Raw genomic sequence first — 113185 nt, forward strand, 5'->3', positions numbered from 1 at the left:
AAGATCATCCGGATATCAGCATGGCGTTCGATGATGGCGATTGCGGCTGCAGCACTATCGGCCTCGAAGACCTGAAAGCCAGCTACTTCCAGTTCGTCCACGATTGCAAGCCGGATTAGGGCCTCATCCTCGACGACGAGAACGGTGATGGGTTCGGAATGCACGGGCTGTCTCGTTTCGGTTAGAGAGAAGTGGCCCTGCTTCAAGCCCTCAAACATTTTGTCTGATACCGTATCAAATAGACCGTTGCGTGTTTCGTTCCAGTAGTGCCACGAAACTCCGAAGCGTTTTTCCTCGTGATCGTCGTTTTCAGTCAAGTGCGAATAGGAATGTGCCTGTAGCCGTCATCGAGATCGACACAATTGCCCGGTGGGCTCTTGCGCAATCCATGGTCTTGGTGTGTCCGCGGTCCCCTGCATTGCGTTGAGAAACATCTCTTTGCCGATTGTCTCGGCGCCGTTTGGCGAACCGCACATATTTCGGCCGATCGGGCTCGTGCAAAGGCGGTCCTGCACTCGCAGTGCGATTATTGATCGGCTACATCATCATCTGAGCAGGATCACCGATCCGTACGGTATAGCTCTTTGAGCGAGCCTAATAAGTCAGGCCCATATGGGCCCGCTAATCGTTGATGGTTACAAAGCTCTTGAATGGAATCGAACTGGCGACACGGTCATTACGAATTTTCTCAGTTCAAGGTTCGTCTGCCGACCAAGAGCTTGGTTTCACCGCACGACTGATTGGGGATGGGACCGAAAAACCGTCTCCATAATCATAACTGCAGGTAGTGGTCATTAATGCAACTGCTCCGCATTGGTCGCTTGGCTATGGCATAAGACGGTTTTCAACACCTCAGGTTCGCTGCGACATCAGTTTCGCAACCTCGGTCATATGCTGCGTTCCCCAAGCACAAAGTGGCCTCAGCGCCTCGGCGAGCGTCTCGCCGAACGGCGTAAGTGAGTATTCCACTTTCGGGGGATTTCCTTGAAGTCGTGCCGATCGACAATCCCGTCGGCTTCTAGTTCTTTAAGCTGCTGGATGAGCATCTTGTCGCTGACGTTACCGACAGCGCGCCTGAGGTCGCCGTAACGTCGAGCTTCGTGAGCGAGGTGAAACAAGATCAACGGCTTCCATTTCCCGCCAATGACAGCGAGTGATGCGTCGAGCCCGCAGAGGAAATTGGACGTAACCATCATGAATTTCCTCACTTACCAAAAGGTGCATACTGGCAACAATGAAAGCGCTTGTCTATCTTGTTTTCATACGACATTCTGAAAGGTAACTTTGATGGGCAGACTTCAAGGCAATATTGCCGTCATCACAGGCGGAAACAGTGGGATCGGTCTGGCGACGGCGAAACGGTTCGTTGCGGAGGGCGCCGAGGTATTCATCACCGGCCGCCGTCAAGAGGAACTCGACAGAGCGGTTGAAGCTATTGGCGGTGGAGTGACGGCGGTACAAGGGGACGTGTCGCGGCTGGACGATCTCGATCGGTTGTTCGAAACGGTGCGGGAGAAGAGCGGGCGAATTGACATCCTCTTCGCGAATGCAGGTTTAGGCACATTCGCCCCGCTCGGTGCGATTGACGAGGCGTCTTTCGATCAGACATTCAACGTCAACGTCAAAGGTACGTTGTTCACCGTGCAGAAAGCACTTCCGCTTATGCAGAGGGGCGGATCGATCATCTTAACCGGATCGACAACCGGCTCCATCGGAACTGCAGCGTTCAGCGTATATAGCGCCACAAAGGCAGCAATCCGCAACTTTGCCCGCAGCTGGGCCTTAGATCTTAAGGGGTCGGGTATCCGGGTTAATGTGCTATCGCCCGGTGCCACGGAGACGCCTGGTCTGAAGGGGCTCGTAACACCTGCAGAGGAGTCTGCGCTGCTTCAAGGTCTAGCGGCACAGATTCCGCTCGGCCGGGTCGCAAATCCCGAAGAGATTGCGGCTGTCGCCCTCTTCCTGGCTTCAGAAGATAGTAGCTTTATGACAGGCGGCGAAGTCTTCGCTGACGGTGGCGCAGCGCAGGTTTAGGATCTGGAAGCCCCAAGCGTGATTGCCTGGGGCCCTTCGGGGCAAGAATGTGATAGCTAAAATCCCAACCGGCCGAGGACTCTAATCTTTGCCGCTTCGCCAGTAGTGGTCGATGATATGCTGGCCATTGTTGACGATCCGTTGACCCAGCTCCGGATCACCGCCTTGCATCGTACGCGGATCGCCGCCGCAGAGGCGGATGAAGGCAACTTGCTGAACCGTGAACAGGAAATAGTCTTTGCTGGTTGGCTCGAACTGAAAGACCCGACTGTTCGAGTCTTTCCGAAACTTCGGCCGCCGCCTCATCGATTGCTTTGAAAACGGTCTCCAGCATCGTTTGCTCTGCAGCTTCGCGGATTTCGAGAAATTCCCGTTGCTCGGGAGTTGGCAAGGTGCAAGTCTTCTCGTTCATAGGTTCTCCATAACGTCTGGTATGCAGCGTTGAAAATGCCTCACTGCGAGCCGAATTCGGCACGCATAATGGTTCCGCCGCCGGGCGCACTCAGGATCGAAATTCTGCCATCGTGTCGCTCAATGATTTGCTACACCAGGTTCAGGCCGAGGCCGCTGCCCGTAGACCGTGGTCTCAGGCGGTGGAATGGGTCGAAGACGCGATCGCGCTCCTCAAGGGGTATGCCCGGACCATCGTCCTGAACCTCGAAGCCGGAACCTGTCACGCGCAAAATGACATGGTGCCCGCCGTGCTCGATCGCGTTCTGGACAAGGTTCGTCATTACCCGCTCGATCGCACCCGCGTCACCACGAAGCACTGACGCGCCTTCGATCTGCACCTCTATCGTGCGCAATGAGGCAATAAATAGCGGTGCCAGATCCGCCGCGACGCGACGGGCGAGAGCTCCTAGATCGACGCGTTCGTCGGCCCGTTTGGCATCCAAGCGCTGTATGTCAAGCATTTGCTCGGCAAGATTGCTCAGGCGTGCCACATCGGCGCTTAGCTTGCGTGTCGCCGGTTCGGCCGCTGTATCAATTTTCAAGCGCAGGATGGCGATGGGCGTGCGCAATTCGTGCGCGGCGGAGGCGATAAAACGCCGTTGCCGTTCATAGCCCTCGTCAAGCCGGCGAAGGGCGTCGTTCACCGCGCGCACCAATGGCGCGATCTCACGTGGCACGTGCTCCTCGCTCAGGCGTCGCCCACGCCGGTTTGCATCGATCTGCTCAGCTTCCCTGGCGATCCTGGACACGCCGGCAAGTGCTTGCCGCACGATCCACGGCGTTACTACCAGCGAGATCAGCGCCAATGCAAGGAAGATAGGAATGACGATGACATTGGACGCGAGCAGAACGACAAGACTGACGCCTGTCAGCTTGCCATGTCCCAGGATCGTCAGCGCTCCGCCCGGAGCGATCTCGCGCCGGATTATCGCCGACAACCGATAGGGGGATTGCGATCGCGCAGATGCGCATAGGACAGATCCTTCAATCGGCCAAGAAGCGATGAATATTGCGACGGGATGTCGCCGAACGTCACGTTCCGGCCGACATCGTCCTCAGCAACGAACCAAAGGTCGGGAGATTCATCACGAAGCTCGGCGAGCTCGGCTGTTTCGCGGATCGAGAGCCCACCATCCTGATCCCGGACGATTGCGCGCGCGATCACCGGAGTTATCGTCTCGTCGATATAGAGCCCGCCGCTGTCCATGCGAAGCGCCAAAGCCATGAAGAATGTACAGGCGATGAGCAGTGTGGCAAGCTGGAAGATCAGCGGCTTTACGATCAGGGGGCGCTTTAGCGACGGCTGACCTCGCTTCATGTCAGATCCTTCAACAGGTAGCCGACACCCTTGATCGCATGGATTTCGATGCCCGCGTTCGCTTCAGCGAACTTGCGGCGGAGACGCGAGATGTGGGAGTCCAGCGTATTCGACTGCACGTCGTCGTCGAAACCAAAAACAGCCTGTTCCAAGGCCTCTCTCACCACCGTTCTACCACGACGTTTTACGAGAGCTGCTAAAACGCGCAACTCGCGGCGGGTCAGATCGAGCCTCGCGCCACCGACGCTGGCCTCGTCATTCGAGACGTCGAACACAAGCGCCCCGACATGAATTTCCTCACTCACCAGATGGGGGCGCCTTCGAACCGCACGAATGCGGGCAAACATCTCGTCGACATCGAACGGCTTGGTAAGATAATCATCAGCGCCGTTGTCGAGGCCGGCGATGCGGTCTGTCACCTCCCCGCGTGCGCTTAACACGATGACGGCAAGGCCAGGGTGGGTTTCGCGCAGCACTGGCAGGAGCGACAACCCGTCCCCATCCGGAAGAGTGCGATCAAGCAACACAAGATCATAGGATCCAGACATGGCTGCCTCCTGTGCTATCGAGATGCGGTCCGCCTGATCGACAACGAAGCGCTCTCGCTCAAGCGCAACCCGCAGCGCATTTGCGAATTCTGCCTCGTCCTCTACGATCAGTACTCTCAACGATCACACCTCGCTTCACCACTGTGCCGGGATTAAGTCTTCAAGTCCGCAATAGACTGTTGCCGCACCCTGTTATTATTAGCGCAACATTGCAAAATCCTGGCGTCACGGAACTTGTGGCGGTGATTTACACCCTCCACAGATTCATCGGTGCTCTTCATTGATGCCTTGGATCCAAGTGTAAAAACTCACCGTCGCGTTGCAGACAAGTTCTTGTCCTGCAGCCACGTTCGGATTGCCTGGACAACCTCCGGCTTGCGCTCCAGCGGCAGCCAATGCGCCCCGAGCAGGTTTACGATGCTCAAGTCGGCGCAGGCCGCGCGCATCGGCTCGCCGTAGCGATTACCTTTGATGGTATTGATCTGGTCATACTCGCCATTCACGAACAGCACGGGCAGCGATATCTGGCCGCCGTCCGGCGCGCTGCGGGCGTAGGCAATATTGGCCGCGTCGTTCAAATACCACGCGCAAGGTGGGCGAAAGCCATGGGCATCGAACGCCTCGACTAGGGCGTCGAAGTCGGCTGCGGGCCAAAGCGCCGGGTCGGGCTTGGTCGGGGGCTCGATGCGCCTCGCCAAAGCGTCCGCCTTTGCGCGTCACCAGCGCATTTGCCGATGGCTTGCGGACGCTTGTCGGATCGCCGGGGCGGTAGATCGACGCCAGTGATGCCGCCTTGTCCGCGTCAAGATCCGAGACCGCCGCCTCGAAGTGGGTCGTGTAGTAGCGGTAATAGTCCCACTGCCCGTCCGGATACTCATCAGCCGGGTAGATCGTCCGGTCAATCAAAGGCACAAGGGTGGGCAAAGCGTTCGCATCCGGAAAATAAGGAACAGAGATCAGCACAAGACCGCGGCTGCGGGCGGGCTCGTGCGCAACCAGCGACCCGGCAATGACGCTGCCCCAGTCATGGCCGACCCAGATCGCAGGCTCGCCTCCGAGATGGTCATGCAATTCCGCCATGTCCCGGACGACCTGTTCGTTGGTGTAGGCGGCGGAAGCAGTGGGTGCTGACGAGCCACCATATCCTCGCATGTCGGGCGCGATGCACCGCCAGCCGTCGGATGCAAAGGCCACCATCTGCGCACGCCAGATAAGGCTGAGCTCCGGCCAGCCGTGGAGAAAGATCATCAGCGGCCCATCGGCCGGCCCGCATTCGAGATAACGTGTCGTATGGCGGGGAGAAGAAAACGTTCGGGACGAAATAGCGGCCGAGGTTGCCGCCCACGCTGCAGAGGGCAACGCTGCTGCAGCTCCCAATGCCTTGAGAACTGTCCGACGTTTTAGTCTGTGTCTTGTGGCATCGAGCCCGAGGTATCTTGCAGAATCCATCTTCATCTCCTTTCACATGCATTTCAGATAGGCTTGACATGGGCGTACGATAAGCGCGGTAATCCCACATGAGGCTTTAAGTAAAACTTCAAGGTAGATCGTTGCGATACAGAGACACCCTTGATGGCGTCGCTATGTTCATAGCTGTGGCGGAAGCAGGTAGTTTTTCGGAGGCCGGCCGGCGTCTGGGAATTTCGCCGTCGGCGGTCAGCCAGGCAATCGGGAGCCTCGAGAAGCGACTTGGGACGCCTCTCTTCCGCCGCTCGACGCGCAGCGTGAGCCTGACAGATGTCGGCAACGACTACCTGCTCGCGGCCGCTCCGGCGGTCGAACAACTCAGGCAAGCTGCGGAGGACGCGACAGGCAAAAGTGCGCGCCCCGCTGGTTCTTTGCGGCTCACGATGCCGCGGGCACCGTTCGATCTGATGATCGCCGCCACATTGGTCGCCTTCAAAGATGCCTTCCCGGAGGTCGAACTGGAGATTGCTGTGGAAGCCCGGCTGGTAAATATCGTCAAGCAGGGCTACGACGCCGGCCTACGCTTCGGCAACCACCTCGAGAAGGACATGGTTGCGGTCCAGATCGCGCCTCCATCGATGGCGATTTTGGCTGCGGCACCCGCCTATTTGGCGAACCGATCTGCGCCCAACAACCCCAGCGACTTGCTCCAACACCGCGCAATCGTGTGCCGTAGCCAGATTACCGGATTAATTATTCCGTGGACACTGGTATCGGCAGGCGACAAGACGCAAATCTCGCCCCCTGATGCAACTGTTGTTCACGACCTTGCCTCGCAAATCGACCTCGCAGTACGCGGCCTTGGGATCGTTAGCGTTCCAGCCGCAATGGTCACTGACCTCGTCAACCGAGGAGATCTGTCGCGCGTTCTGCCTTTATGGTCTTCTCCGATGGAGGCGCTATACATCTACTTTCCGAGCCGTCGCCATCAATCCGCGGCGCTACGCGCATTTCTCGGGTTTCTGAAAAGCCGATCCTAGATCTGTCGGATCCTGCTCGGGCGCGAGACGCTGTTCTTTCCTTTTCCCTTCTGTCTCATGCCTTGATGAGATCCGAACCTCTGCCCCGTAGTTCAAGTGAACTTACAGCTAGCTTTTTCAAACGGCTCTGAAAAACGCTGGGAGGTCTACGGCTACATCCAGAGGTTCGAAGTGCCGCAAATTTCCGGTGATCACGGTCAAATCCTACGCGCGAGCTGTCGCGGCGATGATGACGTCACCGAGCGCGCGGGTCTGACCGTTTTCCTCTCGCTTCATCTTCCATGGACCCAGCAATTCGACCGACAACGATATTTTCTCGGAAGAAATGTTGAACCTGCCCTTTGAATTACTTCTCATTTAACGCGGACGATCGTTGGATTGCCGTTCTCATCGACAAGGAATTTCTCCTGTAACAATTTCGGTTTCTGAGCCGAAGAAGGAGCATGAGCCGTTCTACGAGGAGAAGTTTCATGATCGCTTCCTATCGACTACTGCTTCCAACCGTTGTTGCCGCATTTCTTTCGACGACCCCGGCGATCCTACAAGCCAACGAGATCTATGCCGCCGATGGTGTCGCCATCAACGGTTATGACCCGGTGGCGTATTTCACCGAGCGAAAGCCAATCAAAGGAAATCCCGAGTTTGTGGCGTCCCACAAAGGATCGAACTTCCATTTCTCCTCCCAGGGTCACCGCGATGCGTTCATTCGCAGTCCGGAGCGCTACACTCCCCAATATGGCGGCTATTGTGCTTACGGCTTGGCTCGCGGCTACAAGGCAACGACCCAGCCGCAAGCTTTCACAATCGTGGATGACAAGCTTTATCTGAACTACAGCGACGAGGTCATGGCGACGTGGCGCAGCGACACCGCCGGCTACATCAAGAAGGCCGATGCCAACTGGCCCGGCGTCAAGGATGACCCGGCCCCATAGCATTTCATTCAGCCAGTTTTCGAACTTCGACTCAAGAGATGAATGTGAAATCCTCAAGTACCCTTGCGGGCCTGAGGGGCGCAATGCGCAACGTCATGGCCTCGCGCGTAGATCTCTCTTCCCATACGGGAGAAAGCGACTAAGCCGTCATCTGTAGCATCCTTCCCGCCAAAGCATTTGTTCCGCTCCATAGTCATCCCGACCGGGAGACCATGCTAGTGCTAAAGGGCGAACTGGTGGTTTGGCTGGCTTCTGCGTGGCGCCCGTTCGGTCCGGGGAGATTGTCAAGATCCAATCGAATGCGTTGCATGCCCTAAAAAACGAAGGGCCGGAAGAGGTCTCGCTCGTACTGATCACCACCGCGACCATGGCGAGTTTTTTGGCTGAAATCAGCGTCCAGGGCCGGGACGCGGTAGTCTCGACAGCACGGCTGGCTTATGTCGCACGAACAGCCTCTGCCTACGGCTACCGGAACGGCGACCTTGCAACTCAAGAAGCCATCGGAATGCCTCGCGGGTGACGAAATGTAATCCGCCCGTCTGGCAGCGAGCGGGGCATGCCAACATTCGTCAAGTGTCCATTGGACCGACCGCGCGCGGCGGCTTCTGCAAGCTTGGTGGAGTCTTAGATTTTGGATAGGGCTAACCAAAGGCTTATCTTCGAACTGGGCGCCGTCGAGGTTTTAGTTTGCCCGTTCCAGAACGAGTGCCTATGTGATGATCATGTGTGACCCACGATCGAGGATCAGGTGGCAAGGCCAAGAGAGTTTGAGGAAGCGGTTGTTCTGGAGGCTGCCATGCAATGCTTCTGGCAGCGCGGCTATGACGCGACCTCTGTTCGGCATCTGATCGAGGCGACCGGGATCACCGGTGCGAGCCTGTACAACGCCTTCGGTGACAAACGGGCCATATATGAGCGCGCGCTTGACCAATATGTCGCGGCAAGCATCGCTGATCGCATCCGACGCTGCGAGGAACTACGACCGCGCGACGCGATCGCGAGCTTTTTCTCGGAAATCATCGAACGGTCTCTCACCTTTCCGGATCTCAGGGGATGCATGCTGGTGAATGCAGCAATGGAGGTCGCTCCGCGAGACGCGGAGTTCCAGCGATCAGTCGGCGATGTCCTTACGAAGATCGAGCTCTTCTTCCGGCAATGTGTGACTGCGGGCCAATCTGATGGAAGCATCAAGTGCAGGATGGACGCCGCTGATCTGGCTCGCCATCTCCTTGGCATTCTTCTGGGAATCCGGGTGCTCTGCCGCGTCAGACCTGATCGCGATGCACTTGAAGGCATGCTGGCCCCCGCGCTTGCCCTTCTTGACGGCAAAAGCTGACCCTTGGCTTCATCACCAGACGAGCCAGCGCCGGCCCGCCAGATAACCGCTAATCGTTACGGCGGCGATCGCAAGCAAGTACCAGGTGGCCATGAAAAGTGGACTGTCGTCAGGGCAATGCCAGGCATAGATGGCTGCCCCCAATCCGCCGGCAGCCAGACCGGCGCTTGCGCCGGCGAACCCGGCATGGTCGGGAGCCCCTTGCCTGAGAGCCCAGAAGAAAAAGAGCATGGGGGCAAGCGAGAGGATCGGGATGGAAACGAGACAGCCAGAGGCGTAGCGGCCGACCAGGTTTTGCCGCCAAAGGTCGGCTGGCAAGACCACAAGCTCGATGGCAACGCCGGCAATGACGAGGCAGAGTGGAATGAGCAGCATCAAAAGATAGGGCTTGAGCTTGATGCCTGGTTTTCCGATCTGTGCGACCAGCCGATAGGTGAAAACGAAGATCAGGATCGTCACGGTGATCTTGAACGCGACGCGTATCGAGTGGAGCGCCTCCCACATATGCGGACGGATGCCGATAGCGGCCGCTAGAATTACGACGGAAAACATTCCCCCGACCAGTGCGCCGCCCGCCAGTATTCGACCCAGCCGAACCCGTATGGGAGCGTCCTGGGCAAGCATATCGATGAGGTCGTCCGTCTTCACATCAAATACTCCACATGACGTTTTCGATTCTCACCAGCGCAACAGGCGATTGCCGAGAAGATAGCCGATCAGCACGACGAATGCGATTGCCGGCATATACCAGATCAGGATGAACAGCGGACTGTCGTCGTCGCAGTGTAGTGCATACAGGCTCGCCGCTATGCCGCCCGCCATCAGTCCGGCCGCAGATCCGGCAATGCCCGGGTGACTAGGTGCGGCAAGCCGAAATCCATGAAGCAGGCATCCGAGCGGCGCAAGGGACAAAAAGGGTATCAGCACAAGGCATTTCAACCCATTGCGTCCAATAGCACGGGCAATCCATGCGTCGGTCGTAGTGATGCACATCTCGGCGATTGCACCTGCCAAGGTAAGCACAAATGGTAGAGCCAGGCACCACTTTCTGCCGCCAAGCAACACATCCGGCCTTCCTGTTCTGTCGAGGATAATGGCTGTAGTTGCCACAAGCGAAAGCATGATCAGGATCTTATAGATGAACCATTCGTCGCTCAGCGCTACGCCCATGTCGATACGTGCACCGATCATTGTTGCGAAAGCCATCGCCGCAATCGACGTGCCGCAGACCGAGGCGACCAGCAGCACATAAGTAAAGGATGGTAAGGGCCGAAGATCCCTGACCAGAAGGTCGATAAGCTCATTCGTCTTCATGTCTCCTCCGGTACCGAGCCGACAGCGCCTTCAGCGCTCTATGAAGCGAAACTCTGACAGCAACCTCGGACATATTCAGGAGAGACGCCGTCTCGCGCACGCTGGCGCCCTCCATTGAAATGGATCTTACGATCGTAAGCTGCGGGTCTTTCAGGTCGCGCAGGATCTTGTGCGCATCCAGTCGCGTATGCGGGTCCGGCGCTTCGCCGACCTCGATCGAGGCTATGACATCTTCGATAGGGATAGTCACATGCCGTCCTCTTCTTCTCAAAATGTCGATCAGCTTGTTCCGCACGATCGTCGACAACCATGGTCCGATTGCGCGATCCGTATCCCAGCTTCCTCGCTTGAGATGGATCGTCAAAAGCACCTCCTGAACCACGTCCTCCGCCTCGCTGACCGGCACTCCGAACTGCTCGCAACGCCGTCGCGCCATGGCGCGAAGATGCGGCGTCATGGCGGCGAGAACATCGCGATAGGCCCGCGCGTCGCCAGCCACGGCCGCCCGCATCATTGTCGCCCATTCTGCTTCCCGACTGGCTCTCGTCATCCGATCACCCATCTTCGTAAGCTCGACGGCATTTGTTACAGCGATAGCTGATATTTCGAGGGTGGCGCAGTTGGAGGTATGTGATCCATTGTTTCAAGCCATGCCAGTTCACGCAATCTGTCTGCATTCGAGCTTCCTCGGAGGCTGGATGCGGAAAGCGCCAGAACGACCACTCCCTGCGGCTATAAAGTTTTATAACAGTCGTTTTAGAATGCAATGTAAACCAGAACCGCCTTCTTCATGAAATGGATCATTGCTGGCTTCGGATGAACGCGAGCTCACGTTCGAGCTTCTCGATCCGAAGCTTCTGCTGAGCGATTGTCCGCTTCATATCTTCCACGCTCGCGTCTTCCGGGCTTCGCCGAGACGCATCGTCCGGCGTTCCTTTCGCATCATCAGCTCGTCGCATATCACTAGCGCACATCGCTCTTCTCCACATCACGGCGTCCTGCTCTGCCGACGGCCGGCAATAGCTCTACGTCGTTTCGAGAGGCCGGATTGTTACATTAATGGGCTGAGTTCAGTCGCCGGGTCACAGCGCTCCACTAAAAATTGGGGACCCCTGTAACAACCTGCGACCATCGCCCGTAGAGGTCCTTGTCGGCAACAGTCGACATCCTTGCCGGCTGCTTCTTGCGCCGGCGTTTCGAGGAGCAAGACATGCATCGCGACAGCCATGAACTGATTACCAGCAGTGTGAGCAATGACGCGCATCAGGCCTTCCAGCAGGCCGTATTTGGATTGGCGGCCCACCGCCCCAGCACTGCTACCGCGTTGCAAGCCACGATCTCCGCCGACCCCAATCACGTAGCGGCCCACACGCTCAAGGGCTTTGCCAACCTCATCCTGGCACGTTCCGAACTGCTCCCGAATGCCGAAGCCGCATTGGCGGATGCGCGTACGGCACTCATTCACGCCGATGGCGGGACGGAGGACGAGCGAATTCTCGTCGATTCCTGGAATGTGCAGTCAGCGGCTCATTTTCGAGCGCCATCAAGGTACTGGATGAAGGCTTTGCCGAGCGCCCCTCTACATTTTTGCCGTTCAAATTGTCCCATTCCCTGCGATTCATGATCGGCGATGGTGCAGGAATGCTCACCACTAGCGCGCGAGCCGCAGATGGGCTCGACCGCCTTGATCCGATGGCCGGGTTCCTGCTCGGATGCCACGCTTTCTCTTTGGAAGAAGCCGGAAGGTATGATGACGCGTTGAGGGTGGGCCAGGAGGCGGTCTCGCTTGAGCCGAATGATTCATGGGGCCTACATGCTGTCTCTCATGTCTTCGAGATGCGCGGCCAAACCGAAGACGGCATCGACTGGCTGGAAGATAGCCGCTCAGCCTGGTCCCGATGCAACAATTTTTCCTTCCATATGGCCTGGCATCTCGCTTTGCTCCATCTCGAACGGGGCGAACACGAGCGCGTCTTGCAGATCTACGACGACGAGGTTCGCCCCCAGCAGACGGATGATTTCCGTGACATGGCCAATGCGGTCTCGCTCCTGTGGCGGCTCAATCAGGTTGGTGTCCATGTCGGCTCGCGCTGGGTCGAACTCGCGGACGTCGCGCGAAGCCGTCGATACGACACGACACTCGTTTTTGCGGCACTTCACAATCTGGCGGCTCTCGTCGCCGTCGGCGACCGCGCCGCCTCTGCCGAGCTTGTCGAGCAAATCGAGATGAAAGCCCTCTCGACGGGCGACCAAGGTCGTGTCGCCGCTGCGATAGGCATGCCGATGGCACGGATCCTTACCGGCATGGGTGCGCCAGCCGACAGGCAGATACTCGATCGAATGATGATCAACCTCAACAAGGTGGGCGGCAGCAATGCGCAACGAGACTTCTTTGTTCTCGCCCTGGCCAAGGCAGCGGGCAGCGGAGGCAACCAAGCAGGTGTTTCGCGCATCCGGCATATGCGGCGACATCTCAAGGCAGAAGACCGATTGATGCGCTCGATCGAGCAGGCGGCCGATCCGCGCCTATCGGCGTGAGTTCAATAAACCAAGATCAAGGATGACCCAGATGACCATGATGGAAATGCAAAAGCCGAGCCTGTTCCCGACGATTGAGCCAGGTCTTGTCAAGGCAGCGCTCGCGGCAGGAGTATGCGCCGATATCGCCTGGGAAATCTGGGCTCGCGCAATCACACCGCTGCTGGTCGGCGGTCCGCTCGAGCCGGCTGCCTTGGTGCAGTCGGTATTCGGGTTCAACAATACCCTGGCTGCGGAAATCATTCACGCGATCGTCGGCATCGTTTTCTATCCGATAGGCTTCCTCTTCATTGCGCGGCCGCTTCAGCGTGCAATTCTCCCCAACCTCCCGCTGAGTATCACGGCGATCGGTTTCGGGATCGGCCTGTGGGTCTTTGCGCTATTCGTCATGGCTCATCTCTTCGCCGGGCTCCCTGCCTTTCTCGGCTTCATCCCTCTCGCCTGGGCGTCGCTTGCTGGGCACATTATTTTCGGTCTGACTGTGGCCTACGTCATTCGCGCCTTCGGTCGCTGACAGGAGCCCGCGCGTGCCGAACATTCGCGACTGTTTCGCAAGGATTTCGATCGCAGTCGGATTTTTGCTTCCGCCAAGCGCGGCCGTGGCGACACAGACCTGCGGCGGTCAGATCACCTGCAAGGTCGATGGCGGAAGCTACCGGATCGAGATGCCGGGCAAGGGACGCGCCAAGGCGGTCTATGTCTATTTTCATGGCTATAAGAGTTCCGCGGAACTGCAGATGCAGCAGCGCTATCTGATCGACGCAGTGCTCACACACCACCTCGCCTTCGTCGCCGTTGACGGTATTGACGGAGGCTGGTCGTATCCGAACTCATTTGCTCACAGTCGCGACGAGAAGCGCTTTATCACCCGTGTCTTTGACGACCTGGAGCGTCGTTTCGGCTTTTCCCTGACATGACGATCATCGGCGGCTTCTCGATCGGCGCATCCATGGCTTGGTACACGGCCTGCCAGCAGGGTGAGCGCGCGTCAGCAATGGTCACGTTCTCGGGTGTCTTCTGGGATCCTTTGCCAAAGCCGACGGACTGCGCCCCTGACATTCCGCAGATGATCCATTTCCACGGGACGGCGGACACGGTGTTTCCCCTGGCGGGCCGTGCAATCGGTAAAGGGCTTCATCAGGGAGACACCCTGAAAAGCATCGCTGTTCTTCGCGAACGGGCCGGCTGCGATCTGTCCCGGGCATACTCAAAGACAATCGACGGAACCGACTGCGAGGGCGTTCACGATTGTACCGGCGGCGACAGCGTTCTCTGCATTCACGGTGGCGGTCACGAAGCGCGGGCCGACATGCTGGACGCGGCACTCACGATGATTGGTTATCCGAAATGAAGATGCCGATCGACCGGTTGGGATTTCATCATGGCTCCATCCCGGCGAAGAAAAATGGAAGCACGGCCGAAAAGATGGAGGGGCAAGCACTCAGGGTCGCGGATGTCGTGGCGCGCAGTTTGCAAAGGCATGGCGTCAGCCACGCCTTCGGCATGCCCGGCGGTGAGGTCGTCGTGCTGGTGCATGCCCTGGAAGAGGCCGGCATTGGGTTTCATCTTGCTCGACACGAAACTGCCGCCGCCATCATGGCCGCCGGCGCAAGCGTGATGACAGACACACCCCAGGTGCTGGTGACGACCGTCGGCCCGGGGCTTGCCAATGCCGTCAACGGGATTGCCGACGCGGCCCAGGAACGGGTGCCGCTGATCGTTCTGTCCGGCATTGTCGATCGCCAGACGCGAGCGCGCTATACCCACCAGGTCATAGATCACGCAAAGCTGCTTGGCCCACTGGTCAAAGGATCTTTCGAGATCGAACCCGAGAGTGCCGCCGCCACCGTTGCGCGTGCCGTTGCGCTCGCAACGACGGAGCCGATGGGACCTGTCCATCTCGATATCTCGCCGGCGGTTGCAGCCTCGATGCCTGAGGTCGCTTCAGCGATCTCCCCGCCAAGAATACTGCGCCCGGCGACACTTGCCGTGGATCCGGTCGTTGCAAATCTTTCCAGCCGGATCGGTCGTTCGGTCCGGCCACTGATCATCGCAGGGTTCGAGGCGGCGCGTAGAGACGCCGGCGCGAACGTCGCAGCTCTGGCTGAGGCGATCGGTGCGCCGGTGATCACCACTTACAAAGCGAAGGGCGTGATCCCGGAAGACCATCGCCTGTCGCTCGGCGCGGCCGGGCTCTCCCCGCTAGCCGACAATGCGCTGCTGCCGCTAATCAATAGATCAGACCTTGTTCTAGCCATCGGCTATGACCCGATCGAGATGCGTCTCGGCTGGCTCGATTTTGTGAAAGACCCCGACAAACTGGTCGAAATCTCTGGGGCGATGCCCGACCATGGGATGCATCATGCGGGCCTGCGGGCAATCGCCGATGTCCGGTCGCTTACCGGCGGGCTCGCCCAAATGGTCGAGCGCCGGCTGACATGGGTCGACGGCGAGCCTGCCAAGCTCCGCAACCTGCTTCACCAGACCTTCACGCGCCCGGATGCCTGGGGTCCGCATGCAATTATTGAAATCCTGAACGAGGAAACGGACGACGATCTCGGTCGTGACCGTCGACAGCGGGGCCCATCGCATCCTGTTGTCGCAGAAATGGACCGCGCGCCAGCCTCTCAGGCTTCTGCAATCCGCCGGCTTCTGCACCATGGCCGCAGCCCTTCCCTCGCTATCGGGGCGAAGGTGGCGGATCCCGGTCTTCACGTCACCGCCGTGATGGGCGACGGCGGCCTGGAGATGGGCATCGGCGAGCTTGCGACACTGCGCGACCTTGGCCTGCCGATCACCATCGTCGTCTTTCAGGATCAAAGCCTTGCATTGATTGCCCTGAAGCAATCGGCGGGTAGGTTGCCGCCGGCGGGCGTAAAGCTCGGATTGACCGATTTTGCCACGATCGCCGGAGGGTTCGGTGGATATGGCGTGAATGTGGAGACGACCGATGACCTCCGTCACGAACTTGCAGCGGCGCGCGACCGCCCCGGTTTCAGCCTCATCTGCTGCCGCTTCGACGCAAGAGCCTACGAGGGCGCCTTCTAAGCCTGTTCCCGTAACCGCGATGGATCCACTCACCAAGCGTCAACGGGACCCGCGGCTCGATTTCTTCCGCGGCGTCGGCATGCTGATCATCCTGATCGCGCATATTCCGAACGACAGATGGGCTTTGTGGATCCCGGCGCGTTTCGGCTTTTCGGACGCCACCGAGATGTTCGTATTCCAGTCCGGAATGGCATCCGCGATCGCCTTCGGCGCGACATTCGATCGAGCCGGGACCATGGTCTTGCTAGCGAGGGTCGCCCAGAGGCTCTGGCAGATTTACTGGGCGCATGTCTGCGTTTTCATCGCCATCGTTGCGCTCATGACGATAGCCGGCACGCGCCCGGACGGCGTCTCCTATCTCGACAGCCTTAACCTGTTGCCACTCATTCGCGATCCTGGATCGCTGCTTTCGGCGCTTCTGACACTTCGTTATGTGCCGAACTATTTCGACATTCTGCCCATGTATATGGTCGTGCTGGCGCTTTTGCCGATCATGCTTGTTACCGAGCGCGTAAACAAAGCCCTGCCCTTCGCTCTAATGGCTGGCCTCTGGGTCGCCGCCCAACTCGGCCTCGCGCATCTTCCGGCCGAACCCTGGTCGGATCGTGCCTGGTTTTTCGATCCGTTCGGCTGGCAACTGGTTTTTTCACCGGCTTCTTCCTGATGCGCGGAACCCTGCCCGCACCTCACTACAATAGATGGCTGATGGCTGCCGCGGTCCTGGTCGTGACAATCACTATCCCCTTCGCCTGGGTCCGGTTTGGCGAAATGCATCCGTTCTTCGCCAATGTCGCGCAGGTGATCGCGCCGCTCACCGACAAGAGCAATTTCGGCATTTTGCGCTTCATACATTTCCTGTCGCTCAGCTATATCGCCGTCCAGTTGGTCGGAGAACGCGGCTCACGTCTCACGGGGCCGATCGTCCGCGCGCTGATTGTGGTCGGGCAGCAATCGCTTGCCGTGTTCGTCACCGGCATGGTGCTCGCCCAGGCCATAGGCATCCTGCTCGACCAGGCGGGCCGCACCATCTTTCAGGAAGCCAGCGCGAACCTCTTCGGCTTCGGCGTCCTCATTGCCACGGCCTATCTCGTCCGCTGGTTTAAGCAATCCCCATGGAAAGCCTAGCGGCATGTCGATCCCACCCTCACCTGGAAGCCTGGACGGCCTTCGCATCCTCGACCTTTCGCGCATCCTGGCGGGACCGACCGCGACGCAACTGATGGGTGATCTCGGCGCCGATGTCATCAAGGTCGAGAGACCCGTTGCAGGAGACGACACCCGCAGTTGGGGACCGCCCTTCGTTCCGGATATCAACGGGAATGACAGTGACCTCAGCGCCTATTTCCTCTCGGCCAACCGCAACAAGCGCTCGATTGCCATCGACCTGTCGACCGACGAAGGTGTTGCTCTCGTCAAACGTCTGGCGGCGATCTCCGATGTCATCGTGGAAAACTACAAGCCGGGCGACCTCGCCCGCCGCGGTATTGGCTATGACGACATTCGCAAGCTCAAGCCGGACATTATCTGGTGCGCCATCTCGGGATTCGGCCAGACAGGCCCCTATGCGGATAGGATCGGCTACGACTTCCTCATCCAGGCGATGGGCGGAATCATGAGCATCACTGGAGAGCCCGATGGGCGCCCTCTGAAGGTCGGGCTCGGGATTGCCGACGTCATGTGTGGGATGTACGCCACGGTCGGCACCCTTGCTGCACTTCGGCATCGCGACCGGACGGGTGAGGGTCAGTATATAGACCTATCTCTCTACGATACCCAGGTCGCCTGGCTGATCAATGCCGCGACCAACCATCTGGTCTCCGGCAAGGTGCCGGGCCGGATCGGCAACCGCCATCCGAACATCGCCCCTTATCAGACGTTTCGTACGGCCGATGGCGAGATTGCGATTGCCGTTGGCAATGATCCGCAATTTGCGCGGCTCTGCATTGAGATTGCGCGCCCTCTATTGGCCGAAGACCAACGGTTCCGGCGCAACCGGGATCGTGTCGTCAACGTCGAGATGCTCGACGAAGCAATAACCGAGGCGCTTATGGCGGACACCGCGAAGAACTGGGTGCGGCGGCTAACTGCAGCGGAGATACCCGTCGGTCAGGTAGCGACCGTGGACGAAGTACTGACTGATCCGCACACGATTGCGCGTGAGATGGTTGTCACGGTGACCAATGAACAAGGCGAAGAAGTTCGGTTGCTGGGAAACCCGTTGAAAATGTCGGCGACGCCCGTGCGCTACGACCGCTCACCGCCTCATCTCGATCAAGATCGTGACAAGATATTGTCTGAAATGCTGGATGTTGAAGGGAAGTAAGGAGGATCCATCATGAAAAATGGAGGCTCCCGATGATTCAAGCGAGCAATTGAAAACGTCTCGTTAGAAGCTCTTGGCGAGATCAGAATCGTTGATACCTGCGAAGTCGGTAGCTCTTTCAAAGCACCCACCGTTCGCAATGATCTAGCCCTAACAAGCGTAATAGTCTCGGTCCTGCGTTCCCAGAAAATGATTGGCGGCTCACTACTTGGCCAACAGAGCGACATCCTTCAACCGTTTGCGATCGACATCAATGTGCAATGCCTTGTCTGCTCGATCGAGCGCTTTATGCGAATGCCGTTTCGCATGTCGCCGGTACTCAGGACCGAGATCTGCGGCGAGAGCTAGCGTCTTTTGCAAGCGCAGCCCCACTTCAACGAGACCTGCGCCGTCTCTCGCGATCGGCGTATAGAGATCATCGAACAGGTCCGAAACGTCGATGCTGGCAACATGGAGGGCAGGATAAAGCACCTTGCCTTCTTGCCCTCCAGCCGCATCCCGCCACGCGACAAGAACACGAAGGGTCCTCGACAAGACATCGGTCGCGGTCCCAGGATCATTGACAGCAGGCGAAAGCGCGCGTGACGCTATTTCGGTCAGAACGGCAGCACCGAAGCGAGGATCTTGGTCGAACGACCTTGTATCGTCGATCGCAAAACATCCCAGGATTTTCGTCCGAACTTCGTCATCGATGACCTTGGCTGTCCAAGCCACGGTACGACCCGGACCGACAACCGTTCCCGGTATAGCAGAGATGAACATTTCCATCGAAATGTCGTCAGCAATGGCTGCCAAGGCACCGCTGTCGACATGTTGGACATATCCCACCTTGTCACTCTGGACCAATTTTCTACTGTCCTTTGGCGCCGCGGTGTCCTTGGGCAAGGCCTTGCCTCCCAGATGGGGAGCCGCTTGCTATTTATCGATTGCGTCAATCGTTGCCTGTTCAACGCGTCTTGTTGTCTCCGTCACACGGCCGAGCCGCGACAGAGGGTCGATCCAGCGAAGCAACGTGATGACAATCAGAGCTATCACACCAATCGTTACGATAAACAGGACGACCCTGCCCTGCTCGCCATAGGCCCCCGTGGTCAGCGCGATGATCCCGACCAGGCTGAACAGAAACGAGCCAATGAAGGTGGCCAACACGTTCTGCGTTGTGCTGTCTTCCATGACGAGGCGCCTTGCCCTTGGCGTCACGTTGCTGGTTGCCGCGGAGAACGCCGACACCATGGCGCTCAGCGAAAAGGTCGTGACCGTCAGCATGCTCGATGCACTGATGCCGAGGATGCGATCAACCGAATCTGCTCCGATCCGGGTCGATAGATTTGCCGGAAGGTAGGGAGAAATCAGGATTGCCATCAGGGCAGTTGCGATCGCGGCAATGCAGAACAGTGTGGCCCGGAACCAGATCTGGCGGGCAAGCAGAGAGATCTGCCAAATCAGTTTCGAGCTCACACATCTATCTCCTTTTCATGGGAGATAGCTGAAGACAGGAACAAAACAATCCGAAGCCGTTAAGGTCTTTGTGTCCGATAGCACCGTCGTCAATGGCCTGTCACTCGTTCGGAAGAACGCTTGCGTCGCAAGAATCGGATTTCGTATTCAACCGATGCAGGATCGAGCGGACAAACCGCGATCAGCATTTTATTGCCAAGCTGGACGACGACCTCCGAGACGCCGTTATCGACTGTCGCTTCAGCCACCCTGATTTTGATGATTCCAAGTCCGGCGTATCGCCAGAACTCCGCGACAGACAGTCCAAGCCTTCCGGCCATTTCATCGACCGACACACCAGCCTGCGCCGCTCGGATGACGGCATCGTCGTAATTCGATGATGGGTGTCCTGTCATCCGGACGATACTGTCCCCTCTTTTTCTCGCCAAGATGAAGGCTTAATGTTCGCGCGCGCTGCAGCGACGTTCAGCCTTGCGGCTTATGTCCAGCCCGTTCGCCGCGCGCACGCGAACAGTCCTCCCAGTGCGGACTGGGGAATATTATATCACGACATGACATATTGAAAGGGTTTTGATGGTGGTGGCAGAAGAGTTGATTGAGGAAACAGATCTGCCGTCAGCCCTCTACGACGGACTTGCCGGATTTCGTCTTGCGATGCGCAGGTTCTTGTCGCTTAGCGGTGCAGCACTCGCACAGGCCGATGTCACCTCCCAACAATACCAGGCAATGCTGGTCATCAGGACGGCGCCCGGCGGGCAGATCAGGATGCGCGAGCTTTCGGAACAGATGCTTATGCGCGCCCACGGAGCGGTCCAACTGGTTGACCGTCTTGCGAACGCCGGACTTGTCGAACGCAAACCATCCCAGACCGACAAGCGCAGCATTCTAATCGAGCTGACGCCGAATGGGCGCTGCCTGCTGCAGGACCTGGCACGGATTCATGTGAAGGGTCTCCTGGAAAATCAGGCGCTGCTTGTGGAGTCACTCGGCAAGCTCGGCGACCTTCGCGAACTCGCCTAGCCGCGAGAACGGCAGGTTCTCGTGTGCTTGTCATATACCGCGGATGAACATTGCCATCTGATTGACGACGAGCGCGAAGGGCACGGCCCATAACAGTGTCAAAGCCAATCCAGTCACCCAGAACAGCGCTCCGATGTGGCGTTGCGGCTCGAACGGTTGCTCACAAGCCTCCGGCGGTTTGCTCGATAGCTTCCACGTCAGGCCGGCGAAGAACAGAGTGCTGAAGAAGCCACCGAATGTGACAACGAAGCAATTTCCGGTGGACACCAGCCCGGCCAGGAAGCGCAAGCCGAATGAACTAGCCGTGGCGTCGAAGCCTGCGACGACGATTGCACCGCCGATCAGGATGACTGGCACCAGAGGCAACCACAGAATGAGCCATCCGTAGGCGTCATCAAGCGCCCTGACGGTCATTTTCACGGCCATTGTTAGGCGCGTCGAGCTTATCGATGAACCAATCATTCCAGCCTCCTCCCAATCGCATATTAATATCATGGCGTGATACATTTGACCATTGAAGCGCCCTGATATTTCGGACACAATTCGGTCACAATTAGTTGTGCCAACGATTTTGGAACGATGCCTTCCCAACGTTGTTGCCCCTTGTGACCAACAACAAACCTGGAGGCATCCATATGAAAAAGCTTACGCTTTCCGCCCTCGTCCTTTCCGCAGCGATTCCGGCTGTTGCCCTCGCTCAAACAGGTTCAACGACACCCGCTGCAACCGAGGCGCCAGCTGCAACCAACCAGAACAAGGCGACTGGCGGTATGTCCGATCAGAAGCCGATGGACATGGCGAGTGACCAGAGCGCCGAGACGGCAGGACCGTTTATTACCGTGCCGGAAACGGGTGCCTGGCGTGTGACCGACCTTGAAGGAAAGGCTGTTTATGGAGCGGAGAACGAAAGCATCGGCGAGATCAATGACGTCCTCGTCAGCCAGGACGGCAGCATCAATGCCGTGATCATCGGGGTCGGAGGTTTTCTGGGGATCGGCGAGAAGAACGTAGCCGTCGACATGAGCGCGCTTCAGCTCGGCCCGGGGGTTGATCAGCAGCAGGCGGATGCGGCAAGCGCAGCCGTCTCATCGGAAACTACGGCGTCCACGACCACTGGCAACACGACAGGCGCCCCGGCCGCAACCACGCCGGCTCCTGGTGGCACGACAGTCCCGCCAGCGCAGACGCCAACCGCTGAGGAAACGGCAAGTGCTGACAACATCGAGATTGGCGAGGACGGCTTGCCGGAGCGCATCGTGCTTAATGTCACGCGCCAGCAGCTGGAAAATGCCCCTGCCTTCGAAGGAGTGGAAGCTGCGCCCAAACAGTAACCACTCAGCGTCACTCACCTCTTCGCGCCATGGCGCGGAGGGGTGTTGGAGGAGATTATGTCGAAAATCGCGAAGGCAGCCATCCGATCGGCCATCTTTATCTGTGCCTCGCTTGCTTTGGGGCCACATATTGCCGCGGCTCAAGATCAATCAAGCTCTCAGGCCTGCAAACAGGAGCAGCTTGCCGGGAAAAAAGGTGACGAGGCAAAGACCAAAAGCGAGGTTCTTGCCAAATGCGATAGCGTGATCCGTCCGCCTCAGGTTGGCGACCAGGAAATGGTTGAGCCAGCCCTACCCGTGGGCCGCACACCGATTATCAAACCGGAGCAAAACCGATGATGAGGCTGGAAGCAACTGATCTGCTCGGATCCTCGATCCGGGCTGCCGATGGCGATGCTGGCACTGTCAGTGATATTCTGTTTGACGATCAGTCCCTCGCCATCAGATGGGTGGTGGTGCGCACTGGGTCATGGCTAAGCGAAGAGCAAGTTCTCGTAAGGCCCCAAAACCTGCTTCGGTCGGAAGCAGATCCCCGGATTTGGGAGACCGGCTTAGCGATCGACGATTTCAGGAAAGCTCGGCCGCTTGAGGATGATCTCCCAGTGTCCCTGCAGCGCCTGCGGGAGGCGAAAGTGGAATCCGGTATCTCACCCTTCCGCATCGCTCCCTTGGGCATGCCCCCAGTCGTTCGACTACATTCCTGGCCGACCGGTGACCAGCATCTCCGCTCCATCAATCATGTGAGAGGCTACGACATTCAGACGGATATCGGAACGTTTGGGCGAGTTGCCAACTTCATCATCGCTCTCCCCGAATGGACGATCGTGCAGATCGAGATTTCGCAGTCCGACGGCCAAGAGCCGCAGTTTAAAGCCCTGAAACCGCCATTCCACATTGATGCTGATCGCAAGGTGGTTGATCTGAGCAACGTGGCGGGCAAAGCTGCCACCTTGCATGATCAAAGCAGTTCCGGAAGCTTGAAAGCAGGTCGGCGGCCGTTCGGCTACTGACCCATACTCTTTTTCAAGCCGATATCACTGCAGCTTGGCCTGGCACCTGCGGCTGAACAGACCGATCACGGGCTCCCAGCAACAAGTCCATCTCTTTGCGATTGCATCCGAACCGCGCAATCAGCCGCGTCGCCTCTGCGATCTCGATCGCGTAATGATCGGACAGCGTTTTCGCGGTGTAATCTGCGCCTGTCTCGCTCTGCATTCGTTGCACTCCTTTCGCATGAGGAAGGAACGGCGCGTGGTTGCCACCGTTCCTTCAAGCCTTGCAACAGAAAGCAACGCACGGTGAGCGGCGTAACCCGCCGCCACCACGCTCCGCCAGACTATACCCCGGATTGATGCTCCGGCGCGCTGTGAACCAACTGGAACTCGGGGGAATGAACCAGATGCAGATATCGCTCGAACTGGGCAAGCACATCGCTGATCAATTGATCGCGTGACATGCCCATCACGTCATAGCCCCGGTTTCCACTCGAAAAATACGTACGTGCCTCATAGCGGAATTCCGCCGAGCCGGCGCGAACGGGCGTGAAGCTGGCAACTCGATGACCGACGAGGCTCACCCCGTAGACGAAGTCGCGCACACCGTCCGCAGGTGAGCGCAGGGCAATGGCGCTATCGCCCTCTTCCTCCACCACTTCGGTAAGCCTGCCGCGAGAACTGAGTTCGGCAGCGACCTGATCAAGCGCCGGTCGCACCTGAGTTTCGATGAAGCGTCGAACGTCCCTCTCCGTTGCGGCCGTCAGCATGAGCGCAAGACGGCGCTGCCATGTCTGTCCGGACGCAGGTTGGGCTGCCGGAAGCGGGTTTTGTCCATGATGGGCATCGCGCTGCGCCAGGTCTTCCCGCATGCCGAGATAAAGCGATAGGACGAGTGCCAGCATGACGATGGTGAATGGCAGGGCGCTCGCTACCGTCGCCGACTGCAGGGCCGTCAGGCCGCCCGCCAGCAGGAGGCAGCCGGCGACCACACCTTCCATCGCACACCAGAACACACGCTGGCCGGTTGTTGTCTGCGTTTCGCCACCGGCGGCAATGGAATCGACAACCAGCGCACCGGAATCGGCCGAGGTGATGAAGAAGATCGAAACCAGAAGGACGGCAAGTGTCGACGTCAGTCCAGAGAGGGGAGATATTCGAAGAAACGGAACAGGCCAACCGAAACATCATCGGCAATAGCCGTGCCCAGAGCACCGGCTGCAACACCGGTATCGATGAACATCGCAGTGTTTCCAAAGACCGTCATCCAGAAAAAGGTGAAACCTGCAGGGATGAACAGCACAGCCATGACGAATTCACGAACGGTCCGGCCGCGGGAAATGCGGGCGATGAACATGCCGACGAAAGGCGACCAGGATATCCACCACGCCCAGTAGAACAGGGTCCAGCTATCGATCCAGGGCGTTGGCTGATAGGCGTAGATGTTGAAGGTTCGCAGGACCAGCGTATCGAAGTAGAGGCCGAGGTTCTGAACGAAGTCACGGAACAGTTGGCTGGTCGGACCGACGACGAGAACGAACATCATCAGTAGGATGGCGACAATCAGGTTCGTCTCGGACAGAATCCGCACGCCCTTGTCGAGACCGGTCACAACGGAGACCGTCGCCATCGCGGTGACAACCGCAATCAGGGAAGCTGGACTTCGATGCCGATCGGGATGCCGAGCAGGTGATTGAGGCCGGCATTGATCTGCGAAACGCCGACGCCGAGCGAGGTGGCAATGCCGAACATCGTGCCGACAATGGCAAAGATATCGACGGCGTGTCCGATCGGGCCATCGATCCGGCTTTTGAGCAGCGGATACAGACCCGAACGGATGGTCAGCGGCAGGTTATAACGGTAGCCAAAATAGGCGAGCGACAATCCAACCACGGCATAGATCGCCCAGGCGTGAATACCCCAATGAAAGAAGGTGACGGTCATCGCTTCGCGCATGGCTTCGATCGAGCGCGGTTCGGCCGTCGGCGGCGCCATAAAATGCGTCATAGGCTCGCCAACGGCATAAAACAAGCCGATACCCATGCCGGCAGCAAACAGCATCGCGATCCACGAGACGAAGCGGAAATCCGGAACGGAATCGTCCGGGCCGAGCTTCAGTTGTCCAAACCGCCCGAAACAAAGCACCAGGACCGCCAGCAGAAATATGCCGACCGAAAGCAGGTAGAACCAGCCGAAGGCGCCGAGGATAGAGGTCTGGATCGCTCCGAACAGCGCTCCTGCCTGACCGGGGACGAGTACGCCGACCGCCAGGAAGAGGCCGATGACGATGATCGCGCCGTAAAAGACCGGTGGATTGATGATGAAGTTTTTCATGGGCGAGAACTGGCTTTCCTCGCTTGAGACGGCGCTCTCCGCAAACAGCGGGGACACCATATATTTACCCGGACTGGCATGAGAATTAGGATTCCCTCATGCCAATTCCATCTCGTAACGAAGCGCCAGGCTGAGCAGCACGCTCGACCCGGCACATCGCCGATTAAGGCTGCAGGATCGGCTTCACGTCGCTGTCCGGCAATTCCTTGGGCTGCGTTCCGCGCTCCAACCGGAGCGGCGGCGCCTTGCCGGCCTTGTCCTCGCCCATATAGAGCGTGACATGCGGGAACGGGATTTCGATACCGCGGCGATCAAAAACCTGCTTGATGAACTCGTTATAGGCTCGGCCGGTCCCCCAGTGCCCGCCGGCGATCGTCTTGATGCGGGCGCGAACGGTGATGGCGCTGTCGCCAAAGGCGGTGATGCCCTGCATGTCGAGCTTGTCGATGATTTTTTCGCTCCACTCGGTCTGCATCAGAAGGTCGAATGCTTCCTGCATCGCCTCCTTCACTTCATCGATATCTTCCCGGTACGCGACGCCGATCTCGGCCACGTGGTAGCCAAAGCCCTTGACCATATTGGAGACCGTATCGACGGAAGAGAACGGGATGAGGTGCAAGGTGCCATCCAGTGAACGGATCGAGACCGAGCGGATGGTCAGTTTTTCGACCACGCCACTGACACTGCCGAGGCTGACGACATCGCCTTCGTTCATGACGTTCTCAAGCTGGATGAAGACACCGGTGATGATGTCCTGCACCAGTTTTTGGGCGCCGAAACCGATCGCCAGACCCAGTACGCCAGCACCTGCGAGAAGCGGTGCGATATTGACGCCTATCTGGGCCAGCGCCAGCATCGATACCAGCACGACAAGCGCGATGGTGAAGGCGTTACGGAAGAGCGACAGCAGCGTCTTCTCACGGCTGGTCGGAATGGTGCCGAATTCCGGGTTGAGGCGATACTCGACCCAGGACGACATCGCCAGATAGGCGACGAAGCCGATCATGAGAATGACCAGCGCCGCAAAGGCTGATCCGCTGATCCGCTGGCCGGCTTCAGACGACATCCATCCGAGGAAGTCGATCAGGCCCCAAGACTGGGCAATGGCAACCACGACGCCGATCGTCACCACCGTCCGGATAATCTGCATGACACGCGGAACAAAGGCCTGAAGCCTCCCTCAAGTGCAGGCAGGCGGGCGCGGACATCCTCCGGCAGCCTGAGACCTGCATTGGCGAAGCGCCCGATAAAGGCGATGACCAGACCGCCGACAATGACGGCAGCGATCGACTTGATGGTGGCGGCCATCATGAACGGAAGCGCGGCAGTTGGGTTGACGAGCCAGACGACGAAGATCACGATCAGATAGGCGATTGCCAAAAGATGCCAGATGCCGGCGAGAAAGGCACCGCTGCGGCCGATAAAGTCTGTCCGGCCGCCGGCTGCGCGAGACGACAGGGCCTGCCGCACACGATCGCGGTTCTGCAGGATGACGACGATGGCGATCACCAGCGCGGTCAGCATCACAAGAACACGAACCGCCTGGGCAGCAGCTTCGGAGACATTCGCCGCGAGAATCGGAGCGACAAACATGAAGGTGTAGCCGACAAGCGAGACGGCGCGCGCAGCCCAGAAATACCAGTAAGCAGCGGTGGTATCGGAAATCGGCACAAGCCGAAGTGCCGGAAAGCGTGGCTGCAGGACAAGCCGCATCGCGACCTTCAGCATCTCCACCATCAGGGAGGCATTGAGGAGAAGGGTCTGGTTGATGTCCATGCGGCCGGTTGCGCCACCTATCACCTGCAGCGCAATCACGTAACCGGCGCCCCAGGCCAACGCGACCGTCACGATGTCCGCGACTGTGGCGATGACGGTGAAAATGGCTCGGATCGACCAATGGCGGCCGGCGGCCCGTCGATCCAACGTCCGTTGAAGGACATGAGCGAGCATTCGCAGCACGAAGAAGGAAGCGAACAGGCCGGCGCCGACGAATATGACGTTGAGGATCAGGGTCTGGATCGCACCATAATCGACCGTTCTTGTGCCGGTAAAGATGACAGCCAGCGCTGCAACGCCACTCCAGACCGCCTCACCACTAGCGACGATCTGTTCGGCCGCCGCTCTGGTCTGTTCGGCAATCTGACGCGCAATTGTGGGATCCTCTTCCACTGGCTCCTGGACTTGCTGCGCCGCCACTTCGTTTTTTAATCTGGTCAGAAGCGCGTTTCGAGCGTCTTCGTTCTCGAGAATGCGGATCAGATCGTCGACGCTACTGGCCGGCTGAGGTGTTGGCGAAGATGGCTCCTGCGCATTCGAGAGCGCTGGATCTGTGAGAAGAGCCAACAGAAACAACAGGCTGGCGGCGATGCGTCGGAAGGGCATGACATCCTTTCGGGATTCGTAATTTAGGCAAAAGCATGGCGCCCATGTCCCTCCCGTCAACCCTTGGGTGGTCACAAAAATACGATTAGCGCCGAGAACTGTGGGAACATGACAGATGATCGGACGTCGCTGCGAGATTAAATTGATCCCCGACGCTGCTGGAAAAAATAACGCGTCGCTTCCTTGCAGTGGACTTCTGCAGTGTTTCTAAAGCCCGCCATGCAAACGGCTAACGACGCAAGGAGTTGGGTGCTCAACACAAGGCGCTTAGTTTACGGAGCCTTTATTTCATCGGCCACTTGGGCAGAGCCTGATTTCTTTTCTGCCTCGACGAGACCAGTTTCTTCGGCGCGCAGCTCGCGGGTCACACGCATCGGTCGTTTGCCATTACGATGCATTAAGTAAGTCACCAGACACCCATCTCGTTTGGTCTTGACGGATAGGAGCTCTGCCGGCGCCGTCATCAGGAAAGCCCGCACGATGTCGCTGCACCGCGGTGCGGAAGCTGCTGGAGTAGGAAGCCACATCAATCCGCAAGCTGCGATGACTGCACAGGCTCTGATCGCTGGCATAGCTTTGACGTGAACGTTCATCTGTTTTCTCTCAGTGGGTCTGGCGGACGGCTTGCAGCTCGTCATGGTCAAAGACGGCCTCACAAACTTCCTGAATCATCAGGCGCGCTGCACTCGCAACGGGAGGCGACAGTGTCTCTCCCTGCCTGACGGCATAGCCAATACGAAGCAAACTCTCGAGCTCATTCGAATTCTCGATCAGGCCGTCAATCTTGTCGAGGATGTCGGAGGGCAACGTCCCAGAAAGACTGCCGGCCTTGTTCATCAATCCGCGTTCCTGGAGCCGTGTTTCCAGCAGCAACGAAAGCTTCGCAATCTCCGCTATATCATTCACACCAATTGTCCCCCAGATCCCCCAAGCATCGCGGCGCACCGCGAAGGACCACTTTTATATCATGGCGTGACATTACTTCAAAATCGATTGCAGACGAATGGTTACCGCGGGAGACCGGTCACAAGCGCTTGATCTGCGATGCACTATTTCTCGAGCTTCCACCCGTCTTTGCCAGCGCGCTTCTGCTCGTAGAGAAACTGATCTGCACGCGCCGCAGTGTGTGCCAGCGGCTCGGATGCAGAGATGAGCGCTCCTCCAATGCTCGCGCGGACCGGCGCCTCAATATCTCCAACGGAAATGTCCGACCGGAACGCGCGAACGATGCGCTCCGCGACAGCCTCTGCAGACTTTCGATCACCCGACACGATGATCAGAAACTCGTCGCCACCCACGCGGCTGACGATATCGTGGCCGCGAGTGGAAGCGATCAGCCGTTGGGAGGCAATTTTCAGAACCTGATCGCCGACATCATGTCCATGCCTGTCATTGACAGCTTTGAACCCATCGAGATCGATTGCAAGGATTGCCCCACCTGAACTGACAGAGCCAGACCACCGCGCTTCCAGCCCGCGGCGATTGAGCAAGCCGGTAAGTGGATCTGTCTCCGCATCAACGCGGTGTTGCTCGATACGTGTCTGCTCGTCGGTGAAATCGATGGCCACTCCGACCACCTTCAGCGGCGCCCCGTCGGACGAACGCAGCAATTGTCGGCTACAGCGGATCCAGCGCTCTCCGGAGACAGTCGAGAGCCGATACTGCGCCACATCGCTGTCGATCTCCCTCCCGCCAGGCGTGACAGATCAGCGGAGGCGAGATCGGATCGCTTGACTCTGGCGAGGTAGGCTTCAAGGTTGAGTGGTTCGGCGCCCGGACCCGAAATATATTCCGCCAAATGATGCGAGGTCTCGAAGCGCCGCTCGACACGTCCAAGTGCCAGAAGCCACCGGGCAGTGCATCGAGTGCCAATTCCAGCTTCGCAGACCGTTCTTCAAGGTCCAGTTGGCTGGCCTTGAGCTCGCCGATGTCCTCGATCTGTGTGATGAAACGGGCGACGTCCCCCATCTCGTCGCGCATGGCCGCAACATGGATCCTGACAAAAACGATCTCGCCGCCTGGCCGAACGTAGCGCTTCTCGATCGAGTACCCGTCACGCTCGCCAGCGAGCACGGAGCGAAACAGCTGGAGGTCGGCTTCGACATCGTCGGGATGGGTAAAGTCGGCAAAAGCAATGCCGGCGACTTCACGTAGAGACCGCCCGACCATTCTCGCAAAGGCCGAATTGCCTTTGATGATCCTCGCATTCGTGTGGACGAGCGCGATGCCGATCGGGGCATTGGCGAAGGCAAAGTCAAAGAGAGCCAAACGGCTCTCTGCACTCATGTCGTCCATATCATCGGAGCTATGCATCATTAGGAGTTTCTAAGAAAACTCTAAAATAATGCCTAACCTGGCTCAGGGGTTTTATCAAGTGAGCCAACCGATCGCGATAGCCTTCTCCTTTCAGGCAGCTTCGTTCACTCCGTATCAGCGCGAATTATCTGTGAGTTGTGATGGCTCGTATGTTATCAACGTTGCATAGCCCGTTATCATTGCATTGTAATGCAGGTTGCCTTCTAGCAACCGCGTTTATAGGCCCACTGGCTTTTCGAAGGGGAAGCATGGATGGTGAATACGACTGGCGGGACGAGCCTTTCGGCTTTTTCTTGGCCTTCCTGACGGCGGCCATTTCATTTGTCGCACTCATCCTTCCCGTGGTCTATGTGTTCATGCTCCCTTGAAGGCGAGGGTATTCCCTCGCCCCTCTGCTTGAAGCAACACCTATCTGCCGGATACAGCTGACACGACGTGTCTTCCTCGTCCGCAAATGTTTTAAAAGATCAGCGAAACCATTTCTCGGCGGCGCTCAGCAGCTCATGCTCATCTGTGATGCCATCTTGAAACAGTCGAACGAGCAACATGGCAAGCTCATCGGGATGGGTGTCATGTTCGGGTATGACTTGAGCGAAGACGCGCTCAAGCGTCGCTAAGTCGGCGGGTCGGAGGATGACATTCGCTGGTATTCGTCCACGCATGGGAGGACGGTACCTGCATCTTGCGCTTACGACAATAGACCCTGTTCGCGGCATCCATCTGTAGCTCTGCGCATGTCCCCTCAGCCTCCTTGTGGAACACGGCTAGGTGATACGACGCTAATCCAGGCAGCCGAACCGGGCAGTGAGATCGTTTCATTTCTAGAGTTGAACGAGAATGTCGAAGCCTACCCCGCCCTGCGCGTTACCGTTGGACCACGCGGGGTCAACACGGTGTTTCGAGCGCTCCTAAACGTGGAAGCGGCAACAAAAAATAAGAACGCACAGAGTACTAGGCAGAGCAGGAAAACCACATCCCAGCCTGTTACCATCCAGCTGAGGGCTCCGAACAGCAGCAAGAAAATCGCTGTTGCGAGCGCAATTGCCGCCGCGGCGAGCTTAAACATTCGAGTTCCCAACTTGTTTGATGACGTGGGCTGACTTCTTCGGCGCCGACTTGGCGTCAGGCAGATCACGTAAAGCTGTCGGCCCGTTCGAAATCATTTCGGACGGGCCGACGTGAACCGTGCGTGTCATGCGCACTGTCTCACCCCTCAGCTTTCGGTCACGGCGTCTGCCTGCGCGGTCGGCAGGTTCTCGATCTTCATCAGTCGCTCAGCGCAAACGTCAGCGGCGTTGACCACGGCGGTTTCAACGCCTGCGATTGTTGCCCAGCCGCCGTCCTCTATAAAGTCTTCGCGAGCCCATGATGATTGTTCCTGCAGTCCGGCCAGATTGGCTTTTGCGCCATCGGCAGTGATGAAGTTGTGCACACAGATTTCACCGGCTAGTTCAGCACGCGCGTCTCTGACGGCCAAGGCCTGCGCGGTACGTGCGCTGCCAGCAGTCGTCCATCCGCCCCAGGTGAACCCGACAACCATCGTTAGTGCTGATGCGCCAATTACTGACCAGAACCATTGCCCTTTCGTCGGCCGAAACTCGCTCCAGCTTTTTCGTTCACTCATCTCCAGCTCCTCCTTAATAATTTATATCACGCCATGATACAAGCTAGAGATGGTGGGTAAAATCGCCGACAGTCACAAGTGATTGACCAGAGAGCTCGGATATGTCGCTATCGAATTGTAGCCTCCTGCCCGCGATCGTCCATTCGATTGCTGGTTTCGAGGCAGATTGCCAACTTGGGAGGTGACTGCGATGGATTTCACTGATGATGAACGACGCGTTATTGAAGCGTTGTCGCACAAGCGCGGCGTGCTCTTCCGAGATCAGGTTGCGGTTTTGGCGGAGGCATTCGGCGTCGACAAACGGGCCTTTGAGGCAGCATGGCCCGGTCTGATCGAGAAAGGCAAGTTGCGCAGGATTTGCGACGAAACCGCCGAGTTTAATACTCAGGGTTAAAACTGGCGGCACTGTGTTGCAGAGGCAATCGTCTGAAAACAAACGACCCTCAGGCTCGACACCCGATCGTGTCCCAGGGAGTGGTGTAGCTTAGACGGCCACGGCTCATCCCAGAGGGCCGGATGAGTGTCAGCTTGCTGCTGGCAGGCTGATGAGTGGATCATCGCTCATCGTAGCGATTGTCTCAAGGGTCATGTAGCGAGATCGCTGGACGGCCCATTTATCGTTGTGTTCCAGCAGCAGCGCACCGACCAGGCGCACGATAGCGTCGTCGTTGGGGAAGATGCTGACGACCTCGGTCCGCCGCTTGATCTCGCCGTTCAGTCGCTCGATGGGGTTGGTCGAGTGAAGTTTGGCCCAATGCTGTTTGGGAAAGGTCATGTAGGCGAGTACGTCTTGCTCAGCGTTGTCCATGAGACTGGCGAGCTTCGGGACCTTTGGCCTGATCTGGTCGGCGACGTTGCGCCACTGAGTGCTTGCCGCCTCCGGCGTGTCCTGAGCGAAGGCCGTGGCGATGAAGGCCGAGACGACCCGCCGTCCGCTCTTACCAGCATGGGCCAGAGCATTGCGCATGAAATGGACTCTGCAGCGCTGCCAAGTGGCGCAGAGCACCTTCGATACTGCGGCTTTGATGCCCTCATGCGCATCTGAGACGGCGAGCTTGACGCCACGCAGGCCCCGCCTGGTCAGCTTTCGAAGAAACTCGGTCCAGATCGGCTCGGCCTCGGACGTGCCGATCTCCATGCCGAGCACTTCGCGTCGACCATCAGTGTTTACGCCCACAGCGATGATGATCGCAACAGAGACGATACGACCGCCGCGACGAACCTTCAGGTAGGTGGCATCGATCCAGAGGTATGGCCACTCGCCCTCGATGGGGCGGTCGAGGAAGGCCTTCACCTTCTCGTCGATCTCCTCGCACAGCCGGGATACCTGGCTTTTGGAGATGCCGCTCATGCCCATCGCCTTGACAAGGTCATCGACGGATCGGGTCGAAACGCCCTGGATGTAAGCCTCCTGAATGACCGCCGTCAGCGCCTTCTCCGCCATCCGGCGAGGCTCCAGGAAACTCGAGAAGTAGCTGCCTGTACGAAGCTTGGGAATGCGCAGCTCGACAGTGCCCGCCCGTGTCTCCCAGTCTCGATCGCGGTAGCCGTTGCGCTGGGCAAGTCGAAAACCATTCTTCTCGCCATAGCCCGCGCCGGTCTTCATGCCGACCTCCAGCGCCATCAGCTTCTCGGCAGCAAAGCCGATCATCTCGCGCAGCAAATCCGCATCAGCGCTCTTCTCAACGAGCGAGCGCAAGTTCATCATGTCGTCGGTCATCGGTGGTGTCCCTCAGGTTGGATCTAAGCAACCCGACCCTACCGGAAATCACCGATGGCTATGAAATCCAGCTACACCACTCGACGGGACACGATCCGACACCCTCACTTGCCAGCCAATAGGTTGAAGCAGGATAACACCGCATTAGATGGGATAACCAGGCTTTCTGCTTAATCCCTAGAAAGAGCCACAACACGATCTGGCAAACGGCGAAAGGTGTTTTATTGGCTGCCCATATTGAAGACTACGCCATGATCGGAGACTGTGAGACTGCGGCTCTAGTTTCCAAAATGGGATCGATCGACTGGCTATGCCTTCCACGATTTGACGCGCCCGCATGCTTCGCGGCACTTCTAGGAACAGAAGAAAATGGGCACTGGTCAATTGCACCGACCGAAGCAGTGCGGAAAGTCCAGCGGGCCTATATTGAAGATACGTTGGTGCTTGAAACCGAATTCTCTGCCGAATCGGGTGAAGCCGCTATTTTCGATCTCATGCCCCCTCGCGATGGCTCCAGTAACATCGTTAGAATAATCGAAGGGCGCAAAGGCAGTGTTGAGTTCGAAATCGATCTTGTGATCCGGTTTGACTACGGCCGTAGCGTGCCGTGGGTGAGCCACGACGAAGCCGGGAAGCTGACAGCGGTTGCGGGCCCTCACAGACTTACTTTGGACAGCCCGGTAGAGCTCACGGGCGAAGACCTCCACAGCAGGGCGACATTTGTCGTTTCTGAAGGACAACGCATTGCCTTCACCCTGACCCATAGCCCATCTCACCTACCTGTCCCGATCGCACAGGAGCCAGAAGCGGCGCTACAGCAGACGATCTTTTTTGGCAGGAGTTCGTGGGGCGCTGCCCACCGGTCAACGGCTATAACGAGATTGTAACGCGGTCGCTCATCACTCTGAAAGCTATGACATATATGCCAACTGGCGGCATCGTTGCGGCAATAACCACCTCTCTTCCGGAAAAAATCGGCGGGCCACGCAACTGGGATTATCGCTACTGCTGGCTGCGCGATGCCACGATGACGTTGATGGCGTTCATGAGCCTTGGCTACTTTGAAGAAGCGGCCGCATGGCGAGAATGGCTCATGCGAGCTATTGCCGGCGCCCCTGAACAAATGCAGATCATGTATGGTGTCGCAGGCGAACGCTCCCTCCCGGAATTCAAACTGGACTGGCTCTCAGGCTACGAGGGATCGCTGCCTGTGCGTATCGGAAATGCTGCTGCTGATCAGTTTCAGCTAGACGTTTACGGAGAGGTCGCCGATGCGCTAGCGCAGGCGCGTAAACATGGCCTTCCCCCACATCCACCTACCAATTCGCTCGCCAAGGTTCTCTTGCCTTATCTGGAGAAGGCGTGGCGTGAACCGGATGAGGGCATCTGGGAAGTGCGCGGCGGTCGAGATCATTTTACTCATTCCAAGGTGATGGCTTGGGTGGCGTTCGACCGAACGGCAAAACTGGCTGATGACGCTGGAGACGCTTCGTCTGCCACACGCTGGCGATTGATCGCTGACGAAATCCATGCCGATGTCTGCAATAAAGCTTACGACGAAGAGCTCGGAAGCTTCGTTCAGAGCTACGGCTCGAAGACCCTCGATGCCAGCCTTCTGCAAATTCCACTTGTCGGCTTCCTGCCGCCGGATGATGCCCGAGTGGTCTCGACAGTCGAAGCGATCGAGGCCCGTCTGATGCATAACGGACTGCTGTTACGCTACGAAACCGAGGTCACTGACGACGGCTTGCCATCTGGCGAAGGCGCATTTCTCATATGCAGCTTCTGGCTCTGCGACGCGCTCATCCTTTTGGGCCGCGATGCGGATGCAAGGAAGATTTTCATGCGACTTTGCGAACTCACCAACGACGTCGGGTTGCTTTCAGAGGAATATGACCCAGTCGCAGGGCGCATGCTCGGTAATTTCCCGCAAGCGTTCAGCCATCTCGGATTAATCGCAACCGCTCTCAACCTATCCCGCTTTGAAGGCCCAGCCGAGGAGCGATCCAACGATGACTGACATCTGTCGGGCATACGATTGTCGCGATTGTTTCCTCGACCCATCGAGCCGACAACTAAAGCGGAACGAGGTCACCCATCCTATTGAAAGGCTTCCTGTTCGCCATACTGACGTTAGATAGTCTCATCATGGTGTGATGAGGATTGCACCGGCATTTTGCCTCGCTTCTGCCGCCCGATGAGCATCGACAATATCGTCAAGGTCGAAGCGCTGGCTTATGTCCACCTTGACGTAGCCACGCTCAATTGCGTCGAAGAGAACGCGGGCATTTTCGCGAAACGTCGCGGTTTCACTGTTGTGGGGGAAGACGGAGGGTCTTGTCAGGTAGAGACATCCCTTCCTATTCAGCAACTCCGGCTCGATTGCTGGCGCCTTACCGGATGCACCGCCATAGCTGACGACAAGGCCGAATTTGGCCGCGCAGTCGAGGGACTTGACTAGGGTATCCTTACCGACCGCATCATAGATCACGCGCGCCTTCTCGCCACCTGTCGCAGCTAGAAACGCCGAAGGCCATTCTTCATCATTGAGGTCGATTACCGCCTGACAGCCAGCCTCCATCGCCGCCTTGTGCTTGTGCGGTGACCCGGTTGTTCCAAAGACGCGCGCGCCGAGTGCCGTCGCCCATCGGGTTAAGATTTGGCCGACACCTCCTGCCGCCGAGTGAACTAAGAGAAGCTCGCCGGACGCAACCTTATGGGTCTTGTGCAGCAGATACTGCGCTGTCATCCCCTTGAAAAAGAGAGGCAGCCACTTCGTCGGAAACGCCGTCGGGAAGCCGCACCAGCTTTTCGGCAGGCACGTTCCGCAGGCTTGCGTAGGCTCCCGGGCTCGTGTTCATGTAGGCAACGCGGTCGCCAACGATGAAATCCGTTACACCGTCTCCTATAGCTTCCAGCACACCGGCTGCCTCGAAGCCAAGACCGCTGGGGAGCGGCAGGTTATAAGCGCCACCGCGTTGATAGACGTCGATGAAATTGAAGCCGATCGCCGTCTGCCGAAGCATGACTTCGCCTGCAGCGGGTGCAGACAGATTTTCAGAAATGACCTTGAGCACCTCCGGGCCGCCGACGCTCTCGATGATTGCGACTTTTCTGATGGGCATGCTTTGTCCTTCAAGTTCAACATGACTATCGAAACAGGAAGATTTCGGATCTATGAGGGCCCGCCGCGCTGAAGAGCCCGGCGAAATCCTTCCGCAAAGGTTCTTCTGCACCTTACCCATCGTGTTGCGCGGCAATTCCTTGCGCACGGCGATATGCTTCGGCTGCTTGAACCGCGCGAGGCTCTGGCCGATCGCCTTTTCCAGTGACGGTAAAGCGATGTCCTCGCCGGGACGAGGCACGAGAACCGCGACAACCGCCTCGCCGAAATCAGGATGAGGCACCCCGATCACAGCGCTTTCCAAAACGCCCGGCTGCTCGTCCAGCAACAGTTCGATCTCCTTCGGGTAAACATTGTAGCCACCGGTTATGATCAGGTCTTTCTGGCGCCCAACGATGCTCACGTAACCGTCGGCATCGACAACCCCTATGTCGCCGGTGATGAAGAAGCCATTATCGCGCAGTTCCTCCTTGGTTTTGTCGGGCATTTGCCAGTAGCCCTTAAAAACGTTCGGGCCGCGCACCTCGATCATTCCCGGCTCGCCAGCAGGCATCTCTTCGCCGGATGCAGGGTCTGTTATCCTGAGATCGATACCGGCAAGCGGAAAGCCGACCGTCCCCGCCCTTCTCTCGCCGTCATAGGGATTGGAGGTGTTCATGTTAGTTTCCGTCATGCCGTAACGTTCAAGGATACGATGCCCGGTTCGCTGTTCGAAGGCGACATGCGTCTCTGCAAGTAAAGGGGCCGAGCCGGAAATGAACAATCTCATGTGGGATACAAGCTCCTGCGTCAGCAGAGAGTCATCCAGGAGACGAGTATAGAAGGTCGGAACCCCCATCATGGCCGTCGCTCTCGGCAGCCACCTGATCACCTGGTCGCTCTTGAAAATCGGCAGGAAAATCATCTGCCCGCCCGCCAGAAGCATGGTGTTGGTGGCGACGAAAAGACCGTGGGTATGGAAGATCGGCAACGCGTGCAGCAGCACGTCGTCCTTGGTAAATCGCCAACTCTCCATGAGGACATGAGCATTTGAAAGGAGGTTATCTTGGGTCAGCATGGCGCCCTTGGAGCGCCCCGTTGTTCCCGAAGTGTAGAGGATGGCTGCGAGATCGGACGCCTCACGGCTGACCGGTGCAAACGTGTCGAACGAGCGGGCCGCATCGGTCAAGGTGCCGCTTCCCGACGCATCCATGATTTCGAAGCGGCTGCCGTGTCGAGCAGCAACCTTGGCGAGATTCTCCGATCGGTCAGAATTGCCGACAAGCAATGCCGCCTGTGAATCTCCCACGAAGTAATCGACTTCGTCGGCGGTATAGGCGATGTTAAGCGGCAGGAAGACGACACCTGCGGCGAGGGCTGCGCAGTAGAGTGCCAAAGCGGATGGCGATTTCTCTACCTGCACAGCCATCCGATCTCCCGGTTTCAGTCCCAGAGAAGACATTGCTGCGGCATATCCCATCACCATGGCATGAAAGGCTGTGCCGGTGATCTCCTCGCCATCCTCCTTTATCAGGAACGTGGTCTGACGTGCTGCAAGCGGAGCGACAAGTGTATCGTAGAGAGGGTTGCTCATGATTTGCGTCCTGTAGTTCTCTCGCTCGAAAGCAGAGCCAGTACCTGCTTGGAAGCGGCGATATTTCGATTGTTTATGAAGTTCTCGTGGTTCTGCTCCACGAGTTCAGGATCGTATAGGTAGTTGACCATTACGGTGGCGGACTGCTGGAAGCCTTTGGCTGATGTGTCTGCCAGAACGTGGATGTCATGCAGCAACGCACCGTTTCCGAGATGGAACCGCGCGACCGGATCGGCGGGCAGGCCATCGGGGCGTTTGACCGTCAGCAGGAACTCCGCCGCCAATCCGCGCAGAGCAACGCCCAGCTTTTCCACTGCGCCTACGTCGGTGGCCTTGACCACTTTCCCGGCAACGGCGTTTCCGGAGGCCTCTTCCTTGAGCCAGCGTCCAAGGCCAGGAACTGGCGAGAGCGTCACGAAGCGCGCGATATGCGGTATCTCGCGTTTCAGCTCTTCCACGACCTGCTTGATCAACGAATTGCCGAAGGAAACGCCGCGCAGACCCTCCTGGCAGTTTGAGATGGAATAAAACACCGCGGTGTCGAACTCCGTCTCGGTGACCGGGATGCGGTCCTCAGCAAGCAGATCCTGCACAGAACCCGGCACGCCCTTGCAAAGGGCCACCTCGACGAAGATAAGCGGTTCCTCGGGCATGGCAGGATGAAAGAAGGCGAAGCAACGTCGGTCAGCAGGTAGCAGTCTGCGCTGCAGATCCTTCCAGTCGTTTATGGCGTGCACAGCCTCGTACTGGATGATTTTCTCCAAAATATTGGCCGGCGTTCGCCAGTCGATAGGCCTCAGTACGAGGAAGCCTCGGTTGAACCAGCTTGCGAAAAGGTGCTGGAAATCGACGTCGATAACCTCCAGTTCGGGCGCCTCGGGGAGGAGCTTAAGAAGATCCAGCCGCATGCGGACCAGTTCAGCTGTCCCGCCGGGTGACTGGTTGAGGCGGCGGAAAAGCTCTTGCCTTCGTGGCTCCGCCTGCCTGAAAAGGGCGGCCAGTGTCAAAGCGGTCGGCTCGGTGCGATAAGACTCGGCAGTCTTGATGACCATGTCCGGATCGATATCCAGCGCCATCGCCAGACCCCGAAAGAACTCTTGCCGCTCGGTAGGGTTCATTGCCTTATAGTGGGCGAGTATATCCTGTGCGATGCTGGTGCCGGAAACCTCGCCTTTGGATGACAGAAGCGATTCTGCATAAATCTGCCACGGCAATTCGGCTAGGCATCCGAGCGCCTGATGGTCGCCGCTCGAAGAGCGTACTCATGAGGTCGGAGAAAAATGCTATACGGCCCATTTTTCCCTCCTAAATCGGCCCCATGACGAGGTCCGGTAGCCACGTCGCAAGGCCCGGTACGAGACAAAGAATTATGATCGCGGCGATCATGCAGCCAACGAACGGTGCCGATCCGACAAGCACGGTTTTCAGTGAAATATTCGGCGTAATAGAATTGATGACAAACAGATTGAGTCCGACCGGTGGCGTGATAAGGCCAATTTCCATGTTGATGGTGAGGATAACTGCGAACCAGTAGGGGTCGAACTGGGCGGCTGTGAGGATGGGCATCAAAATGGGGGCAGTCATCAGGATGACGGCGACAGGCGGCAGAAAGAAGCCTGCAACCAGAAGGAGCAGATTGATCAAAGCCATAAGGACCCACCGGTTAACCTCCAGTGCCGCTATCCACTGGGCGACGGACTGAGTGATGAACAGCGAAGACATCATGTAGGCGAACACCCCAGCCGCGGCCATGATGAATAGGATCATCACGCTTTCCCGGGTACTGTCGCGCAGAACTCGCCATATCGCCTTCGGGTGCCAGAGCCGATAGATAGCCATCGCCATGATAAGGCAAAGAACAGCACCGACTGCAGCGGTTTCCGACGTTGTCGCGATGCCGCCATACATGGAGTAGAGCACACCTGCAATGACGGCGAGAAATGGCAGTACCCTCGGCAGTATTTCCAGCTTCTCGCGAAGGCTATAGTGACGCGGCGAAAGAACTGCGGCGTTACCGGAACGCCAGGTCGCAAAGATCGACCAGCCGATGAACAACAGTGTCAGCATGATGCCTGGCACGACGCCTGCAAGGAACAGCCGCCCGATGGAGGTCTCGGTCGCGATGCCGTAAACGATCATCGTCACCGAGGGCGGGATGAGAATACCAAGCGTGCCTCCTGCAGCGATCGATCCGGCTGCAACCGTATCCGGATAGCCGCGCTTTTGCATCTCAGGGATGCCCATTTTTCCAATCGCTGCGCAGGTTGCCGGACTAGAGCCCGAAAGGGCTGCAAAAAGCGCACAGGCACCGAGGTTCGAAACGACAAGGCCACCCGGAACCCTGGTCAACCAGCGTTCCATGGCTTCGAAGAGATCCGCGCCTGCGCGAGTCGATGCGACGGCGGCCCCCATGATGATGAACATGGGTATCGAGAGGATCGTGAAACTGTTGAGATCGGCGTAGAATATTTCGGGAAGCATTTCGACGGAACGCAAGCCGTCGAACATGAACAGGAAGCCTGCGGAAACGACCAGCAGGCCAACGCCGACCGAAATTCCGGAAAACAGAACGGCAATCGTCGTGACAGCCACTAAAAGACCGATTGTCAGAGGATCCATCTACGTCTCCATCACGCCGAACGGGGCATCGGCACCCGTCACAAGGGAGACGAAATCTGCGAGCAGCTGAAGCAGAAGAAGCCCAAAGCCGATCGGCAGCGCGAGATAGGCGATCCACAGCGGTGGCGCCCAAACGGTCGAAGATTTCCAGTTTCGCAGCCAGGCTTGATGCCAGATCTCCCAAGAGTACCAGGTCACTAGTGCGATGACCGCCATGGTCACGGCGAGGACCGTGTAGGCGAGGATACGCCGCCCAAGAGGCGGAAGCATGAGAGGCACGAGATCGACATTCACATGGCCTCGCATTTTCTGCACGTAAGGCAATCCAATCGCGGTAGCCCCAATCACGATGATGATGACGGCTTCGGTCTGCCAGATGGTGGACTGGCCAAGAGCCGACCGTACGAAGATCATGTGACATGTGATAAAGAGAGCGATTACGGTCATGGCCGCAGCCGCCCAACCGCAAACTTCCGAGATTGCGTGAACAGTGCGAACGAACATGTTGCCGGGTGTTTTGGCAGGCAAAGGGGCGACTGACTGGGACATCTATGATCCTTCAGGTCATGGGTCTGCGAGAAGCAGAGGAAGATAACTTCTGCAGGCGTGGCGTATCTTGAACGTAAAGTCAGGGACCGGAGATCTGCCGCTGGCGCGGCGATTATTGAACCGAAAGCGCCATATCGAGGAGCTTTTTCCCTCTGAACCTGCTTAATGAAATTCTCATACGAGGATTTCTCAGCAAGCGACTTCCAAGCCGCGAAATCCTCTTCCGTCATCTCGGCAATTTCAACGCCGGCGGCGCGGAAGACCTTTTCCGATTCCACGTCATCCTTCTTCGCCCCATCCAGATAGAATGCTTCCGCCTTCTTCGAGGCCTCGCGGAGAGCATTCTGCTGCTCCGGCGTCAGATTCTCGAACGCCGTCTTGTTCATGATCAGCGGCTGATACATGAACCACAAAGCGACGTCGCCAGCGGGGGTGTAGCATTTGGCGAGCTCTTGCAGCCGAAAAGAAACAAAGGAAGACGACGATGTGTTAAGAGCCTGCAAGACGTTCTGTTGCATCGCATTGTAGGTTTCGGTTGATGGCATTGAGGAGATCGACGCACCAGCGGCCTGAAGCATCTCTTCAAACCCCTTCCCCGCGGCACGGACAGTCAACCCCTTAACATCTTCAGGCTTTCGAATGCACTTGCCGTTGGTAGCGAACCCACCCGCTAGATAGCCATGAACCAACGTCATAACATCATCTTCGTTCATGACTTTTTCGATCTCCGCCATGAATGGAGATGTGTTCATGCGAGCGGCATGATCGTGACTTTTGATCAGTCCCGGCATCAACGTCAGATTATACTCTGGTCGTTGTCCTCCCGCGTAAGACAGCGGAAACACCGTCATATCTAGTTGCCCGCGGCTGAGGGGCAGGTATTGTTCGGTCGCCTTAAACAGAGAACTCGACGGGAATATTTTGATTGTCAGATCGACATTAGCCGCCGCGACGTCGTCGGCAACCATTTGAGCAACCTTATGGCGCACATCTCCTGGCGCAAACTGGTGGGATAATCGCAACTCGGTGGCATGTGTTGTCGCTACTGCCGACAAGCACCCAACAGCAACAGCAGCAAGTGCCGAAATTCCAGCTTTACGCATATCTAGCCTCCTCCCAAAGACATCAATTTGCGGATCTGCAAAGACTAATTGTCTTTTGCATCGCAAGTCAATAATCTTGTATGCAATTTCTAATCTTTGAAATGCAGGTCAAGCCTATGGAAGCCGATAAATCCACCGACCGGGTGAGGAAAACTCTCGAGAAAATGATCGTCCAGGGTGATTTTCAAGACGGTGCCAGGTTGGATGAGACCAGCCTTGCGGAGCGGCTAGGAGTATCTAGAACGCCCCTCAGAGAAGCGTTTCAGTCCCTTGCCGCGTCGGGTCTTTTGGAAATTAGACCACGCCGCGGTGCCTTCGTGAAGTTCCCCACGTTAGAAGACATGATCGAGATGTTCGACGTCATGGCAGAGATTGAGGCGCTTTGCGGCCGTTACGCGGCCCGCAGAATGTCGGCAATCCAGCAAGCGGAGATCGAAGCTGCGCTGCATGCTTGCGAAAGAGCTTTCGAGGTGAATGATCCGGAGGAGTACTATCGAGCGAACCATGCTTTCCACAACGGTATTTACGAAGCCTCCGGGAATCGCTTTCTCGCAGGAGAAGCGGACCGTCTTCATATGAGGCTTGCACCCTTTCGCAGACTACAACTTCTGGTCCGGGGACGCATGCGTGAATCCCTTAGGGAACACCAGGAGATATTTGCGGCGCTTGTCAACGGAGACGAGTCGGCCATCAGCCGACTCATGAAAAATCATATCTCGGTGCAGGGAGAGCGATTCAATGATCTCGCCGCAAGCTATCGCACCACTGTCCAAGCGAGGAGATCGGCGCGACCGTCTGATGCATAATCGTGACTGACAGGATCTCGCAGCTCTTGATGTTGGAGTGGACGGCCCCTGAACGGCATCAAAATGTGCCAGAATGAGCTGTTAAGATCTCAATCGAAGGGGCCGCCCATGGACAAGATTATTCGTATTGGCATGGATACGTCAAAGCATGTCTTTCAGTTGCATGGCGTGAATGCTGAAGAGAAGCCGGTCTTGCGTAAGAAAATGCGACGCAAGGAGATGATCGACTTCTTCACGACCAACCCGCCAACTTCGGTCGCGATCGAGGCCTGTGGTGGTTCCCATCATTGGGCGCGGTTACTCGCCTCATTTGGACATGAGGTGAAGATGATCGCGCCGCAACTCGCCAAGCCATATGTCAAGCGGAACAAGAATGACGCTGCCGACGCCGAAGGGCTGTGCGAGGCGATGGCCCGCCCAACGATGCGGTTTGTTCCGGTTAAGACAGTTGATGACCAAGCAGCACTCATGCTGATCAGCGTCCGAACCCGTCTGATCGCTAACCGGACCCAACTCGCTAACGCTATACGGGGTTACGCCACCGAATTCGGCATTTCCGCAGCTAAGGGGTTAGCACATATTCCGATGCTGCTTGAAAAGATAAAAGCTGACAAAACTGTGCCAGAGCTCGCACAGGAATTATTTATGAGCCAGGCCGAGGAATACGCTGAACTGGAAAAGAAGATCGCGGATGTGGAGGCCAAGGTAAAGGCATGGCAGCGTAACGACCAACGCAGCATACGCCTCAACACCATCCCCGGCATTGGACCCATCGGTTCGGCTCTTTTGATAATGAAAACTCCCGCTCCGGAGCTCTTCAAATCTGGTCGCCAGTTCGCTGCTTGGATAGGGCTGACGCCAAAAGATCACTCGACCGGCGGCAAGCTGCGGCTCGGTGGTATCACGCGAGCTGGCGATGAGGCTCTACGGGCCATCCTGGTGAATGGAGCAACCGCTGTCATTCATCACGCGCGGCGATCCGGAAAAGCCTCTCGTTGGTTGATGGAACTGCTCAAGCGCAAGCCACCTAAACTGGCAGCTGTCGCACTTGCCAACAAAATGGCGCGCATAGCTTGGAAACTCATGGTCTCCGGAGAAACGTACAGCGCACAATCGGCATCGGCTTCTACGGGATGCGCCACATGAAGACTAGGAAGCAAGAACCAACTGCATCCTGATCTTCACCGCGTATAGGCAATACTAAACTTGCAAGATAATAGCAGATGGTGTGATCGATCGATCCGGGACACAGGACACCCCGAGAATCCCTTCGGCCCGTCAAGGCCGCCTTGATGTTTGGGACCTGTGTCGCGGAAACCATCTTGGCCAGCGTTCATGTGCGAGCGCAACAACAGGCCGGACATATGGACGCAAGCGATCAGATCAAATTATCGAAATATCTTGCGGGTCGGGGGCCGTCCACATAAGAGATTCGAACTCTCGACGCGCGATACCATCTCGTTAAACGCCTGATAACGCGCATGTTCATGAAACATACGTCGATCGCCCAACAACTATTAGGGAAACTTGATCGATTGCATCTGGCGCTCCAACTGTCCCTCATCCCAAGCGGCATAAGATGCGTTCACAGCGGACTGGCGGCAATAGCGATGTCTTACTGCAAAATATGAAACACTTTATCGTATTCATCAGTACAGCTCGCTGAAGACCTTTTCAGCGATAAACTCAATGAAAGCGCGAACTTTTGGAGCCCGTGCAGACATCGGAGGCCACACAAGCGAAACGCTGCCTCGCTCTTCTGTGTAATCTGTGAGAACGGGTTGAAGTCGGCCAGCCGCAATGTCTTCTTTGACGAGATAGCTTGGTACTTGAACAATACCCAAACCACCAAGCGCTGCGGATGCAAGTGCCTCGCCATCGTTCAAAATAATCGCCGGTTTAATCGGCTTTAACTGACTGGAGCTCTTAAACGCCCAAGTCTCCGGACGGCCGGTCGTCGGGAAACGATAAAAAATGCAATCGTGGTTTTGAAGATCCGCCGGATTTTGCGGAATCCCACACCGAGTAAGATAATACGGAGATGCACAGGTGGTGAACGTATGGGGGCCAATCCGCCGTGCCCGTAACGTAGAATCGTCCAACTCACCAAGCCGCAGGACCACGTCGTAGCCGCCTTCAATGATGTCGACCTTCACGTCATCGAGAACTATGTCAGTTGTAATGTCCGGGAATTTGGCCTGGAAATGCCTCAACGCCGGCATGATGACCTTGCGCCCCAACACGGTCGGTACGCTCACTTTGAGACGACCTCTCGGCGCACCTTGAAGCAGATGAAGCTCTTGCTCCGCATCTTGTAGATCTTTCAAAATGCGCGCGACGTATCTATTCAGAACTTCACCTTCACCGGTCAAAGCCAATGACCGTGTCGTCCGGTTAAGCAATCGCAGCCCTAACCGCGCTTCAAGCCGTTCCACCGATTTGCCAACGGCCGATGAAGATAGCCCAAGCTTTCTCCCCGCGGCCGCAAAACTCCCGGTTTCCACGGCAACTGAAAAAGCGACCAAGCCACTAAGGGACTCTATTGAGAGGACTGACGACATTATGTCCGGGATGATGAGACATGTAACCCTATTCCGTCAACCGTCGTGATCCTACACATTTCACCACCGACGTGGCGCGGCCGAAGTGGCCGGCGGTTCTGAGCACATAGCTACTGAGTCCCGTAAGGAAAAGTCATGACCGCTCCGACCTTTAAAACATGGGCTGACTGGATCAAAAAAGGCAGCGTCGCTCCGCATATTCGGATATTAAAGTCCGCAGGCACAAAACTTGACATGGTGGAGGCGATCCGGCCGAGGGGGATCTTTCTCGGATGGCGCTGCCGAGTATGGTCCTCAATCAAGATTTGGTAGGCGGCGCACACTTGTGCGGCGATTTTGGCGGCGGTCCCTTCGCTGGGACTAGCATCAAACGAGGCTTCTATCTCGCTCCACCTAATGCAGATTACAAGCTTACCGTCGATACCGAGCATCACACTCGCGCGCTCGCTTTTTCATTTGATTACTGGCAAATGGTGGTCGACTGGGCTGCAGATCGCAACTTCTCGCTAATGGGCTCGAGGCTCTATAACGGTAAATGCTTCCGCTCACCCTTGATCCATTCGATATCCAGCCAGCTATGGCGGCTAGGCGACGAGGACGGGGCACCGTCGCGAATGCTAGCGCAAGCTGCGGGATGCGAAATACTGGCCGAGTTGTGTCGACTGAACGGCGCCCCGTTCTCCCCCTCAAATGGCGGCTTGGCGCCTTGGGCGGAACGGCGTTGCATAGAGATAATGCGGATGCGGCTCGCAGAAGATCTGAGCCTCGTCGAGCTAGCAATGGAAGTGAAGCTGTCGCCTTTTCACTTTTCCAGAAAGTTTAAACAGAGCGTCGGAGTTCCCCACGGCTTTTTCTGACGCAGCTACGCTTGGAAAAAGCATGTGAACTCCTGCGGTGTTCGGATCTCCCAGTTACAGAAATAGCATTCGAAGTTGGCTATTCCTCTAGCCAGGTGCTTGCTCGAGTTTTTCTCAAACATTGGAATATGACCCCTACCGATTACCGCCGCGACCACCGACGATTGCAGTAATGGTCACCTATGAACCGGGGCATTTCGAGTGTTTCCAACTCACTTTAGGGGCGTTTCTTGGGTTGTTTGAAGAAACGCAAGATTGGCAACGCCGAAGCCGCGAATACGGCGCCCGGTTTTGAAGGCAATGGGAATAAGCTGGAGATGACACCATGACATCCCATACTTATGCGTCTTTCCCGCAATGGTATAGCGAAGGTAGGCTCTCTAACTATTTGCGATCGCTAAAATCGCCCGGAGGTCTTCTGAGCATGCTTGAGGCGGCGCCGCCAGCTGGCGACATGTCGCATCCGTCCGTGCCGGATCTTGTACTGTATCAAGATGTGCTTGGCGGCAATCGCGTAAGCGGCGATATGGGAGGCGGGCAATTTGATGTGAGCAGTAGCGCGCAAAGTTTCTTTCTATCCGCGCCGGATTTTGCCAACAGAATTATGCTGAACAGAAGTCATCAGGTTCGAAGCCTGTCATTCCCCATGGCCCAGTGGCGGGATGTGATAGACGAGGCCACTGATGGCGGGTTCTCATTCGAGCGCGCGGGGATTTATGGCGGAACCCTCTCCTCGCCTCTGCTCCAAACCACATTTCGCAGCCTGTGGGCGATATGCGATCAAGAGGGAGCACCATCTCGTTTGCTAGCCAGAGCTGCCGGTTGCGAAATTCTTGCTGAGCTTTGCCGCTTAGGTGGCCAGCCAATAAAGGTTGGTAGAGGTGGTCTCGCTCCCTGGGCTAAACATCGCTGCGTTGACATGATGAAAGCGCGACTGGCGGAAGACATCAGCCTCGATGACCTTGCAAACGAAACGCGGCTTTCGCCTTTTCATTTCGCGCGCATGTTCAAACAAACTGTTGGGATGCCACCGCAGGCCTACCTCACGCAGCTCAGAATAGAACGAGCTTGCGAGCTGCTTGAGTTGACTGAAGTTCCAATCTCCACCATCGCTACGAAAGTGGGTTATTCTTCCGAAAAGGTGCTAGCGCGCGTCTTCCGGAGGCATCGAGGTAGCACGCTGTCAGACTACCGCCGCGCTTTTCGGGGTGAATCAAGATATGACGTGAAGGGTAGCGAGATCCTTCGCAGCGTCGCCCAGTCACCAGAAAATTGACGCTTATTCGCCTGACACAAGGATAAACCACCGACGGTAAAATGTCGGCGCTTTGTCGTGGTTGCTCTCAGGGAGCGGCGGTGCTCCCGTCTGCCATCAATGTCCGCGTATTAGGGACTTCGCTGATGATCTGTCCCTCGTACCTCGCCACGCAAATTCGCGATACAGGTCACTGCGAAAGTGCCCCTACCCGGCGCCCTGGTGAGGCTTGTCCAGCAACTGCGGCAGCTGCCGCTGGACAAGCTTCACCAATCACGCATTAACAGAAGCAATGTACCGCAAAATTCGACCCAAGCCGCACGATGAGCAACGTACGATCTCAACTAAATTGGCAGAATGCCTCCAGTCCGCTTGTTTGGGGAAGCAACGCGATTCTGATGCTGCGATTAGCGCTGGCCCGGCGACCCGACAGCCCGGTGAATGGAAGGACACTTGATTATGACATTTGTGCCAGTCAACGCATCGACCCGTAAAGCTTTCAATTGGATCAATGGCTCTCAGTGCCAAGAAGGCAACTTGAAAGAGTCGATCGACCCTGCAACTTATAATGTTATTGGGTACTTTCCTGACTACGGAATAGAGGCCGCGAAACTGGCCGTCGCGGCGGCCTCTAAAGCCTTCCGCGAAAGCATCTGGCCTCATGACCATGAATTGCGGGCTCGAGTGCTTGATCAACTGGCCTGCGCTTTTGAGCGCAATCGCGACAGACTGCTCGCGATTCTGTCGTTGGAGAACGGCAAGGTAAAGGCAGAAGCCGAATTCGAGTTGGATATGGTCGCGAGTAAGCTCCGCTACTCGGCGGCAACGGCTCTCGTCGAGGGCGGCAGGGCGCTTACGCCAAAGCCTGGCAGCATCTCCCTGATCCTTCGGCAGCCGATGGGGGTCGCGGCGGTCATTGCACCTTGGAACTCTCCGGTCATCCTGACGATCCGGTCGCTCGCCCCCGCGCTTGCTGCCGGCTGCACCACGGTCATCAAGCTTCCAAGTCAGGTGGCGCAAACGGCAAGCGTCATGGCGGAGGTCATGGCCGAAGCAGAAGACCTGCCGAACGGCGTGATCAATCTCTTTTTCGAAAGCGGCCCGGAAGGCTCAGCATATCTCGTGGACTCGCCGGACGTCCCGGTCGTGAGTTTTACCGGTTCGACCCATACAGGACGCGCCATCAGCAGTACGGGAGCGAAGTACCTTAAGCGCTTCGGAATGGAACTCGGCGGCAAAACGCCGATGATCGTCTTCGATGATGCAGATTTGGATGCCGCATTGCCTGTCTTGGAGAAAGCGTTGACGGTCTTCAGTGGCCAGTTTTGCATGACCGGCTCTCGCTTGCTCGTGCAGAATGGAAAATACGAGGCTGTTCGCGACCGATTGGCCGATCGGTTACGAAACGTCAAGATCGGTCCCGCCGCGGACCCATCCAGCGACATGGGACCACTGATCGATCGGGCCAATGTGGAGCGGGTAGATCGTGTCGTTGAGGCGGCGATCGGTGCCGGGGCCAAAGTAGTCGAGCGAGGCGGTCCGATCAAAGCCGGCCCGCTTGCGAACGGAGCCTTTTTCCGCCCTGCCCTTCTAGAGGTTTCGGACAACAGCCTCGCCATCATCCAAGAGGAAGCATTCGGGCCGGTGCTCACGATACAGCGCTTCGCCGATGAGGAGGAAGCGATTCGACTTGCTAATGACAATGAGTACGGGCTGTCGGCCAGCATCTGGACACGCGACGTAGATCGATCGCTGCGCGTGGCGCAGGCGGTTGAGGCGGGGTCGGTGTGGATCAATGACTGGGCGAAGGTCTACGACAGCACCGAGGAAGGCGGCTTCAAGCAGTCCGGTCTCGGCCGCCTGAACGGTCTGGCTGCGCTGGACGATTTCATCGAACACAAGCATATCGCGCTCAAGCCGGGCTTGGCGCTGCGCTGACAAATGTCACTCAAACGGAGGAATACGATGTCCACGAACCTGCACGCCAATCAATTGTCACAAGCCGAGCCTGCCTCTCCGGCTTCGCCTTTAGCGGTTTTGCAGTCGATCCTGTCAAACCCGACCGACCTGGATTTCGTCAAACAATTCACGACAGACGATTTCACTTATGTTTCACTGAATTATGAGCACCCGGAGCTTAATCGGATCATGCCCTGGGCCGGTACCAACGAAGGCACAGAAGGACTGGTTCAGACTTTTATCGATGTCGGCCGCTACTGGACGACAGACAACTTCGAAATCCAGGACAGTTTCGAAAATAAGAACGGCGCGGCGATCTTCGGCACCTTCACCTACACATCGAACGTTCTGGGTAAAACGGTGACGTCGCCCTTTTCCGTTCTGGCGCGCGGCGAGGACGGCAAATTGTCCTACGTGCAATTTATGGAAGATACTTTCGCAACCGTCCGCAGTTTCAGAGATGGCGGCGAGTATTCCATCAAAGCGAACCCGGACGGGTCCGAGATCACCGTCTGAGGGTAGGTCCGCCTCGCCCGGTATCTGTCACCCGATATGATGGCGGTCGGAGCGGCATTTCGTTGAAGGGCGACCTCACCAAACTTCGGCAAGTTTCTGGAATGTAGCGCCGAAGAGACCAATCATGATCCAAATTGCTGCCAAGGTTCGTGCCGAGCAGCTTTCAACCGATGGCCACTTAGGCTGGGCGGCGCCTTTCGCCGTGGCTGAATGTAAGGATATCCAGATGGCAAACTTTCTGCAGGTGCTAACTCCATCAAACTCTCAGCTCATCTTCATTGACCAACAGCCGCAGATGGCGTTCGGCGTGCAGTCGATCGATCGCCAGACCTTGAAGAACAACGTTGTCGGCCTCGCCAAGGCTGCGAAGATCTTCGACATTCCAACGACGATCACAACGGTCGAAACGGACAGTTTCTCCGGCAACACATTTCCGGAGCTACTTGCTGTCTACCCGGAACACGATATTCTCGAGCGGACCTCGATGAACTCGTGGGACGACCAGAATGTCCGCGATGCGCTGGCGAAGAACGCGACCGGTGGCCGCAAGAAGATCGTTGTCGCCGGTCTGTGGACCGAGGTCTGCAACATCACCTTCGCGCTATCAGCACTCCACGATGTGCCGGATTACGAGATCTACATGGTCGCGGACGCTTCGGGCGGCACTTCACTCGACGCACACAGATACGCGATGGATCGCATGGTGCAGGCCGGTGTTATCCCGGTGACCTGGCAGCAGGTTCTGCTCGAATGGCAGCGCGACTGGGCCCACAAGGACACCTATGACGCCGTCACTTCGCTGGTGCGCGAACATTCGGGCGCCTACGGCATGGGCATCGATTACGCCGTCACCCACGTCCATGGCGGCGCTGAGCGCGTCAAGCACGGCAATCGGATCGGCCCGAACCCGGCTGCACGTTAACGCCTGATCCAACCGCTCCGACAACCCCTGTCGGAGCGGCTTTCGCCGTTGAAGGAGGTCTTCAGTGAAAGTCTATCTTCTGTCGCTTGGCGCCGGTCTACTCGTCGGCGTCGTCTATAGCCTGCTCAGTGTCCGCTCGCCAGCACCGCCGGTCATAGCTTTGGTTGGACTGCTCGGCATTCTCATCGGCGAACAGATCGTCCCGCTTGCGAAGACGATCTGGGGCAGGCAGCCCGCGGCGGTCTCGTGGCTCGATCACATCAAGCCGCACATGTTCGGCCATCTGCCGAAGGGCAATCACGGCAGCGCCGAGATCGCCGGCCGCCAGACGCGCCCCAAAAAGGAGAACAGCTGATGCCCACACGCAGGACCCTTCTCGGCGCAGCATCCAGCCTCGCCTTTCCATCGCTCTTCTCATCGGCTCATGCCGCCGATCTTGTGGAAACTGGAGCCGCCGCCATTCATCCCGATATCATCCTTCACAACGGACAGGTCACCACCCTCGATCGGGCCAATCCGAGCGCGAGCGCCGTCGCCATCAAGGACGGTTTGTTTCTCGAAGTGGGGGAAGATGGCGACATCATGCGTCTGGCCGGGCCTCAGACCAAACTCATCAACCTTAAGGGCAAGCGCGTGCTGCCCGGTCTGATCGACAATCATACGCACGTCGTTCGCGGTGGCCTGAACTACAACATGGAGCTGCGCTGGGACGGTGTGCGATCGCTTGCCGATGCAATGGACATGCTGAAGCGACAGGTGGCGATCACGCCGGCACCGCAATGGGTGCGCGTCGTCGGCGGCTTCACCGAGCAGCAGTTCGTCGAGAAGCGCCTGCCAACGCTCAAGGAGATCAACGCGATCGCCCCCGATACACCGGTCTTCCTGCTGCATCTCTACGATCGCGCACTGCTAAACGGTGCGGCGCTTCGCGCAGTCGGTTACACGCGCGATACGCCGAACCCGCCAGGCAGCGAGATCAGCCGCGATGCCAACGGCAATCCGACGGGCATGCTGATCGCCACACCCAATGCGACCATTCTCTATGCGACCCTGGCAAAGGGGCCGAAGCTGCCACTCGACTACCAGATCAACTCCACCCGCCACTTCATGCGCGAGCTCAATCGGCTTGGCGTCACCGGCGTCGTCGATGCCGGCGGTGGTTTCCAGAACTATCCGGACGACTACCAGGTCATCCAGACGCTATCAGACGAAGGTCAGATGACGGTGCGTCTCGCCTATAATCTGTTTCCTCAGAAGGCGAAGGAGGAAAAGGCGGACTTTCTCAAATGGACGTCATCGGTCAAGTACAAGCAGGGCAACAATTATTTCCGCCACAACGGTGCGGGAGAAAGCCTCGTGGCATCGGCTGCGGACTTCGAGGACTTCCGTCAGCCCAGACCCGACGCGCTGCCGGAAATGGAGGGCGAACTCGAGGAGGTCGTGCGCATCCTTGCCGAGAACCGCTGGCCCTGGCGCCTGCACGCCACCTATGACGAAACGATTACGCGCGCGCTCGATGTGTTCGAGAAGGTCAACAAGGATATTCCCTTCGAGGGGCTGAACTGGTTCTTCGACCATGCCGAGACCATCTCGGATAAGTCGATCGATCGCATAGCCGCACTCGGTGGCGGCATCGCAACCCAGCACCGCATGGCTTTTCAGGGCGAATATTTCGTCGAGCGTTACGGCCATGGCGTCGCCGAAGCCACGCCGCCGATCTCGCAAGATGCTGGACAAGGGCGTGCACGTCTCCGCCGGCACCGACGCCACCCGTGTCGCCTCGTACAACCCTTGGGTCTCGCTCTCGTGGATGATCACGGGAAAGACTATCGGCGGCATGCAGCTATATCCGCGCGCCAACTGCCTCGACCGGGAGACGGCGCTGAGGATGTGGACCGAAAAAGTTACCTGGTTCTCCAACGAGGAAGGCAAGAAGGGGCGAATCGAGAAAGGACAGTTCGCCGATCTGATCGTGCCGGACAAGGATTTCTTCTCGTGCCCCGAGGACGAGATATCCTTCCTGACCTCGGATCTCACCATGGTCGGCGGTAAGATCGTCTACGGCGCCGGTGCCTTTAGGGCGCTCGACGAAAACGACGTGCCGCCCGCAATGCCGGACTGGTCGCCTGTGCGCACATTCGGCGGTTACGCCGCCTGGGGCGAGCCGGACGGCGCTGGCCGAAACTCGCTGCGCCGCACGGCGATTTCGACATGTGGCTGCGCCAGTGATTGCGGCGTCCATGGTCACGATCACGCCGGTGCCTGGACCTCGAAACTGCCGGTCGCGGATCTGAAAGGTTTCTTCGGCGCCCTCGGCTGCTCCTGCTGGGCGTTTTAAAGACTGGCAATAACCGGATGGGCAGTGGCGAAGACTGCCCATCCCGCATCGACCGCTAGCGACAGAATTGCATCTCCATTTTTTTAGTCACTTGTCGAAGCCAATTTTTCGACCATCGCCGCTCCTGACACCGACGGTTTGCGCCGGCAGGACATTTTAAGAGAAGCAAAGATGACAGATCACTTTCCATCCAGAAGGCGCGCCGGCTTGTTGCCTCCCCGGTTCCTTTCCGCCTCGCCGATCTCGCACCACGGCGCTTGTTGCCCTCTGCGCCGCCTATATCCAGGGACCGCTTACCAAGATCTTCGATTTCGACGGCGCACTGGCCGAGATGACCCATTTCGGCCTGCATCCGGCGACCTTCTTCGCAGTGTCCGTGATCGTATTCGAGCTTGTCGCCTCCGCCATGGTTATATCCGGCTTCCTGCGCTGGGCAGGCGCGCTTGCACTGGCCGGCTTCACGCTCCTCGCCACTTTCATCGCCGTTCGCTTTTGGGAAATGGCACCGGGCATGGAGCGGATGATGGCAACCAATTCGTTCTTCGAGCATATCGGGCTCGCCGGCGCATTCCTCCTCGTCACGGCGATGGATCTCGACAGGGATGCAAGGCCGTGAGCGCCGCAAGCGCCCCGCGCGGCAGTTTCGCGCCGCTCGCCCAACCCGTCTTCGCCGTTCTCTGGGCCGCGACTGTGCTCGGCAACACCGGCAGTTTCATGCGCGACGTCGCCAGTTCCTGGCTGATGACGGATCTCTCGGCATCGCCGGCTGCCGTGGCGATGGTTCAGGCAGCCGCCACGCTGCCGATCTTCCTGCTCGCCATCCCCGCCGGTGTCTTGTCCGACATTCTCGATCGCCGCAAGTTCCTGATCGCCATCCAGCTCCTGCTGGCGTCGGTCAGCATTACGCTCATGGTCCTCGCGCAGACTGGAATGCTGTCGGTCGGCGCGCTGATCGGCCTCACTTTCCTCGGCGGGGTCGGCGCGGCCTTGATGGGACCGACCTGGCAGGCAATCGTGCCTGAGCTGGTGAAGCGCGAGGACGTCAAAAGCGCCGTCGCCCTTAATTCCCTCGGCATCAACATCGCCCGGTCAATCGGCCCCGCGGTCGGCGGCCTGCTGCTCGCCGCCTTCGGAGCGGGCGTAACCTATGGCGCCGATGTCGCCAGCTATCTTGTGGTCATCGCCGCGCTTATCTGGTGGCCGCGGCCAAAGAACGCCGATGATGCGCTGGCCGAAGGTTTTCTCGGTGCCTTCCGGGCAGGGCTGAGATACACTCGCTCCAGCCGGCCGTTGCATGTCGTGCTCCTGCGGGCGGCGATCTTCTTTGCATTCGCCAGTGCCGTATGGGCTCTCCTGCCGCTTGTCGCGCGGCAACTGCTCGGCGGGGATGCAGGCTTCTACGGCATCCTGCTCGGTGCGGTCGGGGCCGGTGCGATCGCTGGTGCCTTCATCATGCCGAAACTGCGCGAACGGCTGAGCCCGGACGGGCTTCTGCTCGCGGCCGCGCTGACCACTGCGGTCGTCATGTCCATTCTGTCGCTCGCTCCTCCCAAATGGGTCGCAATCATCGCCCTTATGTTTCTGGGCAGCGCGTGGATCACTGCATTAACCACCCTCAACGGCACGGCACAGGCCGTCCTTCCCAACTGGGTGCGCGGCCGCGGGCTCGCTGTTTATCTCACCGTCTTTAATGGTGCGATGACGGCTGGCAGCATCGGCTGGGGTGCGATCGGCGAAGCGGCGGGCGTGCCCGCCACGCTGTTGATCGGCGCTGCGGGCCTCGCCATCGCCGGTCTCGTTATGCACCGCCTGAAACTGCCGGCGGGTGACGCCGACATGGTCCCGTCCAACCACTGGCCCGAACCGCTCGTCGCCGAACCGGTCGCCCATGATCGCGGCCCCGTTCTCATCCTCATCGAGTACCATGTCGAAAAGCATCATCGTACCGCGTTCCTGCATGCGATCGATCGGCTCTCCCACGAGAGACGACGCGACGGTGCCTATGGATGGGGCGTGACAGAGGACAGCGCCGATCCGCAAAAGATAGTCGAATGGTTCATGGTCGAGATCCTGGGCCGAGCACCTGCGTCAACACAGACGGGTCTCGAATGCCGATGCCGATATGCAGGGCGAGCTTCTGACCTATCACAAGGGTCCCGACAAGCCGGTCGTGCGCCATTTCCTGGCGATCAACCGGTCAGGTAAGACCTGATCTAGCAGACAGAAACGAGTCCTCCCAATAATGGGGAAAACGGACGACGTTGCAGTCATTGTAGTGGCACTACCGCCGAGAACTATGGCGACTGAGTTTTTGAAAACTAAATACCCTTGTCAGGGGCCTCGTTGCCGACAGCGTCACGCAATTCGTCGACGTAACAGGGATACTCCGCCGCTGGCGGGCTGAAACCTGTGGATCAATGTGGACTTGCATGATGGCAGAACCGGTTCCTGTCCGTCCAGCCAGATCGCCCCCGGGAGTGATAGCGAAGCCGCCTCCGCCGAAGCGTGGACCGTCCGCAGAATGCCCAACCCTGTTCGAACTGACGACATAACTCCCAGAGACGAGTGAGGCCATCTTGCCGGCAGTTATCCAGCTGTCGTGGGCGGAGCCGGTTGCCCGAGGAACGGCGATCAAATCGGCTCCACATCGACCATAGTGTCTAGCATGTTCGTTGAACATGAGTTCGGTACAAAGGAGCACGCCTACACCTAGACCGCAGATATTCTGGATGTTGAAGCGTCCATCGCCTCGATTGAACCAAGACACTTCGGACCAACCCGGCTCCTGCGGAAGGTAGGTTTTTGTATGCAAGGGGCGAACCTGGCCGTCCTCGATGACGATCGCCTCATTCGCAAGGCGGCCGGCGAGGAGGATTGGGCGACTTGTTATTATGGCCCGAAGGTTCAGCGCGGCGAGACCCGTAATTCCAGCTTCATGAATCTCAACGCTGTGCCTTGCGTCCTCGTTGGCGAAATCATGCTTTCGAGCCAGCCACGGACCAAAAGGCATTTCATTCATCACCAGTATATCGGGCCGGCACCTGGCAACAGCTTTGGAAAATTGCTCCCATGCTGGACCAAGCGGCTGCAAGCCATCGGCCATCTCGACGTAAGCACAAATGGGCATCATTTTCCTCCACCTCAGGGGATTGGGCTTCATATTGACTTAAGATCAGACGCCCCGGTCGCCCTAAGCTTCTCGACTGACGGACCGATATTCTCAGTGTGGTAGCGAATGCGATAGCCGACAGGCTCAAAAGCTATCGTTTCGACGGTGACTTCGCGGTAGCAGCATTTTTGGCTTCTTCGATGGATAGGCGAACCGCTCGTTTCATGGCATCGGCCTCGCCGAATATCGCAACAAAAGCCGTGGCACCTTCCAACCGGGCTAACGTGTCGGTCGCGATTTCGCGAGCGACATCAACAGGCATGGCGCGTGACAAGATGCTCGACAAATGATCGCGATGCGCTTGGAAAAACGCTCGAACAGCATCCTTGGCTATCGGGGTCTCGTCACTTGTACCGTAAGCTAAGTGAAGGCCCACACATCGGCCGCGATCAGTAAGAGTGGTCGCAATTAGCTCGATGACCTCGACAAATTCATCATCCCATTGCCCAGAGCCTGGGTCTCTCTGACAGAATGTTTCTTGCAAGGTAAGATCGAGTACTGCCGGAACGAGAGCCTCCTTGTTGGGAAAGCGGACGTATAGCGATGATTTCTTCAGACCCACGGCATCCGCGAGATCATTCATCGACGCGCCGGCGTAGCCTTTCGAGCGAAACAATTCCCTCGCAGTCGATACAATTGTTTCTCTCATAACTTTCATGCGGTTTCTCCGAGCCAAGCTTCCGATGCCTCATACACCACCCTCCAAGGGTTGACAACCGACCGTTCGGTCGTATTTTGCATGTATCGTCTGTTGTTGGTTTGCCAAGACCTTTCAGAAGGAGTTCTAGCATGGCCGTAAGCTACAAAACGCAAAAGGTAAAAGACGTCGAGGTTTTCTACAGAGAGTCTGGCTCAAGAGACGCGCCGGTCCTTCTTCTGCTCCACGGCTTTCCATCCTCCAGCCACATGTTCCGTGATCTGATCCCGCTACTGGCAGATCGATACCGCGTCATCGCACCTGACCTTCCCGGGTTCGGTCAAACGACCTCGCCTCAACGTGGTAATTTTGCTTACACATTCGACAACCTCGCCGATGTCATCACTGGGTTTACGGAGGCGCTCGGCCTCACCCGTTTTTCACTTTACGTGTTCGACTACGGTGCACCGGTCGGGTTCAGGATGGCAATTGCCAATCCAGAGAGGATCACCGCCATAATCAGCCAAAATGGCAACGCCTACACCGAAGGGTTCAGCGATGAGTGGACCGCGTGGGAGGCCTATTGGAGGGACCCCTCCGACGAAAACAGAGAGGCATGTCGGGCATCCTTATCTCCTGCGGTGATCGAGAACTGGCAATACCGCACCGGTACATCAACGGAGCGCCTTTCGCCTGATGGTTATAAACTCGACATCGCGTTCATGTCGCGGCCGGGAGCGGAAGACATTCAACTCGATCTTATCCTCGACTACCGGACAAACATCGACCGGTATCCGGAATTTCAGACGTACTTCCGGAATCATCAACCACCGTTCCTGGCGGTCTGGGGCCGACATGATCCAGCATTCGTCCCGGCGGGTGCCGAGGCCTACAAGCGTGACCTACCCGCCGCGGAGGTCCATCTGCTCGATACCGGGCATTTTTCCTTGGAAACACATGCTGATGAGATCGCTCAGTTCATCCAGAGCTTCCTGATCAGACACGTTTGAGCTCGGCACACAGTCAACCAGTCAAGTCCGGCTCTAGGATCAACCAAAGATAGACAATTGGGAAACTTCGCAGGAACACAGGGGTCGTATTAGCCTGTCCCAGCGTTCCAGCTTACGCAACAGAGATTGGCGCGTCCCGGACCTACAGAATGCCAGAAGCCCCACGAAATATTGGTTGCTCCCTCGGTTCGCCGCTTCGGCAATTTCGCAGACGACCTGAAACACACCAACTCATTTAGAAAGAAAGGAACAGAAATATGATCAATCTTGAAGGCAAACGAGCATTAGTAACCGGCGGCTCGCGAGGCATTGGTGCTGCAATCGCGTTGTCGCTTGCGGAAAATGGCGCGGATGTCGCGTTCACCTATCAACGCTCCGCTGAAAAGGCTTCAAAGGTAACGGAAGCGATCGAAAAGTTGGGGCGCCGTGTGGCTGCGATCCAGGCTGACAGTGCCGACCCAGAGGCAATTGCCAACTCCGTAAGCGAGGCCGTCTCCGCTTTGGGCGGGCTGGACATCCTTGTGAACAGCGCTGCGATTGGCCACAGCGGCATGATCGCAGACCTTGATGTTTCTGCATATCAGACGTTGATGGATGTGAACGTGCGAGCTCCGGTCCTGTTCGCGAAGGCCGTCATCCCGTATCTCGGCAAAGGCGGCCGTATCGTCACAATCGGCTCGGCTCTGGGTGAGCGAGTACCGTTCCCCGGCATTACACCCTACGCCATGTCTAAAGCAGCACTCACATCCTTCACGCGCGGCCTTTCGCGTGAACTTGGTCCGAATGGTATCACCGTTAATATGGTACAACCCGGCGCTACTGATACGGAAAGCAACCCGGCGGACGGACCAGCTTCAGAGCTCCAGAAAAGCTTGACCTCCCTTGGACGTTATGGCGAACCGCGGGAAATTGCGAACGCGGTCGTATTCCTCGCAAGTCCAGCCGCAAGTATCATTACGGGCGCCATTCTAACCGCAGACGGCGGTGCGATCGCCTGATCTGCCGGGCAAGAGCTTGACGGAGTGATGGTACCCGCTAAGGACCCGGCCGTGACGGGGCGGTCTTTCTTGGTGGGCGCCATCTCCAAAACCAACCTCACAACTGGAGACCGTAATGGCAAAGCCTGAACTTTTCGTCACACCCGGGTACGGGCAGAAATTCCATGATCTTTTGCACTTTTCACAAGCGCTCAAGATAGGTGATCGCGTTGAGATCTCCGGCCAAGGCGGATGGAATGATGAACTTGAAATCCCGGATTCAATCGTGACCGAGATCGAGACAGCCTTCGTGAATGTCCGGCGAACGCTGGCCACGGCTGGCGCGGATTGGAAGGACGTCGTCCATGTCAACTCTTATCACGTCGGAGGCTTCCCAGCGATCGTGAACGAAACGATTGCCGGTCTTTTCCGCGAATACATGCCCGATCGAGCACCGATTTGGACTCAGACCGGCGTCGAATCGCTTGGGCTCCCTGCCATGCGAATTGAGATACGTGTCACCGCCATCCTAGAATGACGGCACCTATCACGGCTGCATTAGCGATGCAAAGACCACCCATATGACTATTGCAAGCAACATCGTCAATTCTATCAGACCCCTCTGACTGGGAAGGAAAATGAGATGAAGACCGAAGACATTTGCCCCATTCCCACACCGCAAGAGCGCTCCTTCCTGGCAATCCAACAAGCGGCCGAACGGACGATGCTTGAAAAGGTGTCGCGGGCCATCTCCGATGCGGCAGCCGAAACCGCGAGGAACGCGCAAGACGCTGGTTTAAAGTTCGAGCCGACGAGTGAAGGGTATTTCATGTTTGCCGTCCAGCAGGCGACGTTCGTGCGCCTTTGCGGAGGCAATCCGGATACGCTTCGAGGAGGAAACCCGGAGGTCGGTGATCAAGTCGTTCGAAACTGTCGCAACATCATCGACACCTATTGGAAGAGCCAGTCTGCGCACACCAAGATGCCGTGACAACCTCCTAACGTGTCCGACAACCTGCTACAACATCAGACGAGGTGCGTTATGAAGTGGGAATACCTGACAGTCGACAAGACACTCGATAATCAGCAGATAAACGAACTTGGTGAGGCCGGCTGGGAATTGGTCGCGGTCGTTTCACCAGCCCATTTCGTCTTTCATTATTTCTTCAAGCGGGCAACTGAACCGCTGCAACAACTATCATAGGATTAAAATAACCTACGGGCGTTCGCCCTTCAATGCAGATGGCGCCCGTGGCAGGGGTGGGAAGACCGCGATCCGCCCCACTCGCTGAGTGATCCTTCATTGAATAGAGCGGAGTGCGCTATTTGCTGCCAACTGGGTTTATCGGTGAAGGATCGTTAGTCCGTACCGCGACGGAAAAGGAAGAACAGATGAAGGCTGCAGTCTATGACGCCCCTGGTGTTCCAGGCGTTCTTGAATATGTCGATATGCCGGATCCCGTCTGTGGACCTGGCGATGTACTCATCTCTGTGGAGGCTATATCCATCGAGGGCGGCGACCTCATCAATCGCCGATCCACAAAAGGCCAAACCCGGTGGATCGTCGGTTACGCAGCCGCGGGGACGATCGTCGCAGTCGGCGATAACGTGCAGCACCGGAGTGTTGGAGAAAAGGTGACCGCCTTTAATATGCAGGGATCGCATGCCGAGCTCTGGGCCGTGCCCGAAATGCGCACATGGTTAGTCCCCGATGGCTTGAGCATGGTCGAGGCGGCGGTACTGCCAATTTCCTTTGGTACGGCCTATCACTGCGTTATCACCAAGGGTGAGGTGCGGGCGGGAGAGACCGTGTTGATCCATGCGGCCGCGGGTGGTGTCGGGATCGCTGCGGTTCAGCTAGCAGAGCGGGCCGGGGCGAAGGTGATCGCCGTTGCCAGTGGCAATGAAAGACAGGCGCGCCTAAGCGCCCTCGGTGCAGCACATCTCATAGACCGCCACAAACAGGATGTGGTTGAAGAGGTTCGGCGGCTGACGGGTGGCAAGGGTGCGGATCTCGTCATCGATCCGGTCGGGTCGACCTTGCAGAGTTCGCTGTTGGCGCTCGCGCCAGAAGGACGGCTGGTTTTCGTCGGCAATGCAGGGGAGGCGGTTTAGCCGTCGATCTTTGGCAACCGATGCAGAACAACCAAACGCTGCACGGCGTATTCATGGGAGCCCTGTTCGAAAGGCATGCGGTGCACGATACGGTCGACACCCTCCTGAGAGCCGCGGCCGAGCGACGCTTGGAGGTAGTCATTGATCGGACGTTCTCACTCAAGGATGCCGCCTCGGCGCATGAGCACGCAGAGACGGCAAAGCCTCTTGGGCGAGTCGTAATGAAGGTCTGAAGCCACGAGTACGAAGATCCGAGTTAGAAAGGTTAGTTCGACATGAAACGTATTTCATTCAAAAATGGAAACATTGAAGTTGCCGGCAACCTGCATCTGCCTCTCGGGTTCGATGGCAGCCTGTCCTATCCGGCGATTGTTCTGGCGACGCCCGGAAGCAGCGTGAAGGAACAGATCGGTGCTATATATGCGGGTAATCTGGCGCAGAAAGGTTTCGTCGCTCTTGCCTTCGATCCGTCCCATCAAGGCGAAAGCGGCGGCGAACCGAGAGACCTTGAGGATCCGGCCGCCCGCGTCGAAGACCTTCGTTGCGCGGTCGATTATCTGACAACGTTGTCTTACGTCGATTCTGACCGGATCGGTCTGCTCGGCATCTGCGCCGGCGGAGGCTACGCTATCAGCGCTGCGTTGACCGAACGCCGCTTTAGGGCAGTGGGAACGGTTGTTGCCAACGACATCGGTGAAGCGCTTCGCCGCCTGCTGCCGGACTATCGCCAAACGCTTGCGGACGTGGCAAATCAGCGGACAGCGGAGGCACTTGGCGGCGAGCAGCGCCGGGATCCATGGATCCCCGATAGTCTGAAGGAGGCCGAAAACGCGGGCATAACTGAGCCGGATGTGCTCGAGGCTGTCAGGTTTTACCGTGAGTCTCAATATCGCCACCCGAACTCAACGAACCGCCTGCTATTCGTCAGCTATGGCCCCATTCTCAGCTTTGACGCATTTAGCCTTGTGCCCGATCTGCTGACTCAGCCCCTTCAGGTGATTGTCGGAGGTCGGCGGGGGACCACCGGCCAGTTCGAGTCAGGCCAACGTCTGTTCGACCTCGCGCCTACCAGCGCGAAGGATTTCATGGTGGTGGAAGGTGCCGGTCATTACGACATGTACTACAAGCCGGAATACGTGGATCAAGCGATTGATCGGCTGGCCGCATTTTACGAGCGTTACTTGAATGCTATTCTGCCCGATACCTCACTGCACTAATCAATGGGAGTTGTCAGATTGTCACCCAACTTTCGAATGATTTTTTCAAGTTGCGGGGAAGAGTATAGCGGTCGGCCCGTTTCCGCACGCGCAGGAGTATCGCTTATCCGGAATCTTCATGTCAGATGATCAGATGGGTCGGGCACCGCATCCGCATCGCCATTCTTGACTTGTCGCGTGACCATCTTCGTTCGCTTTACTCTAAGGTGGGGTTACTAGCCGGACAGTCTCGCTGTCTTCAAAGGACAATACCTAATATGCTTTGACCGCAGCTACGCGGTCTTTTCGTGAAGAATTGCCTCCTGCCTCAGCGTGCTTCTACATGCCCCCGCATCGACTGGGAGCCCGCTGAGTTCTTGTAGTTTCTCCCCCATTTGCACATACTGACAAGTACCGGAGCCAGGGACCGCCCCAACTCGGTGAGCTCATATTCCACCTTTGGCGGCACCTCGGGGTAGATGATCCGGCTGATGATGCCATCGGACTCCAATTCTCTGAGTTGGAGTGTGATCATTCTCGGCGTCGCTGCAGGTGTAAGACGGCAAATGGCATTGAAGCGTAATTTGCCGTCAAGCAGATGAAAGAGGATCACCGGTTTCCACACACCGCCGATGACAGAGATCGTCGCTTCCACAGCGCAGCCCGTCCTGAGAGCCGTGCGGCGTTTGCGTTTCAAAGGGATACTATCATTCATGATACTACATGCGCTTTTTGTACGTACTTCACCAACGGTCATCGTACCTTTACTTGGGTTATATGGAAAGACGGTGCGCCGCGTTTCCAGCCGCGCGACCAAAGTAGGAAACCAATCCAATGTCTACCGAACAAAAGCCGCTGATCTCGGTTGTCGGCGCCACCAGCAAGCAGGGTCGCAGCGTCGCCACGACGCTACTCAAGAGTAAACAGTATCGGGTCCGGGCGCTCACCCGCAATCGTGACTCTGCCGAGGCCCACAGCTTGGCGGATCTCGGTGCCGAAGTCGTTGTCGCCCCGCTTGGCCTCGGCCACGAGAAGGACCTCGTGGCGGCGTTCAAGGGTGCCGACGGAGCATATCTTATGACGCCGCAGCTCCTGCCGCAGGATAATGCCGAGTTCGTGCTCGGCAAGCAGCTGGCAGATGCGGCGTTGGAGGCCGGCGTCGGGCACATCGTTTTCTCTACCCTCGAGAATGTCGAGAAGATTTCCGGCGGTAAAAAGTTCACCCCGCACTTCACCGACAAGGCCCTCGTCGCCGACTACATCCGCACGCTCCCGATAACGCACTCGTTCGTCTCGCTGGCCTTCTTCTATACCAACCTGCTCGAATACTATGTGCCACAGATGGAGGGCGACACACTCCTGATGCCGATCTACCTGCCGGAGGATTTCCGTGCACCCTTTGTCGATCCTGTTACCGCGACCGGCCCGGCGGTGTTTTCCGTGTTCTCCGACCCTCACACATTCAAGGGCAAGACACTCCCGATCGTCGGCGACATCCTTTCTCCACGCGAGATGGTCGATACATTCCAACGCGTCACCGGTGTCAAAGCTGAGTACCGCAGTGCTTTCAAGCGCGAAGAGCTTCTGAAATTCTTCCCGGGTTTCGCCACCAACGAGCTTCTGGTCGACGAGTTGATTGGCATGGTCGAATTTGCTGTCGAGTACGGCTACTTCGGCAAAGAACACGACTTGGAATGGAGCCGTCGACTGAACCCGCAAACGCTCTCTTGGGAGCAGTTCTTGAAGTCGACCGGATGGCGCGGCGACAAGACCCAGTTCGGCCTTTGAAACTCTCGACCGGTATCAGTAAGCGCGAGAAAATCATCCCCTGGCTGCTGACGCCGGAAAAGCACAATCAGGCCTATGGCTGCAGGCGAAGCCCACCCGTACCCCGACCGAATTCAATCCTTCGACAGTGGTGAAACAACAATGAGCATAGAAGACAACAAGCAAATCGTACGAGAATTCTGCAACCATTTCAAAACGTCGAACACGGACGGATTGATTGATGCCATGACCGAGGATGCCACATGGTGGGTCAACGGCAAGCCGCACCTGTTTTCATCCGCAGGAACCAGGACCCGAGCAGAGACCGCCAGCATGTTTCGCAAGATGTTTTCGGCCTACACGAACGGTCTCGATATGACGATCATCAACACGGTGGGCGAGGGCGACAGTGTGGCTGCCGAAGCCCAATCGCGCGCGACCACAAAGTCGGGCAAAGTCTATGAGAACGCGTATTTCTTCCTCTTCAAGATTCGACAAGGAAAAATCGCGATCGTGAGGGAATACACTGACCTCATGCATGTGCAGGAGACATTTGGTTGATCTTTCATTGTGCTTTGATGCCGCTGGCGCAGCGTCCGCACGGACCCCAGCGTCAAGGCCAACCATCTCGGAAGCCTTGATCCAGTCTGGCCTCTCATTGGCAATTTCGGGGCTCTTGAACCATATTGAACAGATGCCCCCCTACCCTGAACAGCGTCACCGACAAATTGATTTTCCAATTCCTTAGATTTTATAGTGGCTAAGCCGCAGTGCCCGACCAACCATTGGATGCAGCGCCATTATCAAGTAACAATTTTGGGCTGGATCATCATAATGATTATTGCAACGATGTCCTTAAATCCGCCGCCGCTCGGATCGCGTCACGATTTCCGGTTTCCGCTACCGCTTCGAAGAGCCTGAGCGCTTGAACGTTATCTCCAAGGTTTTGCAGCGCGTAGGCTCTCAACACCATGAGGTCTGACGCCTCGGGCTGGAACCTAGCGCGTTGGTCTAAATAAACGATCGCTTCACGAAACCGTCCCGCAGTGAAAGCAGAGGTGGCGCGGTCCGCTAGGATAGCCAGCTGCAGTTCGAGCGACCTTCCCTGCCGCTGTGGGGCTTTGGCTGCGGCGACTGCCGCCTTGTTCGTCAGACCGAGCCTCAAGTACGCAAGGCTCTGACCGTAAGAGGCATCGGAACGCGACCTGTCATCCCCTGTCAAAAGCGCCGTATCAAACGCTTCAGCTGCTTCCATCGGTCGGTTCAGTTCCATGAGGCACCATCCCCGCGAGAGGGCCGCGGATGCCGACATACCCACTGAACTGCCTGTCGCCAAGCAATTGCGATGTGGCGCAGGCGCTGAGCGTGGTCGTGACAGCTGGGCGGTCGGCTGGGGACGCGTTTGCACTTCTCGCTGCGGAACCGACGCGAGTTCTGAAAGGGTGGGCTCAGTGGCAGAAACATTAGTCGCCTTTGGCACAAGCAAGCCCAGGTTTGCGATACGGTCAGATCTTCCAGCCCAGCTGTTTTGGATCTTTGCTACTCCAACACGGTCATTGAGTTGCTGACGAGTGATCGCTAGGCCATAGGCTGACGGCTCATCGTCAGGTTTCCAATTGAGAGCTGTTTCAAACCATCGTGCAGCTGTCTGCGGTTGGCCAAAAGCCCTTGCATACCAACCAAGGAGTTGTGCTGTCGGAACATACCTCTTGTCGAAAGCGGCTGCTGCGATCTCGCTGCAAGACATCGTCTGGTAGTTTCAACGGCGGATTCTGAGACAGGAGGCTGGCGGTGGCAGCCAAGTAAACCGCGCCCGCCTCTTCCGAGTCATCCTTCCAAGCAACCATAACCTGCTCGGCTTCGGCCGCAGCGCCGCGGCTTATCAAAGCAAGCGATAAGCCTTGGGATGCAGAACTGCTATCGCTTCGTGCACGCGCGATTCTGAACCAGTTCTCGGCTTCGGCCATGTTGTTATGGCGAATTCCGTACCAACCGAGGAGGAGCGCGTCGGACGTATCGCTCCCCTCTGACGCCAGCTCCTTCAAACGAGCGAGCACGTCAGGTCCCACCACCCTTCCCGGAGATTGATTGGCGTCAGCGACCTGGCGGCGAACCAGATCGTTCCTAACGGTAGAAAATTCCTCGTCCTTCTCGAATGACAAGAGTGCAACAAAGGAATCGTAAGGCAAGAGGTCCGCAGCCTTCTGGGCGGTCGCCAGCCGCTGTTGCCGATCCGTGCAGTTCTGAAGGACGTATCGGTACACATCGAGGCTGCGTTGTGTCCGCTCCGTACGCTCGAACGCTTCAGCCAACCGCCAGAGGACATCCGGGTCTGCGCAGTTCAACAGACTTGGTGTTGATGCTGCGAGCGTCACTACGGTCCCGAATTGCTTTGAATCCGACGCGTTGACAAGACGAGCTCTCGTCTCAGCAACGTCAAGCCGTTCAAGAAGGTCTTGTGGCGGCTGCCAGGACGGTTCAGAAGCTTGACGAGCCGCGACTGACTTCCGCACCTCGGCGTACTGCCCCTCCGCATAAAGCCTCCACATCTCCTCCAATTGACGGTCACGATTGACTGGAACTGATAACGGATTGTCCGGAGGAACCCATGTCGGATACAGGGCACGGAGCCGCGCGATTTCGGCCTGCAGCCGGGCATTATCCCCCGTGTCGCGAAATAGCGGAGCGCAGCTAGATCCGGTTGGACCTGATCCGCTTCAGGATCGGAAGTGTTAGTGATACCCGGATTAGGCCCCGGCGTGGCCTGCGCATGATCCGAGGCGCGACCTGTGTATGGTGGCGCGGGTTGAGATGGGGTGATTGCTGGTAAGCCAGGCTCCACTGGTGTTTGGGAGCCACCGGACGGCGCGTTCTGTACGAGCTGGACTGCCTTGATTTGTGTCGCGAGTTCGTTCGGATCAGTCTTTGTGGATGCGGCGGAAAGTCGGCTCTGGCGGCCAATTGCAGTGCTGTTGATTACCTCGGAGGACGGTGTCGCGGTGACGCGGTCATTCATCGTCGCAAGCAGGCTTGCGCCCGCTGCGGTGACAGCTAGTAGGATGAATGACAACTTCACAGACAATCTGGATGTCTCTCCTTGACTAGAGCGAGCCCGAGCAACTGGAGTGTTGCTGGATAATATAGCTCAGGCGCGAACTGAAGGTCGGTCTGGGGCAAGCGGGCCCCTTGCAATACACAGGCCATAATATGGTTAATAATCTGATAACCAGGATCGGTCAGTGGCTCAACAGCCTGCCCGCTTGGCAAATCAATGGTTGTCGCAACTCCCTCAGCGCCGCCCATGTTGTCCAAAAACATCTGCAGATTGGCAGGATCATTAATGCCCGCGCGCATCATATAAAGCGGGATTCGTACAGCGTTGTAGGAAAACTGAGGTTCGAAGCCGTCTGCTGGCTTCGGCCGCGACTTGAGGCTAGCCCACTCCGGCGGCAATTTTTTGGGACCGATTTGGAGAGCTCTGATTAATTGCAGTCCGTCATTTTTCAGGTGGTCCCACTTGTCCGAGGGTGCGAGCACCTTCATCACGGGGAGAGCCTCGAATATCCAGTAGGAGGGGTTGATGACGGGTCCATCTTTTCGATCAGCTGCACCGAATCCCTGAACTCCCGGCAGGAGAATGGTTCTGCCAGCAGCGACAACCACGGTCTTGTTCAGAACCGCGTTCGCGATGTTCGACGCTGACGCTAAGTATTCCTCCCTGTTCCAGGCCGAGCCTGCAAGCGCCAGCGCATAGGCAATCAAAATGTCGCCGTCCGTGGCATTATTCGTATCGATCACGTGTGGGTCAGATTTCGGATCCCACCTCCACACTGCAAGGCCATCGTCCCGCAGAAGAAGCTCGGTTTTAGTGAAAGACCAAATTTGCTCGAAGTCGGCACCGCTGCCTGACAGGTAGGCGAGCAATAATCCATACCCCTGCCCTTCGCTATGGCTGATACCACCGTTTCCGTTATCGACAATCCGACCGCTCCGATCTAAGAAACGACTTTTATATTCTTGCCAATGGTTAGGGTCTACGAGACCTTGCTGGGCTCGAGTTGTGGCACCACCAGTTAACGCGGTGAGTACTCCGATCAAAATCAGCGCAATTCCTCTCATCGATCTCGCCGCCCAAGGCTTCCAAGCATCGCCGCGGTGGCTAGCCCGAGTACCGTGGCGAGCACGACGAGCAGCACAGCATACGTGAGAACGTTCGTCGATAACCAATTAGCTACCACCAATCGATAGTTGTTCAGGGAGGCATCTGACATCGTTCTGACGAATTTGACATCATTGGCGTTGACCGAGGTCAGTTTCCCCGACTTCACTGCGTAGGCTGCGATACGCCCGGAGACCTCGCTCCATTGCTCTCGCATAACGATCGCCTCGACGCCTTGGCGAAGATCTTCAACGGTCGGTGCAGTTACCGCAGTCCAAATCGCAGACCCTTGCGGACTGGTGCCTTGCGCAATTACGAGACTTTGGTTCGCGGATGGCGCAAAGATTGGTTCTTCACCGGGAGCAAACTGAAGCGACGAAAGACTGATGTCGAAATTGCGGCGCAGCCATTCCTGGAATGCGCTGATTTGACCACTCCATGCACCACCGTGGACACGTGAACGCCATTCATCGAAGCTCACCGGGGAACTGACGCTATTGACGGTCGGGTCGCCGACCGATCGCCAAGCAGCGACGCTGTTTGGATCCAGCTTCACCTGCGCGAAAAACTTGTCCGGCATTTCCGACAGCGCACCAAAGTACAGTACGTTGCGCTCACCGATCGTGCTTTGGCTCACAAGCATCTCTATTGGAATAAGCCGCCCTGCAGAAAGCGCGAGCCTCGCCATAAACGTTGACGTCGCCGCCAGGGTATCGGCGTCAAGACGACCCGACGCAAGCAGCAAGGGCTCAGCTCCTCTGCCATAGGGAAACCCTGTTCCAGCGAGGCCCGCCAAGTTCGGGATTTGACCGATGCGCGCGAAGGTCGGCATTGCCCACTCGGAAGTACCAAACACCGCGATCCGCGGCTCTTTTGACGAGGTAGCGCCGGGTTGACAGACCGCGTCACTCTCGGTCAACACGACGGCTTCTATGGCGATATTGTTGATGCCTGGCTTAAAGTGCCGAAGTGTTACTCTGATCGGCATGTGACGAAGTATGCCGCCTTCCGGCGACGTGATCGGCATGGTCGAAGCTATATTGCCGTTTACGTAAATATCGAAGTGGCTCCCCGGCAAAACGGATTCGGCGAAAGCCGCGTCCAAGAGCAGTGTCGCCTCACCGTATGCGTTCGCATAAAAATCAGCAGGGACGCCAATATTGAAGTTTGTCCGGATCCGTCGTCCCGCAAATTCGACATTATCGACCCCAAGCTCAGAGAGGCTTAAGCGCTCACCGCCGAACAAAAGCGGAGCGTCCGGCGCGCTCCAGCGCTGCGTGGAGATCGCGTCGCGACGAATTTCGAGGGAGGCGCAAGCGGTGAAACGATAGAGTCGACCGCCGCACGAATTCCTTGCCAGTCCGGCCCAGTGATCAGCAGAACCTGGCCCTTCGTGCGAGGGTCGGTTACGAGTGTTGCAACGGGGGCACTTTGCGATCCCGCAGGAAGGTCGCCGAAGATCGGCTGAAGCTCTGATACAGTGCCGATAACGATACCAAAGCGACCCGGTGCTGAAGCGTTCAGCTGCGATCTCTCGAACGTGAAATTCTGGTTCGGCATACCGGACAGCAGAGCGAGCCCTTGCGACAACCGAACCAGCGTTTCGCTCGCCGCCACTTGGCCAACGGCTGGCATCAAAACCTCGAAGTCTGTATTGCCGTTTTCATCTGGACCAACCGCTCGGATTGCATCGGCTATTGAGGGCGTCGCACCTTGCAAGTTGTTGAAGCTCAAAAAGGTCTCGGCTGGGTTGATATCGGTCCAAAGCTCGTAGGTGGAGTCTATGCTGCAATCAGTCCGATGACGCTGGACGGAGCGGATTTCAATTCGGTTCGAGCCTGGCTGTAGTAAGGTTGATGGTACGTCGAAGACACGCGATCCTGGAGCATCCGGAAATGCAACCGGTGCATCTCCGACCAACTGGCCATTGATCAGCACAGAAATTTGCGAGATTTCCGGAGCAATCACCACTGCATTTTGAAAACCCAAGTGAAATTTCGCTGTAGCTTTTGCCTGCTGTTCAGTGAGATAAAACGACCAAGCACGACGATCCTCCTCCCCTTCCATGATAAGGCTCTTGCTAGGAATAATATAGCGGCGCGCGGCGATGTCTGGCAATTGCGCTGATGGATTGTTCGGTTGCGCGCGCGGGTCCGTGGCTGGAGGTGTCGGGGCCGTCGGGACACTGAAAGAGGGCGAGGTAGTGGGGTGGTCGGCTTGCGGCAAGCGAAAACTTGGTACGGCAGGCGGCTCCGCGGGCCTCTCAGGCGTCATGTCAAAGGGGGCGGGCTGCGATTTGGCAGGCCCTGCCATCGTACCGAGTGACGCCATGATTACGGGCAGCAAGAGAACATCGCGAAGGACGTGCCTTTTCATCATGCGCTCCTGCCGAATCCACGTGAAAAATATACAAGTCCACGACTCGTTTGGTAAAGCGCCATGCCCAGAAACCAAATCGTACCTCGAAGAAGTCCGGGATTACGGCGGCGGCTTTTTTGAAAGTTCTCCCACTGGGACGAGTTGGCGAAAATCAGGTCGGCGATCCAACGATGATCAAGCGCATCTCTTGGCTGGTACTGGCACCCAAGGAGCGATACCTCACCGGTGCGCTCTACGGCGCGCACGATCAAAGGCAAAACTGCACTCTCGCCGCCGCTATGTGGTTTGAAACGAATCTCAGCGGCTGTGCCTGCTTCTAGCGTTGCAGCGTCGCGCCCGAAGATTTGCAGACGAGCGCCGCCCACGGACACGTCCTCGATTGACGCTGAGTACCATTGGCCGCCTGCCCCAAACTCGCAACGCCGCTGCGCCTTCACACGCCGTGCGGCCGCCTTCTCGCCTCGTTCTGAGACCACCCCGAGCGCGCAACCCGCAAGGATAAGGTTGATGATGTTCCAGCCGCCAACGACAAGCGTCACATCAGCTTTGTACGGTTCGGCGTAGACACGATAAATGGTCACCAGCAGGGCTACGATCTGCACGGCGAATATCACGAAGAACGGGCGACTGATCTCGGACAATCGGCTGACTGCAACGGACTCGTCCTTCGCTGTGACTTTGAAGGTCGGCTTGCGTGGATTAAGGATGACTGAGACAACAGCTGGCAACAGATGCACGGTCTGAACGAACTCATAGAGTTCGGAAATCCAAGGCCAACGGAATGAGCCATAGAGATAGTTCTGCATCATGAGGTTCACGAGCATATAAGCAAGCGTGTATGCTAGAAACTCGCCTCCTGAAGCATTGAATATCTCCAGGTCAAAGAAAAGGTAGAATAGCGGCGCGAAAAGAAAGATTGTGCGTGGAAAGGGGAACAACCAGAATAAGGTCGACGACATGTAGCAGAGCCGTTGCGGGACAGTTAGACCGCCCTTGAATAGCGGCATACGAAAACGCAGAATCTGCATCATGCCTTGCGCCCAGCGGCTTCGTTGACCAATGAAACTGGCAAACGTCGCAGGCTGAAGTCCAGCGATCAATGGCTTGTCGACATAGACACTGTTCCATCCAGCCCCGTGCAGCGCAAGCGCAGTCTCGCAGTCTTCAGTGATGCTAATGCCACTGAAGCCGTCGGTGACCTGAAGAGCGCGACGGCTCAAGACTGCCGCAGAACCACAGAAGAAGGACGCATTCCACTTGTCGAGACCTCGCTGAATAATACCGTAGAACATCTCGTTCTCGCTCGGCATCGTGTCGAACGTACGTAGATTGCGCTCCAAAGGATCAGGATTCAGAAAGAAGTGCGGGGTTTGAACGAGGAACAGCTTCGGATCGTCATCGAAGTAGCCGACTGTCTCAAGCAGAAAGTCACGCGCTGGCGCATGATCCGCATCGAAGACTGCGATAAGTTCACCATCAGAATGCTTAAGGCCGTTGTTGAGGTTTCCAGCTTTTGCATGCTCATTGCGCTCGCGGGTGAGATATCGAACGCCAAGCTGCTCGCACAACTGCGAAAGCTCCCTGTTACGGCTATTGGCATTTTCAGCCTGTATCATATCAGCGGCATTTCGCTTCTGTAGGGTGCCGCCGTCGTCCAACAGCCAGACTTGCAGCTTCTCGGCCGGGTAATCCATCGCCTTGGCGGCAGCGAGAGTGTTCGCAAGCAGCACCGGATCTTCATTATACGAAGGGACGAAAATGTCGACAGACGGGAAATATGTCAGTGACTTTGCCCTGGATGGTCGCGATGGGAGTGGTGTAGCGACGATGAAAAAGCTCAGCGTCAACATCATGACGCTGTAGACCTCTGCGAGGTAGAGAAGCAGCCCCGGAATGAAGTTTTCTGGCTGATTTACTGGCGGAAGCGTCTCCGTAGTTCTCCAATATACATAACGTAAAACGATCGCCGTACCGAAGGCCAATGCAACAAGTCGCCAGCGACCGTCTGCGCCGAGAACTTTGAGTATGGCCATGAAGGTGACCACACTGATACTCGCGATCAGTTGCGTTTGCAGGCTTACGGGGAGCGTGATCAGCGCGATGACGCACACAGCAATCACGGCCCATATTATTACAGCCAGAGCTTTACGCATCTATTTCCCTTCGCTGAACGCGATCCGCGAGGCAACATTCCGTTGCCGTTATCTTTTGCAGCTTGCCGAGGTCACCTGGGCACCTAAACAGTCTGGAGAAGGAACATTCCCCGATGAAGCTTCCGCGCTCGGTCGAGTGGGACGTTCTTCGCTTGTATCAGAGTTGACACCTGCTGAGGCGGCGCTTCCAGGCAGAGGAACTACCGGACGATTGGGGTCTGCGGAAACCTCCGGCGCAGTCGGTGGCTCCAACCGAACTTCTCGAGCAACAGAGGCGCGTACGCGCTGTGCCGTGGGCTTCCACAGTTGACCCGCAGAGTAACCAAATGTGAAATCGCTCTCATCGCTTGGGCGCGTTGGGTAGATAGGCTGGCCGGACTTTCCAATTCTCGCATCAATCGCTGTGGGGCGACCGAATGGGTTCCAGAGCTGACCGTCAAAGCTTCCAGTGATCGTGTAGCCGTAAAGTACACTTAGCAGCTCCTCGTCTGTTGCGCGGTTGTCGCAAAGCCTGACTCTTACTTGAATCATTCCGAGATCAGTCGGTGTGCCACGATTTTGACTGCCAGACCGGATCTGCTGCCAACCAAAAAGGCAGGCATCGCCGTTACGGCCGTGACCGAATGCATATCCGAAAGGACCGTAAGAATTTTGCAGAAAAGTCGGTGAACGAGACAGCCTGACGCCCGGTGCAGCCTTGGCAATTTCTTGCTGCAGCGCCCCTGCCCGGAGCGGCCTATACGAAAGTTGAGAGCTACCTTCTCCCCGTCCACCTATAAAGGCGACCTTTATATAATTTTGGCCGGGGACGCTCGAAGAGGTAGCCAGCGAGAGTGTTTGCTCGAGACCATTCTTGTAGGATTTTTGCACGACACCCACAATCGCGGGCCCCCCGGAGGCGGCATCACCATTGCTTTCTCAGAATCGACAAGCTCAGATTCACCTGACTGCTTGATCGAGCCAGTCGTGCCGCATCCTGACACCGCTGACGCGATAGCGGTTAGCAAAACGATCCATCCTATTTGCTGGCCAGTTGCCACGACAAATTCCTAACCGTGGTCCATACTATCACAACCTAGCGAGCGACGACGCACCAAAAACCTAAGCACACTTACTCACGATCATGGTTAACGATAAGTAAATTTCAGTGCCGAATATTAGCATCTTGGTATTTCCGATCGAGACTGTGTTAATATGGCTGTCACCAAGATGCGACCGGCGCCGAGACAGGAAATTCTCCGGGTGCGCCGATCTCGTTACAGAGATCTTAACAGTCAGGCGCTATCTGCGATCGCAGCTACATGATGTAGTCGTGAAACTTGAGAGAAGCGATGATCTATTTTTTTCCGGTTTGATTTCACTTGCCGTTTTCGCAGCGGCAGTGATTTTGTTCTTTCGATGGGTAATCCATGATATGAACAAGGGTTGAAAGAACGCCCGTGCGGCCGCCTTTTGCTTTTCTAGATCTCGGATTTATGCAATTTTTTTCACACTCTGCGTATCAGCGCTGTGGACTGCGCCATTGGTGAAACACCAAAATCCTTCGGCCAGTCCGAGAACAATCATCTGCGAACCTAAGTCTTCTGACGACAAGAGCTCCTGAAGTCGTAGATGAAAATCCTGCGGCCAGGGGAAATCGTATGTTTTCGAAAAAGAGTTCTTTCGGCATCTCGATTCTCTGTCGGCGATCTTCTGAACTCCGTCAACAATCGTCGCGCAACACCACGCTTTGCGCACTTCGTAAAGTCACGCTGCAAGCGCTTCTAGATTCCCCAAGAAAAGCAGCCTTCACTCACTCGGACTTCGATAGTCTTAACGAGCCGCGATGATTAAAGCATTGGGGAGATGTTCCCTCCTGACCGAGTCAGCTTGTGAGCGGACACATTAACTCTCACGCTGTACGGCCGTCAAAGAAGGGTAGCCGCCCCCGCAAAATTGACCAGTTCAGTACGTCTAGCTCGCCTCGTCAGAGAATTATGCCAGCTGCAAGTCCAGGGCAGGGTAAAGTTTTTTCAAATTTGGCAATGATTTAGACTGCCAAGGATATTGCGTCGTGGCTCTAATCAACATGTGAATTTCCGGCTTCTTTCGCGCTTCAATCGTCAGCTTTGCCAGAAGGTTGATCCCGGAAGAATTCAGGAACTCCAAGCCTGTCAGGTCGAATATCACTCGCGCATGATCCTCATGCAAAAGTGACGCCGCCAATGAATAGATCGGCGAATAGGCATCTGGCCCCGCCAGTCGCAGCACGCCGTCAAAATAGACGCATTCATTTTCCGCCCATACACGGAAGTTTTCGTCTCTTATTTCCATCTCGTTTCACCTGTTTCACGCCAGCGGTATCTGCACTGACGCTGTTGTCGTAAGCTGGATGCGTTGGTCGTTGGCTCCCTCGAACTCCCAAGCCAATTCGGCGCCATAATCGGCGAGAAGGGTGAGGATACCCAGGCCAGAGCCGCTGGCGTTGGATGCGGCATTTGCCTCGATCTGCTGAATGAGGAGTTCGCCTGGATCAGCCGACAGTATGTCGGTCAGGAGATTCCGAAACCGCGTGGATGTCTCGGAATCGATTTCATTGCGTACCCGCATCAGAAAGAGGTCGGCATCCACACAGGCTTCGATGACGATGTCGCTTGGTTGTCGGAACTTCAGCGCATTCTCGATCAGTTCATTGCTCAGATATTCGATGCTGTGATGTACGTTTGCATGCCGCGTCTTCGAGCTTGTAAATGGAAGTGCCATTGCCTCGGCGAGGAAATCCGACGTCAGGCCGGATAGTCGCCAGCTAAGCTCAAGCGGGCCGTCCATGAGCGTCAGGCGGGCGCCGGAAGAAAGGCTCGCCTCCGCCAGATCAGTGGTTCCCAATATGGTTCTGGACATGCCGCGTCTACCTGTGCCGCAATACGAGGAGGGTGATGTCGTCATGGATCTTATGGGAACCGATGTAGGTCATGAGCGTGTCGATGATGCCGGTGGCAATACGATCCGCGCTCTGTTGGTGCAACCGTACAGCCTCCTTGCAAAGTCGCTCGATACCAAAGAGCTCGCCATGCGCATTCTCCGCCTCGGTTACACCATCCGTATGGAGGACGATGATGTCGTCCTTCTCCAGCGAAATTCTGCGGGTGCTCACAAAGGCCGATATGTCGGAGACTAAGCCGATTGGAATGCCCAGGTCCATCGTCTCGATACGCACCAGATCGCCATTCGCTCGCACGATTATCACCTCCTCGTGCTGGCCGGATATGAGCATGTCTTTCCCATCATAGTCGAGGAAGGCCAGTGTCAGATGCTTGTCTATCCTAGTGCGAACGATATTCTTGAACAGGGCGCTGTTGAGGTCGACGAGGAATTTGACCGGGTCGGTCGTGCCTGCTTCCTGCAGCGCTCGGGCAACGGATTGGACCATTAGCATCAAGACGCCACTTTCAAGGCCGTGGCCGGTAACGTCGCCTATTCCGATCTTGAACCGTCCTTCCGACTCCAGAACGTCATAATAGTCGCCTCCCACCTCATCCGCAGCGCTCATATAGGCTGCAATTTCGAGGTCCTTGGAAGAGGCCAGTTCTGCGGCGAGCGGCAGAACCATCATCTGAATTCTTTCGGCGACCGCAAGCTCTGTTCCCAGGCGCTGGTTCTCGCTCTTCAATTGAGCGTTGAGTATCGAGATCTCTTCCTTGGCGTCCTCTATTTCGGCGGTTCGCTCCTTTACCAGCCGCTCGAGATTTTCCGTGTGGTAGCTGATGTCTTCGGCCATTCGATTGAAAGCCTCGCTTGCCTCCCCGACCTCATCGCGGCTGGTGACGGCAACGCGAACCGAATAGTCTTTCGACTGAATGCGCTGCGCGGCACCTGCAAGGGCGCTGATCCCGCTGGTGATGCGCTTCGACGCAGCGAACACTGCGAGAGTGACGATCACCAGGGAGAGCAGGATCGCCAGCAACTGGTAGACAACGATCCGGTTCGTCGCCTCGGAAATTTCTGCCTGTGCGGCATTGAGTGAGGCATAGATCTCGCGCTCCGGTACGACGATGCCGAGCGACATGGCATCCTTCCTGACCTTGCCGGCCTCCCAGAGATTGATCGAGGGAAGCGTTTTCATGATCACCATGAATGGAACTGGCTCTCCGTTTTGATCCAAAGAGATATGCCGGATACCGTCCCTAGGATCACTGGCGAGCTGTGCGATGGCGGGTTGCGAGCTGCCCTTGAGAGAGCGTTCAAGACCGGTGACGCCGGTCCCTTTCGCATCGCTTGTGGAACGCAGGCCGATTGTCTTCTCTCCGCGTCCGCTGATGGCCACCACGTTCCCGTCGGACATCGCCAGAAAGCCGAAGCCCGTCTCTGCTACCCTCACATTCTCTACTGTCTCGGCAAGCTGATCGAGTGTGATGTCGGTGCCCGCCGTTCCCGCAACGCTCTGTCTGTCGGCACTCCAAAGCGGCTGAAAGAAGCTGACGATCAGCTTTCCGGTTATGGCGTCGGTATAAGGCGCAGTCTGGGTGACCTCGACGGGAATAGCATGGCCTGTGTGGCCGGTTGCCTGACGCTGCCATGTTTCATAGAGGCCGGGGAAAAAGAAGTCCCAGAAATTTGCGGCGTTATGACCGGGATAGAGTCGGTCGAACGTCTGTGCCTGATCCGTATAGGGCGCGGTCCTGAAAATCGGCCGCTCCTTCGGGCCGATATAGTACATCTGAAGCTTGGACGCGCCGCTCTTGAGAAGGCTTGGTGCGACCAGATCGAGGACCGAGCTTGCGCGAACGTCGGCCAGCACGTCGGGGCGAGGCTTGTGATCCGCGTTCAGGAGATAGCCCCATGCGCTTACGACAGAAGGAGAGCCGGGGGCATTTTGCGCCCACTGCCCGGCAGGGTCGAAAGAGAGCTCTACGCTGCCGGGGGAAACGCCGGATATCGCTGATCCTATGTCAATCTGTTGCCTGGGATTGTCGATCTGCTCCTGCAGGACACCTGCAAGAATGCCGACGTCGCTATGCACTTGATCGAGAAGCAGCGAGACCTGGGCTACGGTGGAATCTGCGTAGGTGCGAATGTAGTCCTGGCTCGCCTGCTCAAGCCCATGGCCGACTTCTTCGGTGGCGTCACGCGACAGGCGCTGCACATTCCAAAGAGCGAGCCCGCCGCTGATCAGCAGGTCGACCAGCACGGCACTGCCGACCACAAGAATGAACTTAGCCCGGAAGGAGCGCCACGGTCGGTTCTTGCTCGATACGCTGTTCATCAATACGGCTTCCGACCTGATGCTGCCCAAATCGGCCATCCTGCATAGCCTTTCGGATGCAGTGCTGCGAGAACGTGGTCCTTGAAACCCTGCCGAAACCGGCGGATGAACTCAGGCGGGTCGCCCCGGCGTACCGCCATCTGCCCGGCATAGACATTTTCCCATGCTTCGATGACGTCCGCAAAATCTCTCGGATCGCCGTCAAGGTTCGTGACCATGAACGACTCGACCTTGATGTCGTCGAAGCCGGCGTCGTTGAGGAGGCGCCGGCTCTTCGGCCCCATTTCGACATCCATGTCGAAATGGCTGAACAGTTTGGCAACCTGCTCATAGGTCCAGCGGATGGATTCCGCGTGCGGCTCTCCCAGGCAATGGGAGTTCTTTTCATTTGTGATGTAGACCCGCCCGCCGGGTTTGCAGATCCGAAAGAGTTCACGAAGCAGGACGTCGGGCCGGTCGAAAATTTGCAGTGAATGACGGCACGTGACGAAATCGAACTGGCCATCGGCCAGCAGCATCTGCGAGGCGTCCCCGTAGGTATATTCGATCGAATTCAGACCGAACTCCGTAGCGACCCGGCGCGCATAGTCGAGGCTCTTTTTCGAATGATCCAGGGCAACGAGGCGCGTCGGGTTGAATTCCCGTCTGATCAAGGTCGCGAAATCTCCTATCCCACAGCAGATGTCCGCGACGGCAAGCCCATCACGCAGGCCGTGCCTAGGCAGAATGTCGCGTTCATGTCGCCAGGTCATCTTGGTCTGCGTTCGAAGGATCGGAATGAAGCTTTCGTCCTCCACGAATTTCTGGCCTGGGTAAAAGGCGGAATCGTAGATATCGACGGAGAGATTGGGCTCTTTCGATGCCAATGTTTCGAAAAGAGGCGCAGACCATGGGATGACGCTTGACGTAACGACCTTGATGGTTCGCAGCGGATCCGCCCTGCAGGCGATCTTCAAAAGGTCTGCTAGCGCGTTGAACGCAGTCATGTTCAAGTGCGTGAGGCGTTTGACGTTCAGGTAGATGATCCTGCCGCTTCCGTCGAGGCTGCGCTGGATGACATCGATCACGCCAGTCATCTCCCGAGGAGATTGGGGACGCATTTTTCCGCTTAGGACGATTTCCTGGTTTGCCTCGTCAAATTCGGCAGAAAACGATGAAGAGATCCGGCTCAACGGGGGCCCTCCGACAGCACGAATTCCAAAGTCAGCGTTATGCGGTCAGCTCCGTCGATTTCGGTATGAACATCAACGCCGACGGCATGCGCCAAAGCCATCAGATCTCGAGCCGGTTCAGGAAATGGGGCTGAGCCGCGAGACCGATCTACCGTCCTCAACAGAGCTAGCTGCTCTTCGCTACACCGGAAGCCGACAAGCAGACACACACTGTCATCGCCCTTGAGCAGGTTGAATTCGACCCTGTCTCCACTGTGAACTGACCGAAAAGCCAGCTCTATGACCTCATTGATCAGCGAGGCGCTGAAGTTGGCGTAGCGGGCGGGATCTTCGTGGGATTGGGCTACGAGATCCCCAAGATACTCGGCAATCTTGTCGCAGAGGCGAAAATGGGAGGTGAAGAAGCCCACATCCAATACAAGGGCCGCCATGCCCTGAAATGCGGTCTGTCGGGAAAGGGCGGGTTGTCCTGTCATGATCATTTTCGTCCGCTCTTTAAGGAAGGCGCGGGACCGACGGCCTCAAAAATTCTTGGGGGTGACGGCCGGCTGCTGCGGTTATCGCGTTCACCGAGACCTCGGAATTCGCGACGAATTGGCCAATCTCGCCGACCCCCAGGGGCTTGCTGATCGCATGCCCCTGGAAACGGTCGCATCCCAGGCTGCGTAGCCAATCGGCTTGTTCGACCGTCTCCACGCCCTCCGCCGTGACATCCATGCCCAGATCGTGCGCGAGCGTTATGACCGATCGAACGATGGCCTGGCTCTTCGCATTGGCTTCAAGGTCGGAAACGAAATATTTGTCGATCTTCAGCGTGTCGAAAGGAAAGTTCTTGAGGTAGCTCAGCGAGGAATATTGGGTGCCGAAATCATCCAGCGCGATCTTGATGCCGAGTATGCTGAGGGTGTTGAGCGTGTCGAGATTATTGACCGTTCGTTCCAGGAGAACGCTCTCGGTGATTTCAAGTTCAAGGCGGTCCGCAGCAAGCCCGACCATGTCGAGGACCTGCGAAATCCGATCGGTCAGACCGGCAGCAAGGAACTCGGCAGCGGAAACGTTGACGGCGACGATGTAGTCGTCCGGCCAGTTCAAGGCTTCGCGGCAAGCCTTTTCCAGAACCCAAAGCCCGACGTCACTCATCAAACCGTCTGTCTCAGCCATGGGGATGAACACCGATGGAGGGATGTCTCCGAGCAGCGGGTGCTGCCATCTCAGCAGAGCTTCAAAACCGATGAGCCGGTCGCTCTGCACGATCGGCTGATACTCGATCGAAAACTGTTTCTTCTCGAGAGCAATCCGAAGGCTTCTTCGCAGCAGTTCCCGCTGTTCGATGATCTGAAGCATTGCAGCGTCGAAGACGCTGGCCCTGCCGCGTCCCTCCTTCTTTGCTGCATAGAGCGCCACGTCGGACGCCTTCATCAGTGTTTCGGGATCGGCCCCGTCCAGCGGCGCAATTGCGATGCCGATACTCATCCCGACGAAAACCGAAATGCCGTCGATCGTGAACGGCTGCTTGAAGGCCTGGACGAGAGCGTTCCCCAATTCCGTGCTTCGTTGCTGACGTTGTGAGCCCGCGGAGATAATGGCGAATTCGTCTCCCGCCAGCCGGTACACCCTCTCTGTCCCGGACAGACAGTCCCTGATCCGGCCCGCTGCCAGTTGCAGCAGCTTGTCGCCGGCTGGATGCCCCAGCGTATCGTTGACCGGCTTGAAATCGTCGAGATCGAGTTGCATCAGGCACATGGCCTCGTCCCCGCCGTCAATCTCGAGGAGCGCGTCCGACAGGTCGCTTGCGAACCGCCGTCGGTTCGGCAACCCGGTTAGTGGATCGTGCGTCGCCTGATGCAGCAAGGTCGCGTGCTCCTCCTTGTCGTCCGCGCGAAAGGTCTGCACGACGCCGTAAAATTCGCCAATCGCATGGAAAGTAAGTTCGTGGACGCTGCCGTCGATTTTTTATTCGATAAGGGAAAGGACCGGCCGCCGAAAGATCGCGCTTGGTTGGACACGGCGGCCTTATCTAGTCCTGGAAACACGTCCCATAACGTCAGGCTTGTGTCTCCGGGACCAAGATCCGCGCCAAGTTTTGCAATGTCCACGAGTCTGAATTGTTTGTCGACGATAACGAGATTCGCTGTCCATTCATCGGAAGATTCCACAGGATGGCGTTGCCCAGCGTGCGAATTACTCATCCCGGTGAGACCCTTTCAGCTTCACAGTTGCATGTCTCTTGCGCCGACCTGAAATTATCATTTAGAGCTCATATTAGATGGTTCTACTAAAAATTCCAGCCATACATTAGCAGCGAGAAGTACTGGTTTGGAGCACCGCAGCGCGTCGATACCAGCCATCGATCGAAATCGATCTCCAGCAACGTGTAAAGGCATGGAATGCCGCCGAGGCCAGATCATGCGTTTGCCTAGGATGCGGACTCATTAGCTGAGGCGATCCATATCCTTGTGGCTGCGAGTTTGAGTGCCGCAAGGTAATTGTCTGCACGCCGGTCGTATCGCGTCGCAAGGCCGCGCATCTGCTTGATACGATTGAAGAACCGTTCCACGAGGTTGCGCTGACGGTAGACCCAGCGGCTGAAGCTGAATGTCTGCTTTCGGTTGGCCTTTGCAGGGATGTTCGCCCAGCATTTGCGTTGCTTGGCAAAGTTACGAATTGCGTCGGTGTCATATGCCTTGTCCGCGAGGATCGTCGCGCCGGGCTGCAGGTCGCTCAACAGCTTTTCAGCCATTGGTGCATCGGCGGCTTGGCCGGCGGTGAGTTCCAGCCGCACCGGTCTGCCATCTGCATCGACAAGAGCATGGATCTTTGTCGTTAGGCCGCCGCGCGAACGTCCCATGCAAGGATCGGCAGAGCCCCTTTTTAGCGTTGGCACCATGCTGGTGAACACGAACACAGGAACTGTCGATCATCACGATGTCTCCATCGTAACGCTTTGAAACAGCGTCCAGAAGACGATCCCAGACGCCCGCCTTACGCCAGCGGGAGAACCGATTGTAAAGCGTCGTGCGCGGGCCATAACGCTCCGGCACATCTCGCCAGGACGAACCGGTCCTGAAACGCCACAGGATGCCGTTGATCACCCGACGGTCGTCAACGCGTTCAATTCCACGGCTATTGTTCGGCAAGAGAGGTGCGATGATAGCCCATTCTTCGTCGCTCAATTCGTGACGGCGCATGGCAATCTCCTTTCAAGGAAATTGAATCACACAACGTCAACAAGATGAACCCCGGTTATGGGGACACTGCCTAGAAAGATTTTTGCAAGTCAACCTTTCTAGCCCTAGTCTAGCGTGTCCGTGCTCTGCACCTAGATGTCGTTTTTTTCGGAAGGCTTGAGGACAAACAGCGCTTACAAGTCAGGAACGGAATGAAATGATCCGACAGGGCGCTAAGGCAGCTTGATCGAAGCTGGCGCGTTCACCTGCCCTCACATAGACGATGACCATCGCTTTCATGCGTGGATTGGAGGCTATGAGCTTGGGGAGGCTCGCCTCGCAGCTCCCAACTCTAATCTCCGAACCTTGCGTTGCAGGTGTTCGAACCTATGCAGGTATTCGGTCGAGAGCCGACAAAGCCCACCGAACGGGCCGCCGAGCCGGGCACTTATTTACGTTTTCCAAAAATGGAAAACGGTTGAGCAATTTTTGCCGTTTTTTCCGCGAGGGGGCGCCTAAGTCAGGTGATATGAGGTCGTGACCAATGGCTAGGAAGGAGATATGCCATGGATAGAAAGCAGAACGAGGACGTCGCCAAGGCCTTTCTGGATGCACTTGGACGGTGCGATACCGACATGATGTCGAAGCTCAGCACCGAGGATATGACTTGGTGGATCATGCCAGGAAACAAGTTTTCCGGTTTGCACGCCAAGGCATCCTATTTCGCAAACCTGCCGATGCTTCTGGAGAACGCCGTCGGCCCGCTCAAGATGAATTATCACGAAGTCACCAGCGAGGGCGACCGCGTGGCGATCGTCGCCACGGGCGACCTGCCGATGAAGGACGGTCGGCACTACCGGAACAACTATCATTTCCTTCTGCGCTTCCGGGATGGAAAGATCGCAAGCGGCAAGGAATTCACGGATTCGCTTCATATAAACGAGATCTTCGGCGCGCCCGACAGAAGCTTTGCCTGATTACCAAGAGCGCTCTGGCGGCTCTTCAAACCCCAACTTCACAACCGACGCGAAACGGACCATCCAGTCCGAACGGATCGACGCGTCTTAAGGAGCGTAAAATGAAGTACAAACCACTCGGCAATACCGGTCTTCTCGTTTCGCAGCTTTGCCTGGGAACGATGACCTTCAGCGATGGCACCGGCATCTACGAGCATATCGGCGATGTCGGCCAGAGCGGCGCCGACGAACTGGTCAGGGCCAGCATCGATGCCGGTATCAATTTCTTCGACACTGCCGATGTCTATTCAGCCGGCGCCAGTGAGCGCACGCTCGGCCAGTCCTTCAAGAATCTCGGCATCTCCAGAAACGAGATCGTGCTTGCCACCAAGGTCTACAGCCGCATGGGGCCAGGCCGAAACGATGTCGGCGTCTCGCGCGGGCACATCATGGACGCAGTGGAAGCCAGCCTCAAGCGGCTCCAGACCGATCACATCGATCTCTACCAGGTTCATGCCACCGATATCCTGACGCCGGTCGAGGAAACGCTACGGGCGCTGGACGATCTGGTACGCCAGGGCAAAGTCCGCTATCTCGGCGTCTCCAACTGGCAGGCCTGGCGGATCGCAACCGCGCTGGGTGTTTCCGCCCGCCTCAATCTGGAGCGGTTCACGACGCTGCAGGCCTACTACTCAGTCGCCGGACGGGATCTGGAGCGCGAACTGCGGCCGCTTCTTGAAGCCGAGAAGATGGGCCTTCTCGTCTGGAGCCCGCTTGCTGGCGGCCTTCTGTCGGGAAAGTTCAGCCGCGAAAACCAGTCGCCTGATGGTTCCCGCCGTTCATCCTTCGATTTTCCAATCGTCGACAAGGAGCGGGCCTGGGACGTAATCGACGTTCTGAAGCCAATCGCTGAAGCCTATGGCTGCAGCCCGGCGCGCATCGCACTCGCCTGGCTTCTCTCCAAGTCCGTCGTCACCTCCATCATCGTCGGCGCAAAACGGCTCAGCCAGCTGGAGGACAATATCGCCGCAGCAGACATCGAACTCACAGAGGACGAGATCGCCAAACTGGACGCGGTAAGCGAGCTGCCACCGGAATATCCGGGCTGGATGCTGGCCACGCAGGGCGCGGACCGCATGGGCGCCGTCGATCTCTGGGCCGGAAAGACACCCCCGACCTCCTGATCGACAGGCAGAGAGGCATCGCTGCAACCAAGCCAAGAGGATAAGAATTATGACAGATCGATTGAAAAGGAAGGTCGCCGTCGTCACCGGCGCCTCCAAAGGCCTCGGTGCAGCGATTGCGCGAGGCTTCGCCGCCGAGGGCGCTTCGGTGGTGGTCAACTATGCTGCTAGCAAGGATGCCGCCGATAGTGTGCTGGCGGATGTAGAGGCCGCGGGCGGAAAAGCAATTACCGTTAAGGCCGATATGAGCGATCCGGAACAGGTCGAGAGGCTCTTTGCCGAAGCGAGCCGCGCTTACGGTCGCGTCGACGTGCTCGTTAACAACGCCGGCGTCTACGACTTCCAGCCGCTCGATAACCTCTCTATTGAGCTCTTCCGTCAGCATATGGAGCTGAACGTCTTCGGCTATCTGCTCGCCGTGAAGGAGGCCGTGAAATATATGCCGGAGGGCGGCAGCATTGTAAACATGTCGTCGACTGTCACGATTTTCGGCCCGGAAAATGCGTCCGTCTACACGGCCAGCAAAGGCGCCATCGACGGATTGACGCGGGCGCTCTCCAACGAACTCGCGCCTCGCAAGATCCGCGTTAACGCGATCAAACCGGGTGTGGTCGACACCGACGGCGTCCAAGCCGGTGGCTTCCTCAAGACAGACTTCGGCTCGGCGGTGACGGCCAGGACGCCGCTCGGACGCCTGGGCACCGTTGACGACGTGACGCCGGCGGCACTCTTCCTCGCCTCCGACGAATCGAGTTGGACGACCGGCGAATTCTTCGTTTTATCCGGCGGCCATCGCTGATTTCGAAGTTTAAAAGCACTGCCACGCGGCCCGGAGGTTTCAAGATGACAGACGGAATGAAGAGGACGGCCGGACAGGTCGTCCAGAATTATCTCGATACGTTCTTCCGTAAGGATGTGGACAAAACACTCGAGTGCCTGACCGACGACGTTGTTTGGAAGGTGCAGGGGCTTCCGGCGTTCCGACCATCGGTCTCCGCCATGGCAAGGATGAGGTTCGAGCTTGGATGGCGCTCTTTCCGGATCATTTCGAACCTCTCGATTTTCACGTCGAGAAGATCTTCGAGAATGGCGACAGGGCCGTCGTCACAGGCCATTTTCAGCATCGCATCCTCAGTACCGGCAAGACCTTCGAAAGCGACTTCGCGGTGATCTGCTCCGTGCGAGACGGGAAGGTCAGCGCCTACAATTTCATTGAAGATTCCTACGGGCTTTGGAATGCCTTTCAGCCCTAGTAGTGCAGACGGCGCGCCGCGTGCTGGCCGGCTCTCAGTCGGTGGTGGCGCGCTTGGAGAGATCGAGAGTGGTCCGCATCACCCGATCGGCCAGAAAATCCCCGACGGCTCTCACGCGGGCGGAGGCCACGAGATCGGCGTGGGTGACGAGCCAGACCTTGTTGCTGAACATTCGCTCCGACGGAATAACGGGAACGAAATCATCTCCGACAGCCAGAAAGTCAGGTATGACAGCCAGGCCCAGACCGGCCCGCACCGCGACGATCTGCGAGGGCAGGCTGCTGGTGACGAGCGCGATCTTGCAGCCAGGATGCTCCCGCTTCAGCCAGGCCGCGGCCGGCATGAAGACATGGCTGTCGTCCCAGGTGATGAGATGCCGACCGCCTAGCGGTTCTCCCTCGATATAAGGATGGCGGTCGAGATAGTCCCGGCTTCCATAGACCGAATAGGTCATATGTCCGACACTCCTGACAGTCAGATTGCCGCGTGTCGGTCGAACAACGCGCAGCGCGATATCTGCTTCGCGCCGACTGAGTTCGGCGGCAACCGTGCTGGTGATGATTTCGAGACATATCCCGGGATAGCGCTCGCGGAAGGCCGGGAGTGCCGGAATGATCAGATCCGTCGCCAGATTCTCCGATGTCGCAAGTCGCACGACGCCGCTTGGATCCTTGTCGAGGCCAGCCGCGCCTCGCTCGAGGGCAAGAATGCTGTCTTCAACCTGCTCAGCATTGCGCAGTACCTCCCGCCCCTCATCCGTCAGAAAATAGCCGGTCTGGTGGCGCTGAAACAGCGCGACCCCAAGATCTTCTTCAAGCGTCAAGATCCGCCGACTGACTGTAGATTGGCTGACTTTAAGTTCCGTTGCGGTCTGAGTGAGGCTTGTCGTGCGGGCAACGGCCAGAAAATAGCGAATGTCGTTCCAATCCATGCGCAGCCTTTCATGTCATGGCGTTCTGTCCAGGATCGCATGTCGCCGACAAGCCGTGACGCACCAATAGCGCGGAGATTACCGCATGTACCGGCCCGCAGACAGCCCCAATTCACGACCGGGTCGCGATGAACCGCCAGGCTGCAATGGCTGCCAGACGATGGGGTGCAGCATAGCGCGCATAGTCCTCCGTTTCGGTGATCCTGCGCAGGTCCGAGAGGCTGCGATAACGCACGATGACGATGTCATCCCAACTTTCGGGTTCGCCCGGCACCAGCGTCAGCAGCTGGCGGCCAGCATGTACTAGCTCGTAGGTGATCCCCAGTTGCGCAGCAATCTGACCAAATGCGCCGGCATAGCCCTCGTAATAAGCAGCACGGGCAGAGGACTTTCCATCCGTAAAATCGTTCGGGTAACGCAGCCTCTCCCTGAAAGTCAGGAGGTTCACCATGACCACGGGGCCATTTCCCACCCGCTCCACGGCCTCGTCCAAAACGTGCTTCGACAATTCACCTTCATGCATGGCCTTATCTCCTGACGTATTTCGTCAACATGTCATAACTTGACAATTTTCGTCAGATTGTCAATGTATGCTATGGATGTCAGAACCGAAAAAGAAGATCATATTCTCCGCTCCGCAGAGTCGGTTTTCGTGCGCTATGGTTTCGCGCGCACGACCATGGGCGATATCGGCAAGGCGGCCGGGATGTCACGCCCTGCGCTATACCTCCAGTTTCAGGACAAGGAAGCGATCTTCAACCGCGTCATCGAAAGGATGGACGGCCAAGCGTTGTCGAGGATCAAGATGGCCATCGCCGACATCGTGCCGCTCGACGAAAAACTTCTTCACGCCTGCACGAGCTGGGGTACGCACGGGATCGAACTGGCAGCCGCGTTCCCGGATGCGGCGGATCTCTTCGATCTCAGATTTTCCGCCGTTCGCCAGGTCTATCGACGCTTCCAGGATTTGATTGTCGAGATCCTCCAGGCGAATGTGAAAGACTGGCCGATGGCCGTTTCTCCCGAAGATTATGCTTTGACGCTCACCTACGGCATGCGCGGCCTACGCTACGCGGCTCAGGATGTTGAGGACATGCGGCGGCTGATCGCCATCCATGTGACTATCTATTGCCAGCCATTGGCGAACCCGCTCTAGTCGATTTCGACGATCGGTATATCATTGAAATCAGTACTTTCTCCGGGCAAAGACCCGCGCTTCAAGCGCGGCCGGAGATTGAATCCTTTCGAAACGTGGCAAACGTGCGCTTTGAACTCGCTAAGGGTATGGAGGCGTGAGCTACGCGATCCGCGGGCCCGAGCTATCTGACAGCCTGGCCTTTACTAGCTGACCCAGGAGCATGCGGCATTCGAAAAGAGTGTCGCGTTTCTGACGGTGAACGATCTCGCTTAATTGCTCAACAATGAACGGGTTCGTTTTCTCGTCGCGGCCGAGGGGCAACGCTCTTCGGATATGCAGCGGTTCCGTTTGATTGGCCAGTCTGGCGGACCGACAGCCTATGCTCATTTAGATTGCCTGTTTGTCTCTGCGGCCCATCGCCGTGGAGGCATCGGCAGGAAACTGTTAACGGACACTAAGACGGTCGCTCTCTTGGAAGGGGTCGATCGGATGGAGTGGCAGACTCCAGTCTGGAATGAGCAAGCCATTCGTTTCTATCGTCGTGAACGGGCGGATAGCCAAAACAAGTCTCGTTTTGTCATGCCGCTCGCATGAAGTCTTGGCGCAAGGACATGCACAACACTGCAGACTGCCCTCCACTATCGATCTGGCGAGATCTGCCGTCGCCTTGTTGAGCCGCCATCGACCCTGCCACCTGGGTGCCAGCGGGCTGATCAAGCCGAAACATCGTTCAGCGAAGCCGGCGGCTCACGAGAATGAACAGAAGTCATAAGGTGAAGATCGGCAGAGAATATGCCAGCGCCGTAGGATTTTCCCACCGCCAAGGCGGGATATTGCTGCAGCCGCCCACGCCGGAAAGGCCGCATGACAGCCCTGCCACAAAGTACCAGAAGCCGATTGCGAAAGCGCGAACGGCTATTCCTGAAAAGAGAACCACGCGCCTCATGACGCGACAATATCCGAAAGGCTGAAAGAAGGTAAAGCCGCCCTCACTGGGCGGCTCAGACGCGATCATAGGTTCAATAGCTGCCTCTTCCTCGGCAAGCTTCACCTCGGCCGTCGCAATCTCGGCCGCGATTTCGCGGCGCTCGGCGTGGTCGATAGATGCTGCGAGTTCGGCACGCAGTTCCTGAATGTGATCGTAAGTGGTCATCGTCAGCTCCTTTGAAAGAAAGCAAAGGTCGCCAACCGATAAGGGAGGGGCTGGGTCAATGACGGCCGACGGCCGCCTCCGGGGCGTGGGGGAACCTATTTCGTTACGTAGCGGCGAAATTGGCGGGACCGCGCATCATTGACGCAGCCCCTTCCGTTCGGTGTAATTAGGTCATGTTGAGAGATATAACCTCTCCGCATTCCGCTCTCTTTCTTTCTTGTACCATGACCATCACCCGCCAAACCCTTCGATATCAAGCAGCCGCCAGCCGGGTCTATGCTGAAGCATGGACAGTTCTTGATATCTTCACAGGCCTGCCGATCGTTGTCGGCGGCATCGTCATGGACGGCCTGTCGGATGAACAGGTCAACGAATTGGTTGACGAGCTGAACCACGAGGATCTTGAGATGCGTGGTAAGTTGCGTCCAGGTCCGTAACAATGACGCTGTTTTACCGATCCTATCTGATCACCTTCGGGATTCTGGTCGGCGCGATCGCCGGCCTGGTCCGCTATCTCGATCGAGCCGGAACGATCTCGCTGCATTGGGCCTTCACAGCACTGGCGGCTGTCGCCGTCGCGGCGGGCTCAATTCTCGCAATTACGGGCGCATTCGGGAAGCCTCCGACGGTCGAGCGGTGGGCCGACAATGCGTCGTGTCATGCCGAGGGCACGGCCTACGTGGCGTTGCTCGCTTTACCAGTCTACGGGTTGCTCTGGTGCTTCAGCCGGGATAGCGGAAACACCGCAAGCCCAATCACCACCATGCGAAGCAAACGCGCAAATCGGCGCGCGCGCCGCCGCCCATCGTGAGCCCGCTAGCCTTTAATGCCTCGTTTCGGAAAACTCGCGCTCTACCTCGGACAGGAGCCGAACGGCTTCAATAACAGTCACCGCCGCTCCGTCGAGGTCTGCCGCGATCGTCGTATGTTCGCGCTCAATTCGCTCGCCAAGGACTTCCATATCCTTCCAACGAGGGTAGGACGCGGCGCGCGATGCCATCGCCTTGTAACGCAAACTCTTGCTCAACTCCTGTAGGACCGCATCGCGCTCGGCTATATCCATTTGCGAGAAGGTCTTTCGACCTGGTTCTAACTGGCTTGCCATACGCTACACTCCTTGGCGAATTGGTGGAATCCAACTCAAATTAAGGCCATAGGTTCCGCGCATTTCAGATGTTACTAATCCGTTAATCTGACATTGACTACAGCATCATTGGAACAGTGACGCGGCGTTAAATCCGACTATGTGTCGGCACATGATCAAACATGATGATTGGCTAAGAGCTGCCGAAAAGTGCGGTAGCTTTCGACGCATGTACGCGTTGGCAAAAGAGATTTCGAGCGAAAGCGATGATCCAGGTGTGCGCCGTGCCGCCGCCCGGGTCGTCCAGATCCTTGCATCCGTCATAGACCTGCCGCTTGCCAGCGCGAAGCAGCTGCAGGAGGGCAGGCGGCGTTTCAGCGTGCTCGTGAATGTCTTGGGTGACGTGAGGGAAAACGGGAACAAGTTACCTCGATCGTCGGTTGTGGCGTCTCATGACATCATGAAGAGGGTCAATCATGTCAAATACTGGAGCGGGTCGCGCGCAGGATCGCGCCAAGGTCGCCGGCGGACAGGAGCATGAAGTTCGCTACGAAGCGGACAAGGAAAATGTCTCCAAGGGCGCTGTGAAAGATGCCGTGCATGAGGTCGGCAACAGCCGCGACAAGGTTGAGGCTGAGCTGGATCGTAAAAAGTGATGGCGTCGGCCGATCGCTTTCCTTCCGACTTCATCAGACTGGCATCCAGCGCCATGGTGCGAAATGCGCTGCAAAGCCACCCTTCGCGCCAGGCACCGCCCAGTGATGGCGACTTTGCCGCCCTTCTCACCCGTTTGAGTGAGGCGGAAAAATCACGCCAACAGGACCGCTAGGCTGCAAAGCAGCCTTGTCCGCGAGCGTTTGTCGTTCCAGTTTCACCATGTAGTTGCGCCATACTCCCGGCGCGTCTGTTTTCCCCGGAGGTCCTGACCTCCCAATTGAGGGCCGCGCTTGCGCTGGCCCTTTTCTTTCATCCTATAGCGTGTTGACGATCGGCTTTTTGGTGTCTGTCCCATCATAGCGAGACGAGTTGACGTCACGGCTGACACGATGAAACACTAGCTCGTCGTCAATCTGCCGATCGAGCAACAGCGCCTTCGCGTCCGCGCCCTTGACGTCAGTATCAAGCCACTCGCCGTAGCTGCCCTGATCGAGAATGATAGGCATCCTCGTGTGAATGTGGGCGATGCGCTCAACAGCTGGCGCAGTGATGATCGTGCAGCTGGTCACGCCGAGCTTGTCGTTGTGCGCCCAGGCCTGCTCTCGGACCAGAAGACATCAGCCGGAGATCGGACGACATTTTCGATAGCGTGATGGCGATCGCCTTCAAGCAAGCAGAAACGCCCATCCAGTGATCGGCATTCTGCAAGGCATCGAAGAGGTTTTCCTCTTGGTGATATGCTCTGCCAGTCAAAGCCCGCAGCTCCTCGAAGACGAACGCGCGATAATCGGCGGAAGCGCCGAAACCGGTGCCCACAGCCGTCGCCCCGAGCGGCAGGCCGAGGCATGCCTGTTCCAAAGCTTTGAGGTCACTGGACTGGCGCTGAAATGCCGCTCGATAGCCTGAGAACTGTTGACCAAAGGTGATCGGCAGCGCGTCCTGCAGGCATGTCCGTGCGAGCTTGACGACATCGGCGAACAGACGCTCCTTTTCCAGAAGCGCTTCAACGAAGTGATCCAATGCCTGCCGGAGTGACGCCAGTTCGCCACATATCGCCATTTTCATGGCAGACGGAATGACGTCGTTGGTGGACTGCGCCATGTTCACATGCGTATTGGGATGAACCGGATCCGATCCTCTGCGACCCGTCAATATCTCACTCGCAAGGTTCGCCAGAACCTCGTTGACGTTCATGTTTGCCGCAGTGCCGCCATGATAGATGTCGACCGGATAATCCGCCCTCGATATCCCGCGCAACTGTTCTGTCGCCGCGTTTTCGATGGCCGCTGAAATCGCCGGATCAAGTTCGCCCGTTCGCCGATTGGTTATCGCCGCCGCTTTCTTGATCTGGATGATCGCGGGCACAAAACGCTCGATATCGGCTATAGTCCGCCCCGAGATAGAGAAATTCTCGATCGCTCTGACAGTCTGGATTCCATAGGCGATGTCGTCGGGGATCAGACGCGTACCGAGTGCGTCCTCCTCAAGGCGGGATGTTGTGGCGGGCATGAACGTCATGATGCATTCGCCGCCTGATCCTGGATCGTCTCAAAAATCCGTATCCAGCTACGGGCACCTTTGCGAAGGCGCTCCGTGTCATATCGCTCATCCGGGGCATGAATGGCATCGCCCGGAAGAATGAAGCCTATGACCACACACTCGGCCCCCAATCGATGGCTGAACTGCTCCACCAGCGGGATGGCGCCTCCGGTCCCACGCAGCACGGTCGGTGTCCCCCACTCCTCCGCAAGACCGCGGGCGGACGCGGTCAGAAACTGACTTTCCTGCGACAGGACGACGGCCGAACTGCCGCCCCCTCCCTCGAACGCTACACGACATCCTTTCGGCAGGCGCGCTTCGATGTGACTGCGAAAACGTTGCCGGATAGCTTCCGGCTCCTGTCCTGCGACCAGCCTGAACGACAGGCGCGCCGAAGCGGCTCCCGGAAGGACCGAACGTTCTCCCGGCCCCTGGTTGCCACCGGTAATGCCGTTGATATCGACCGTCGGCCTTCCCCACATGGCCTCGAGCGAAGAATATCCTTCTTCCGTCACGCCACCGGTCAAGTCTACGTCACCCAGCAACCCGCGCTCCTGCGCCAGTTCGGACCATTGCTGACGCACGGGTTCGGGCAACTCCTTCACGCCATCATAGAACCCATCGATTGCTACGCGCCCCTTGTCATCGTGCAGCCCGGCGAGGATCGCGCTCAGGACACGGATGGGGTTTGCGGCGACAGCACCGTAGTGACCCGAATGGAGGTCAGGATTGGGAGCGAAGATCGTAACCTTCTCATGGACGAGCCCCTTAAGCTGCGTTGTGATGGCCGGCTGGGTTGGCGACCACATTTCAGCGTCGCAAATGAAGGCGACATCGCACTTCAGTTCGTCTCGATACGCCTCGATAAACTCCGGCAGGCTTGGAGAGCCGCACTCCTCCTCCCCTTCCAAGAGGACGATGATTTCGGCCGGAAAATCACCTTGAGCGCTTTTCCACGCCCGCAGCGCCTCAATGAAGGTCCAGAGCTGGCTCTTGCTGTCGGACGCACCCCGGCCATAGAAGCGATGGACACCATCTTCCTCCACAATGCGCGGCTCGAACGGCTCATGTTTCCAATCCGCCCGATCTCCAACGGGCTGGACGTCGTAATGACCGTAGAACAGCAGGCAGGGACGCGCAGAGCCTGGATTTGCCGCAGACCGCGCCAGAACGACAGGATGCCCTTTTGTGGGAACGACTTTCGCCGGGAGCCCAATGGCATCCAGCTCCGCCTTGAGCCATTCGGCCGCCTTGGCGATATCCGCTTCAGCCGAAGGCTCACTGGAGATTGACGGTATCGCAATCAACTCGAGCAGCTTATCGACCGCGACATCAAAATTCCGGTCGACATCGCGCAACACATCTTCTCTATCCGGCACGTCTCATTCCTCAATCTGTCCAGGAAGCACAGGCTTGGCCAATATCAACCGCTACTCGCGGCCTTCATCTGACCTTCTGGCGAAGCTGCTGTTGCGTGCGCCTCCAGCGTCTCAAGCAACCGTTCCACATCGGCCCACAGCTCGGTCTCATCTTCGAGACCGATGCTGAGGCGCAGGATGACATCCGGGCCGTCCCAAGCCGTTGCCGTGCGAAAATCGTCGATGGACATCGGAGCGGCCAGGCTTCGCGTGCCCCCCAGGATGCGCCGATGGCGAACACCTGTAGCGTGTCGAGCGCTGCTGCAACGTGGGCGGCGGCTTGCCTTTTGAAGACGATGCTGAACACGCCGCTCGACCCGAGAAAATCCCTTTTCCAGAGCGCATGACCAGGGAAGGTTTCGAGCGCCGGGTGCAGAACCTGATCAACGACAGGATGCCCCGCGATCCTGCGTGCAAAATTAAGCGCAACCCGCTCCGAGTGTCGCAGCCGCACACCGAGCGTCTCGAAGCCACGCAGGACGAGCGATGCATCGTCCGGAGAGACCCCGATACCCATGCGGCCGATCAGCGAGCGGATCGGTTTGAGGAGGCTTATATCCTTGATGGTGATCGACCCCATCAGCACGTCCGAATGGCCTGATACGAATTTGGTCAGCGCTTCGGTGACGATATCGGCACCATGTTCGAGCGGCTTGAAGTTGAGGGGCGTTGCCCAGGTGTTGTCGACCCCGACGAGCGCGCCGTGCCGGTGTGCAATCGCAGCGATCCTCGGCAAGTCCTGAATTTCCATCGTCGTGGAGCCCGGGCTTTCGCACCAGACGATTTTCGTGGTCGGACGGATCTTGGCGGCAACCTCTTCAGGCGACTGCGGATCGAAGAACTCTACCTCCACCCCCAACCGTTTCAGATCGGTCTCGGCGAGATCGCGCATAGGTGGATAGGCGGTATCCGCCATCAGGATATGATCGCCAGCGGCCAGAAATGGCAGGACGGCCAGCGCATTCGCGGCTTGACCGGATGGTGTCAGGAAGCTCCACACACCGCATTCAAGGCTCGTTAGCTTTGCCTCAAGCGTGCGCGTGGTGGGTGTGCCATAGAGACCATATGAATAGCCTTCATGGCCTCGGTCACCGCGGGAAGCATAGGTGGCCGCATCCTTGAACACGATCGTCGAGGCCCGATGCACACCGACCCCGAGCGGATCGAAACCTGTAGTGGGCACTTCAGGCGTAAGGACACATTGGGTGAGATCGGTCATTGTATCTTTCTGGGCATCGTTCATGGCCGGGCCTTTCCGAAGCGGCTGCGAAGTCCCGAGGAATGCAATTCCGAAACGGGCTTCTTTGCGCTACTGCTATTCGCGTGAGTTATCGATGATGATTTGGGAGTGGTGATGAACCTTCGGCAGGTTGAGATCTTTCGGGTGGTGATGACGAGTGGCACCACGGCGCGCGCAGCGGAGATCCTGCACGTCTCCCAGCCTGCGGTCAGCAAGATGATCCAGGAGCTCGAGCGCTCCTCGGCTTCGATCTGTTCCAGCGCATCAAGGGACGACTTCATCCGACGCAGGAGGGCCAGCTCTTCTTTCGTGAGGTCGAGCAGGCTTTTCTGGGACTGGCGCACCTTCGGGGCGCTGCGGCTCGCATCCGCGATTACGGATCGGGCGAGCTGAGGATCGCCTGCCTCTCGGCCCTCTCGACCAATGTGCTTCCGCGCGCGCTGCAGGCCTTCATGGCAAGAAATCCGAACGTCGCGATCACCTTTCAGGCAAGGATGTCGTCCAATGTCCGCGATCTCGTGGCATCTGGGCAGTTCGACCTCGGCGTCGTGGCAGACGAGATCGACAGCACGGGTGTCGAGGTCGAAGAATTTGCCCGCTTCCGGGTCGCGGTCGCCATGCCCAAAGGCCATCCGCTCGAAGCGCTCGAGGTCGTTCATCCGGCCGACCTCGCTGGCCACCCTTTTATCGCGCTCGCCCCGGAAGACACGACCCGTCGGGAAGCGGAGGACGCGTTCGAGCGCGCCGGCGTGACCATTCGACCTGTGATGGAGACCCCCTACTCCACCACGATCTGTGCGATGGTGGCTGCGGGCATCGGGGTTGGGCTCGTCAATCCGTTGACGGCCGAGCCCTATGTCGAACACGGGCTGGTCCTGCGACCGTTCGAGCCTGCCCTGCATTTTCGCACACTGCTGATCACGCCGCCCAATCGGCTTGCGTCGAGAAATCTGGACGAGTTTGTCCGGGATCTGCGCGCCGCCGTCTGACTGTCTACCTCTGATAATGGTCATGGCGGTCACAGGACCTTGGAGAGAAATGCTGCCGTGCGCGGGTTCTGCGGATCGGCCAACATCGAACGCGGGTGGCCCTCTTCAACGATCTGCCCCTGATCCATGAACACGAGGTGATTGCCTACTTCGCGTGCAAAGCCGATCTCATGGGTGACCACGACCATGGTGATGCCGCTTTGCGCCAGATCCTTGATGACATCCAGCACTTCGCCGACGAGTTCGGGGTCGAGTGCAGAGGTTGGCTCGTCAAAGAGCATTACCTCCGGCTCCATCGCCAGTGCACGGGCGATTGCGACGCGCTGCTGCTGACCGCCGGAGAGCTGTGCAGGATAACGGTCACCAAATCCGTTCAAACCCACACGGCCGAGCAGTTGATTGGCCTTGGTTCGCGCCTGATCATTGGGCCAGCCTTTGACATGCGCCGGCCCTTCCATGATGTTTTCCAGCGCCGTCATATGCGGAAACAGATGGAAACGCTGGAACACCATGCCGGTCAGCCGTCGCTGTGCCGCGATCTGTCCGGATGACAATGGGTGAAAGCGGCCATCCTGCTCGACAAACCCCTGTAATTCGCCTTTCAGGAGAACGCGACCTGCCGAGATTGTTTCGAGCTGATTGATGCAACGCAGCAGCGTCGACTTGCCCGACCCGGATGGACCGATCGCTACGCAGACCTCACCACGCCGCACGCGCAGGCTCACGCCTTTCAAGGCATGAAACGGGCCGTAGAATTTGTGAATATTCTGCATCTCGACGCAGAATTCGGAAACATTGGCGTTCATGACCTACTCCGCCCGTGTTGAATGAACGGAAACGCCCTTGCCGAAGTGACGCTCGAGAAAATACTGACCAACCATCAACAGGCTGGTGATGGCGAGATACCAGGTGCCGGCGACCAGCAGCAGCGGGATCGGCAGGTAAAGCCTGTTCGAAATCGCGTTGGTGGCGAATGTCAGGTCCAGCGTGAACGGAATTGCCAGAACGAGCGACGTCATCTTCAGCATGCCGATGGTTTCATTTCCGGTCGGCGGAATGACCACGCGCATCGCCTGCGGCATCAGGATGCGAGATCCAGATCTTTGCCCGCTTCATCCCCAGCGCCTGGGCAGCCTCGGCCTGTCCGCGATCGATCGAATTGAAGCCGGCTCGGAAGATTTCGGTCAGATAAGCAGACTCGTTGAAACCGAGGCCAAGGATCGCCGCCATGGCAGGCGTCAGGATGTATTTCGTCTCAACGCTGATGATCTCCGGCCCGAAAGGGATCGAGAGGCTGAGATTGGGAAACAGAACCGCGAAAAGCCCCCAGAACAGCAACTGCGTATAGATCGGCGTTCCGCGGAAAAACCACACCCAGCCATAGGCTATACCGCGAAGGATCGGATTCTCGCTGTCTCGCATAACGACCAGCAGACCCGCGACAGTGATCGCTACCGTCATTGCTACGACGGTGAGAAGAAGCGTCCAGCCGACCCCGCGGATAACAGGCGGAGCGAACAGGTAGTTGAGGTAGACATCCCAATGAAAGTTGGGATTGGCCGATATGGCCTGACCGATCTGAAGGGCAAGGACCGCGAGAACCGCAACAGCGATCCATCGTCCCGGATGACGGCGAGGGACCACGACATTACGCGTGATTTCCTGCCTGTCACTGGAGACCGGCTTGAAGCCGGTCCCAATGTTTTCGACCTCGGAAGTCATGTGATCAGATCTTGACTTCGGGGTTGACCAGAGCCTTCTCGACGATCACCGAGCCAACGCCCCAGGTGTCGAGCAATGCCTTGTACGTGCCGTCAGCAATCAGGGAGTTGATCGTGTCGGCGACGAGCTGCGTGAGCTCCATGTCCGACTTGGCGACGGCAATGCCGTTCGGGCCATGCTTTGCCAAGGGACCAGTGGTCGGCTTCAATGTTTCGAAAGCGCCTTTCGACTGTTTTGCCGCATAACCTATGCCTGCTTCGCCGGAAACGGTGGCATCAGCGCCGCCGGCTGCCACACGGGTCAGCGCTTCAGGCTGCTTGGAGAACGGCAAGATCTCGATGGCAGCCTTGCCTTCCGTCTTGCAGCGCTCGTTTTCTTGGATGACGGCACGCTCATGATAGCTGCCGGACTGTATCGCGACCTTGCGACCGCAGGGATCAGCCGGATCGAACTTGCCCGGGTTTCCAGCCTTTACGGCCCACATGCTGCCGGTATCGGCATAGCTGACAAAGTTGACCGCCTTCATGCGCTCCGTGGTGACGGAAAAAGCCGAGACGCCGAGATCAAATTTCGTGCCGAGAGCAGGAAGAATGGCTTCGAAGGCAGAGGTCTGGAAATCGATTTTTACGCCGAGCTTCTTGCCGATGGCGTTTGCGATATCGACGTCGATGCCCTCAGGCGTCTGCCCATCCTTTTCACTCAGGAATTCCCATGGCGCGTAGGCCGTGTCGGAGCCGATCGTGATGACGCCCGATGTCTTGATTTTGGCTGGCAGGCGAGCGGCGAGAGCTTCTTCCACCTTGATGTTGGACGTGTCGAAACTCTGAGCGGAAACCGCCGTGGCGCCACTGAAGGCAATGGCTGCGATCAACGGAATGCGAAAGACCGAATTGAACATTTGATGTTCCCCATCTTGTTATGTTTGCGACGGGTGGGACGCGGCTTGGGAGGACCGCATCCTCTTCGTCCCGGGCACTATGGGGTCTCTTCTGAGGTAGGTCCAATAATAAGATCAAGCCACTCTATTCCTATAGGTTATTGCTATGGTCTGATGGCTCCCATGATGTGCAGACGAATTTCATAGTTTGTGGCTGAGGCTGCATCACAAGCGAGCCGTGAGGGCAGCATCAAGCTTGCGCCGGGTGAAGTCCCCTTCGGGTAGCCTGATTGTTTTTGTGCTCTCGACTACCCGAGCCGAGAGCAGCTGATTTGTATTTGGGAGATGTTAACAACTGCAGCCGTTCGTCCGCGAAGGATCAATCGACCCGATTTTGCAGTCTAATGAAAACGCTTACCAATGTGATCAAGCAGACCGCACAGTGCGGCTCGCATATTCATTGTGAAGGCGCTGCTGGTTCAGAGCATCCTGTTTAGGCGCGACGCCGAAGGTTCTTGAATATTCACGGCTGAACTGCGACGCGCTCTCGTACCCGACCTTGTAGGCCGCTTCGGTAACATTGGCAGCCTGCGTAACCATGAGGCGGCGCGCCTCCAATAGGCGGAGTTGCTTCTGGAACTGAAGCGGTGTCATCGAGGTCAGGGCTTTAAAGTGCTGATGAAACGACGACGGGCTCATCCGCGCGACATCGGCTAACTGCTCAACGCGTAAAGTATCAGCGAAGTTGGTGTGTAACGTGGATATGGCTCTTACGACACGTTCGATGTTCGATTCCGGGCATGCCAGTTTGCAGATCTCGCCGCCATGCGGGCCACTCAAGAGCCAATAACAAATCTCACGTACGATCGAAGGCGCCAGAATTGGAATGGCCTTCGGCGTCGCCAGCAGTCGAACCAGGCGGAGGATGCAATCGGCAAGCGGTTGGTCCACTTTCGCGACAAAAGCACAAGGGCCGGTCGTTTCCGATTGCGCTGGTGGTGTGTCCAATTGCTCCAGAACTTCGCGCACAGTTGCAACATCGAAGTCGATCATGACGCCCACATAGGGCGTTGCGGCAGTCGCCTCCACGATCCTTCCGGTCGCCGGCACGCCGACGCTGACGACGAGGCACTCCATGCTGCGATAGTTGAGATGCTCATCGCCGAACTGCAGCTCCTTGGCGCCCTCCAGCACCACGCATAGCGACGGCCGATAGATGTTTCTCATCGGCATCATCGACTGAAACGAGCGAACGACGTTGAAGCCTTCTATAGCGGTCGGGAACAGGCCTTGCCCCCGCCCTGTTCTTCGATGTAAGCCGTGACGGCTGAGAGCAATGGTGTATTCAAGCGGGGCTCCGGTTGCTTCAGTGGCCACGGCAACACATGGCTCCTCGCCGGCACTATCGCTTCACTTGTAGGAATAGGCAAGTTTCTTGAAGGTTCGGGCATTCTGGTCATTGGACACTCCATCTAGCTTAAGGGTGCAACCAAGCGAGGAGTGACCTCAAGATGACAGAAATTGTCGCCCGGTCAACAGACCCTGTAGAGACACGAGCACCGCCTGCTTCCACCACCGGGGCATATGTTGAAAACCTGCGAATGGCCGCTATCTGCATCGTCCTTTTGCTGATCAACGCGTTCTCGCAAATCGATAGGATCCTTCCATTCATCCTGGCGGAAAAGATCAAATCAGACCTGCGGCTCACCGACACCGAGATGGGCCTGCTCACCGGCCTTGCCTTTGCAGTCTGCTACGCACTTCTCTCATTACCGCTTGCCCGTGCGGCAGATCGGGGATCGCCCCGGCTCGTATTGGTTTCGTGCGTCCTGATCTGGAGTGTCATGACAACGCTCGGTGGTTTCGCCGCCAGTTTCATGTTCCTCGCCCTAACGCGCTTCGGCGTGGCATTCGGGGAGGCTGGCGCGGTCCCGGCGGGCCATGCTCTCATCGTCCGCAAAATCCGCCCTGAGCGCCGCGGTCTTGCGATCGGCCTGTTCGCAATGGGTATACCCCTTGGCACGATGGCAGGATTCGCCGCAGGCGGTGCGCTTGCAGATGAGTTTGGCTGGCGCGTCGTTTTGATCGGTGCTGGCGTTGTAGGGATCCTGATCGGTCTGGTAACCATTCTGGTTGCGGGCTCCACTCCCCTCTTGCAGCGACAGCCTCACGCGACGAGCCCTTTCTTCGAACGAGTCTTGACCTTTTATCTTCCCCGGCGTTCCGCTGGTTGTTCACAGGTACCATTTTCCTGGGCTTCGCCGGCGCGCCCTTTTACGCCTTCTCCATACCGTTTCTGATCCGCACCTATGGTTTTACCGCGACGGAGGTCGGCGTGTCATTCGGCATGCTGCAGGGGCTGATGGGCATTATAGGGACATTGGGTGGTGGGCGCTGGTTCGATTCCGCCGTCCGCTCGGGCACCGGCAGGGTACTCGGCCCTCCGGCAATCTTGTTCCTGATCGCCAGTGTGACAACGACTGCAGCACTGTTTGCACCGACCGGCTGGATGTCGATTGCGCTCTTCGTGCCGGGGATGCTTTCATTTTCGTTCATGTTGCCGTGGGGCTTCGGCGCCGCCCATCTGGTTGCCGGTCCTGGACGTCAGGCGCAGTCGACGAGCCTCGTCATGATCGGATCCGGCCTCCTCGGGCCTGCACTGGGTCCTCTGATCGTTGGCATTGTCAGCGATGCTGCGAGCGCAGCCAATATTTCAAACGGCCTCGGGCTCGGCCTGTTGATCGTGCCTTTGTCCGCCATCCTCGCAGGCACCACTCTCCTCATCGCAAACAGAAGGGTGAGCGCCTTCCTCGGCCAACGCTGACTGCAAGCGCCGTCCCGCAAACCAATCGAAATCTCAGGAGACGTTAAATGTCCAACACAGACAATTCCCGGCGCACATTCCTGGCCCTCGCGGTGGCCGCGCCATCCGCACTTGCCATGAGCGGCATTGCATCGGCCCAATCGTCGGCCAATGACGCTTCCGCCCAATCAAGTGAAACGGGTAGCGCAATCGTCACGGGCTCATCCCGCGGCATTGGCGCAGCCACCGCCCGGCGCCTGGCGCGGGACGGGTACGCCGTAACGGTCAATTATCTGACGAACCGGGATCTTGCCGAAGCGGTCGTTCGCGACATCGAGACGGCTGGCGGTCGCGCCATCGTCCGCCAGGGGGACGTTGCGGATCCAGCTGCAGTCAAAGCTCTTTTCGATGCCAATGACGAAGCCTTCGGCGGCGTCGACATCGTAGTCAACAATGCCGGCATCATGAATGTCGGTCCGTTCGCTCAAATGACCGACGAGGCCTTTGACCGGATGATGGCCACCAATATCAAAGGGAGCTTCAATGTTCTGCGTGAGGCATCGCGACGCGTTCGCGACGGCGGCCGGATCATCAGCCTCAGCTCAACGATCATCAAGATGAGCCCTCCTGGCACGGCAGCCTACGCTGCAACCAAGGCGGCGCAGGAGATCTACTCAAACGTTCTCGCCAAGGAGTTGGGCGGCCGCAACATCTCGGTCAATGCGATATCGCCCGGCGCCGTCGACACCCAACTCTTGCGCCAGCACGGGGAAGAGGCGCTGCGTGGCATACCGGAGGCCACCCCGCTTCGTCGGCTGGGCCAGCCAGAAGATGTCGCCAATGTCATAAGCCTTCTATGCTCGCAGGACGGGGCTTGGATCGATGGCCAGAACATCTTCGCAAATGGCGGCATTGCCTGATCGACGCCGCTTCCCGTCAAGCGTCACGGGACCGATTTTTAAAGGATATCTCACCATGAAATACAACACACTCGGAAATACCGGTCTCTTTGTCTCCGAACTTTGCCTCGGCACGATGACCTTTGGGGGCAAGGGGATCTGGGCCAATATGGGTAACGTCCAGCAGGACGACGCACAGGCCCTGATCGCTCGCGCACTCGAGCACGGAATCAACTTCATCGACACCGCCGACATCTATTCAAGCGGCACGTCCGAAAAGATTGTCGGCCAATCACTGAAAAACCTCGGTGTTCGGCGAGAGGATGTGGTTATCGCGACCAAGGTCTGTGGGCCTATGGGTCAGGGCCCGAACGAGGCGGGCAATTCCCGCGGTCACATCTTCGATAGCGTCAAGGCCAGCCTGAAAAGGCTGCAGGTCGACCACATCGATCTCTACCAGCTTCACAACATCGATACTGTGACGCCAATCGAGGAAAGCCTCTCAGCACTCGACGCTCTGGTCAAGCAGGGTCTGGTTCGTTATGTCGGCGTCTCAAATTGGTCGGCCTGGCAGATGGCGCGGGCCATTGGCCATAGTGAACGCCTTCAGATCGCCAAGATCGCCACCTCTCAAAACTACTACACGCTCGCTGGTCGCGATATCGAGCGGGAAATCGTCCCGCTCGTCAAGGCGGAGAAGCTCGGTCTTCTGGTTTGGAGCCCGCTCGCGGGCGGGTTGCTCAGCGGCAAGTTCGGCCGCGACAAGCAAGGCGAGGAAGGAAGCCGTCGGACCACGTTCGATTTTCCGCCGGTCGCTCTGGATCGAGCTTACGACGTGATCGATATAATGGAACGCGTCGCCGCCAACAAAGGTGTCAGCGTTGCACGGATTGCGCTGGCGTGGCTGCTGCATCAGCCGCACGTGGCGAGCGTTATCGTCGGCGCAAAGACGGTCGCGCAGCTCAACGACAGCGTCGGGTCGTCCCAGATCACGCTCAGTGCGGACGAAATCGCCGAGCTGGATACTATCAGCAAGATCGCTCCTGAATATCCAACCTGGATGCAGCGAACGCGCGAGGTCCCGACAAGGCCGCCGCTCGGCAAAACGATCGAGGCCGTCGAATAGGCTCGGACCCGGAACCGCCCCATTCCGGATCCGTGAAAGGTCGCTTCACCCCACGGCGACCTTCTGTCCGCCGAAGACGCGCCCCCGAACTTTGCGTCTTCGGCGGACAAACTTGCCCCCGAAAAAAGGAACTGATGATGACAAATTCATGGACACTTGACGACATGCCGTCCCAATCGGGCCGGACGTTTCTGATCACCGGAACCGGTGGCCTGGGTTTCGAAGACGCGTTTGCGCTGGCCAAAGCCGGTGGCGACGTCATCATCGCAGGGCGCAATCCGGCGAAGGGCGCCGAGGCCGTCCGGCGCATCAAGGAAAGGACCCCGCAGGCATCGGCCACTCTCGAAGTCGTGGACCTTGCCAGCCTCGCATCGATCGAGGCGATGGCCAAAAGACTGAAGGAAACCCGCGACCATATCGATGTTCTCATCAACAATGCCGGTGTCATGACGCCGCCAAAGCGTCAGACCACCAAGGACGGATTCGAACTGCAGTTCGGCACCAATTACCTCGGTCACTTTGCCCTGACCAGTCACTTGCTACCGCTGCTCATCCGGGCGCGGGATCCGCGGGTCGTCACGCTTTCCAGCATTGCGGTTCGCAGCGCAAGCGCCGCGATCAATTTCGGCGATCTGCAGGCGGAGCGAAATTATAAGCCGATGCCTGTCTACACTCAGTCGAAGCTGGCATGTCTGATGTTTGCTTTCGAACTGCAACGCCGAAGTGAAGAGGCAGGCTGGGGTATCACCAGTATCGCTGCCCACCCGGGCGTGTCGCGCACCGATCTGCTTCATAACGCCCCTGGGCGCCACAGTTCTCAAGGTCTGCTCAGGACGTTCTTGTGGTTTTTGTTTCAGCCCGTCGCGCAAGGCGCGTTGCCGACTTTGTTCGCGGCGACATCTCCAAACGCACGAGGCGGCGGATATTATGGGCCCGCTAGGCTGGCCGAAACCCGCGGACACCCGACAGAGGCGCAGATTCCGCGACAGGCCTTGGAAAAGCATGTGGCGTACAAGCTCTGGGAAATCTCGGAGAAGCTGACCGGGGTGTCGTTCGCCGCACGGGCTCCAACATTGGAACTCTCTAGCCCGGGCGCAGCAACTATCGCGCGGGAGGGGTAAGAGATGGACCCGCTCGGACATCTTGTCGAATGGATTGCGATATACGGTATATTTGGCCTCTTCGCGATCGGGCTTGCGGAGCGTTTCCTGCCTGCCCTTCCCTCCTACGGAGTTCTCGTCGCCATTGGGATTGCGGCCGACGATGAGGTCTGGTCGCTCCACACGGCCGTTATCGGCACGACGGTTGGAAGCTCGATCGGAGCTCTCGGTCTATATCTTCTTGTGCGTTTAATCGGAAAAAGGCGGACGACATCCCTTCTATACTCTGTCGGCCGTTGGGTAGGCCTATCAAAACCGCGTATCGACTGGACTCTGTCCTCCTTGCGGGAACGGGAACGCGCGCTCACGATCATGTCGCAACTCATTCCAACAGTGCGATTGATCTCGCCGGTGGCGGCTGGGCTTTTAGGCACAAGTACGCTGCGATTTGTCGCTGGTGTATCAGTCGGCATTGTTCTGTGGAACGGGTTGTTTATTGCCGGCGGTTACCTGGCCGATGTGGCTATCCCCGGCATTAATTCCTCCGCGCTCGCACTGAAAATACTGGTCCTGCTTGTTGCCGCGGAACTGCTCATCGCTTTGGGATGGCGGCTTCAGCGGCGATATTCGACCCGTCCGGATCTTGGAGCAAGCAAGCGATGACAAATAGAGCTTCTGATGCGTTCTTGTTTTTTCGGGCGTGGCTTTCCGCTCCCCTCCGTGTCGCCTCCGTTACGCCGTCAGGGCGGGCGCTGTCTTCTCTTATAACCGCCGAAATATCCGCCCAGACGGGCACGGTCATCGAATTGGGTCCTGGAACCGGCGTTTTTACAGAAGCATTGCTGCATCGGGGTGTTCCTGAAAAAATCTCGTGCTGGTGGAGTATGGCGCGGAGTTCGCGAACCAGCTCAGCGATCGCTTCCCAACCGCGAAGACTGTTCAGATGGACGCTGCTCAGTTGCGCAAGTTGCCGCTTCACGCGAAGGCGCCTGTGGGTGCTGTTGTCAGCGGCCTGCCTGTCCTGTCTATGCCGTTGCGCAAGGTGCATGCTATCCTGGAGGGGGCATTCTCGCATCTTCGCCATGGTGGGGCGTTCTACCAATTCACCTACGGTCCACGATGCCCGATTCCCAGGCCCTTACTCGAACGTCTGGGTTTGAAAGCGACGTATCTCGGCTGGACCTTCGCCAATATTCCGCCCGCGTCCGTCTATCGCATCAGTCGACGAAGGCCACGCAGGGCATTCGAACCAACACATCAGGATCTGTTGCTCCACGGCTAGAAAATCCATTCTGGTCAGCAGCAGCTCAACCGTTTGGCTAATCTTATTCCGGCGGAGCTTGCAGGCACTGGAAATTCCATAACAGCCCGACGCGGTCCTTCAGTCCCAAGCCAAGTGAACTCCGAGAGATGGCACATGCATCAGGCAATTTCCGCATCGTGCATTAACCGCAATTGCAAAGCATGGCTAATCAGTCTGCGCTGAATTTGCCGGCTAATCCTTTCGCATGGCCTGACTTACCCTGAAATGACGACTTCGGACTTTCGCGCCGGACAGATGACAGCCCAGCATTGTTGCAATCCGACAGGAGATGAAATCCAAATGTCAGACCCGCATGATAGCAAGTTTCTCGAAGTCACTCGGCGACAGGTTTTAGAGGCTGGAACGATTGTCTCGATGTCTGGCATGCTCCCGGTAGCTGCACAGGCACAAGGTTCGGTCCCACAACCCTCGCAAGAGAACGGCGCGACCGTTAGGATCAGCTTTCAGATCAACGGCCAACGACGTGCCATTGACATTGATGCCCGGGCATCCTTGCTGGACATGCTGCGTGAGCGCCTGGGCCTTGCCGGCGCTAAGAAGGGATGTGACCACGGTCAGTGCGGCGCCTGCACAGTCCACATCGACGGGCGACGGGTCGCTTCCTGTCTGACACTCGCCGCCAAGGTCGATGGGCGCAGCGTCACGACCATCGAAGGCATCGGCAGCGCGGACGCACTGCACCCCATGCAGCAGGCGTTTATCGACCACGATGCCTTGCAATGCGGCTATTGCACGCCCGGGCAGATCATGGCCGCGATTGCGTGTGTAAAAGAGGGGCACGCTTCAACACCAGAAGACATCCGGGAATATATGAGCGGCAACATCTGCCGCTGCGGAGCCTATGTCGGCATCGTTGCGGCGATCGAACAGGCCGCTCCTCAGATCGAGCGGGGCTGAACTATGAGATCACTATCCTATGTCCAAGCCAAAACTGTGCGCGAAGCCATCGAAGCATATGCCGCGGCAGGCGAAGGTGCGCGCTACATTGCTGGCGGAACCACTCTTTACGACTTGATGAAGCTCGGTGTCGAGCGGCCCGCCCATCTGGTCGATATCGCCTCTCTGGAAGGGGCTGACCGGATTGATACAAGCGGTGACGTTCTGTTTTTTGGCGCCGGAGCGCTTATGGCAGACGTCGCCGAAAATGATGTCGTCCGCCGTGACTATCCCGTCTTGGCCGAGAGCCTTTCGAAAGCCGCCTCTCAGCAGCTTCGCAACATGGCGACCGTCGGCGGAAACCTGCTGCAGCGGACCCGTTGTCCCTATTTCCGGAACGGCGCAATTGGCGCCTACCCCTGCAACAAGCGAGCGCCCGGCTCCGGATGCGCAGCGATTGGGGGCTTGATCGCGGGCAAGCCGTACTCGGCATCAGTAACGCTTGCACGGCCGTATCACCCGGCGACTGGCCGGTTGCGCTGACGGCGATGGACGCGACAGTGGAGATCCAAGGTCCGGCGGGACCACGATCAGTTCCCATCGCTGAATTTTACCGACTGCCTGGTGATACTCCCCATCTCGAATTCGAGATCGAAGCCGGCGAGATCGTCACCGGGATATCAGTTCCGAAGACGGAGGCCGGCCGCAACTCGACCTATCTCAAAGTGCGCGATCGCGAGTCATATGCTTTTGCCCTCGCCTCGGCAGCCGTGGCGCTGGCGATGGACGGCGATCACGTACGGCAGGCGAATATTGCTCTCGGCGGCGTTGCCACCCGGCCATGGCGGGCACGCGAGGCAGAGGCGCTTTTAAACCGTCGAACGATCGAACCGGACATTGCGCTGGCTGCCGGCAGAGCGGCATTCGCCGATGCCCGACCAGGCGAGCACAACGCATTCAAGATTGAACTCGGTGCTCGCACGCTTGCCGATGCCATCATGACAGCTGGAAGGAAGATGCAATGACACAGGAACGGACCGCTGACCGCCCTCGGGTCGATGCTTATGAAAAAGTGCTGGGTCGGGCACTATACGCGGCAGATCAGCCGATCGCCGGTCTGCTTCATGCGATGGCGGTTCCAGCGACAATCGCCAAGGGACGTATTGAAGCGATCGACGCAACTGCCGCTGAAAATGTGCCAGGCGTCGTGCGCATCTTCACGCATGAAGATTTCTCGCAGATCAAGACCACACCGGCCGCTCGCGGCGCTTACGGCCAGCCAGGAAAAGGCCATCAGCCGATGACGAGCCCGGTCGTGCGCCACCGGGGCGAACCGGTCGCCCTGGTGGTCGCCGAAACGTTGGAGGCCGCCATCGAGGGCGCGGAAGCCATCAAGGTCCGCTACGCCGAAGAGGCATTCAGCACTCACATGGAGGATGATCATGCCAGCCCGGAACCGGAGCCGGATCGCCAGCTGTCCTCCGGTGATGCGCAGGCAGCCTTTGCTGCTGCCGATCATCGCATTGATGTGGAGTACGTGCATCCCCAACAGCATCACAATCCAATCGAGCTGATCTCGACGACCGCCGCATTCGAGGATGGAGAACTCCGGATCTATGAAGGCACCCAGGCGGCGTCAGCTTTTGCCGGCGGCCTTGCAGGGATGATGGGAATGGAGCCGACACGGCTGCGCGGCGTGAGCCCCTTCACAGGCGGTGGCTTCGGCCAGAAGAACGGCATTCAGGAGCAGAGTGTGCTTGTTGCAAGCGCCGCCATTCTACTGCGCCGTCCCGTGAAACTCGTGATGCCGCGTGGTCAGTTGTTTCACACGGCATCCTATCGCCCAAGAAGCCGTCACCGGATCCGGCTCGGGGCGGACAAACAAGGTCGCCTCCTGGCAGGCCTTTATGAAACGGTCCAGCAAAACAGTCGGTACGATGGGTTTGCCTGTGATCACGGCGCCAATCCCCTCGCATGTACGAATATGGTGCCTGGGCAGGAAGCGACCGGATCATCCGGGTCGACACCCAGACGCCCGGCCATCAGCGTGCACCGCATGAGCATCCCTCTAGTTACGCCACCGAATGCGCATTTGATGAGTTGGCTGAGTCTGTCGGGATGGATCCCGTCGAGCTCCGCATCCACAATGACGCTCAAAATGACCTGATTACTGGAAAGCCATTTTCGTCTCGTCATCTGGTTGATTGTCTAAGACGCGGGGCGGAGCTGATCGACTGGAGCCGACGAGCCCGCGAACCTGGCTCCTTGGGAGCAGAGAACGGAGACCGCATCGGCCTCGGTGTTGCCTGTGGCAGCTACAAGGGATCGATGACGGCAGCTGTTACGACACTTCGTCTGTCGGCAAGCGGACGATGTGAGATCTCGACATCCGGCCATGAGATGGGACAGGGCATCCGTAGCGTCATCGCCGCGGAGCTTATCGAGGTTCTTGGCGTCGATCCAACCAAGCTCGATATCCGGATCGGAGATACCGGACATGCGCCACAGCATATAACCGCGGGCTCATGGGGGACGGGAAGCGTTGCGCCGGCCGCGCGAAGCGCTGCCCTGAAACTGCGGGAAGAGCTTAGCGTTCTAACCGGTGCGCCATTGTCGGAAGAACCGGTTCATGTCCAGCTCGCCCGGACCCGCCGCCCCTCTTTGGAAGTCACGGTGAATACGATACCGCTCGGCAAGGACGCACAGGTCATCGAGCAGTTGCGCCGGGGTATCCCATCCACTACCGGCCCCGAATATCCGGACTTCATGGCGTTCAGCTGGATCGCCCATTTTGCTGAAGTTCACGTGGAGACATCGACCGGGCGCGTGCGCGTCAAACGCGTCGTCAGCGTTGCCGACTGCGGTCGGGTCATGAACCGGCGTACTGCGGAAAGCCAGGTCAGAGGCGGTGTCGTCTGGGGAATTGGCGCAGCACTCCGCGAGGCCGGTGAAACTGACCCCCGCTTCGGCGGAGTCCTCAACAATGACCTTGCCGAATATGTCGTACCGGTCAACGCCGACATATACGCGATCGATGTCGATTTCATCGATCAACCGGACTTCAAGCTCAACATGTCCGGCGTCAAGGGTCTCGGCGAAGTCGCCATGGTCGGAGCGGCTGCAGCCATCGTCAATGCCGTCTACAATGCGACCGGCAGACGTGTGCGACATCTGCCCATCAGGATTGAAGACCTGCTGTAAAGCAGGTCTCAACGGCAAGGCATGCGAGACGAAGGAGGGCACCCGATGCCCTTTTCTGGGCACAGTTACGCGACGGAAGAGTGGCGCAATCGAGCTGCCCTTTGAAATGCGCGACTATCTAGCTCTTCATCGAGTCATTGTGCGGATTGGCTGCAATACCGCCTCTTCGAGGGCTGACATCCGGATCGGGTCGGCAACGGCGTAGGCAGGGTCGGCGATCATCTCGACGAAGGCTGTCCGTCTTGGGTAGCGTACCAGCGCCACCGCGTCCCAGGATTGACCGGGTTCGGCGCAGAGCGCGGTCGCGCCGTCGCCGGTGAACACGATTTCCGCGCCGTACCGGGCGACGATCGGGCCGGCCATGGCGAGGTAGTCAAGATAACGCTGGCGCCCTCCGTCTGGCTTGAAGCGAAGAAGGTTGAGCATCACGACGGGCTGTTCGTCATCTTCTGCAAGAAAGCGGTCAATATCTGCGGCGGTGAGTTTGATCATGATAATTCTCCAGTGATAGGGGTCTCAGCCTCGTTCAATCGTCTGGAAAATTATGCTATCGCCACTGTACGCTCCATAATGGAAACCCCAGACTACTTTATCTGAAGCCCTAAAATGGATCCCTTCCTCGATCTTATCCGACTGCTGCGGCCGCGCGCTGCGCTTCTGGGTCGCGGCATCGATGCCGCCGGTGACTGGGGCCTGAGCTTTCCAGCGCTGGGAGACCTGCTGTTTTTCTGGATAGAAAACGGCACTTGCCAATTGATACGATCCGGTTGCGATCCGCTGTCGTTAGAAAAGGGCGACTTCGTGCTGCTGCGCACCATGCTTCCTTTTACGCTGGCTTCCAGTCAGGAAGTAGAGCCAGTAGACAGCGTCGCGGCCGTGGCCGCCAAGCGAGAGGGACGGTTGAAGCTGGGCTCCGGTCAGGAACGACTGACTTCGCTTCACATGGGCAAATTTTTGTTCTCGACCGCCAATGAGGATCTCCTGACGGAGCTTCTTCCATCCCTCGTTCGTATCCCCTCTCGTTCGCCCAAACTCCACCGGCTTCACAATCTGCTGACGCTGATGGAATCCGAAGGCCGGGAGCCAGGACCGGCTAGCGAATTCATCATCGTCCGCCTCGTCGAGCTGGCGCTGGTCGAAATTCTCAGGATGTCTGCTTCGGGCCTTCCGGAACCGACTGTCGACCCCGCCAGCAGCGGTCTGCTTGCCGGCCTTCGAGACCCGGTTGCGGGCAAGGCAATTCGTGCCATGCACGCAAATGTCGGGCAAGCCTGGACGGTCGATACGCTGGCAAGGCTCTGTGGTGTCTCGCGGTCCGCCTTTGCCACGCGCTTTCGTGCCGTCGTCGGGATTGGCCCGATCTCCTATCTGTTGCGGTGGCGCATGGCGCTTGCCAAGGAGGCGCTCAAATCTGGAACGGCCAGAGTGGAAGAAATCGCCTTCTCGATTGGCTATAAGTCGGCGAGCGCGTTCAGCACCGCTTTCACCCACGCCGTCGGCTGCTCGCCGAGCCGCTTCGCAGAAAGCGCGTTGCGCTCCGCATAGGAAAGCCGACTTCACTCCCAAAGGGTCACGCCCCGCCACGCATCCTTTGATCGATGCTGCCGGTAATGGCGTCCCAGCCAACCAAGGTAAATTCCGCCACGGCTTGTAACTCTGCGCGCTCGGCTCCATCGCGGGCGCGGATCGCCATGCCGCTTTGGACTGTCTGCACGAACCTGGCAAGTTTGGTCGTGTCTGCCGTGGCCTCAAGGTCACCATCGCTCTTCGCTCTGTCGAAGCGTGCCTTGAGGATATCGAAACCGCCTGCACGGGTCGTTCGCATGAGTTCGCCCAGTTCGGAATGCCCCTCGCTGCCCACAGTCGCAAGAGTCGCCATGCATCCGTGCGGCAGATCGCCATCTCCACCCGTCATCGCGACTGCCGAATCCTGAAGAAATGCCAGCGCTGCGTCTTTCGCGGTCGAAGCAGCTCTAAAGCGGGTCCAAACCAATCCCTCGTAAGTCGTGTAATAATATTTGAGCGCTTCCGCATAGAGCTCATCTTTCGAGCCGAAGGCCGCATAAAGGCTCTTTGTTCCGATCCCCATTGCCTCCGTCAGGTCGGCGATCGAGGTCGCCTCGTATCCCTTAATCCAGAACAGTTTCGTCGCGGCGGCAAGCGCAGCTTGCCGGTCGAACTCCCGCGGTCGCCCCGCGAACGCGGGGACGATTCTGAATGGTCGGCGCAGGTCGAAACACCATTGTGCATCGACCACTGCATAAATGAGTTGACAGGAATTTGCAATGGCATTAGCGATTTATGCAGCGATCACTGCATAAAGGAAATGATGATGGAATTGCTTGGAAAGCGTGCATTGGTGAACGGCGGCTCCCGGGGTATAGGAGCCGCGATTGCGATTGCGCTCGCCGAGAACGGTGCGGACGTCGCGTTCACCTATCAGCGCTCGGCAGACAAGGCTGCATCGGTGGTTCAGTCTATCGAGGAAAAAGGCCGGCGTGGGCTGGCCATTCAGGCCGACAGCGGCGACCCGGACGCCATCCGTCGCGCGGTCAGCCAGACGGTCGACACACTTGGAGGACTTGATATCCTCGTCAACAGCGCGGGCATCGGAACCGCCGGCATGACCGCGGACCTGGCGCTTGCCGACTTGCAGGCCATGCTTGACGTCAACGTTCGCGCGCCCGTGCTCTTCGCACAGGCGGCGATCCCGCACCTCTCGTCCGGTGGCCGGATCATCTCGATCGGCTCCTCGCTGGCGGAACGTGTGCCTTTCGCAGGTGTGACGGCTTACGCGATGTCGAAGTCCGCGCTCTTGTCGTTTACGCGAGGCCTTTCGCGCGAACTCGGGCCTCAAGGCATCACCGTCAATCTCGTTCTCCCGGGTTCAACTGACACGGAAATGAACCCCGCCAATGGCGA

The 113185-nt window shown here is 57.6% G+C and carries 106 protein-coding genes and 20 pseudogenes (2 of these 126 cut by a window edge); 64 read left to right on the plus strand and 62 right to left on the minus strand.

Annotated features, from left to right (window positions below):
- Together N7E02_RS05485 and N7E02_RS05490 are read right to left on the minus strand one after the other, a co-directional pair.
- On the minus strand, window positions 1-317 hold the 5' portion of the coding sequence (locus tag N7E02_RS05485) for a response regulator (protein ID WP_353622814.1). It extends 196 nt beyond the left edge of the window; the window shows 317 of its 513 coding nt (coding positions 1-317); the start codon lies at window positions 315-317; its stop codon lies beyond the left edge, outside the window.
- Between the two features lie 535 nt (window positions 318-852).
- Window positions 853-1196, minus strand: a pseudogene (locus N7E02_RS05490) (winged helix-turn-helix transcriptional regulator).
- 91 nt (window positions 1197-1287) lie between these two features.
- Here N7E02_RS05490 and N7E02_RS05495 point away from each other — a divergent pair.
- Both N7E02_RS05495 and N7E02_RS05500 read left to right on the plus strand, forming a co-directional pair.
- Window positions 1288-2034, plus strand: a complete 747-nt coding sequence (locus N7E02_RS05495) for an SDR family NAD(P)-dependent oxidoreductase (RefSeq protein ID WP_286579014.1) — start codon at window positions 1288-1290, stop codon at window positions 2032-2034.
- Between the two features lie 117 nt (window positions 2035-2151).
- Window positions 2152-2352, plus strand: coding sequence for a hypothetical protein (locus N7E02_RS05500; protein WP_286579015.1), 201 nt, complete (start codon window positions 2152-2154; stop codon window positions 2350-2352).
- 134 nt (window positions 2353-2486) lie between these two features.
- Here N7E02_RS05500 and N7E02_RS05505 read toward each other — a convergent pair.
- The 3 genes and pseudogenes from N7E02_RS05505 to N7E02_RS05515 all read right to left on the minus strand — a co-directional run bounded on the left by N7E02_RS05505 (window position 2487) and on the right by N7E02_RS05515 (window position 5601).
- Window positions 2487-3805 (minus strand): annotated as a pseudogene (locus tag N7E02_RS05505) (sensor histidine kinase).
- Window positions 3802-4473 carry a response regulator transcription factor gene (locus tag N7E02_RS05510; RefSeq protein WP_286579016.1) on the minus strand — a complete coding sequence of 224 codons (672 nt, stop codon included), beginning with the start codon at window positions 4471-4473 and terminating at the stop codon, window positions 3802-3804. Before N7E02_RS05510 ends, N7E02_RS05505 begins: the two are co-directional and overlap by 4 nt.
- A 188-nt stretch (window positions 4474-4661) precedes the next feature.
- Window positions 4662-5601, minus strand: a pseudogene (locus N7E02_RS05515) (alpha/beta hydrolase).
- 335 nt (window positions 5602-5936) lie between these two features.
- Here N7E02_RS05515 and N7E02_RS05520 point away from each other — a divergent pair.
- From N7E02_RS05520 to N7E02_RS05535, 4 genes are all read left to right on the plus strand, one after another.
- The gene (locus N7E02_RS05520) at window positions 5937-6800 is read left to right on the plus strand and encodes a LysR family transcriptional regulator (RefSeq protein WP_286579017.1); all 864 of its coding nucleotides are present in this window, start codon (window positions 5937-5939) and stop codon (window positions 6798-6800) included.
- A 470-nt stretch (window positions 6801-7270) separates the two neighbouring features.
- On the plus strand, window positions 7271-7732 hold the full coding sequence (locus N7E02_RS05525) for a YHS domain-containing (seleno)protein (protein WP_286579018.1): 462 nt from the start codon (window positions 7271-7273) through the stop codon (window positions 7730-7732).
- 241 nt (window positions 7733-7973) lie between these two features.
- A complete protein-coding gene (locus N7E02_RS05530; protein ID WP_286579019.1) occupies window positions 7974-8252 on the plus strand; it encodes a hypothetical protein in 279 nt (92 codons plus the stop codon).
- Window positions 8253-8480: 228 nt separating this feature from the next.
- On the plus strand, window positions 8481-9068 hold the full coding sequence (locus N7E02_RS05535; RefSeq protein WP_286579020.1) for a TetR/AcrR family transcriptional regulator: 588 nt from the start codon (window positions 8481-8483) through the stop codon (window positions 9066-9068).
- 12 nt (window positions 9069-9080) lie between these two features.
- On the opposite strand, the gene N7E02_RS05540 is transcribed toward N7E02_RS05535, so the two are convergent.
- From N7E02_RS05540 to N7E02_RS05550, 3 genes are read right to left on the minus strand one after another with little or no spacing between them, the layout of a single operon-like run.
- A complete protein-coding gene (locus N7E02_RS05540; RefSeq protein WP_286579021.1) occupies window positions 9081-9716 on the minus strand; it encodes an NrsF family protein in 636 nt (211 codons plus the stop codon).
- Between the two features lie 30 nt (window positions 9717-9746).
- Window positions 9747-10382 carry an NrsF family protein gene (locus N7E02_RS05545; RefSeq protein ID WP_286579022.1) on the minus strand — a complete coding sequence of 212 codons (636 nt, stop codon included), beginning with the start codon at window positions 10380-10382 and terminating at the stop codon, window positions 9747-9749.
- Window positions 10369-10932 carry a sigma-70 family RNA polymerase sigma factor gene (locus N7E02_RS05550; protein WP_286579023.1) on the minus strand — a complete coding sequence of 188 codons (564 nt, stop codon included), beginning with the start codon at window positions 10930-10932 and terminating at the stop codon, window positions 10369-10371. Before N7E02_RS05550 ends, N7E02_RS05545 begins: the two co-directional genes overlap by 14 nt.
- Window positions 10933-11592: 660 nt before the next feature.
- On the opposite strand from N7E02_RS05550, the gene N7E02_RS05555 reads away from it, so the two are divergent.
- The 8 genes and pseudogenes from N7E02_RS05555 to N7E02_RS05590 all read left to right on the plus strand — a co-directional run bounded on the left by N7E02_RS05555 (window position 11593) and on the right by N7E02_RS05590 (window position 18291).
- Window positions 11593-12006 carry a hypothetical protein gene (locus N7E02_RS05555; RefSeq protein WP_286579024.1) on the plus strand — a complete coding sequence of 138 codons (414 nt, stop codon included), beginning with the start codon at window positions 11593-11595 and terminating at the stop codon, window positions 12004-12006.
- 17 nt (window positions 12007-12023) lie between these two features.
- Window positions 12024-12920, plus strand: coding sequence for a tetratricopeptide repeat protein (locus tag N7E02_RS05560; protein ID WP_286579025.1), 897 nt, complete (start codon window positions 12024-12026; stop codon window positions 12918-12920).
- Between the two features lie 31 nt (window positions 12921-12951).
- On the plus strand, window positions 12952-13434 hold the full coding sequence (locus N7E02_RS05565; RefSeq protein ID WP_286579026.1) for a hypothetical protein: 483 nt from the start codon (window positions 12952-12954) through the stop codon (window positions 13432-13434).
- Window positions 13435-13447: 13 nt separating this feature from the next.
- Window positions 13448-13837 (plus strand): hypothetical protein, encoded by a 390-nt coding sequence (locus N7E02_RS05570; protein ID WP_286579027.1) that lies wholly within the window; start codon window positions 13448-13450, stop codon window positions 13835-13837.
- Complete coding sequence (locus N7E02_RS05575) at window positions 13834-14271, plus strand: alpha/beta hydrolase family protein (protein ID WP_286579028.1); 438 nt, start codon at window positions 13834-13836, stop codon at window positions 14269-14271. The genes N7E02_RS05570 and N7E02_RS05575 overlap by 4 nt, the downstream gene beginning before the upstream one ends.
- The gene (locus tag N7E02_RS05580) at window positions 14268-15968 is read left to right on the plus strand and encodes a thiamine pyrophosphate-binding protein (protein WP_286579029.1); all 1701 of its coding nucleotides are present in this window, start codon (window positions 14268-14270) and stop codon (window positions 15966-15968) included. The genes N7E02_RS05575 and N7E02_RS05580 overlap by 4 nt, the downstream gene beginning before the upstream one ends.
- Window positions 15969-15987: 19 nt before the next feature.
- A pseudogene (locus N7E02_RS05585) lies at window positions 15988-17093 on the plus strand (OpgC family protein).
- A 4-nt stretch (window positions 17094-17097) separates the two neighbouring features.
- Window positions 17098-18291 carry a CaiB/BaiF CoA transferase family protein gene (locus tag N7E02_RS05590; RefSeq protein WP_286579030.1) on the plus strand — a complete coding sequence of 398 codons (1194 nt, stop codon included), beginning with the start codon at window positions 17098-17100 and terminating at the stop codon, window positions 18289-18291.
- A gap of 204 nt (window positions 18292-18495) precedes the next feature.
- Here the strand turns inward: N7E02_RS05590 and N7E02_RS05595 are convergent.
- Window positions 18496-19653: pseudogene (locus tag N7E02_RS05595) on the minus strand (DUF2254 domain-containing protein).
- 185 nt (window positions 19654-19838) lie between these two features.
- Complete coding sequence (locus N7E02_RS05600) at window positions 19839-20144, minus strand: hypothetical protein (RefSeq protein ID WP_286579031.1); 306 nt, start codon at window positions 20142-20144, stop codon at window positions 19839-19841.
- Between the two features lie 178 nt (window positions 20145-20322).
- Between N7E02_RS05600 and N7E02_RS05605 the strand changes: the two genes are divergently transcribed.
- Window positions 20323-20769 carry a MarR family winged helix-turn-helix transcriptional regulator gene (locus N7E02_RS05605; RefSeq protein WP_286579032.1) on the plus strand — a complete coding sequence of 149 codons (447 nt, stop codon included), beginning with the start codon at window positions 20323-20325 and terminating at the stop codon, window positions 20767-20769.
- Window positions 20770-20799: 30 nt separating this feature from the next.
- Here the strand turns inward: N7E02_RS05605 and N7E02_RS05610 are convergent, their stop codons facing one another.
- The gene (locus tag N7E02_RS05610) at window positions 20800-21231 is read right to left on the minus strand and encodes a hypothetical protein (RefSeq protein WP_286579033.1); all 432 of its coding nucleotides are present in this window, start codon (window positions 21229-21231) and stop codon (window positions 20800-20802) included.
- Window positions 21232-21404: 173 nt separating this feature from the next.
- Here N7E02_RS05610 and N7E02_RS05615 point away from each other — a divergent pair, with 173 nt between their 5' ends.
- Genes N7E02_RS05615 through N7E02_RS05625 form a run of 3 tightly spaced genes read left to right on the plus strand, consistent with a single transcriptional unit; the run spans window position 21405 to window position 23110 of the window.
- Window positions 21405-22100: a PRC-barrel domain-containing protein gene (locus tag N7E02_RS05615; protein WP_286579034.1), complete on the plus strand. Its 696-nt coding sequence runs from the start codon at window positions 21405-21407 to the stop codon at window positions 22098-22100.
- 57 nt (window positions 22101-22157) lie between these two features.
- Window positions 22158-22439 (plus strand): hypothetical protein, encoded by a 282-nt coding sequence (locus N7E02_RS05620; RefSeq protein WP_286579035.1) that lies wholly within the window; start codon window positions 22158-22160, stop codon window positions 22437-22439.
- Window positions 22436-23110, plus strand: a complete 675-nt coding sequence (locus tag N7E02_RS05625) for a PRC-barrel domain-containing protein (protein WP_286579036.1) — start codon at window positions 22436-22438, stop codon at window positions 23108-23110. Before N7E02_RS05620 ends, N7E02_RS05625 begins: the two co-directional genes overlap by 4 nt.
- Before the next feature lie 13 nt (window positions 23111-23123).
- On the opposite strand, the gene N7E02_RS05630 is transcribed toward N7E02_RS05625, so the two are convergent.
- From N7E02_RS05630 to N7E02_RS05670, 9 genes and pseudogenes are all read right to left on the minus strand, one after another.
- A complete protein-coding gene (locus N7E02_RS05630) occupies window positions 23124-23315 on the minus strand; it encodes a hypothetical protein (protein WP_286579037.1) in 192 nt (63 codons plus the stop codon).
- A 121-nt stretch (window positions 23316-23436) separates the two neighbouring features.
- A pseudogene (locus N7E02_RS05635) lies at window positions 23437-25426 on the minus strand (BCCT family transporter).
- A gap of 163 nt (window positions 25427-25589) precedes the next feature.
- Window positions 25590-26576, minus strand: coding sequence for a mechanosensitive ion channel domain-containing protein (locus tag N7E02_RS05640; RefSeq protein WP_286579038.1), 987 nt, complete (start codon window positions 26574-26576; stop codon window positions 25590-25592).
- A complete protein-coding gene (locus N7E02_RS05645; protein ID WP_286579039.1) occupies window positions 26552-27595 on the minus strand; it encodes a hypothetical protein in 1044 nt (347 codons plus the stop codon). Before N7E02_RS05645 ends, N7E02_RS05640 begins: the two co-directional genes overlap by 25 nt.
- A gap of 485 nt (window positions 27596-28080) precedes the next feature.
- Window positions 28081-28401 carry a hypothetical protein gene (locus N7E02_RS05650; protein ID WP_286579040.1) on the minus strand — a complete coding sequence of 107 codons (321 nt, stop codon included), beginning with the start codon at window positions 28399-28401 and terminating at the stop codon, window positions 28081-28083.
- Window positions 28402-28411: 10 nt separating this feature from the next.
- Complete coding sequence (locus tag N7E02_RS05655; RefSeq protein WP_286579041.1) at window positions 28412-28681, minus strand: hypothetical protein; 270 nt, start codon at window positions 28679-28681, stop codon at window positions 28412-28414.
- A gap of 176 nt (window positions 28682-28857) precedes the next feature.
- Window positions 28858-29376: a GGDEF domain-containing protein gene (locus N7E02_RS05660; protein WP_286579042.1), complete on the minus strand. Its 519-nt coding sequence runs from the start codon at window positions 29374-29376 to the stop codon at window positions 28858-28860.
- A 49-nt stretch (window positions 29377-29425) separates the two neighbouring features.
- Window positions 29426-30124, minus strand: a complete 699-nt coding sequence (locus tag N7E02_RS29480) for a PAS domain S-box protein (protein WP_353622815.1) — start codon at window positions 30122-30124, stop codon at window positions 29426-29428.
- Window positions 30125-31337: 1213 nt separating this feature from the next.
- Window positions 31338-31748 carry a hypothetical protein gene (locus tag N7E02_RS05670; RefSeq protein WP_286579044.1) on the minus strand — a complete coding sequence of 137 codons (411 nt, stop codon included), beginning with the start codon at window positions 31746-31748 and terminating at the stop codon, window positions 31338-31340.
- A gap of 190 nt (window positions 31749-31938) precedes the next feature.
- Between N7E02_RS05670 and N7E02_RS05675 the strand changes: the two genes are divergently transcribed.
- The gene (locus N7E02_RS05675; protein ID WP_286579045.1) at window positions 31939-32142 is read left to right on the plus strand and encodes a hypothetical protein; all 204 of its coding nucleotides are present in this window, start codon (window positions 31939-31941) and stop codon (window positions 32140-32142) included.
- 129 nt (window positions 32143-32271) lie between these two features.
- Here the strand turns inward: N7E02_RS05675 and N7E02_RS05680 are convergent, their stop codons facing one another.
- Complete coding sequence (locus tag N7E02_RS05680) at window positions 32272-33468, minus strand: IS256 family transposase (RefSeq protein WP_286579046.1); 1197 nt, start codon at window positions 33466-33468, stop codon at window positions 32272-32274.
- A gap of 224 nt (window positions 33469-33692) precedes the next feature.
- Here N7E02_RS05680 and N7E02_RS05685 point away from each other — a divergent pair.
- Window positions 33693-35488: pseudogene (locus N7E02_RS05685) on the plus strand (glycoside hydrolase family 15 protein).
- A gap of 126 nt (window positions 35489-35614) precedes the next feature.
- Here the strand turns inward: N7E02_RS05685 and N7E02_RS29485 are convergent.
- The 7 genes and pseudogenes from N7E02_RS29485 to dctP form a co-directional block, all read right to left on the minus strand.
- Complete coding sequence (locus N7E02_RS29485) at window positions 35615-36217, minus strand: zinc-binding dehydrogenase (protein ID WP_353622816.1); 603 nt, start codon at window positions 36215-36217, stop codon at window positions 35615-35617.
- Window positions 36183-36593, minus strand: a complete 411-nt coding sequence (locus N7E02_RS29490; RefSeq protein WP_353622817.1) for an alcohol dehydrogenase catalytic domain-containing protein — start codon at window positions 36591-36593, stop codon at window positions 36183-36185. Before N7E02_RS29490 ends, N7E02_RS29485 begins: the two co-directional genes overlap by 35 nt.
- Window positions 36594-36618: 25 nt before the next feature.
- Window positions 36619-38165, minus strand: a pseudogene (locus N7E02_RS05695) (malonate--CoA ligase).
- Window positions 38162-39379 carry a malonyl-CoA decarboxylase gene (locus N7E02_RS05700; protein ID WP_286579047.1) on the minus strand — a complete coding sequence of 406 codons (1218 nt, stop codon included), beginning with the start codon at window positions 39377-39379 and terminating at the stop codon, window positions 38162-38164. The pseudogene N7E02_RS05695 and the gene N7E02_RS05700 overlap by 4 nt, the downstream one beginning before the upstream one ends.
- 91 nt (window positions 39380-39470) lie before the next feature.
- Window positions 39471-40784 carry a TRAP transporter large permease gene (locus N7E02_RS05705; protein WP_286579048.1) on the minus strand — a complete coding sequence of 438 codons (1314 nt, stop codon included), beginning with the start codon at window positions 40782-40784 and terminating at the stop codon, window positions 39471-39473.
- Entirely contained in the window at window positions 40785-41231 is a 447-nt protein-coding gene (locus N7E02_RS05710; protein ID WP_353622818.1) for a TRAP transporter small permease, read from the minus strand. It lies immediately after the preceding gene.
- Between the two features lie 214 nt (window positions 41232-41445).
- Window positions 41446-42436: pseudogene (gene dctP / locus N7E02_RS05715) on the minus strand (TRAP transporter substrate-binding protein DctP).
- Window positions 42437-42552: 116 nt separating this feature from the next.
- Here dctP and N7E02_RS05720 point away from each other — a divergent pair.
- Window positions 42553-43242 carry a GntR family transcriptional regulator gene (locus tag N7E02_RS05720; protein ID WP_286579050.1) on the plus strand — a complete coding sequence of 230 codons (690 nt, stop codon included), beginning with the start codon at window positions 42553-42555 and terminating at the stop codon, window positions 43240-43242.
- A gap of 108 nt (window positions 43243-43350) precedes the next feature.
- On the plus strand, window positions 43351-44388 hold the full coding sequence (locus N7E02_RS05725; protein WP_286579051.1) for an IS110 family RNA-guided transposase: 1038 nt from the start codon (window positions 43351-43353) through the stop codon (window positions 44386-44388).
- Window positions 44389-44891: 503 nt separating this feature from the next.
- On the opposite strand, the gene N7E02_RS05730 is transcribed toward N7E02_RS05725, so the two are convergent.
- Window positions 44892-45620: a substrate binding domain-containing protein gene (locus N7E02_RS05730; protein WP_286579091.1), complete on the minus strand. Its 729-nt coding sequence runs from the start codon at window positions 45618-45620 to the stop codon at window positions 44892-44894.
- A 36-nt stretch (window positions 45621-45656) separates the two neighbouring features.
- Window positions 45657-45803 (minus strand): annotated as a pseudogene (locus N7E02_RS05735) (helix-turn-helix domain-containing protein); the annotation flags it as partial.
- 272 nt (window positions 45804-46075) lie between these two features.
- On the opposite strand from N7E02_RS05735, the gene N7E02_RS05740 reads away from it, so the two are divergent.
- From N7E02_RS05740 to N7E02_RS05785, 10 genes and pseudogenes are all read left to right on the plus strand, one after another.
- Window positions 46076-46660, plus strand: a complete 585-nt coding sequence (locus N7E02_RS05740) for an AraC family transcriptional regulator (RefSeq protein WP_286579052.1) — start codon at window positions 46076-46078, stop codon at window positions 46658-46660.
- Window positions 46661-46671: 11 nt separating this feature from the next.
- The gene (locus N7E02_RS05745) at window positions 46672-46833 is read left to right on the plus strand and encodes a helix-turn-helix domain-containing protein (RefSeq protein ID WP_286579053.1); all 162 of its coding nucleotides are present in this window, start codon (window positions 46672-46674) and stop codon (window positions 46831-46833) included.
- A 251-nt stretch (window positions 46834-47084) separates the two neighbouring features.
- Window positions 47085-47936, plus strand: coding sequence for a helix-turn-helix domain-containing protein (locus N7E02_RS05750; RefSeq protein WP_353622819.1), 852 nt, complete (start codon window positions 47085-47087; stop codon window positions 47934-47936).
- 438 nt (window positions 47937-48374) lie between these two features.
- Window positions 48375-49853, plus strand: coding sequence for an aldehyde dehydrogenase family protein (locus N7E02_RS05755; RefSeq protein ID WP_286579055.1), 1479 nt, complete (start codon window positions 48375-48377; stop codon window positions 49851-49853).
- 27 nt (window positions 49854-49880) lie between these two features.
- Window positions 49881-50390, plus strand: coding sequence for a nuclear transport factor 2 family protein (locus tag N7E02_RS05760; RefSeq protein WP_286579056.1), 510 nt, complete (start codon window positions 49881-49883; stop codon window positions 50388-50390).
- Window positions 50391-50616: 226 nt separating this feature from the next.
- A complete protein-coding gene (locus tag N7E02_RS05765) occupies window positions 50617-51312 on the plus strand; it encodes a hydrolase (RefSeq protein ID WP_286579057.1) in 696 nt (231 codons plus the stop codon).
- Window positions 51313-51376: 64 nt separating this feature from the next.
- The gene (locus N7E02_RS05770) at window positions 51377-51667 is read left to right on the plus strand and encodes a XapX domain-containing protein (RefSeq protein ID WP_286579058.1); all 291 of its coding nucleotides are present in this window, start codon (window positions 51377-51379) and stop codon (window positions 51665-51667) included.
- Window positions 51667-53650 (plus strand): annotated as a pseudogene (locus N7E02_RS05775) (amidohydrolase). Before N7E02_RS05770 ends, N7E02_RS05775 begins: the two are co-directional and overlap by 1 nt.
- 178 nt (window positions 53651-53828) lie before the next feature.
- The gene (locus N7E02_RS05780; protein ID WP_374730632.1) at window positions 53829-54266 is read left to right on the plus strand and encodes a DoxX family protein; all 438 of its coding nucleotides are present in this window, start codon (window positions 53829-53831) and stop codon (window positions 54264-54266) included.
- Window positions 54263-55862: pseudogene (locus tag N7E02_RS05785) on the plus strand (MFS transporter). Before N7E02_RS05780 ends, N7E02_RS05785 begins: the two are co-directional and overlap by 4 nt.
- A gap of 69 nt (window positions 55863-55931) precedes the next feature.
- On the opposite strand, the gene N7E02_RS05790 reads toward N7E02_RS05785, so the two are convergent.
- Entirely contained in the window at window positions 55932-56810 is an 879-nt protein-coding gene (locus N7E02_RS05790) for a carbon-nitrogen hydrolase family protein (RefSeq protein ID WP_353622820.1), read from the minus strand.
- A gap of 100 nt (window positions 56811-56910) precedes the next feature.
- Window positions 56911-57477 carry a TetR/AcrR family transcriptional regulator gene (locus N7E02_RS05795; protein WP_286579059.1) on the minus strand — a complete coding sequence of 189 codons (567 nt, stop codon included), beginning with the start codon at window positions 57475-57477 and terminating at the stop codon, window positions 56911-56913.
- Window positions 57478-57608: 131 nt separating this feature from the next.
- On the opposite strand from N7E02_RS05795, the gene N7E02_RS05800 reads away from it, so the two are divergent.
- The 7 genes and pseudogenes from N7E02_RS05800 to N7E02_RS05830 all read left to right on the plus strand — a co-directional run bounded on the left by N7E02_RS05800 (window position 57609) and on the right by N7E02_RS05830 (window position 62775).
- On the plus strand, window positions 57609-58466 hold the full coding sequence (locus N7E02_RS05800) for an alpha/beta fold hydrolase (RefSeq protein ID WP_286579060.1): 858 nt from the start codon (window positions 57609-57611) through the stop codon (window positions 58464-58466).
- Between the two features lie 257 nt (window positions 58467-58723).
- The gene (locus N7E02_RS05805; RefSeq protein ID WP_286579061.1) at window positions 58724-59464 is read left to right on the plus strand and encodes an SDR family NAD(P)-dependent oxidoreductase; all 741 of its coding nucleotides are present in this window, start codon (window positions 58724-58726) and stop codon (window positions 59462-59464) included.
- Between the two features lie 115 nt (window positions 59465-59579).
- Window positions 59580-59981: a Rid family hydrolase gene (locus N7E02_RS05810; RefSeq protein ID WP_286579062.1), complete on the plus strand. Its 402-nt coding sequence runs from the start codon at window positions 59580-59582 to the stop codon at window positions 59979-59981.
- Between the two features lie 105 nt (window positions 59982-60086).
- Window positions 60087-60434: a hypothetical protein gene (locus N7E02_RS05815; RefSeq protein WP_286579063.1), complete on the plus strand. Its 348-nt coding sequence runs from the start codon at window positions 60087-60089 to the stop codon at window positions 60432-60434.
- A gap of 51 nt (window positions 60435-60485) precedes the next feature.
- Window positions 60486-60647 carry a hypothetical protein gene (locus N7E02_RS05820; protein ID WP_286579064.1) on the plus strand — a complete coding sequence of 54 codons (162 nt, stop codon included), beginning with the start codon at window positions 60486-60488 and terminating at the stop codon, window positions 60645-60647.
- 188 nt (window positions 60648-60835) lie between these two features.
- Window positions 60836-61791, plus strand: a pseudogene (locus tag N7E02_RS05825) (quinone oxidoreductase family protein).
- Between the two features lie 42 nt (window positions 61792-61833).
- On the plus strand, window positions 61834-62775 hold the full coding sequence (locus tag N7E02_RS05830) for an alpha/beta hydrolase (RefSeq protein ID WP_286579065.1): 942 nt from the start codon (window positions 61834-61836) through the stop codon (window positions 62773-62775).
- Between the two features lie 307 nt (window positions 62776-63082).
- Here the strand turns inward: N7E02_RS05830 and N7E02_RS05835 are convergent, their stop codons facing one another.
- The gene (locus N7E02_RS05835) at window positions 63083-63409 is read right to left on the minus strand and encodes a winged helix-turn-helix transcriptional regulator (RefSeq protein WP_286578434.1); all 327 of its coding nucleotides are present in this window, start codon (window positions 63407-63409) and stop codon (window positions 63083-63085) included.
- A 179-nt stretch (window positions 63410-63588) separates the two neighbouring features.
- On the opposite strand from N7E02_RS05835, the gene N7E02_RS05840 reads away from it, so the two are divergent.
- Both N7E02_RS05840 and N7E02_RS05845 read left to right on the plus strand, forming a co-directional pair.
- Complete coding sequence (locus N7E02_RS05840) at window positions 63589-64542, plus strand: NmrA/HSCARG family protein (RefSeq protein ID WP_286578436.1); 954 nt, start codon at window positions 63589-63591, stop codon at window positions 64540-64542.
- Between the two features lie 75 nt (window positions 64543-64617).
- Window positions 64618-65082 (plus strand): nuclear transport factor 2 family protein, encoded by a 465-nt coding sequence (locus N7E02_RS05845; protein ID WP_286578437.1) that lies wholly within the window; start codon window positions 64618-64620, stop codon window positions 65080-65082.
- Between the two features lie 277 nt (window positions 65083-65359).
- Here N7E02_RS05845 and N7E02_RS05850 read toward each other — a convergent pair whose 3' ends face one another.
- The 14 genes and pseudogenes from N7E02_RS05850 to N7E02_RS05905 all read right to left on the minus strand — a co-directional run bounded on the left by N7E02_RS05850 (window position 65360) and on the right by N7E02_RS05905 (window position 82820).
- Entirely contained in the window at window positions 65360-65794 is a 435-nt protein-coding gene (locus tag N7E02_RS05850; RefSeq protein WP_286578438.1) for a hypothetical protein, read from the minus strand.
- 355 nt (window positions 65795-66149) lie between these two features.
- Window positions 66150-66896 (minus strand): hypothetical protein, encoded by a 747-nt coding sequence (locus N7E02_RS05855; protein WP_286578439.1) that lies wholly within the window; start codon window positions 66894-66896, stop codon window positions 66150-66152.
- A 697-nt stretch (window positions 66897-67593) separates the two neighbouring features.
- Window positions 67594-68640 carry a family 8 glycosyl hydrolase gene (locus N7E02_RS05860; RefSeq protein WP_286578440.1) on the minus strand — a complete coding sequence of 349 codons (1047 nt, stop codon included), beginning with the start codon at window positions 68638-68640 and terminating at the stop codon, window positions 67594-67596.
- Entirely contained in the window at window positions 68637-69926 is a 1290-nt protein-coding gene (locus tag N7E02_RS29495) for a cellulose biosynthesis cyclic di-GMP-binding regulatory protein BcsB (protein ID WP_353622786.1), read from the minus strand. The genes N7E02_RS05860 and N7E02_RS29495 overlap by 4 nt, the downstream gene beginning before the upstream one ends.
- The gene (locus N7E02_RS29500; RefSeq protein WP_353622787.1) at window positions 69905-71056 is read right to left on the minus strand and encodes a cellulose biosynthesis cyclic di-GMP-binding regulatory protein BcsB; all 1152 of its coding nucleotides are present in this window, start codon (window positions 71054-71056) and stop codon (window positions 69905-69907) included. Before N7E02_RS29500 ends, N7E02_RS29495 begins: the two co-directional genes overlap by 22 nt.
- Entirely contained in the window at window positions 71056-73212 is a 2157-nt protein-coding gene (gene bcsA, locus N7E02_RS05870) for a UDP-forming cellulose synthase catalytic subunit (protein ID WP_286578441.1), read from the minus strand. Before bcsA ends, N7E02_RS29500 begins: the two co-directional genes overlap by 1 nt.
- Window positions 73213-73260: 48 nt before the next feature.
- A complete protein-coding gene (gene bcsN / locus N7E02_RS29505) occupies window positions 73261-74091 on the minus strand; it encodes a cellulose biosynthesis protein BcsN (RefSeq protein ID WP_353622788.1) in 831 nt (276 codons plus the stop codon).
- Window positions 74092-75186: 1095 nt separating this feature from the next.
- The gene (locus tag N7E02_RS05875; protein WP_286578442.1) at window positions 75187-75525 is read right to left on the minus strand and encodes a slr1659 superfamily regulator; all 339 of its coding nucleotides are present in this window, start codon (window positions 75523-75525) and stop codon (window positions 75187-75189) included.
- A 15-nt stretch (window positions 75526-75540) separates the two neighbouring features.
- Window positions 75541-76092, minus strand: coding sequence for a slr1658 superfamily regulator (locus N7E02_RS05880; protein WP_286578443.1), 552 nt, complete (start codon window positions 76090-76092; stop codon window positions 75541-75543).
- A gap of 7 nt (window positions 76093-76099) precedes the next feature.
- Window positions 76100-78454 (minus strand): SpoIIE family protein phosphatase, encoded by a 2355-nt coding sequence (locus tag N7E02_RS05885; protein WP_286578445.1) that lies wholly within the window; start codon window positions 78452-78454, stop codon window positions 76100-76102.
- Entirely contained in the window at window positions 78454-79554 is a 1101-nt protein-coding gene (locus tag N7E02_RS05890; RefSeq protein ID WP_286579093.1) for a class I SAM-dependent methyltransferase, read from the minus strand. The genes N7E02_RS05885 and N7E02_RS05890 overlap by 1 nt, the downstream gene beginning before the upstream one ends.
- A gap of 68 nt (window positions 79555-79622) precedes the next feature.
- Complete coding sequence (locus N7E02_RS05895) at window positions 79623-80102, minus strand: hypothetical protein (RefSeq protein WP_286578446.1); 480 nt, start codon at window positions 80100-80102, stop codon at window positions 79623-79625.
- A gap of 19 nt (window positions 80103-80121) precedes the next feature.
- A pseudogene (locus N7E02_RS05900) lies at window positions 80122-81752 on the minus strand (putative bifunctional diguanylate cyclase/phosphodiesterase); the annotation flags it as partial.
- Between the two features lie 290 nt (window positions 81753-82042).
- Window positions 82043-82820 (minus strand): IS5 family transposase gene (locus N7E02_RS05905; RefSeq protein WP_286579094.1). Its coding sequence is split into 2 segments (ribosomal slippage): window positions 82043-82492 and window positions 82494-82820, totalling 777 coding nucleotides; the frame shifts between segments, so codons are not numbered across the junction.
- Window positions 82821-83359: 539 nt separating this feature from the next.
- On the opposite strand from N7E02_RS05905, the gene N7E02_RS05910 reads away from it, so the two are divergent.
- The 4 genes from N7E02_RS05910 to N7E02_RS05925 all read left to right on the plus strand — a co-directional run bounded on the left by N7E02_RS05910 (window position 83360) and on the right by N7E02_RS05925 (window position 86186).
- Window positions 83360-83770 (plus strand): nuclear transport factor 2 family protein, encoded by a 411-nt coding sequence (locus N7E02_RS05910; protein WP_286578447.1) that lies wholly within the window; start codon window positions 83360-83362, stop codon window positions 83768-83770.
- A gap of 101 nt (window positions 83771-83871) precedes the next feature.
- Window positions 83872-84933: an aldo/keto reductase gene (locus N7E02_RS05915; protein WP_286578448.1), complete on the plus strand. Its 1062-nt coding sequence runs from the start codon at window positions 83872-83874 to the stop codon at window positions 84931-84933.
- Window positions 84934-84982: 49 nt separating this feature from the next.
- Window positions 84983-85732 carry an SDR family NAD(P)-dependent oxidoreductase gene (locus N7E02_RS05920; RefSeq protein ID WP_286578449.1) on the plus strand — a complete coding sequence of 250 codons (750 nt, stop codon included), beginning with the start codon at window positions 84983-84985 and terminating at the stop codon, window positions 85730-85732.
- Window positions 85733-85958: 226 nt separating this feature from the next.
- Window positions 85959-86186, plus strand: coding sequence for a nuclear transport factor 2 family protein (locus N7E02_RS05925; protein ID WP_286578450.1), 228 nt, complete (start codon window positions 85959-85961; stop codon window positions 86184-86186).
- A 34-nt stretch (window positions 86187-86220) separates the two neighbouring features.
- Here N7E02_RS05925 and N7E02_RS05930 read toward each other — a convergent pair whose 3' ends face one another.
- Window positions 86221-87117 (minus strand): LysR family transcriptional regulator, encoded by an 897-nt coding sequence (locus tag N7E02_RS05930; RefSeq protein WP_286578451.1) that lies wholly within the window; start codon window positions 87115-87117, stop codon window positions 86221-86223.
- A gap of 112 nt (window positions 87118-87229) precedes the next feature.
- Window positions 87230-87640, minus strand: coding sequence for a DUF1330 domain-containing protein (locus N7E02_RS05935; protein ID WP_286578452.1), 411 nt, complete (start codon window positions 87638-87640; stop codon window positions 87230-87232).
- A 39-nt stretch (window positions 87641-87679) separates the two neighbouring features.
- Here N7E02_RS05935 and N7E02_RS05940 point away from each other — a divergent pair, with 39 nt between their 5' ends.
- Window positions 87680-88273: a TetR/AcrR family transcriptional regulator gene (locus N7E02_RS05940; RefSeq protein ID WP_353622789.1), complete on the plus strand. Its 594-nt coding sequence runs from the start codon at window positions 87680-87682 to the stop codon at window positions 88271-88273.
- Window positions 88274-88528: 255 nt separating this feature from the next.
- Complete coding sequence (locus N7E02_RS05945; protein WP_286578453.1) at window positions 88529-88849, plus strand: GNAT family N-acetyltransferase; 321 nt, start codon at window positions 88529-88531, stop codon at window positions 88847-88849.
- A 172-nt stretch (window positions 88850-89021) separates the two neighbouring features.
- Here the strand turns inward: N7E02_RS05945 and N7E02_RS05950 are convergent, their stop codons facing one another.
- A complete protein-coding gene (locus N7E02_RS05950; RefSeq protein WP_286578454.1) occupies window positions 89022-89408 on the minus strand; it encodes a hypothetical protein in 387 nt (128 codons plus the stop codon).
- A gap of 224 nt (window positions 89409-89632) precedes the next feature.
- Here N7E02_RS05950 and N7E02_RS05955 point away from each other — a divergent pair, with 224 nt between their 5' ends.
- Together N7E02_RS05955 and N7E02_RS05960 are read left to right on the plus strand one after the other, a co-directional pair.
- Window positions 89633-89845, plus strand: a complete 213-nt coding sequence (locus tag N7E02_RS05955) for a hypothetical protein (protein ID WP_286578455.1) — start codon at window positions 89633-89635, stop codon at window positions 89843-89845.
- A gap of 2 nt (window positions 89846-89847) precedes the next feature.
- Window positions 89848-90219: a hypothetical protein gene (locus N7E02_RS05960; protein ID WP_286578456.1), complete on the plus strand. Its 372-nt coding sequence runs from the start codon at window positions 89848-89850 to the stop codon at window positions 90217-90219.
- Between the two features lie 12 nt (window positions 90220-90231).
- Here the strand turns inward: N7E02_RS05960 and N7E02_RS05965 are convergent, their stop codons facing one another.
- Window positions 90232-90513 (minus strand): hypothetical protein, encoded by a 282-nt coding sequence (locus N7E02_RS05965; protein ID WP_286578457.1) that lies wholly within the window; start codon window positions 90511-90513, stop codon window positions 90232-90234.
- A 455-nt stretch (window positions 90514-90968) separates the two neighbouring features.
- Here N7E02_RS05965 and N7E02_RS05970 point away from each other — a divergent pair, with 455 nt between their 5' ends.
- Window positions 90969-91148 (plus strand): DUF3606 domain-containing protein, encoded by a 180-nt coding sequence (locus N7E02_RS05970; RefSeq protein ID WP_286578458.1) that lies wholly within the window; start codon window positions 90969-90971, stop codon window positions 91146-91148.
- 315 nt (window positions 91149-91463) lie between these two features.
- On the opposite strand, the gene N7E02_RS05975 is transcribed toward N7E02_RS05970, so the two are convergent.
- From N7E02_RS05975 to N7E02_RS05990, 4 genes and pseudogenes are all read right to left on the minus strand, one after another.
- On the minus strand, window positions 91464-91718 hold the full coding sequence (locus N7E02_RS05975) for an SOS response-associated peptidase family protein (protein WP_286578459.1): 255 nt from the start codon (window positions 91716-91718) through the stop codon (window positions 91464-91466).
- Window positions 91681-92667, minus strand: a complete 987-nt coding sequence (locus N7E02_RS05980; protein WP_286578460.1) for a lyase family protein — start codon at window positions 92665-92667, stop codon at window positions 91681-91683. Before N7E02_RS05980 ends, N7E02_RS05975 begins: the two co-directional genes overlap by 38 nt.
- On the minus strand, window positions 92664-94049 hold the full coding sequence (locus N7E02_RS05985; protein ID WP_286578461.1) for a M20/M25/M40 family metallo-hydrolase: 1386 nt from the start codon (window positions 94047-94049) through the stop codon (window positions 92664-92666). The genes N7E02_RS05980 and N7E02_RS05985 overlap by 4 nt, the downstream gene beginning before the upstream one ends.
- A gap of 62 nt (window positions 94050-94111) precedes the next feature.
- A pseudogene (locus N7E02_RS05990) lies at window positions 94112-95325 on the minus strand (trans-sulfuration enzyme family protein).
- Window positions 95326-95460: 135 nt separating this feature from the next.
- Here N7E02_RS05990 and N7E02_RS05995 point away from each other — a divergent pair.
- Together N7E02_RS05995 and N7E02_RS06000 are read left to right on the plus strand one after the other, a co-directional pair.
- The gene (locus N7E02_RS05995) at window positions 95461-95739 is read left to right on the plus strand and encodes a LysR family transcriptional regulator (RefSeq protein WP_286578462.1); all 279 of its coding nucleotides are present in this window, start codon (window positions 95461-95463) and stop codon (window positions 95737-95739) included.
- A 32-nt stretch (window positions 95740-95771) separates the two neighbouring features.
- Complete coding sequence (locus tag N7E02_RS06000; protein WP_286578463.1) at window positions 95772-96335, plus strand: LysR substrate-binding domain-containing protein; 564 nt, start codon at window positions 95772-95774, stop codon at window positions 96333-96335.
- A 29-nt stretch (window positions 96336-96364) separates the two neighbouring features.
- Here N7E02_RS06000 and N7E02_RS06005 read toward each other — a convergent pair whose 3' ends face one another.
- The 5 genes and pseudogenes from N7E02_RS06005 to N7E02_RS06020 form a co-directional block, all read right to left on the minus strand.
- Window positions 96365-97141 carry an amino acid ABC transporter ATP-binding protein gene (locus N7E02_RS06005; RefSeq protein WP_286578464.1) on the minus strand — a complete coding sequence of 259 codons (777 nt, stop codon included), beginning with the start codon at window positions 97139-97141 and terminating at the stop codon, window positions 96365-96367.
- A 3-nt stretch (window positions 97142-97144) separates the two neighbouring features.
- The gene (locus tag N7E02_RS29510; RefSeq protein WP_353622790.1) at window positions 97145-97399 is read right to left on the minus strand and encodes an ABC transporter permease family protein; all 255 of its coding nucleotides are present in this window, start codon (window positions 97397-97399) and stop codon (window positions 97145-97147) included.
- Window positions 97374-98057, minus strand: coding sequence for an ABC transporter permease subunit (locus tag N7E02_RS06010; RefSeq protein ID WP_353622791.1), 684 nt, complete (start codon window positions 98055-98057; stop codon window positions 97374-97376). The genes N7E02_RS29510 and N7E02_RS06010 overlap by 26 nt, the downstream gene beginning before the upstream one ends.
- A gap of 4 nt (window positions 98058-98061) precedes the next feature.
- Entirely contained in the window at window positions 98062-98955 is an 894-nt protein-coding gene (locus N7E02_RS06015; protein ID WP_286578465.1) for an ABC transporter substrate-binding protein, read from the minus strand.
- A gap of 405 nt (window positions 98956-99360) precedes the next feature.
- Window positions 99361-100337 (minus strand): annotated as a pseudogene (locus N7E02_RS06020) (AraC family transcriptional regulator).
- Between the two features lie 108 nt (window positions 100338-100445).
- On the opposite strand from N7E02_RS06020, the pseudogene N7E02_RS06025 reads away from it, so the two are divergent.
- The 10 genes and pseudogenes from N7E02_RS06025 (at window position 100446) to N7E02_RS29520 (ending at window position 110263) form a co-directional block, all read left to right on the plus strand.
- A pseudogene (locus tag N7E02_RS06025) lies at window positions 100446-101758 on the plus strand (MFS transporter).
- Window positions 101759-101805: 47 nt separating this feature from the next.
- Window positions 101806-102657 carry an SDR family oxidoreductase gene (locus N7E02_RS06030; RefSeq protein ID WP_286578466.1) on the plus strand — a complete coding sequence of 284 codons (852 nt, stop codon included), beginning with the start codon at window positions 101806-101808 and terminating at the stop codon, window positions 102655-102657.
- 55 nt (window positions 102658-102712) lie between these two features.
- Window positions 102713-103762, plus strand: coding sequence for an aldo/keto reductase (locus N7E02_RS06035; protein WP_286578467.1), 1050 nt, complete (start codon window positions 102713-102715; stop codon window positions 103760-103762).
- Between the two features lie 137 nt (window positions 103763-103899).
- Window positions 103900-104883 carry an oxidoreductase gene (locus N7E02_RS06040; protein ID WP_286579096.1) on the plus strand — a complete coding sequence of 328 codons (984 nt, stop codon included), beginning with the start codon at window positions 103900-103902 and terminating at the stop codon, window positions 104881-104883.
- A 3-nt stretch (window positions 104884-104886) separates the two neighbouring features.
- Window positions 104887-105525, plus strand: coding sequence for a DedA family protein (locus tag N7E02_RS06045; protein WP_286578468.1), 639 nt, complete (start codon window positions 104887-104889; stop codon window positions 105523-105525).
- Window positions 105522-106144: pseudogene (locus N7E02_RS06050) on the plus strand (class I SAM-dependent methyltransferase). Before N7E02_RS06045 ends, N7E02_RS06050 begins: the two are co-directional and overlap by 4 nt.
- 321 nt (window positions 106145-106465) lie before the next feature.
- The gene (locus N7E02_RS06055) at window positions 106466-107083 is read left to right on the plus strand and encodes a (2Fe-2S)-binding protein (protein ID WP_286578470.1); all 618 of its coding nucleotides are present in this window, start codon (window positions 106466-106468) and stop codon (window positions 107081-107083) included.
- Window positions 107084-107086: 3 nt separating this feature from the next.
- Window positions 107087-108087, plus strand: a pseudogene (locus N7E02_RS06060) (FAD binding domain-containing protein).
- A 104-nt stretch (window positions 108088-108191) separates the two neighbouring features.
- A pseudogene (locus N7E02_RS29515) lies at window positions 108192-108941 on the plus strand (xanthine dehydrogenase family protein molybdopterin-binding subunit); the annotation flags it as partial.
- Window positions 108942-109036: 95 nt separating this feature from the next.
- On the plus strand, window positions 109037-110263 hold the full coding sequence (locus N7E02_RS29520; protein ID WP_353622792.1) for a xanthine dehydrogenase family protein molybdopterin-binding subunit: 1227 nt from the start codon (window positions 109037-109039) through the stop codon (window positions 110261-110263).
- Window positions 110264-110389: 126 nt separating this feature from the next.
- Here the strand turns inward: N7E02_RS29520 and N7E02_RS06070 are convergent, their stop codons facing one another.
- The gene (locus N7E02_RS06070; RefSeq protein ID WP_286578471.1) at window positions 110390-110755 is read right to left on the minus strand and encodes a DUF1330 domain-containing protein; all 366 of its coding nucleotides are present in this window, start codon (window positions 110753-110755) and stop codon (window positions 110390-110392) included.
- A gap of 114 nt (window positions 110756-110869) precedes the next feature.
- On the opposite strand from N7E02_RS06070, the gene N7E02_RS06075 reads away from it, so the two are divergent.
- A complete protein-coding gene (locus tag N7E02_RS06075; RefSeq protein ID WP_286578472.1) occupies window positions 110870-111808 on the plus strand; it encodes an AraC family transcriptional regulator in 939 nt (312 codons plus the stop codon).
- 25 nt (window positions 111809-111833) lie between these two features.
- Here the strand turns inward: N7E02_RS06075 and N7E02_RS06080 are convergent, their stop codons facing one another.
- A complete protein-coding gene (locus N7E02_RS06080) occupies window positions 111834-112493 on the minus strand; it encodes a TetR/AcrR family transcriptional regulator (protein ID WP_286579097.1) in 660 nt (219 codons plus the stop codon).
- Window positions 112494-112592: 99 nt separating this feature from the next.
- On the opposite strand from N7E02_RS06080, the gene N7E02_RS06085 reads away from it, so the two are divergent.
- On the plus strand, window positions 112593-113185 hold the 5' portion of the coding sequence (locus N7E02_RS06085) for an SDR family NAD(P)-dependent oxidoreductase (protein ID WP_286578473.1). It continues 148 nt past the right edge of the window; 593 of the gene's 741 nt are visible here — the first part of the coding sequence; the start codon lies at window positions 112593-112595; its stop codon lies beyond the right edge, outside the window.

It is taken from the genome of Terrirhizobium terrae, assembly GCF_030323265.1.
Classification (GTDB): Bacteria; Pseudomonadota; Alphaproteobacteria; order Rhizobiales; family Rhizobiaceae; genus Neorhizobium.

What these genes read in the sequence shown, in the direction of transcription:
- N7E02_RS05495 (WP_286579014.1), top strand. Translation starts at nt 1,288, where the DNA reads ATGGGCAGACTTCAAGGCAATATTGCCGTCATCACAGGCGGAAACAGT.
- N7E02_RS05500 (WP_286579015.1), top strand. Translation starts at nt 2,152, where the DNA reads ATGCTGGCCATTGTTGACGATCCGTTGACCCAGCTCCGGATCACCGCC.
- N7E02_RS05520 (WP_286579017.1), top strand. Translation starts at nt 5,937, where the DNA reads ATGTTCATAGCTGTGGCGGAAGCAGGTAGTTTTTCGGAGGCCGGCCGG.
- N7E02_RS05525 (WP_286579018.1), top strand. Translation starts at nt 7,271, where the DNA reads ATGATCGCTTCCTATCGACTACTGCTTCCAACCGTTGTTGCCGCATTT.
- N7E02_RS05545 (WP_286579022.1), bottom strand. Translation starts at nt 10,382, where the DNA reads ATGAAGACGAATGAGCTTATCGACCTTCTGGTCAGGGATCTTCGGCCC.
- N7E02_RS05550 (WP_286579023.1), bottom strand. Translation starts at nt 10,932, where the DNA reads ATGACGAGAGCCAGTCGGGAAGCAGAATGGGCGACAATGATGCGGGCG.
- N7E02_RS05555 (WP_286579024.1), top strand. Translation starts at nt 11,593, where the DNA reads ATGCATCGCGACAGCCATGAACTGATTACCAGCAGTGTGAGCAATGAC.
- N7E02_RS05560 (WP_286579025.1), top strand. Translation starts at nt 12,024, where the DNA reads ATGCTCACCACTAGCGCGCGAGCCGCAGATGGGCTCGACCGCCTTGAT.
- N7E02_RS05565 (WP_286579026.1), top strand. Translation starts at nt 12,952, where the DNA reads ATGACCATGATGGAAATGCAAAAGCCGAGCCTGTTCCCGACGATTGAG.
- N7E02_RS05575 (WP_286579028.1), top strand. Translation starts at nt 13,834, where the DNA reads ATGACGATCATCGGCGGCTTCTCGATCGGCGCATCCATGGCTTGGTAC.
- N7E02_RS05580 (WP_286579029.1), top strand. Translation starts at nt 14,268, where the DNA reads ATGAAGATGCCGATCGACCGGTTGGGATTTCATCATGGCTCCATCCCG.
- N7E02_RS05590 (WP_286579030.1), top strand. Translation starts at nt 17,098, where the DNA reads ATGTCGATCCCACCCTCACCTGGAAGCCTGGACGGCCTTCGCATCCTC.
- N7E02_RS05600 (WP_286579031.1), bottom strand. Translation starts at nt 20,144, where the DNA reads ATGACAGGACACCCATCATCGAATTACGACGATGCCGTCATCCGAGCG.
- N7E02_RS05605 (WP_286579032.1), top strand. Translation starts at nt 20,323, where the DNA reads ATGGTGGTGGCAGAAGAGTTGATTGAGGAAACAGATCTGCCGTCAGCC.
- N7E02_RS05610 (WP_286579033.1), bottom strand. Translation starts at nt 21,231, where the DNA reads ATGATTGGTTCATCGATAAGCTCGACGCGCCTAACAATGGCCGTGAAA.
- N7E02_RS05615 (WP_286579034.1), top strand. Translation starts at nt 21,405, where the DNA reads ATGAAAAAGCTTACGCTTTCCGCCCTCGTCCTTTCCGCAGCGATTCCG.
- N7E02_RS05620 (WP_286579035.1), top strand. Translation starts at nt 22,158, where the DNA reads ATGTCGAAAATCGCGAAGGCAGCCATCCGATCGGCCATCTTTATCTGT.
- N7E02_RS05625 (WP_286579036.1), top strand. Translation starts at nt 22,436, where the DNA reads ATGATGAGGCTGGAAGCAACTGATCTGCTCGGATCCTCGATCCGGGCT.
- N7E02_RS05630 (WP_286579037.1), bottom strand. Translation starts at nt 23,315, where the DNA reads ATGCAGAGCGAGACAGGCGCAGATTACACCGCGAAAACGCTGTCCGAT.
- N7E02_RS05640 (WP_286579038.1), bottom strand. Translation starts at nt 26,576, where the DNA reads ATGCAGATTATCCGGACGGTGGTGACGATCGGCGTCGTGGTTGCCATT.
- N7E02_RS05650 (WP_286579040.1), bottom strand. Translation starts at nt 28,401, where the DNA reads ATGAACGTTCACGTCAAAGCTATGCCAGCGATCAGAGCCTGTGCAGTC.
- N7E02_RS29480 (WP_353622815.1), bottom strand. Translation starts at nt 30,124, where the DNA reads ATGATGCATAGCTCCGATGATATGGACGACATGAGTGCAGAGAGCCGT.
- N7E02_RS05670 (WP_286579044.1), bottom strand. Translation starts at nt 31,748, where the DNA reads ATGAGTGAACGAAAAAGCTGGAGCGAGTTTCGGCCGACGAAAGGGCAA.
- N7E02_RS05675 (WP_286579045.1), top strand. Translation starts at nt 31,939, where the DNA reads ATGGATTTCACTGATGATGAACGACGCGTTATTGAAGCGTTGTCGCAC.
- N7E02_RS05680 (WP_286579046.1), bottom strand. Translation starts at nt 33,468, where the DNA reads ATGACCGACGACATGATGAACTTGCGCTCGCTCGTTGAGAAGAGCGCT.
- N7E02_RS29485 (WP_353622816.1), bottom strand. Translation starts at nt 36,217, where the DNA reads ATGACAGCGCAGTATCTGCTGCACAAGACCCATAAGGTTGCGTCCGGC.
- N7E02_RS29490 (WP_353622817.1), bottom strand. Translation starts at nt 36,593, where the DNA reads ATGCCCATCAGAAAAGTCGCAATCATCGAGAGCGTCGGCGGCCCGGAG.
- N7E02_RS05705 (WP_286579048.1), bottom strand. Translation starts at nt 40,784, where the DNA reads ATGGATCCTCTGACAATCGGTCTTTTAGTGGCTGTCACGACGATTGCC.
- N7E02_RS05710 (WP_353622818.1), bottom strand. Translation starts at nt 41,231, where the DNA reads ATGACCGTAATCGCTCTCTTTATCACATGTCACATGATCTTCGTACGG.
- N7E02_RS05720 (WP_286579050.1), top strand. Translation starts at nt 42,553, where the DNA reads ATGGAAGCCGATAAATCCACCGACCGGGTGAGGAAAACTCTCGAGAAA.
- N7E02_RS05725 (WP_286579051.1), top strand. Translation starts at nt 43,351, where the DNA reads ATGGACAAGATTATTCGTATTGGCATGGATACGTCAAAGCATGTCTTT.
- N7E02_RS05740 (WP_286579052.1), top strand. Translation starts at nt 46,076, where the DNA reads ATGGCGCTGCCGAGTATGGTCCTCAATCAAGATTTGGTAGGCGGCGCA.
- N7E02_RS05750 (WP_353622819.1), top strand. Translation starts at nt 47,085, where the DNA reads ATGCTTGAGGCGGCGCCGCCAGCTGGCGACATGTCGCATCCGTCCGTG.
- N7E02_RS05755 (WP_286579055.1), top strand. Translation starts at nt 48,375, where the DNA reads ATGACATTTGTGCCAGTCAACGCATCGACCCGTAAAGCTTTCAATTGG.
- N7E02_RS05760 (WP_286579056.1), top strand. Translation starts at nt 49,881, where the DNA reads ATGTCCACGAACCTGCACGCCAATCAATTGTCACAAGCCGAGCCTGCC.
- N7E02_RS05765 (WP_286579057.1), top strand. Translation starts at nt 50,617, where the DNA reads ATGGCAAACTTTCTGCAGGTGCTAACTCCATCAAACTCTCAGCTCATC.
- N7E02_RS05790 (WP_353622820.1), bottom strand. Translation starts at nt 56,810, where the DNA reads ATGAAGCCCAATCCCCTGAGGTGGAGGAAAATGATGCCCATTTGTGCT.
- N7E02_RS05795 (WP_286579059.1), bottom strand. Translation starts at nt 57,477, where the DNA reads ATGAAAGTTATGAGAGAAACAATTGTATCGACTGCGAGGGAATTGTTT.
- N7E02_RS05800 (WP_286579060.1), top strand. Translation starts at nt 57,609, where the DNA reads ATGGCCGTAAGCTACAAAACGCAAAAGGTAAAAGACGTCGAGGTTTTC.
- N7E02_RS05805 (WP_286579061.1), top strand. Translation starts at nt 58,724, where the DNA reads ATGATCAATCTTGAAGGCAAACGAGCATTAGTAACCGGCGGCTCGCGA.
- N7E02_RS05810 (WP_286579062.1), top strand. Translation starts at nt 59,580, where the DNA reads ATGGCAAAGCCTGAACTTTTCGTCACACCCGGGTACGGGCAGAAATTC.
- N7E02_RS05815 (WP_286579063.1), top strand. Translation starts at nt 60,087, where the DNA reads ATGAAGACCGAAGACATTTGCCCCATTCCCACACCGCAAGAGCGCTCC.
- N7E02_RS05820 (WP_286579064.1), top strand. Translation starts at nt 60,486, where the DNA reads ATGAAGTGGGAATACCTGACAGTCGACAAGACACTCGATAATCAGCAG.
- N7E02_RS05830 (WP_286579065.1), top strand. Translation starts at nt 61,834, where the DNA reads ATGAAACGTATTTCATTCAAAAATGGAAACATTGAAGTTGCCGGCAAC.
- N7E02_RS05840 (WP_286578436.1), top strand. Translation starts at nt 63,589, where the DNA reads ATGTCTACCGAACAAAAGCCGCTGATCTCGGTTGTCGGCGCCACCAGC.
- N7E02_RS05845 (WP_286578437.1), top strand. Translation starts at nt 64,618, where the DNA reads ATGGCTGCAGGCGAAGCCCACCCGTACCCCGACCGAATTCAATCCTTC.
- N7E02_RS05850 (WP_286578438.1), bottom strand. Translation starts at nt 65,794, where the DNA reads ATGGAACTGAACCGACCGATGGAAGCAGCTGAAGCGTTTGATACGGCG.
- N7E02_RS05860 (WP_286578440.1), bottom strand. Translation starts at nt 68,640, where the DNA reads ATGAGAGGAATTGCGCTGATTTTGATCGGAGTACTCACCGCGTTAACT.
- N7E02_RS29500 (WP_353622787.1), bottom strand. Translation starts at nt 71,056, where the DNA reads ATGAAAAGGCACGTCCTTCGCGATGTTCTCTTGCTGCCCGTAATCATG.
- bcsA (WP_286578441.1), bottom strand. Translation starts at nt 73,212, where the DNA reads ATGCGTAAAGCTCTGGCTGTAATAATATGGGCCGTGATTGCTGTGTGC.
- N7E02_RS05875 (WP_286578442.1), bottom strand. Translation starts at nt 75,525, where the DNA reads ATGGAAATAAGAGACGAAAACTTCCGTGTATGGGCGGAAAATGAATGC.
- N7E02_RS05880 (WP_286578443.1), bottom strand. Translation starts at nt 76,092, where the DNA reads ATGTCCAGAACCATATTGGGAACCACTGATCTGGCGGAGGCGAGCCTT.
- N7E02_RS05885 (WP_286578445.1), bottom strand. Translation starts at nt 78,454, where the DNA reads ATGAACAGCGTATCGAGCAAGAACCGACCGTGGCGCTCCTTCCGGGCT.
- N7E02_RS05890 (WP_286579093.1), bottom strand. Translation starts at nt 79,554, where the DNA reads ATGCGTCCCCAATCTCCTCGGGAGATGACTGGCGTGATCGATGTCATC.
- N7E02_RS05895 (WP_286578446.1), bottom strand. Translation starts at nt 80,102, where the DNA reads ATGACAGGACAACCCGCCCTTTCCCGACAGACCGCATTTCAGGGCATG.
- N7E02_RS05910 (WP_286578447.1), top strand. Translation starts at nt 83,360, where the DNA reads ATGGATAGAAAGCAGAACGAGGACGTCGCCAAGGCCTTTCTGGATGCA.
- N7E02_RS05915 (WP_286578448.1), top strand. Translation starts at nt 83,872, where the DNA reads ATGAAGTACAAACCACTCGGCAATACCGGTCTTCTCGTTTCGCAGCTT.
- N7E02_RS05920 (WP_286578449.1), top strand. Translation starts at nt 84,983, where the DNA reads ATGACAGATCGATTGAAAAGGAAGGTCGCCGTCGTCACCGGCGCCTCC.
- N7E02_RS05925 (WP_286578450.1), top strand. Translation starts at nt 85,959, where the DNA reads ATGGCGCTCTTTCCGGATCATTTCGAACCTCTCGATTTTCACGTCGAG.
- N7E02_RS05930 (WP_286578451.1), bottom strand. Translation starts at nt 87,117, where the DNA reads ATGGATTGGAACGACATTCGCTATTTTCTGGCCGTTGCCCGCACGACA.
- N7E02_RS05935 (WP_286578452.1), bottom strand. Translation starts at nt 87,640, where the DNA reads ATGCATGAAGGTGAATTGTCGAAGCACGTTTTGGACGAGGCCGTGGAG.
- N7E02_RS05950 (WP_286578454.1), bottom strand. Translation starts at nt 89,408, where the DNA reads ATGACCACTTACGATCACATTCAGGAACTGCGTGCCGAACTCGCAGCA.
- N7E02_RS05955 (WP_286578455.1), top strand. Translation starts at nt 89,633, where the DNA reads ATGACCATCACCCGCCAAACCCTTCGATATCAAGCAGCCGCCAGCCGG.
- N7E02_RS05960 (WP_286578456.1), top strand. Translation starts at nt 89,848, where the DNA reads ATGACGCTGTTTTACCGATCCTATCTGATCACCTTCGGGATTCTGGTC.
- N7E02_RS05965 (WP_286578457.1), bottom strand. Translation starts at nt 90,513, where the DNA reads ATGGCAAGCCAGTTAGAACCAGGTCGAAAGACCTTCTCGCAAATGGAT.
- N7E02_RS05970 (WP_286578458.1), top strand. Translation starts at nt 90,969, where the DNA reads ATGTCAAATACTGGAGCGGGTCGCGCGCAGGATCGCGCCAAGGTCGCC.
- N7E02_RS05980 (WP_286578460.1), bottom strand. Translation starts at nt 92,667, where the DNA reads ATGACGTTCATGCCCGCCACAACATCCCGCCTTGAGGAGGACGCACTC.
- N7E02_RS05995 (WP_286578462.1), top strand. Translation starts at nt 95,461, where the DNA reads ATGAACCTTCGGCAGGTTGAGATCTTTCGGGTGGTGATGACGAGTGGC.
- N7E02_RS06005 (WP_286578464.1), bottom strand. Translation starts at nt 97,141, where the DNA reads ATGAACGCCAATGTTTCCGAATTCTGCGTCGAGATGCAGAATATTCAC.
- N7E02_RS06010 (WP_353622791.1), bottom strand. Translation starts at nt 98,057, where the DNA reads ATGACTTCCGAGGTCGAAAACATTGGGACCGGCTTCAAGCCGGTCTCC.
- N7E02_RS06015 (WP_286578465.1), bottom strand. Translation starts at nt 98,955, where the DNA reads ATGTTCAATTCGGTCTTTCGCATTCCGTTGATCGCAGCCATTGCCTTC.
- N7E02_RS06030 (WP_286578466.1), top strand. Translation starts at nt 101,806, where the DNA reads ATGTCCAACACAGACAATTCCCGGCGCACATTCCTGGCCCTCGCGGTG.
- N7E02_RS06035 (WP_286578467.1), top strand. Translation starts at nt 102,713, where the DNA reads ATGAAATACAACACACTCGGAAATACCGGTCTCTTTGTCTCCGAACTT.
- N7E02_RS06040 (WP_286579096.1), top strand. Translation starts at nt 103,900, where the DNA reads ATGACAAATTCATGGACACTTGACGACATGCCGTCCCAATCGGGCCGG.
- N7E02_RS06045 (WP_286578468.1), top strand. Translation starts at nt 104,887, where the DNA reads ATGGACCCGCTCGGACATCTTGTCGAATGGATTGCGATATACGGTATA.
- N7E02_RS06055 (WP_286578470.1), top strand. Translation starts at nt 106,466, where the DNA reads ATGTCAGACCCGCATGATAGCAAGTTTCTCGAAGTCACTCGGCGACAG.
- N7E02_RS29520 (WP_353622792.1), top strand. Translation starts at nt 109,037, where the DNA reads ATGTACGAATATGGTGCCTGGGCAGGAAGCGACCGGATCATCCGGGTC.
- N7E02_RS06070 (WP_286578471.1), bottom strand. Translation starts at nt 110,755, where the DNA reads ATGATCAAACTCACCGCCGCAGATATTGACCGCTTTCTTGCAGAAGAT.
- N7E02_RS06075 (WP_286578472.1), top strand. Translation starts at nt 110,870, where the DNA reads ATGGATCCCTTCCTCGATCTTATCCGACTGCTGCGGCCGCGCGCTGCG.